Genomic DNA, 112,915 nt, shown 5'->3' with positions numbered 1-112,915 from the left:
ATTAACGAATAATTCTGCTTAGAATCCAGCCGGGAAAAATCCAGCCGTGTATCCAGCATCGAAAAATGGCCGGATGACACCTTTGTCCCTTTATCCAAAAAGCGTTCCAATATGCCTCTCATGGCAAAAAGCTCCAGTGTGCGCGGATGCATAATAAGCGCCTTGGAATAGGGCACCGTCTTCTTCAATCGTTCAATGACAGTCGTTTTCACTCCGGCCAGCGCAAGCTCTGATGCGAGCATGAGCCCGACCGGACCTCCCCCGATAATGGCAGCCTGTGTTTCCATCTCATCAGCCCTCTTTCGTATTTTTGTTACACTCGCAACAAAAGCATTAAAAATAAAACGCCTGATTTTTGTTTCGCGCGTAACAATACCCATTATAGTCTTCCCTCTGCTTTTTGACAATCATTTCCGAATAAAAAAAGACGCCGTTCACTTGGCGTCTGATTCACTGATGACCCCGACGATGTCTTTATCCTTAATCGGTCCGAAATGACGGCTGTCGAGGCTGTATATGCGATTGTCGCCAATAACGAAATATTGTCCTTTCGGTATGCTTTTGCGCCCGGTCGTTTCCTTCAATGTATAATCACCGGTCACATGGCTGCCTGCGGACAATGATGACTTTAACGGTTTTAAAAACGGTTCTGAAACCCGTTTTCCATTCACATACAGCTGGTCTTCCCTGTAAGCGATCGACTCGCCCGGGAGCCCGATGACACGTTTGATCAGCACTTTGTGGTGCGGGCCTTTAAACAGCACAATATCGAAACGGCGGATCGTTTTGTAACGATGGGAAAACTTGTTGACTATCAGCTCATTTCCTTGTTTAAAGGTCGGATTCATGCTGATTCCTTCGACTTTGTAATCAATAAAAATGGCATTTTTTAATTGTATGGCCAAAACAACGATAAGCACGCCGGCTATAAACCAAAATCGTTTTTTCAAGATTCCTGTCTCCCTCCGTCTTTCTCATGCTGACTGATCCTCGTCTGTAAACGCCGTTCGATATGCTTTCCTGCATACCACAGCACGGCGATCACCGTTAAGGCGCCCGCCATCCTGAAAGGCTGTGTAAAGAGCGCGTGAAGGTCATACCCGATAAAGCTGATCATAAAGATCATGACCATTTTCCCCATAGCGGCGGCTGATACAAACTGCAGCGCCCCCACACGTGACAGGCCGGCAACGATATGAACCGCAGCGGACGGCGTAAAGGGGAAGCAAAGTAAAATAAACAGCGGACCGAAACCGTGCCGCTCAACCCACAGCATCATCCGCCTTATGGTCTCATGCCTGCGGATGAAACCGAAAGCTCTTTTCTGTCCAAAACGGCGGACGGCATAAAACATAAGCAGTGATCCTGCCGCAGATCCGAGCCACGACAGAAAAAAACCTTCCCACAGCCCAAATGCATTCGTATTCGCCACCACAAATACAACAAGCGGCAAAAACGGAAGAAACGCTTCAATAAAAGGCAGTAAAACCGCAGCCGCCGGGCCGAAAGCTCTATAGCTTTGGAACCATTCCGTCAGCTGTTCCTCAGTGAAATATGATAAAAATTGCTCCAACGTTTATACTCCTTAACGAGTTTGTCTATCCTTATTCTACACATTATCTCCAAAAAACGAAAATGTTTACGAGATTTTCCGACTTGAAATATCGTGTAAGTGAGTATAAAATAAGAACAAACGTTCCCTTTTAAGAAAGAAGGAGTATTTATGCCTGACATCCGGAGCGGCACCCGCGACCTCATCGAAAAAGGGCTGTTTCTGCCCATGGCGGCCGCCATTCTGAATCGGGATTTCGAAGCGCTTGATTCGTGCCCGTTCAAATTAAAACAACCCTATAAACAGCTTATCAGCTGCTCTTTAAAATTAGCACAAAAGGATTTGAGTGATGTTCGAAAAGAGTTAAGAAAGCGTAAAATCAAAATATACGAAGCCCAAAGAGATGAAGCATTTACGCTTTATATATGCACCATTAACGGCTATGAAGAAAAACACCGTTATTTCAACCCGAGAATACGGGAACAGGTAACCGCCTTAGTGGAATATTACCTGTCTCTTGCGACCATTTAAAAAGCAGCCGGGACTGCTTTTCTTTGAAACTGTAAAATTCAGACTATTCACACTATACATTCGACATGATTTTCTTTATAATTCGGTACACGCTTTTCAAAGGAGGAATGTTATGAAACTGATTCATGTGCTCGCTGCCCTGCCCTTTTTCGGAATTCTCGCCGGCATTCCATTTGCCAACCGGGTGACGCCTTATGTTTTCGGAATGCCTTTCATTCTCGCATATGTCGTCATCTGGGCCGTTCTGACTTCTGTTCTGATGGCTGCCGTTTACAAATTGGACAAAGAAAACAAGGCGGGTGAGACGGAATGAACGCCGCATTTCCCGTAATGGCCGCCGTGCTCCTGTTTTGTGTATATCTCGGAATCCGCGCCCGAAAAGGAAAAAAGATGGACCTTGAACAATGGACGGTGGGCGGACGCGGCTTCGGCACGATGTTTGTCTTTTTATTAATGGCGGGAGAAATTTACACGACCTTCACATTCCTCGGCGGAAGCGGATGGGCTTATGGAAAAGGAGGTCCCGCCTTTTACATTATCGCTTACGGCTGTCTTGCCTACATTTTGTCATATTGGCTTCTGCCTGCCGTGTGGACATACGCCAAACAGCATAAACTGATGTCGCAATCTGATTTTTTTATTTCAAAATACAACAGCCCGCTCCTCGGCATTCTCGTATCGCTCGTCGGCATCGCATCTCTCATCCCCTATCTCGTCCTGCAGCTGAAAGGGCTCGGATTAATTGTTTCGGCAACGTCGTACGGCCAGATTCCGCCATCAGCCGCAGTCTGGATCGGCGCTGTCTCCATCACGATTTATGTGATGATTTCAGGAATCCACGGTTCAGCGTGGATATCAGTCGTCAAAGATATAATGATTTTAGGCATCGTCCTGTATTTAGGCATTTATCTGCCCATTCATTACTACGGCGGTTTTTCAGAGATGTTCAAACAAATCGACGCCGCAAAACCCGGATTTCTCACACTTTCTGAAACCGGACAAAGCCCTTCATGGTTCAGCTCAACCGTCCTGCTGACCGCCCTCGGCTTTTATATGTGGCCCCATACATTTGCCGCTTCCTATTCGGCGGAGCATCCGCGGGTGTTTCGGAAAAACGCAATCATCATGCCTCTTTATCAGCTCGTCCTGCTGTTTGTCATCTTTACCGGATTTGCGGCGATTCTGCAGGTCCCCGGTTTAAAAGGGGCGGACACGGATCTCGCCTTATTAAAGCTGTCAGTGAAAACCTTTGATCCTTGGTTTGTCGGACTGATCGGATCGGCTGGCATTCTGACGGCGCTTGTCCCCGGTTCAATGATACTCATGGCCTCAAGCACGCTGTTCGCCAAAAATGTGTACAAAGCCATTCGGCCCGGCACGACTGACAAAAAAGTTTCGCGGCTCGCAAAATACGCCGTACCCGTTATCGCGCTGATTTCCGTATATTTTACGCTGAAAGGCGGAAATACCATCGTCACCTTGCTTTTAATGGGCTACAGCCTTGTCACCCAGCTTTTCCCTGCGCTTTTATTCAGCCTGCCGAAGCGGCGTTTTATCACAAGCCACGGCGCTTTTGCCGGCATAGCGGCCGGGGTCGGGACGGTCGCCTTCATCACGCTGACCGAATCAACCATCGGAACCCTCTTTCCGTTTCTTCCGCAGATCGTGAAAGACATGAATACAGGCATCATCGCGCTGATGTTAAACACTGCCGTCATGTTTGCAGTCAGCGCCGCAGTCAGAAAAAAACAAATCAGCGCAGCCGAAAAGGCGGCTTAATGATAAAATAGCGGTAAGACACATGGAGGGGGCAAGCCGCATGATCATGACCACAACTGAAACCGTCGCCGGAAAACAGATTACGGAAGTAAAAGGCCTGGTGACAAGCAGTATCGTCCAGTCCCGTCACATCGGAAAAGACTTGCTTGCAGGCTTAAAATCTGTCGTCGGCGGCGAATTAAAAAGCTATACCGAAATGCTGGAAGACTCCAAAAAAGCGGTGAAAGAACGGCTGATCAGAGAAGCGGAGCAGCTCGGTGCGAACGCCATCGTTGGCCTGCGGTTCGAACTGACCGCCGGACAGAACACATCCGAATTAATCGGATACGGAACCGCCGTCACCATCGAATCAATGTAAAAAAAACAAGCCTCTTTAAAGAGGCTTGTTTTTTTATTTCTCACATGCGATATAGTCTTTATCACGATCAAGTCTTTTATTTGCATCGTAAAGCGCTTTTGAGACATATGGCTTGTACTTTGTTCTGCCGCCTTTGTTTTTCACTTTTGACGTCCGGGCCACGCCGCCCTTATACACCTTATTCAGCGCCTTGCAGTTTTGATACGTTTTCACCTTTGTTTTCGCTTCCGCCGTCTGCCCCGCCCCGTATGAACATCCGAACACCAGACCGAAAGACAAAAGCACAGCTGCCGTCTTTTTCATCCTCTATCTATCCCCTCTCCTGAGTGATGCGGTATTGCTGAACATAGCATAGTTCAAATAATCTCCATTTACAAGATAAATAGGAAAAAAGTTTCGTTTTACATTTGCCCGTATCTCTTTTATGGAATTTCTTTCAAAACCTTTTATAATATGAATTGATAGCGCTATCTGACTATGATGATAGGAGGAGAAATGATGATGAAAAAAGGGCTTCTTGCGGGTGTGCTCACTTCAGCCGTTCTATTCGGTGTATGTACTGCGGATATTCCCGGGGTCATCAGCCCCAATACGGCGGAAGCGGCGTCCCAGCTCAGCAAAGGAATCGGCGGAAGGGCCTACCTGAACAGTACAGGCTCTGTTCTCGTCACGAAAATTCAGCTTCCGAGCTCGATTCAGGTGTCAAATGGGACAGCCTATATTTACTCAGGATTTACCGGAGGCACGGAGGCCGATATCGGGCTTCAGTACAGTGAAACGTATCATGTATGGAAACCGATCATGAAAGTCGGTTCAAAGGGACAAGGCCAGGTCAAGTATCTGGAAGGAGAAAGCCAATTCACCTATACGAAAGGCTTCCGGCCCGGCAGCACCGTACAGCTGACCATCTACAAAAATCTGAACGGCAATACCCGCGCCACATATTGGGGGACGAATAATGACGGGTACACCGGCCGCATCATTTCAGAACTCGCCCAAACAAATGTAGGTTCGGTCTCAAAATGGAAAGCGCTCGCCACTGTTGCGGTCACATCAGAGGATCAGCGCCCTTACATCAAATCAAACTTCTCAACAGCTTTTACAAACATCACGATCGACAATAAAGCAGTCACACCTGTGGTGGATACACAGGACTTTGCCAAAGTGACGGTGTCAGGCAGCAGCGTCAGCATGTCTGTCGTCAAATAAAGAATTCCGAACGCACGATTCCTGCCATCGTGCGTTTCGTTATGTCAATCCCACTCTTTACCGCGAAGATTTCGCCTGAAGGAAAAGCCATTTTAAACCGGGGCGGTCGCCGAACCCGGGTATTCAGGCGATGAACGCATGATGATCCTCCTCTGGGAACGCAAATCCCTTAGGATTACTTTTCATAAAAAAGCTCCTGATCAGGTTTGTGCTTTAATATTTTTTCGTTCATTTCCGCCAAAACGCTGAACAGTCTGCCTTCTCCTGAATATTAAATTGAATCATGCTTTCAAGCAGATCATAATGCACCGGTTCAGTCCATTGAATTCTGAACAAACGGGAAGTGGCGCTGTAGCCGGCGCGGGCGATGTCATCGGCAAAGTGCGCAATCCCCGCTTCTTCGGGGGAAACACTTAGATGGTGCTTCGCTGCTGCAAAGCCGATAATAAAGGTGCCGTGATCGGTAAACATCGGCGTATTCCACTTGATCTGCGGTTGTAAATTCGGGAATCGGTCAGCCGTCCACGACAGGATTTCCTCTAGTTTGAGCCGGTGATCCGGGTTGTCGATTCCTGATACATATTTTGCAAATACATTCATGCCCATCTCTCCTAAAATATAATGTCATGACTCTTTCCACCATCATAGCCAACAGACGGAGACGATACAACTCTGCCCGGGGATGTAAATCAAAAAAGCCCTCTCCAAAAAGGAAAGGGCCCGTCCCTTCACATCACAGCTTTCTCTAATATCTCTCCCCCAGCTCCCGCAAAATAAAGTCGTAGATCATTTTAGTCCGCTCTTCTTTCGGGTACAGCATGAATTCCTGCCGCTTCGGGATATGACTGCCCATCCTGTCCTGAAAAGTGGTTCTGAGATAGGCGGTTCTGTAAACCTGGTTCTCAAAAGAATGGTAAGATACTTCCAGCTCCATCGTTTTGCCGTTTGAGAATGTGACCGCTGTATCATCGAATGCGGTCGGTTGAAAATCTTTAACATGCACATGAGATATCCAGCCGCATTGAGGCCTTACAGAAGAAAGTGTAGGGAATAAAAAGATGTGATTTGAAGGGTCCACCATAATCGGCGGCTTGTGAGAAATTTTAATCGCTTCATACGTTCCCGCTTTTCTCCCGGCGTAGCTCGAGCCAAAGTAGCGGCAGCTTCTGTCAATGATGTGAATCGGCTTCATGCTGACATACAGAATGCAATCTTTTTCAATGATCTTCGACCCCATTTTACCGTCTATTTCCTCAGGCAAAACAGCGATGGTTGAACGATTTACTTCGTAGCTTTCTAAGGGTGCGTGTGTTTTCTGGCACATAATGTGCAGCCTCCAATCCTTTTCTTGAAAATTTATACTAATAATCTATCATCTGTCATTGGAAAACGACAGGTTTTTTTTGAATATAGCTAAAAATCACCTTTTCAAGATATAATTTAGTCTTAATTTACTACTTAAAGATTATTTTTCAATTTCGTTTTCACCACATTTATACAATGTTATTTTTCAATTTTTCGTCAGTTTGCAGGATATGTCGGTATATTTCCAAGCATTAGTTGTCTAAAGATTATAAAAATTAATTGATTTTTCCGGCTGTTATCCATATACTATAAAAAAGGCATTGGGGGGATTCTTTATGAAAGAGAAAAAATCGTACACTGAGCTCATGAAGTCCCGCAACACGCAAAAAGCAAATGAATTCGATGTGACAATGGCCGATATTTACATTCAAATGGTGCTCGACGAATCCTTGTATAAACGCCGGCTCCACACGCTGACAAAACAGATTGATAAAGCGCTTGATGATAAAAATAAAGAAGCGTTCCTTACGCTTTCTAAAGAATATGCCGCACTCAAACAGAGTGAATAAGCCAATCCATATGGATTGGCTTTTTTATATTATCCGTTTACGATGGTGCCGCCGTTCACATGAATTGTCTGTCCCGTGACATAAGAAGAATCATCGCTTGCTAAGTATAAATAGCTCGGTGCCACTTCAACAGGCTCTCCCGGGCGCTGCATCGGCACGTCTGAGCCGAAGACTTCCACTTCCTTCGCCGAGAAGCTCGCCGGAATGAGCGGCGTCCAGATCGGCCCCGGCGCCACTGCGTTCACCCTGATCCCCTGAGTGACAAGAGACTGGGACAGAGATCTTGTAAACGTGACGATCGCCCCTTTTGTCGCTGAATAGTCAATCAATGTTTTGTGGCCTTTGTAGGCGGTAATGGAGGCCGTATTAATGATTGAACTTCCTTTTTTCAAATGAGGGAGCGCGGCTTTCGTTAAGTAAAACATTGAAAAAATATTCGTCTGAAACGTTCTGATGAGCTGGTGGCTGGTGATTTTCTCAATCCCCGGCTGCACGTGCTGCTCACCCGCATTGTTGACTAAGATGTCAATGGAAGGAAAGGCTTGGCCCGCCTGACGGATGACATCGTTGCAAAAGGCTTCGTCGCCGACATCACCTGCGATCAGCAGACACTTTGCCCCCTCTTTTTCTACATATTGCTTCGTCTCTTCGGCGTCCTGATGCTCATCAAAGTAAACGATGACCACATTTGCGCCTTCCTTCGCGAACAAAACGGATACAGCGCGTCCGATTCCGCTGTCTCCGCCCGTGATAATCGCAGTTTTTCCTTCAAGTTTTTTCGCCGCTTTCGGTTTGTCAAACACAGGGCGCGGGTCCATTACATATTCAAAGCCCGGCTGCCGGTTTTGATGCTGCGGCGGCAAGGTTTTCTTCTTCTGATTCGCCATTTTGATCACTCCTTTACATTAATTACTATATTATGAGTAATTTGAGCATCTTATACGACTTTCATGTATGAATATAGACTTATTGGAAAAATTAAGAATATACAATAGAGGAGGTAATTTGAAATGACTGCTTTTTCAAACGAGGAATCTGCTTCCTATTGGAAAGCAACAGCTGACATTCCTTCCTTTCCCGCCCTGACTGAAGATACGGAATGCGACGTTGCGGTTATCGGCGGAGGAATTACGGGCCTGACAACAGCATACGAGCTGACGAAAAGAGGCTTCCGTGTCGCTGTCATTGAAGCAGACCGGATTTTAAACGGGACGACCGCGGGCACGACCGCAAAAATCACCGCCCAGCATGATTTCATCTATGCCGATCTAATTCAGCAGATCGGACTGACCAGCGCAAGGCTCTATTTCGAAGCCCATCTTCGCGCTATGGAAGACATGAAGCAGATCATCAAGGACCTTTCGATTGACTGCAGGCTGATTGAACAAGACGCGTATATTTACACGAATACGGACTCCGGCGTCAAAAAAATCCGCAGCGAGCAGGAAGCCTACACCAAGCTCGGCATTGAACACGAGCTTGTGAAAGAACTTCCCGTCCCCGTTAATTGCAGGCTCGGCCTTGCCATGAAGAATCAGGCGCAATTTCATCCGCTTTTATATGGCGCGGCGCTTGTGAAGGAGATGGTCAAAAACGGGGCGCGGATTTTTGAACAGACGGCGGCAATTGACATTAAAAAAGAACCGCAGCCTGAGGTGGTCACGAAAAACAGACACGGCATCAAGTGCCGCTACATTGTCTGCTCCTCCCACTTTCCTTTTTATGACGGCGGAGGGCTTTATGCCGCCAGAATGTATGCCAGCAGATCCTACGTGCTGGCGGTAAAACCGAAGCAAGCGTATCCTGACGGCATGTTTCTCAGCATAGACAAGCCGTCCAGATCACTGCGCTATACAGAGCTGAACGGTGAAAAACTGGTGCTCGTCGGAGGCGAAAGCCACAAAACAGGCCAAGGAAAAGAAATGTCCGAGCATTACGAAGCGCTGAAACAATTTGCAGAAGACACAATCGGGGTCGAAAGCATCCCATATCATTGGTCTGCGCAAGACCTTGTCACCATTGACAAAATCCCGTTCATCGGTCCGATCTCAGGCGATGAAGAATATATTTTGGCGGCGACCGGTTTTAAAAAATGGGGCATGACAAGCTCAGCCCTTGCGGCGAAGCTTTTGGCCGATCATATCCAAAACAAAAAGAACCCGTTTTCCGGCCTGTTTATCCCGTCACGTTTCCACGCAGATCCGGGGCTGAAAAAACTGATTTCCTATAATGCCGACGTAGCCAAACACCTTATCTCGGGCAAACTTGAAAGGCCGGACGCTTCACCTGAGTCCCTTCAGCCCGGAGAGGGAAAAATCGTAACCGTAAACGGCAAACGGGCCGGCGCCTATAAAGATGAAAAAGGCTGCCTGCATCTTGTCGACACGACATGCACCCATTTAGGCTGTGAGGTTGAATGGAATGACGGCGAACGGACGTGGGACTGCCCTTGTCACGGCTCCCGGTTCACACCTGACGGCGGGGTTGCCGAAGGTCCCGCCGTCAAGCCGCTTAAGCGTATCACGCAAGATTAACTGAACCATTCTGTATGAATGGTTTTATTTTTTCGGCATTAAAATATTTTTACCAGATTCCTTCATTCAAGTTCCTTCCAAACCGATAAAAAGAAAAAGAGAATATCTGGAGGAACTAATATTGTTATTTAAAAAAGACCGCAAAAAAGAATCAGCTTATTTTTCAGAAGCCGACGGCAAAAAACGCATCGAGCTTTCAAATCAATATGCAGATGTCAAAAAGCAGCTGAAAATGGTCAGGCTTGGAAACGAAGAGCTTCATGTGCTTGAAGAGCTGCAGCCGTTAATCAAAGAACATATATCCACAATCGTCGATTCCTTTTACCGAAACCTGGATCACGAAAAATCATTAATGACGATCATTAACGACCATAGCACGGTCGAGCGCCTGAAAAAAACATTACGCCGTCACATCCACGAAATGTTCGCCGGCACGATTGATGATGAATTCATTGAGAAAAGACAGCGCATCGCTTCCATTCATTTGCGGATCGGCCTTGAACCGAAATGGTATATGGGGGCGTTTCAGGATCTGCTTCTGTCGATGATGAACATATATGAAGCTTCCATCCCGGATTTGCATGAGCTTTTAAAAGCGATCAAAGCGACGACGAAAATACTGAATCTCGAACAGCAGCTCGTCCTTGAAGCGTTCCAGACCGAATATAACTGCCAGCGGGACGAGCAAGAAGAAAAGAAAGCCCGTCTTCATCAAAAAATTCAGGAAACATCCGGATCACTCGCTGATCTGTTTTCAGAAACGAGCAGAGCCGTGCAGGAGCTGGTCGATAAATCAGAGGACATTTCCGAGGCGTCAAAAGCCGGCACCGTCACTTCCGTACATGTAGAAGAAAAGTCAATCGGCGGAAAAAAAGAACTTGAAAGCCAGCAGAAGCAATTGAATAAAATCGACTCCAGCCTTCTGCATATTGAAGAAGAAATGGATAAGCTGAATGACATTGCCCAGCAAATCGAAAAAATCTTCGGCATCGTGACGGGGATCGCCGAGCAAACGAATCTCCTGTCATTAAACGCTTCAATAGAATCTGCAAGAGCCGGGGAGCACGGCAAAGGCTTCGCGGTTGTCGCAACGGAAGTAAGAAAGCTTTCAGAGGATACGAAAAAAACCGTTTCCACCGTATCAGAGCTTGTGAACAATACCAATACACAAATCAACATCGTATCCAAACATATTAAAGATGTAAACGGACTTGTGGGTGAAACGAAAGAAAAAATGATGCAGATCAACCGTCTGTTTGATGACATCGTCCAAAGCATGAAAACGAGCAAAGATCAGACAGGCAAAATCGACGTTGATTTACAGGCTTTTCTCGGCGGCCTTCAAGAAGTCAGCCGCGCCGTTTCCCACGTTGCATCATCCGTTGATTCACTTGTTATCCTCACAGAAGAATAAAGATAAACCGGCCGGCCTTTTTTATAAAGGGCCGGTCTTTTTAATGTAAACCAAAAATATAATGATGTTGACATATATAAAGACTCGCTTTATTGTATAAACATATTTTGATAAGCTGGAGGAATACATAATGAAATTGACAGAAATGATGCATATTGCCGTGTTTACCGCCATTATGGGACTTTTGGGGCTTCTCCCCCCGCTTTTCTTATCCTTTACGCCGGTTCCGATTACACTCCAGACGATCGGTGTGCTTTTATCAGGAAGCATATTAAAACCGAAAGCCGCGTTTTTAAGCCAATTGCTGTTTTTGCTGATTGTGGCATGCGGAGCGCCTCTCCTTTCGGGCGGAAGAGGCGGGTTCGGGGTTTTTTTCGGGCCGAGCGCCGGGTATCTCGCCGCATATCCGCTTGCGGCATTCCTGCTTAGCCTCAGCATCCGAAACCTTCGCTCAGCCAGCGCACCCCATTTGTTTATCAGACAGTTTTTGTTCGGCGTGCTGTTTTTGTATATCATCGGCATTCCCGTTCAGGCTTTTATGATGCACATTGATATCTTGACTGCCGTAAAGCTCAGCCTCATCTATGTGCCCGGAGATCTGCTTAAAGCGGCCGCAGCCTCATTCGCAGCCGTAAGAATCAGAAAAACTCTTCAAGCAAGCCGGCTTTTGCCGACGAAAGGAAGCTGATTTTACTCATCATGATTACATCATCATATTCAGATACAGCCGGACAAGCGCCGGAACACATCGCCATTCAGACAGAAACAGAACAGATCAACTATCAAACCTGGAACAGGCTAGTAAACCAAACCGCAAACTGGCTTGGCAGCCTTTCAGGTAAGCCGAAAAACATTGCAATATTACTGCCGAATGAAATCCCTTTTTTACAACTATTCGCAGGCGCGGCGCATGCCGGCTGCACGGCGGTTCCGTTAGATCCCCGCTCGGCAGCGGCGGAATTCGCGGATCAGCTGCACATCAGCAAAACCGACCTCGTCATCTGTGACCGCCGGCTGAGCGGCAGACTGGACGGCGTCAAAACGCCTGTCATCCTATGGGATGAATGCAGGCCCTTGATCGAGGCGGAAAAAACGGAAGGCGCTTTTATCAAAAACGCCGGCCTGCCCTTTTATACCGGATTCACCTCGGGATCGACCGGTAAGCCGAAAGCCTTCACCCGCTCTCACCGTTCGTGGCTGGAGAGCTTTTCTTGTACGAAACGTGAATTCGGCATTTCCCCTGATGACAAAGTGCTGGTACCGGGCACTCTGCGCTCATCACACTTTTTGTACGGCGCCGTCAGCACTTTGTTTATCGGCGGAACCGTCATCCTTCAAAGAAAATTCAACCCGGCCGGAATGAAAGACCGGCTGAGACAAGCTGATGTTCTGTATACCGTACCGACAATGACCGACGCCCTGCTCTCGGCAGAAGCGTTTCCGGATAAACCGCTCAAGGTGATTTCTTCCGGTGCAGACTGGCCCGCTTCGTCTAAACAAGCGCTGTCAGACCGCTATCCTCATTTGCGGTTATATGATTTTTACGGAACGTCCGAGCTGAGTTTCGTGGCTTTCTTATCGCCTGAAGACGGCGCAAAAAAACCAAATGCGGCGGGCCGGCCGTTTGATCATGTTAAAATCGAAATCCGCCGGCCCGGCGGAGAACGCTGCATGCCGGGCGAAACGGGGAAGATTTTTGTGAACAGCCCGATGAAATTTTCGGGATACATCGGCGGCGCAAAGCCTGATGATTCCGGATGGATGACGGTTGACGACATGGGGTATGCCGACCGTGACGGCTATCTATATATCGAAGGACGTGAAAACGGGATGATCGTATCCGGCGGCCTGAACGTGTTTCCTGAAGAGATTGAACGTGTGCTCAACGGCTGTCCGGGCGTCAGAAAAGCAGCCGTAACCGGTGTGCCTGATGCCTATTGGGGCAGCATCGCCGTTGCGGTGATCGACGGACATGCGGATGTAAAGGAACTAAAGAAACGGTGCCGCGAACAGCTGGCGGCATATAAAATCCCGAAAAAATGGCTGTTTTCAGAAATACCGGAAACAGCCGGCGGAAAGATCGCCCGTGCCGCCATACAAAAGCAGGCAAAGGACATGATGGAATGGAAGCGGTAATTACGGATGCGAAACGGACGATTTTTGCCCGGGAAAACGGCCTGTTAAAGGACTGTCTTCCTGAGGATTTAGCCGCTCCGCTGATCCGCCATTTGAGCCGGAACACACCCGAAGACATTGATGAAGTCCTGATCGGAAACGCGACGGGCCGCGGCGGAAACCTCGCCCGGCTGTCAGCCTTGGCAGCCGGACTTCCTTTGAGCGTGTCCGGGACGACCATCGACAGACAGTGCGGCTCTGGGCTTGATGCCGTGAGAATCGCGTGTCATTTTGTTAAAGCCGGCGCAGGGAGCACGTATATCGCGGGAGGAGCGGAGAGCAGCAGCCGCTCCCCTTTCTCATCGCGCGCGCGTTTTTCTCCTGAACATATCGGCGATCCTGATATGGGCATAGCAGCCGAGTATACGGCACAGGCTTACGGGGTAACGAGAAAGATGCAGGACGAATATGCCCTTCTCAGCTATGAACGGAGCGTCAAAGCGCACGAAGACGGCCTGTACCGCCGGGAGATCCTCCCCATTCGCGGATTCACCGCTGACGAAAACATGCAAAAAAAGCGGAACATGGAGCCTCTCATCGCCCGCGCCAAACCCGTCTTTCAGCCCGGAGGCTCTGTCACCGCCGCCAACAGCTGCGGAATTTCTGACGGGGCGGCGGCAGTCTGTGTGATGGAAGAACAAAAAGCGCGGTCTCTCGGTTTAAAGCCGGGATTGCGTTTTATCGGAAGCGCGGTAAGCGGCGTCCATCCGCATTATCCTTCAGCAGCTCCGGTGTATGCCGTCCAAAAACTGCTGAAGGAGCTGGACCTGTCACCCGATGACATTGATATATACGAAATAAACGAGGCGTTTGCCGTCAAAATATGCGTCTTTTCACAGCAGCTTCAAGTGCCGTATTCTAAAATAAATGTCCGGGGCGGCGCTCTGGCCGTCGGACATCCGTACGGGGCTTCCGGAGCGGCGCTTGTCACCCGGCTTTTTTATGAAGCAAAAAGGCGGCCGGATGCCCGATTTGCAGCAGCAGCGATCGGCAGCGGAGGCGGAGTCGGACTGGCGCTTCTCTTTGAAGTGTTAACGTAACGGCAGTATAATAGATGATATCGATAAAAAATGATCGGAGTGGAGACTTTATGACTGCCGTTTGTTTAGTAAGACATGGAGAAACTGATTGGAACGCCCAAAAGAAGCTTCAAGGCAAATCGGATATTCCGTTAAATGCGACGGGAGAGCGTCAGGCGAAAGAAACAGGAGAATACTTAAAAGGTTTCAAATGGGATGTCATCGTCTCAAGCCCGATGAAACGGGCCAGAAAAACAGCCGACATCATTAATGGATTTCTGAATCTGCCCATCGTCGTCATGGAAGATTTCAGAGAACGGAGCTATGGGGATGCGGAAGGAATGTCTTTACCGGAACGGTCGAAGCGCTATCCGGATAAAAACTATCCGAACATGGAGACCGCAGAGGAGCTGACAGACAGAATGCTGGCCGGTTTAGTGAAAGTTCAGGAGCGCTTCCCTGATCAAAAAGTACTGATCGTCGCTCACGGCGCAGCCATTCACGCCCTCTTGTCCGCCATTTCTGACGGTGACACCGACATACAAAACGCAAAGCTTGTCAATGCTTGTCTGAGCAATATTGAACGGATTGAAGATCAGTGGCGCGTCAATGATTACAATGTAAGCAGCCACCTTTCAGAATCATAGCAAAAAGGCCCGCATTCAATGCCGGGCCTTTTTAGCGGGCATTTTTTCCTGCAGATCATGTAATATGGCGTCCGCACCGTCAATACTCCGGCGTTCCGTCCAAACCGCCCTGTCCGCGCGGTAAACATGTCCGTTTTTCACGGCTTTAAGCTGTTTCCAGATCGGATTCTTTTCGAATTCTTTCTCTCCGCCCAACAGCACGATGTAATCAGGATCGATATGCAAAAGCTTCCCGGGCGTCATTTTGATAGGCTCAGATTTTCCGCCGGAAGCTGTCTGGACCGCATAGGTAAACCCTGCGAGCGTTAAAAGCCGGGACGTAAAAAACTGATCATCCTTTACGAAAAAGCTGCCGTTTACAGCGTTCATTATTAAAATCGAGGCGCCTTCTGCATCCAGTTTTCTTTTGATGTCATTCAGCTTTTCTTCTTGAGCCGACAACTGTTTCTCTATGATGCCCTCTTTACCGGCCGCCTTTTCAATGGTAAGGGCGGCGTCAACCGCATCCTGATAATCCGCATCTTCATTTTTTAAAGCGATTGTCGGAGCGATCTCCGTCAGCTTATCGTATATCCCTCCGTGCAGGTCTGAGTCCGCAATGATGAGATCGGGTTTCAGCGAAGCGATCTTTTTCAGGTCGGGATGTGACCGGGTGCCGGCGTTTCCCGCTGACCGGTTATCGGCCGCAGCCACAGGCTTTATGCCGAGATCATCTAGGGTATCATTAAAGCCCGGATTCAGCACGGCGACGCGCTTCGGATGCGCTGCCACATGTGATGTCCCCAGATCATGTCTGATGGCAGTCTCATGTTCCGGCCCTGAACATGCCGATATGAAGAGGACGGCCAAGATCGGCATCAGCATACTGAATCGTTTCATCTGTTCCCCTCTTTCGTTTTTCCGCAATTATATCATGAGCAAGATCAGCATCAATGATATTCATAATCATTATTTTTATAAAATGGTTTCATGGCTATTCTCCACCAAGGAAGTCAAGAATTGATTCATGCTGAAGCTTTTTCTCATTCTGTTTCACGTCCATCAGTCTTCTGCATTCAACAAAAAGTGACATTTATCCTGTTTTTGGCGCAGCATCCAAAAATGGAAGCAAAACATTCGACCCAGTAAACAAGCGAGTCATTGCGCTTGTGTACATTTACTCATGTCCTTCCATCGGTTTTTTCCATTAAAATTTAAATATTTCGGGTTCCTACTAAATGAAAGAGAGTTGATATACCTAAATAGAAATAAAATAGGATGAAAAAAATTGGGTCTACTAAAATATTATTCCATACTATACAATTAATCCACAGAATAGTCTGTATATTGGTTATTCTGCAAATGAAAAAAAGGAGAGGATAAAGAGTGAGAGGCAAAAAGGTATGGATCAGTTTGCTGTTTGCTTTAGCGTTAATCTTTACGATGGCGTTCGGCAGCACGTCTTCTGCCCAGGCGGCAGGAAAATCAAACGGGGAAAAGAAATATATTGTCGGGTTCAAACAGACAATGAGCACGATGAGCGCCGCTAAGAAGAAAGATGTCATTTCTGAAAAAGGCGGAAAAGTACAGAAGCAATTCAAATATGTAGACGCAGCTTCAGCTACATTAAATGAAAAAGCTGTAAAAGAGCTGAAAAAAGACCCTAGCGTCGCTTACGTTGAAGAAGATCACGTTGCAAAAGCGTACGCGCAATCCGTGCCTTACGGCGTATCTCAAATCAAAGCCCCTGCTCTGCACTCTCAAGGCTTCACCGGATCAAATGTTAAAGTAGCGGTTATCGACAGCGGTATCGATTCTTCTCATCCTGATTTAAAGGTGGCAGGCGGAGCCAGCATGGTTCCTTCTGAAACAAATCCTTTCCAAGACAACAACTCTCACGGAACTCACGTTGCCGGCACAGTTGCGGCTCTTAATAACTCAATCGGTGTATTAGGCGTTGCGCCAAGCGCATCCCTTTACGCGGTAAAGGTTCTCGGCGCTGACGGTTCCGGTCAGTACAGCTGGATCATTAACGGAATTGAGTGGGCGATCGCAAACAAAATGGACGTTATTAATATGAGCCTCGGCGGACCTTCTGGTTCTGCAGCGTTAAAAGCGGCAGTTGACAAAGCCGTTGCTTCCGGCGTCGTAGTCGTTGCGGCAGCCGGTAACGAAGGCACTTCCGGCGGCTCAAGCACAGTGGGCTACCCTGGTAAATACCCTTCTGTCATTGCGGTTGGCGCTGTTGACAGCAGCAACCAAAGAGCATCTTTCTCAAGCGTAGGTTCTGAGCTTGATGTCATGGCACCTGGCGTATCGATCCAAAGCACGCTTCCTGGAAACAAATACGGCGCGTACAACGGTACGTCAATGGCATCTCCGCACGTTGCCGGAGCGGCTGCTTTAATTCTTTCTAAGCATCCGAACTGGACAACCACTCAAGTCCGCAGCAGTTTAGAAAACACCACTACAAAACTTGGTGATGCTTTCTACTACGGAAAAGGGCTGATCAACGTACAGGCGGCAGCTCAGTAAAACATAAAAAACCGGCGTCGGCCTTGGCCCCGCCGGTTTTTTATTATTTTTCTTCCTCCGCATGTTCAATCCGCTCCATAATCGACGGATGGCTCCCTTTGAAAACCTTGACGAGAAACGGAGGATTGACCCGGCTCAGTCCCGTAACGGCTAAATCCTGAAACGTCTCAATCGCCGCTTCCCGGTTTCCGGTCAGCTCGATGCCGTAACGGTCGGCGGCGTTTTCCTGATACCGGGAGACGGCATTCGTAATCGGATCAGAAGCAAAACTGAGCACGGAGATGAGCAGCAATAACAGCGGGAGAGCGGCCAGATCTTTAGGCCCCTCTATATGAAGCATCCGGCTGAAGGATTTCGCCAGCCGCCTGTAAAGCTTGTCAATGATATAGAACCCGGCCAATGACAGCAGCAGATACCCGGCAAGTCCGATGTACACGTGCTTCATCACATAGTGCCCCATCTCATGCCCCATTATGAACAAAATTTCCGGATCCTTCAGTTTGTTAAGAGTCGTATCCCACAAAACGATGCGCTTATTCGAACCGATGCCCGTCACATACGCATTCAGCGCGTTCGTTTTCTCCGACATATTCACTTCATAAACATGGCTGGCGGGAATATCGGCCTTGTCGGCAAGCGACAAAATTTTGCTTTCCAGCTCCTTGTCTTTCAGCGGATAAAATTCATTGTATAAAGGATCAATGACAACCGGCTGCAGGAAAAACAAAAACAGGGTAAACGGCACGGTCAGACACCATGCGTAAAACCACCATTTTTTTGTATGCTTTGTGATCAGCCAGTAAAACACAAGCACACACGCGGCAAACAGCGGAAAACTGATCCAGAAATCAATGACATGGTCTCTGATCCAGCTTGTTGTGGTCTGGGTCGAAATATGATACGCAAGCGAAACCCGATAGCCGATCCACTCAAGCGGAAGCGAAGCCGCCGTAACGATGAGTGAAATGACAAATACGAAGCTTACGATTTGCAGCACCCGAAAGCGCACCGCTGCTTCCAGCCATTGCTTTATTTTTTTGGCAAGCCCAGTAATGAGCAGCAGAAAAAATAAAAACCAATCTAACGGCGCCCCGATAAAAAACAGAAAATCCTTTACATTTGAATAGTTTTCAGCGGCTGCCAGGCGGCCCGGGTCCATAAACGAGGCCGGATCGGCTTTCGTTCCCTTTACGGCCTCCGGGACCGCAGAGTCTCCTGTCATAAAGAAATACCAATAGAAAAAAAGGCCGTACAGCACATAGGCAAGTCCCGATGCCGCAATCCATTTGCGCATGGAAGTCACCCTCCTTACCCTTATGACTTACTCCTATTGTAAGCATAAATGCAAATAAATAGAACCAAGCCTCCGAAACGGATGTTAATCTTTTCACAACAGAAAAGAATGGAACAACAGGAAGCGGGAAAGACTAAAAGACGGAGTGATGAATATGAAAAAAATAATCGCATTTATTGTAGTAATCGCCCTTTTGGTTATTGCTTTCTTCTATGTATACAGCCGGACCGGCGATGTGTTTCCATCAAGCAACGCAGATCTGATTATTCTGTCTGAGCACGGAAAAAAAGAAATCAAAATTAAAGACAGGCAGAATGTAAAAGATATGCTCGATATCTTGAACCAAGGAAAACAAGTCAAACTGACCAAAAGCTTGTCTCCCGATTACAACGGAACGGTCAAATACCATGAAGACCGTTTTGATTCATTCAGCATGTGGCTCGAAAGCGGCAATTATATGACGTACAAGCATAAAAACACGTATTACAAACTGACCCGGCATGATACGTTGCTTGTGCAAAGCATCATTAAGGAAGAATCGCAGAGCTGACCGGATCAGTTCATGTAAAAGCGAAGCCCCCGGCTTCGCTTTTCGTCTGTCATTTCGGAAGCATGTCCCGGACCGCCCGTCTCAGCAGCTTCCCGGTCGCGTTCTTCGGAATCTCATCAAGAAAAACCACTTCCGCCGGGCGCTTATATTTTGCTAAATGCTGTTCACAGTAATCAACAACGGCCTGCTCTGTCAGCTCACCATCGGCAGGCACTATATAAGCATGCACCGCTTCCCCCGTTTTGGCGTCAGGAACGCCGATAACCACGGCTTCTTTAATGCCCTCATGGCTGTAGAGCACTTCTTCTACTTCACGCGGATAGACGTTGTATCCGCCGACGAGAATCATATCTTTTTTTCTGTCGACGATATAAAAATAACCGTCTTCATCGCGCTTCGCCAAATCACCAGTGTATAGCCAGCCGTCCTTCAGCGCATGTTCCGTCTCCTCCGGCATCTTGTAATAGCCTTTCATCACATTCGGCCCTTTCACAATCAATTCCCCCACTTGATGGGCGGGCAGTTCTCGACCGAGCGTATCAACGACTTTATTTTCGACATGCAAAATATTCGTCCCGATTGAGCCGGGCTTTCTCCCCCGGTCAAACGGATTGAAACAAGTAACCGGAGACGCTTCAGAAAGTCCGTATCCTTCCAAAATGGTGACATTAAAGGTTTGTTCAAACGTCTGCAGCAGAGCGACCGGCATCGAAGCTCCGCCTGAAATGCAGAGCCTGATAGACGCAAAATCCTCCGCCTTTCCGTGCTCATATTGATACAGGTAGTTATACATCGTCGGAACGCCTGCAAAAATAGTTGCCTGCCGGCGTTTAATCAGTTTAAACACAGAGGCCGGGCTGAATTGCGGCTCGATTAATACACACGCTCCGCTCATCAGAGGCGCATTCATACAAACAGTTAAACAAAAAACGTGAAACATCGGCAATGCGGCTACAATTTTATCTTTCTCATTCATTCCTAAGTATCCGGCGACATCATTCGCGTTGGAAAAAAGATTCTGATGGGTGAGCATGGCGCCTTTCGGTTTTCCCGTCGTCCCTGAGGTATATAAAATGACGGCAGTATCATCTTGGGACAATGTCGGATAGGTTCTGGTGCGCTCCGCCGGACGGAGCATTTTTGTAAACGTTGTCATTTTTAAGCGCAATTGAGGGTCTTCTGTCGATGGAGCGTTCTCTGCGGTCTGACTGATGATGATATGCTCCACTAGCGGCAATGAGCCGTGCAGGCTTTCAAATACGGGAATTAAAAGGTCGATGCCGGCGATCGCTTTGACATCGCCGTTTTTCAGCATATATGCGATCTCTGAAGGTGTGTATGCCGGATTAACAGGTATGACGACAACTCCCGCTTTTAACGCGCCGAAAAACGCAATGACAAAATCAGGCGTATTTCCGAGCAGCAAAGCGAGATGATCCCCTTTTTTCAGTCCCCTGTCTTCCAATCCGTTTGCAAATGCTTCGATTTTACCTGCCAGCTCCTCATACGTCATGTACTGATCTTGAAACAGACAAGCTGGTTTTTCCGGTTTCTGTGATGCCGTTTCTTCTAATTTGGAAACCAGATTCATTTTCCCACCCCTTTAAAAATGTAATGAATGAATAGTCATTCACTTCTCCGGAATAAACGTTCACTTTCATTATAGAAAAATATAGAAAAACACTCAAGGGCTAAAAGCCCCGAGTGCCTTAAAACCGGAAACTATAATTGTTTCAGCGCTTCTCTGATGGGCGTGCTGCCCGCCGTCAGATCGAACGCCTTTTCATACGTATTCGGTTCATTAAGGGATGCGATAACGGTCTTGGCGACATCGTCTCTTGAAATGGAGCCTCTTTCTAAATCGGCGGCGGCATTGATATTGCCCGTTCCGGGATCATTTAATAGTCCGCCGGGACGGATAATCGTATACGTCAAACCGCTCGCTTCAAGGATTTTGTCCGCATAATGCTTTGCGGCATAATACGGCTTCAGCGATTCATTCCAGTTGGCCCGGTTATGAGCCTGAAGGGCGCTCACCATAATAAACCGCTTAATGCCGGCTTTCTTTGCCGCTTCTATCGCTTTTGCCGCTCCGTCAAGATCAATCAAAAGCGTCTTATCGTATCCGGTGCTTCCGCCTGATCCGGCGGTAAAAACCATCGCGTCACAGCCCTCGGCGGCTTTCGCGATGTCTTCCGCACTTCCTTCGAGATCCGCAAGAACGGCTTCTGTTCCCGCAGCTTGAAGCGCTTCTTTCTGCTCTTCTTTCCGGACCATCGCCCGCAGCGTATGGGTGCCGTCTTGTTGAAACAGCCCGGTCAGCCGCTGTCCGATCTGTCCGTTTGCTCCGATGAGAAATACTTTCATCATGATCCCTCCCTATCTATTATGGTTCTATCATTTCATAAAAACGGGCGCTGATTCAAATCATGCGGTTTGGCAAGTGTTCTAATAAATCAGTTCGAGGAAGTCTTCCAGCTCTATTTTGCCGAAATACTGTTTCAGCTCAATTCCGGCCAGCGCCTCCCTGATCGCGGTTCTGTCATACTGTTTTCCGCTCAGCGCCTGTTCGACTTCACTCACATCTTTCGCACCGAAAAAATCACCGAAAATTTTGCAGTCTTGAATGATTCCTTTTTTCACTTCAAGGCGCAGATCAATTGATCCGACCGGATAACGTTTGGAATGCTGAAGATTGAATGCCGGCGACCTGCCGAAATTCCAGTCCCAGTTTTGATAACGCTCTTCAGAAATCTTCCGGATCGCTTTCCAATCTTCATCCGTCAGCTTATATTCCGGCACTTTGGAAAGATCATTTGTATTAAAAATATGGTGAAGCAGGTGCTTTTTGAATTCATCGGCCGTCATTTTGTCATCAAGAAACTCGCTGATGTTGGCGACACGGCTTCTGATTGATTTAATGCCCTTTGATTCGATTTTGTCTTTTTTCACTTTCAGTGCTGACACAACATGGTCAATGGCCGAATCCAGCATTAATGTTCCGTGGCTGAAAATCCGCCCTTTCGTCGAGAATTGAGCGTTGCCGGAAATTTTTCTGCCATCTGCGACAATGTCGTTGCGGCCGCTTAATTCAGCTTCCACACCGAGCTGGCGCAACGCCTGAATGACGGGTTCGGTGAATTTTTTAAAATTGTGAAAGCTGTCTCCGTCATCCTTTGTGATAAAACTGAAATTCAGATTTCCGAGATCGTGATAAACCGCGCCGCCTCCTGACAGTCTGCGGACGACGATGATTCCGTTATCTTCTACGTATTTCGTATTGATTTCTTCTATTGTATTTTGATTCTTCCCGATGATAATCGACGGCTGATTGACATAAAAAAGCAGGTATGTCTGTTCAGGGTCGAGATGCTTCACGCAATATTCTTCGATCGCGAGGTTGATCCTCGGATCGGTTATGTTTTGGTTATCAATAAATAACATGGTGCTCCTCCTCTATTTCTCCCACTTCAATCCGGAGGCCGCGATTTTCACTTCGCCCCCGAATACGGTTTCCGCTTCTTCTTTCAGCTTGCGGTGCTCGCCGAAATGAGGCAGATGTGTGAGAATCAGCTCCCCCGCTCCCGCCTCCTTCGCGATACGTCCGGCTTCCAAGCTGTTCATATGGCCGGCTGACGTGCCGTCCTGGTCTGCGTAAAAATTACACTCGCAGATCAGCAGATCGGCATTTTCCGCAAACGGAATAAACGAGTCCTGATAGCTTGAATCAGCTGTATACACAACGGAAGCGGAACCGTCAGTAATCCGCATCGCATAACAAGTGACCGGATGTACCGTTTTCAGAAAGGTAATCGTGAACGGCCCGGCAGAAAGCGGACGGTCCGGCTGATAGGCCACTCCCTTTGTATGCGTTTTGTATGTAAGACGCTCAAACTGTTCTATATCAGCATCATGCCCATAAATCGGCAGCGCATCCGTTCCTTTTCCAAGAAATGAGCCGACCTGCTTGGCAAATTGAAGCGGCCCGATATCAGCAATGTGGTCATGATGATAATGGGACAAAATCACGGCATCAAGCTCTTCTGCCGGTACATAGGCAAACAGCTTTGATAATACGGCGCTTCCGCAATCGACGAGCAAAGAATAACCGCCGGACTGAAACAGATAGCCTGAAGTTGCTTCATTTGCGGCCGGAAACCCGCCGCAGCATCCAATAACTGTAACTTTCATATAATCCTCCGAATGTTTATGATAAAAAGATCCTTTCCTCCAATATACCTATTTTTCGTACAAATTGCATGTTTTAAACATTGTGCCAAAACAGCCGTTGATTTCTCAAAACTGTTATAATACAATATAGAGACAACACAATGAAAGAGGGATGGGTATGTTGGAAAAGATGTCGGATTTTTTCAGAAATTTACCCGGTAAGAAATGTGAAGAATGCGGAAATGAGATTGTTGAGCAGTATGAGTGTCACATTAATCTGTGCAATGACTGCTTGAAAATTAAGGATATGTGACAATAGGGCGCCGCACAATTCTAAGTTGTGCGGCGCCCGTTTTTTTCGGCCCTCATCATACTTTCTGAATAGGGCGTTATTCACCATTATTAGCAATTATATGTACGTTTTAAAAGATTCAGTATTTTCAATCTATATTTTTTTATAGACGGATTGTTTTCTTTTCTATTATAATTTGTTCTAATAGCTATCTTTTTAGATACTTATTGCACTTTTTTCTTCGGGAGGTAATCTATGAAAAAATTACGTTTTGGATTAGCGACGCAAATTTTCGTCGGACTCATACTAGGGGTTGTAGTCGGTGTCATCTGGTATGGCAATCCTGCTGTTCCAACTTATTTACAGCCTATCGGCGATTTGTTTTTACGCTTAATCAAAATGATAGTGATTCCTATCGTCGTCTCCAGCTTAATCATCGGCGTTGCCGGCGCGGGAAGCGGAAAACAGGTCGGAAAATTAGGCTTCAAAACGATTTTGTATTTTGAGATCATTACCACTTTCGCCATCATTCTCGGACTGGCTTTGGCGAATCTTTTTCATCCGGGAACAGGCGTTAATATACATGAGGCTCAAAAAACAGATATCAGTCAATATGTTGAAACAGAAAAAGAACAAAATAATAAATCCATCGCGGACACATTCCTGCATATTGTACCGACAAACTTCTTCCAGTCATTGGCCGAAGGAGATCTGCTTGCCATCATCTGCTTTACCGTGCTGTTTGCACTCGGCATCTCGGCAATCGGTGAAAAAGGAAAGCCCGTATTGGCCTTCTTTGAAGGTGTTTCTCATGCGATGTTCCACGTTGTGAACCTGGTCATGAAAGTTGCTCCGTTTGGTGTTTTTGCATTGATTGGTGTTACCGTTTCCAAATTTGGGCTCAGTTCCCTGCTTTCACTCGGTAAACTGGTCGGTTTAGTATATGTAGCTTTGGCTTTCTTTCTCATTGTTGTATTCGGAATCGTCGGAAAGCTTGCCGGGGTTAACATTTTCAAATTCCTCGCCTATATGAAGGATGAAATTTTATTGGCGTTCAGTACGTCAAGCTCCGAAACTGTACTCCCCCGCGTTATGGAAAAAATGGAGAAAATCGGATGTCCGAAAGGAATTGTTTCATTTGTTGTGCCGATCGGATATACCTTTAACTTAGACGGATCTGTGCTGTACCAATCTATCGCCGCATTATTCCTCGCTCAGGTATACCACGTTGACTTGTCCATTTGGCAGCAGATTACCCTTGTGCTTGTCTTGATGGTCACTTCCAAAGGAATGGCTGCCGTGCCCGGGACTTCTTTCGTCGTCCTGCTTGCGACACTAGGCACAATCGGCGTTCCTGCAGAAGGCCTTGCATTCATCGCCGGTGTTGACCGGATTATGGACATGGCCCGTACGGTCGTCAATCTGACCGGAAACGCGCTGGCATCCGTTGTGATGTCAAAATGGGAAGGCCAGTATGATCCCGCTAAAGGCGCGAAGGTCATGAGCCTCGCCAAAACAGAACAAAACACAACCATCTCAGGTTAAACGAAAACCCTGCACGGAACTTTTTCCGCGCAGGGTTTTTTTATGCCATCGGCGATAGAACGTACCGGTACAAAAGCTTCGCCGTATTAAGAAGCGATAATTCGTGCGTGCGTTCAAAGGCGTGTGACGCGTCAATTCCCGGGCCGATCAGCCCGTGGACGATGTCATGGCCCGAACGGATGGCTGCTGAGGCATCAGAACCGTAATACGGATAGATATCAAGCTGATACTCAATGCCATAGCGCTCCGCAAGCCCGGCCAGATGTTTTCTGAGCTGATAATGGTACGGGCCGCTTGCATCCTTCACGCAAATAGAGACGGTATATTCATCCGTAGACTGGCCGTCGCCGATCGCTCCCATATCAACAGCCAAGTATTCGACGGTTTCAGGCGGAATGTTGGAATTGCCGCCGTAGCCGATTTCTTCATTATTAGAAATCAGAAAATGCGTCGTATACGGAAGTTCGATTTTCTCTTCTGTGATGCGGCGGATTAAGTTCAGGAGCAGGGCCACACTCGCTTTATCATCAAGATGCCGGGATTTTATAAAACCGCTCGGCGTCATTTGCACGCGCGGATCAAATGAGATGAAATCGCCGACTCTGATGCCGAGATCGGACGTCTCTTCCTTCGTCCGGACAGGCTCATCAAGGCGGACTTCCATATTCTCCTGATTCCGCTCTGCCTTGCCGGCGTCCTTGTAGACGTGCACTGAAGTCTGATGCATTAAAATGGTGCCTGTATAGGTTTTGCCGGAAGAAGTTTGGATTTCGCAATATTCCCCTTCAATCGAGTTGTATCGGAAGCCGCCGACCAAATCAATCTTCAGCCGGCCGTCCGCCTTTATTTCCTTTACCATCGCGCCGAGCGTATCGACATGCGCCGTCAGCAATCTGTGTTTCTTGTCATCACGGCCGGGAATCGTGACAAAAAGACCCCCTTTGCGGTTTCTGTAAGAGGAGACGCCCCATTCTTTTAAAAGACTTTCTGTATAGGCGATAACCTCGTATGTATTGCCCGTCGGACTCGGAATCGACACCAGTTCTTTAATCAGTTCCATCGTATGTTTCATATCTGCCACAGGTCATTCCTCCTATCAATTTGATTCTTCTTAAAATATACTCTTTTGCTCCACACCCCGTCCAATCTTTTCCTTCTCTTTTTTCATAAGATGAAGGGAGCATGGGGATAGGAGGGAAATGTATGATCAACCGTAAACTGCACAAGCGGAAAAGGTTTCATAATGATTGGTTTGAGGATTGGTTTGAGGATGATTGGTCTGGTGCAGCCTTCTGGGGCTGTAAAAAAGAAGAAGATCACTGTAAAAAGAAAAAAGAAGACCCTTGTAAAAAGAAGAAAGAAAAAAAGAAGAAAGAAAAAAAGAAGCATCATCATTCATGCCGCCACTGCTGCCGTCATTGGTAATATCACACAAGCCCGTTTTATAAATAGATGTCTCATGCTCCCCAACCAGCGGATGCTGCTTGGGTTTTTTTATTAATATTAGTACCAAGTAATAATATCTGGTGTTATAATCTGATTATAAAGGAGTGATTCATCATGTCAAAATCTAAAATTACAGCAATCGGTACATATGCTCCGGCACGCCGATTAACAAATGCGGATTTGGAGCGCATCGTCGATACATCTGATGAATGGATCGTCCAGCGTACCGGCATGAAGGAAAGACGTATTGCCGGCGAACATGAATTCACATCGGATTTATGTATAGAAGCGGTGAAAAACCTTGCGGAACGATACAGCGGGACCCTTGATGATGTCGATATGATCCTTGTCGCTACAACGACCGCGGACTATGCGTTTCCAAGCACTGCGGCACGCGTGCAGGCTCATTTCGGCTGGCCTCACACCGGCGCCCTTGATATTAACGCCACATGCGCCGGACTCACATACGGCCTTCAGCTCGCAGACGCATTAATCACCGCCGGTTCTCATCAAAAAGTGATCGTGATTGCCGGTGAAACATTATCAAAAGTAACGGATTATACTGACCGGACGACCTGTGTCCTTTTCGGAGACGCTGCAGGCGCCTTATTGGTGGAACGCGACGAATCAGCGCCGGGCTTTTTGGCAGCCGTGCAAGGAACGGCCGGGAGCGGCGCGGACGTGCTGTATCGGACGGGACTGAGCGCTGAATTAAACGGCGAACCGCTTAAAGGCGGAGGAAATATGGTCCAAAACGGGCGCGAAGTATATAAATGGGCGGCCAGAACCGTGCCTGAGGAATGCAACGCTCTTTTAGAAAAAGCCGGCTTTTCAAAAGACGATCTGGATTGGTTCGTTCCTCACAGCGCCAACATGCGGATGATCGAATCCATCTGTGAAAAACTTCCCTTCCCGCTTGAACGGACGCTGACAAGCGTTGAATATTACGGCAACACTTCATCGGTTTCTATTATTCTCGCTTTGGATGAAGCCTTGAAAGCGAAAAGACTGTCGGAAGGCCAGACACTGGTATTATTCGGGTTCGGCGGCGGATTGACTTATACCGGATTGCTGGTGAGATGGGGATTTTAATAGAACGATGATCGAAAACTGAAAAAAGAGGCCCCGAGCATCTGCCCGGGGCCTCTTTTTCTTATGCTGTTATTTCTTCTTCCGCTTTGTGTTCTTTTTTGCTTTGCACCGTAAAGTACACGATGGTCAGCACGATCATGACAACGGCAATGCCTAATAGAATCGATGCCTGCTGCCACATGTAGCCGTAATCGCCATTTGAAATGACGGCACGGAACCCGTTGATGCTGTACGTCATCGGCAGTGCCCCGTGGATCACTTGATAGAATCCAGGCAGAAGTTCAAGCGGGAAGGTTCCTCCGCTTGCCCCGAGCTGGAGCACCAGAATGATGACAGCGATAAAACGTCCCGGATTTCCCATCGTAGTCGCTAATAATTGAATCATGGACAAGAACGCGATGCTCGTAATCATCGTAAAGAGATAGAATCTCCAGGTGCTTTCCACATCAAGTCCGATTCCTTTTAACAGAACCGTTGCGACAATAACGGATTGAATCAGGCCGACGAGCAGAATGACGCTGAATTTGCTGAGGAACCATTCAAACCCGTTTCTCGGCCGGCCCGAAGCTTCTGTCAGAGGGAATACGACCGTCAGCATCAATCCGCCGACATATAAGCCCATAGACAGGATATAAGGCGTCAGTCCGGTGCCGTAGTTAGGCACGGAATGAATCGCATTATCGTCTGTTTTTACCGGATCGGCAATCATGCTGTACGTTTTGTTATCTGTCTTAATGTCTCCGGTTTGATCGGCCGCATCTTTCAGCTGGCCGGACAATTGTCCGGTGCCGTCTAAAAGCTTGCTTAAACCGGTGCCGAGTGACGCTTGGCCCTGCTCAATTTTGGACGAGCCGTCATGGATTTTGTTTTGCGCGTCAAGCAGTTTCGTTAAGCCGCCTGAGACTTGGCCGCTCCCTGACACTAACGCTTCTGATCCTGATTTGAGCTGGCTGAACTTGCTGTTGTATTCGCCGATGCCGGCCGTCAGTTTGTTTTGGCTTTCAAAGACAGTCTGCGCTCCGCTGTATAATTTATCAGTTCCCGCTGTCAGCTGGTTAATCGCGTCTTGTACCGCCGCCGCGCCGTTATACAGTTTCGATGTGGACTGCGGCAGTGCTTTCAGCTGATCAGCCTTCGCTTTTACATCTTCCAGCGCGCTTTTTATCACTGACATATCCGGAAGCTGAACATCTCCGCCGGACGGAAGCTGGCTGACGATATTATCTAAATCCGGAAGGTCAGCCTTCGGAATCTTCTCATTCAGAAGCTGAACCAGTTTCGTTTTTTGCTCACCCGTTAAGAAATCACTGTCCTGAATCACCTTTTTGACCGCGTCATCCCGGGCGTCCAGGCTGTTTTTCAGATCGGAAAGCTTTTTCTTAAACTGCTGCAATTCCTTTTCAGTCTGCTCAAGCTCCCCAACCGCTTTTTCAATATCTGAGAGGTTGACTGAATTGATCGCATCTTCAAATGCCGCCGCTTTTTGCGATGCTTCCTGCGCCTTGCTGTTTAACGCGCTTAATCCATTCGTTAAATCCGGAAGCTGTTGCTGGAGCTGCTTGTGCCCGTCAAGGCTCGTTTTCAGCCCGCTGGCCACTTGGCCTCCTCCTGAAGCAATCTGTCCTGATTTATCTTGAATGTCGGCGCTTGCGCTCTGCAGTTTTGCGATAGAGCTGTTAAGCGTTTGGATTCCGCTTGTCACTTTCGCCGCTCCGTCGGTAAGCTGCTGCGTTTTATCGCTGATGGTTGCGGTGCTTTCAGTAAGCTTCGCTAAATTTTCCTTCAGCTTGGCGCTGCCGTCTTTCGCGTTTTTCGTGCCGTCGTCTATTTTCTTGGCGCCGCTGCTGGCTTTGCCGAGTCCTTTGGCAATATCTTTAAAGTTGTCAAAAATGACTTTTGCGTATTGCTCTGTCACTTCTTTCGACACGGAGGCTTTCAGTTTATCGATTGCCTTTTCGCCGATTGTCGCCCCGACATAGTTGGATCCGGCGTTCGTATGATATTTCAGATCCAGCTTTTTCGGATTTTTATCCATTACCGTGCTGGCGTTTTTCGAAAAACCTTCAGGAATCTCGACCACTAAATAATATTTAGCATTTAATAAGTCCTTTAACGATTGATCAAGATTGCTTGAAAAATGCCAATCAAAATTATCATTTTTCTTTAACTCTTTCACTAGATCGTCACCGATCTGAAGATGTTTCCCTTCGTAGTCCGCCCCTTTATCCTGGTTGACAACGACAACCGGCAGCTGATCCACCGTGCCGTACGGGTCCCAGTACGCCTTCAAAAACACTCCGCTGTAGATCAGCGGAACGAATAATATGGCAATGATGGGGATTAACAGTTTCTTGCTCGTTACAATGTCTTTCCACTGGCTTTTTATTGTATTCAACCCTGTTGCCTCCTTCCGCAAACTGACTCATTTGACAAAACGGTCACGGCACCTAAAAAGTGAAGGATCATCTATTTAGATAATCCTTGACCGACATACATTTCCAGCAATTCGGCGATCGTCTCTTTTTCAAGAGGCGGATGGTTTTTTTCCCAGTCAAATATCAGCGCGATGTAAAGCTTAAGCATGACAAAAGCGGTCAGCTCCGGATCGCACGGTTTAATGCTCCCGTTTTCAATGGCATATTCTATCTTTTCTTTAATATATGACAGAATGGCCCGCTCCATTTTCGCAATGACATCCTGAACGGCTATTGTACCAATCTCGGCGTTCTCCTGAAAAATTTTAATAGTCAGCTGGTGTGTTTTTCTGAATTCCAAAATCGCGACAAGCGCCCGGTGGACATTTTCGTGAAATGAAAGCTCCGGTTTCATCGCTTCATCGGCGTGTTCCTTCATTTCTCTTAAAATAGTGGTGAAAATGTCATCAAACAGTTCTTCTTTGTTTTTGAAAAACGTATAGATGGTTCCCTTCCCCACATTTGCAAGCTTCGCCACCAGATCCATTGTCGTTGCTTTGTAGCCGAATTGTGTAAAAGACTTCGTTGCCGCTTCCAGAATGAGTTTTTTCCGATCGACGGACATGTTTCCCACCTCGTTAAATTGACCGTTTGAACGTTTTAGTCATTTTGTACATAAGATAACTTATCACAGTCGCAAAGAAGATTCAAATGTTTTTTCTTTTTATTGGTGTTCCCTTTACAGAACGGGAACATGCAAAAAAACCTCCGTTTTAAGATAACGGAGGCTGGTACGTTTCAAATAAATAAGCCAGTGAATCATATACGGCGGCTTTTCCCTGGTCGATACAGTCGGGGATGCCCACCCCTTCAAAAGACGCGCCCGTCGCGTATACACCCGGATAGGAAGCTCTCAGCGCATCTCTGAACTCTTTGATGCGCTCTTTATGGCCGACATGGTACTGCGGCATGCTTTCGTTCCAGCGGGTCACACAGGTCATTTCCGGCTCGCCCTTGATATTCATTACTTTTTTCAAATCTTCCATTACGATTTTAATGATCTCATTATCTGAAAGATCTACGATGGATTCATCTCCGGCTTTTCCGACGTACGCCCTGAGGAGTGTTTTGCCCTCCGGCGCCGCATGCGGCCATTTTTTGTTCGTCCATGTGCAGGCCGTGATGGAGAAGTCGCTGTTTCTTGAGATAACGAATCCCGTACCCTCATGCTCCATCTTGACGGCTCCCTCAGGAAACCCTAAGGCGACGTTGGCGACGGACGTAGAATGCATGTCTTTGAGACATGAAACCGCCGGCAGATCAGAAAGCATTTTCGCCGCGGCTTTATGCGGCGCTGTTACAATGCATCCTTCCGCATGAAGCACTTTGCCGTTATCCAGCGTCACGGAATATCCTTTCTCCTCGCGGCCGATATGGGTGACTTTCGTGCCTTTCATCACTTTTGTCAGCGTAAGCTGCTTTTCCAGTTCCTCCACCAACGTTTGAAGCCCTGTTGTCAGCGTTAAAAACTGCCCCTGCTTTTTGGCCGTCAGCTGCTGTCCTGAAGGCTGCGGACGCGATTTTTTCATGCCGAGAATCAGACTTCTGTGCTTTTGCTCAGTCTGATAGAATTGCGGAAATGTGGACATGAGGCTCAGCTTATCAATATCTCCGGCATAGATCCCTGACAAAAGCGGTTCTATTAAATTCTCAACAACTTCGTCACCGACGCGTCTGCGGAAAAATTCACCCAGAGACTGATCTTCCTTCGGTTTGCTCGCAGGCAGAACAAAATCAAGCGCCGCCCGCGCCTTTCCGGGAACAGAGAATAAGCCGGTGGAGATGAACGGTGCGATTTTTGTCGGGATGCCCATCACCGCGCCCTTCGGCATCGGGTGAAGCGTCTCGTTGACGAGCACGTAAGATTGGCCGGTCGCATTGTTGACGAGCAGATGCTCAAGCCCCAAATCCTTGACGAGCTGCGGAGCGCTTTTTTTCCTTTCGAGAAAAGAATCCGGCCCCCGCTCAATGATGTAGCCGTCTTTATGCGCCGTCTGAATTTTGCCGCCCGCTCTCGGGCCCGCTTCAATCAGGGTGACCTCAAGCGGCAGCTGTTTTTCTTTGATTTCTTTTTCCATGTAGAAGGCGGCGGCTAATCCCGTTATGCCGCCGCCGATGATGACCAGATGTTTTTTATCGCCACTCATTTTTATCGCCTTCTTTACCGTTTAGTTCTACTTGTCCAGCTCTTTCAGCACGACCGCTGCAAGCGCGTCGATAAATTCGGGCTGTGCGTTCGGCATGGCCGGACGATAGTAGCTTGCGCCGACTTCATCGGTCACAGCTTTGCATTCGTAATCATTATCGTAAAGCACCTCTAAATGATCGGCAACGAAGCCTGCGGGCACGTATACAAATGCTTTATAAGGATGCTTTTGATACAGCTCGCGCGTGAGATCCTGCACGTCCGGTCCGAGCCACGGATCAGGGGTGTTCCCTTCGCTCTGCCAGCCGACTGCGTAATCGGTAATTCCGGCGCCTTCGGCAATCAGTTTTGCGGATTCCTCCAGTTGGTCAGGATACGGATCGCCGTATTCTTTAATTTTTTCAGGAAGGCTGTGCGCTGAGACGATCAGCATCGCGTCATCCCGTTCTTCTTTCGGCATTGATTCATACGTTTTCTTCACCTGGCTGACCCAATAATCAACGAATTTCGGTTCATCATACCAGCTTTCAACCGACTTGATGGTCAAGTCGCCAAGCTTCTCCGCTTCTTCTTTGGCGCGTTTGTTGTATGACTGGACGCTGAATGTTGAAAAATGAGGGGCGAGCACCAGGCTGACAGCTTCTGTAATACCGTCTTTATGCATGTCCGCCACCGCGTCTTCGATAAACGGTTCAATATGTTTTAATCCGATGTACACTTTGAATGTGACGTCGTCCTGGATTTCATTTAAACGCTGTCCGAGCTTCTCCGCCTGCTCCTTCGTAATTTTTGCAAGCGGCGAAATGCCTCCGATCGCTTCATATCTGTCTTTTAAGTCTTGAAGCATGTGCGGCTCCGGCTTTCTTCCGCGTCTGATATGTGTATAATAACGTTCTATGTCTTCTTCTTTGTAAGGCGTTCCGTAAGCCATAACGAGAAGTCCCATTTTCTTTTTGCTGCTCATTTTGTTAAACACCTCTTTTGATGGTCTGTCTATCTTGATTTTGACAGGAAAATCTTCTTATAACCAACGATCTGCTCAGGAAGATTGTTCCCCTATTTTAGCCGCGGAGTATTCATGCACAAAGGCCGTCAGCTTTTTCAGCGTTTCCGGGTTTACATCAGGGAATACGCCGTGTCCTAAATTGAAAATAAACCGATCCGTTTTCATACCCTGGTCAAGAATCGCTTTCGCTTTTTTCTCGATGACCTCCCAAGGCGCAAGAAGAAGCGACGGATCAAGATTGCCCTGAACCGTTTTTATGATGCCTTGTTTTCTGGCTTCATCTATGCTGAGTCTCCAATCAAGACCGACAACGTCAAGAGGAAGGTCATGCCAGTCTCCGGCCAGGTGGCTTGCGCCTACGCCGAACATGATCAGCGGAACTTGTTCTGCTGAAAGCTCCCGGAAAATCCTGTCCATCACCGGTTTTATAAATTGCCGGTAATCTTCGCGGTTCAGCGCGCCGACCCAGGAATCAAAAATCTGAATGGCTTTTGCGCCGGCGTTAATCTGCGCTTTTGCATAAACGATAATCATATCCGCGAGCTTGTCCATCAGCATCTGCCACGCTTGCGGCATACTGTGCATGAACGCTTTTGTTTTGTTGTAATTTTTAGAAGGCCCGCCTTCAATCATATAACTGGCCAGCGTAAAAGGCGCTCCCGAAAAACCGATGAGCGGGACATTCAGCTGTTCGTTTACGAGTAATTTGATCGTTTCCAGCACGTAAGGAACATCCTGTTCGGGATTCAGTTCGCCGAGCTTTTCAATATCCGCAGCAGAGCGCACCGGCTGATCGATCACCGGGCCGATTCCGTTTTTAATTTCAACATCCACTCCGATATAAGGAAGAGGCGTCATAATATCTTTATATAAAATGGCAGCGTCCACTCCGTACTGCTCGACCGGAAGTCTCGTCACATACGCGCACAGCTCGGGCTGATGCGTAATTTCGACTAAGCCGTACTTTTCCTTCAGCTTGCGGTATTCCGGCTGTGACCTCCCCGCCTGTCTCATGTACCAGACAGGGACGTGATTTGTTTTTTCTCCCCGTGCCGCTTTTAAAAACGTATCATTAAACGCTTCTCGTTTACTCATCTGAATTTCCACCTTTCCTCCTGCAACCATACGTTCGTGTTCTTCGCCCATTACACTATACCTTGTTTTTTTAAAATGGTATAGAATTGAGGCCTAATGTTCAAAAAATCGCCGAATTCATCATTAAGAAGAGAAAAGCTTCGGCTGAACGTATTCCGTTCCCTCTCCTTCTTGATTCGTCTGTGAATTATATGGAACGACTTTGTATGAAGCCCCTGAAAACAGGTTGGCGTATGGTATGTCAAAGCTGCCTTTTCCTTTCACCGAATCCAGAAGCTTCTCTTTTCCGTCTTTCTTTTCATATATTCGGTAAACAACCCGATCATCCTTTTGGGCATCCCATTTTAATTGAACCGTAATCAGTCCCATCGCCTTAAATGTATAACCGGCCGACAGGGACTTCACCGCTTTCAGCTCAATCGGGCTTCCCAGTTCTTTCACATTTTCGGGCTTTTTGAATGTTTTGCCGTTTTCCCCCGCTTTTGTGACGATATCTTTAAAGAGTCTGACAGGATACTGGCTTCCGCCTTTCAGGTAATGGGTTTTATCTGTTTTGTCATACCCCATCCAGATGGCTCCCGTCAGTCCGGGAGTGTATCCCGCAAACCAGGCGTCCTTCGTGGCGCCGGGAACGCCGGTAAATGACGTCGTGCCGGTTTTCCCCGCCAGGCCGCCCTGATAGCTGCCTTGTGAAGCGGTTCCTTCTTTTACGACCTGCTGAAGCATCCTCGTCATATTCCATGCCGTCTGTCCGCTGAAGACGCGCGTTTTGCCGTTTTTAGGCCCGGATATCGTTTCTCCGTCTTCGTCCGTGATGTTCTCTATAAAAAATGGCTTCGTATACATTCCGTTTGCCGCAAATGTATGATAAGCCCCGGCCAGCTGAAGCGGGGTGACGCCTTCTGACAGACCGCCCAGCGCAATCGCGAGTCCGTTGTCAGAAATGTTTATGCCGTTTTTATTAAGATACGATTTTCCCGTATCCACGCCGATCTGCTTCAATGTCCAGACAGCGGGCGCATTTATGCTGTATGTGATTGCGTCCTGCATCGTCACTTGCCCCTTGTACTGTCCGTCATAATTTTTCGGTTCGTACCCGTTGTAAGACTGCTGTTTGTCTTGAAGAAGCGAGTATGGTTTGAACTTGTCCTCCTGCATGGCGGGCCCGTATACGGCAAGCGGCTTAAATGTTGAGCCCGGCTGCCGCGGCGCCGTTACCCTGTTGTATCCTTTTGTCACGTAGTCGCGCCCGCCGACCGCCGCGCGGACGCCTCCGGTTTTATTATCAATAAAGACGGCGCTTCCTTCCGCCGCCTGATCCGTTCCCGGAAAATAGCCGCTTTCTCTCATGAGCGTGTATGCCGTTTTCTGCAGTTTGGAATCAAGCGATGTCCGGATCGTATAGCCGCCTTGAAGAAGCTGTTCGCCTGACATCGAATAACGGGATTCCGCCTCCTTGATGACAAGATCGATATAACTGTCAAACCAAGGCGTTTCAGATGTTTTCTTGATATGAAGCCCCAATGTCCGGCCCTGGGCTCTGACGGCTTCTTTTGCGCTGATATAGCCTTGATCGTTCATCATGGAAAGAATCGTATCGCGCCGCTCTTTATTTTTGCCGGGATGCTGAATCGGCGAATAAAGGGAAGGCGCCTTCGGTATAGCCGCCAGAACGGCGCCTTCTGCAACGGTTAAATCTTTTACTTCTTTATTAAAATAGTAGTGAGACGCGGCTTGAATGCCGTAAACGCCATGGCCGAAATAGAGCTGGTTCAGGTACATTTCAAGCAGCTTATCCTTGCTGTAATCACGCTCAAGATTGATGGCGATAATGACTTCCTTCGTTTTGCGCAAAAATGTTTTATCATGAGTCAGAAAAATGTTTTTCGCCAGCTGCTGGGTGATCGTGCTTCCGCCCTCCACCTTGCCGCCCGCTAAAATATCCCGGAACATCGCCCGGCCGACAGACTTCACGTCAATGCCGTGATGTTCGTAAAACCGTTTATCTTCAACGGCGATAAAGGCATCTCTCACATCTTCAGGAACTTCCTGAATGGATACCGGTTCACGGTTTTCCGTATAAAGACTCGCGATTTCATCACCGTTTTGATCGACAATTTTTGAAGATGCGTGCAGGATTAATTTCTTTTCATCGATGACATAATGGCCGAGAAATATAATGATAATGTATCCGATTAACGCGAGAAAAGCGGTTACCGCCGCAATTACAGCCGGAATAAAGAATCTTTTTTTCTTTTTCAGCATAAGTCACCTCGCCTTTCTTAACTTGTAGTATGGGAAATATTGTTTCGAATTATGTCAGAATGAGTCGCCAATAGAAACTTATACCACTCTTTTGTTATACTAGCAAGCAGGAGGTGGCTGATATGAAGGTTTATATTACATATGGGACAGCCGATTTTTTAAAAACGATTGCAAAGAAACACCCAAATGAGAATATGGTGCTGATGCAAGGAGAGGAAAATGCGATTTTAATCCATGAAACAAATGGAGAAACCGTTTTTCAGGCGCCCCATTCCTATGAAAGCATCGACAGTGTCGGGGAAATCAAACATCCGGGCTACGCCGTCCTCAATAACATCGCCGTTACCCAGGAAGGCCGTCCGCTGTTTGAAAACCGGTTTAAAAACCGCGCCGGCAAAGTGGAAAATGAACCCGGCTTTAAAGCCATCCGCGTATTAAGGCCGCTTGAAGGCGATACGTATGTCATCCTGACCCTGTGGGAAGAGGAAAAAGCCTTTCAGGGCTGGCAGCAGTCAAACTCTTATCAGGAAGCCCATAAAAAACGCGGAACATCAGCCGGCATCGACACGACGTCCATTTTCTCCCGCCCGTCTTATGTAACCGCTTATTACGCTATAGATTAAAACCGCCGGAGATTCTCCGGCTTTTTTTAGTCCCGATTTTCCGCTTCCCCCTTTGCACCTTCCGCCCGCCTATGAATAACCTGTAGCAATCCTATTTATAAACGGAGTGGTTCAATTGGGGATCGGCGTCTACTCGGTACATCTGCTTTATGTTGCTTTTATCGCGGCCATTATCGTTTTTATGCTTCTCAGAAAAGATACAACCTTTATTTCACTTGCCGGTATTTTTGTGATTGCGCTATGGACGACGCATTCATTCTCCGCTTCGGTCAGCAGCCTGTTTCACAGCTTCACGTATGCCGCCGGGGAATTGCTGCCGACGATTTTTATTATTTGTTTTATCGTGGCGATGAGCGGCCTTTTGACCAAAACAGGTATTAATGAAGCGATGATTTCTCCGTTTGCGAAGCTGATGAAGGGGCCGGCTGCCGCGTATTGGATCATCGGCTGCCTGATGTTTGCCATCTCTCTTTTTTTCTGGCCGTCACCCGGTGTGGCGCTGATCGGCGCTGTGCTGCTTCCCGCGGCGATCCGGGCGGGCCTTTCTCCGATCGCCGCGGCAATGGCGATGAACCTGTTCGGCCACGGATTCGCTTTATCAGGTGATTACGTCATTCAGGCGGCGCCGAAATTGACAGCCGATGCCGCGGGCGTTCCTGTGGGCGATGTCATGCAGGCTAGTATTCCGCTCGTTTTAATCATGGGGTTAACGACGACAATCACCGCTTTTTTTCTCATCATGCGGGAGCGAAAAAAAACGCAGGTCCCCCTCTCCTTTGACAGCTCCGGTTCTTTGGACACAAGCATGTATCTCCCGAAAAAATTCAGGGTGACTCTGGCTGTTCTCATTCCGCTTGTTTTCCTCGCCGATATTATCTGTATGATCGTCTACCGCCTGCAAGGAAATGATGCGACGGCGCTCGTAGGGGGAACGGCGATCGGCATTCTCCTGATCATTCATTTCATCGTGCATAAGCAGCGGCATTTAGAAAAGATCACTGAGTATTTTATCGGCGGTTTTCAATTCGGCTTTAAAGTATTCGGCCCCGTCATTCCGATCGCGGCGTTCTTTTATCTCGGTGACGCGGGATTTAAAAGTATGTTGAACACCCCCCTGCCGAAAGGATCTGCGGGTATCGTCAATGACCTTGGCCTGGCGCTGTCCCACTCCTTTCCGATGTCCGGGGAATTCGCCGGCATCGCCCTGACCGCAGTCGGCGCGATTACCGGGCTTGACGGTTCAGGCTTTTCCGGTATTTCTCTTGCAGGGTCGATGGCAAAGCTGTTTTCCGCCGCGCTTCATACGAATCCGGCCGTTTTAACGGCGCTGGGCCAGATTTCAGCGATCTGGGTCGGGGGCGGAACATTGGTCCCTTGGGCACTTATTCCCGCAGCGGCTATTTGTAAAGTTGACCCGTTTGAGCTTGCCAGAAAAAACTTTATCCCGGTGACGGCCGGACTTATCGTCACGACGATTGCTGCCATCATCATTCTTCCGTAGCAAAAAGATTGAAATCTTCTGACATTTTCTATACAATCATGGGAAAAGCAGACGAGGGGGCACCGCTTTTGACATTAACGACACTTCAAAAAAGCTTGTACGCTCAGCTTGACGGGCTGTACGAGGAAATGGTTGAAATCAGACGTCACCTTCACAGGAATCCCGAGCTTTCCTTTAAAGAGAAAAAAACGCCGGCTTTCATCGCTTCGTTTTATGAAAAGCTCAGCGTTCCCATCCGGACGAACGTGGGGGGAAACGGTGTCACAGCCTATATTGAAGGCGGAGAACCGGGACCTTGTGTCGCGCTCAGGGCTGATTTTGATGCTTTGCCGATACAGGATGAAAAAGATGTGCCCTATGCTTCACAAATTCCCGGCGTCATGCACGCCTGCGGCCACGACGGCCATACGGCGGCTCTGCTTGCTGCCGGAAAAGTGCTTTATCACAACCGGGAAAAACTGAAAGGATCATTTGTAATGATCCACCAGCACGCCGAGGAATTATCTCCCGGCGGAGCAAAATCAATGATTGAGGACGGCTGCCTTGAACATGTCGATGCCGTTTTCGGCACACACCTATGGGCGACTGAACCCGTCGGAACGGTCTTATGCCGCCCGGGCCCAGTGATGGCCGCCGCTGACGGCTTTACGATTAAAGTCATCGGCAAAGGCGGCCACGGTGCGATCCCTCACGATACGAAAGACGCCGTTTTAATCGGCTCACAAATCGTCACGGCCCTTCAGCATATCGTGAGCCGGCGTGTAAACCCTATGCAGCCGGCCGTCATCTCAGCGGGCTCATTCATCGCTGAAAATCCGTTTAACGCCATTGCTGATCAGGCAGTCATCACAGGCACCGTACGCTCGTTTGATGAAGAGGTGCGCAGCCTGCTCGAAGCAGAAATAGAAGCCGTCGTAAAAGGGATCTGTTCCATGCACTCCGCTTCCTATGAGTATCGTTTCAAACGCGGCTATCCCGCCGTCGTCAATCATCCGGAGGAAGCGGCGCACGCTGCGGCAGCCGCCGCGGAAACAGACGGCGTCACGAAAGTCGTTGAAGGAGAGCCGCAGATGGCGGGAGAGGATTTTTCCTATTATCTGCAGCATACAAAAGGCGCTTTTTTCTTTACGGGCGCCGCTTTAGACGATGCGAAATCTATTTACCCTCACCATCATCCGAAATTTGATTTTAATGAAAAAGCGATGCTGACCGCCGCCAAGGTGCTGATCGGCGCCGCGGTGAGCTACCCCCGATAGGGCACTAAAAAACAGCCGGTACATTACGTACCGGCTGCTGTAATTCTTAAATGATAAACGTGCCTTGCCGTCTCGCCGAGCTGTGACAGCAGTTTATAATTGGCCGCTCCGCCCACGGCGGCTCCGACGACCGGCAAAAGCTGAAACAATTTCACCACGTCCAGATAGTCGCGGTATTCCTGCTGAAAAACTCTCCAATCAACTTCATGCTTTTTTGAATCCCAATGTTCAATCATTGAATATATGCGTTTCCGCTGTTCACCGCTTGAGAAAGCAAGCTGAAAAATAAACAGCAAAAACAATCGTTCATCTCTATCATTCACATCATAGCCGTAAATGGAGGCAAGATCGAACAGACATTTCATTTTAATGGACAACAGCAAAGGAAAGTCGGCCATCCCAAAAAAAATTCCGCCGGCCCCCGTACCGATGCCCTCGGCTGCCGCCACCTTTTGATAGGATGCGATGGTTTGTCTGGCGAGGGCATCTTTTTCTGAAAGCGACATGCCGCTTGTATCCCGCTTGCTTTTTATCAGGTTTGACCCCGCCATTGTTGCTTCGGTCATTTTTTTAATGCTTTCTGTGAATGACGGCATGAATTTTTCCGGGAATCCGCTCATTTATTTTCGCCTGCATACCTTTAGAAAAACGTTCAAACATGGAATCCTTACGCAAAAAACGCGCTTTCCATTGCAGGGCTTCCTGTATCAGCTGCTGATCGCCGGTCATCCGCGTCTCCTTCTTTCGTATAGGTTTCAAAAACCCGTTTGATTACAGCCTGCCGTACTTTTTCAATCTGCCGCCCATATACGAAGGCATAATCACAAAGATCAGGACGGCTGAAGCGATAGCGGCATAAAGCGCCCCGCTGACTCCCGCGGCATAGGCCGACGCTGCCGAAAACAGCAGTGCCTGCACAGTCAACGCCGATTTCATCAGTGAAAAGAAGCTTTTCAGCTTCGCTTTCTGATTGACCGGGTAAAGCTCCTGTAACGACAGATGTTGAAAATGCCCGAACAGCGGCAAAAGCTGTATCCCCGTAATAAAGACGGTAAATACGGTTAACGCCGCCGTTATCAACGGATTGGCGGAAACGAGCATAATAATCAGGATAAAAATAATCGTGAGCCTGACCTGAATGCCCAGATAATCATTTGAACGAAGAAAGGCCCGGGCATACATATAGGAGAACGTTTTCCGCTGGTCGAACGGAATCATTCTGAGCAAAAAGTCGAGATACGCCCGGCGTTTTGCCTGTTTCTTCAAGTGAGGCACATCGGTAAACAGATTGGCGATTCTGTAAAACCGCTGCTTCCTTCTTAATTCATATTCAATATGAGCTTCCCATTTTAACGATTTATGTTTCGCGGCTGATGTGAAATAGACATAAAGGCCGGCCATCACAATGTAGACGGCGGCAGCATACAGATAAAACGATTGTAAGACGAAGTATAAAAGCAGCATGTTGCAGATAAAGCGTATCACCGCATCCATCATTTTCATACTTCTGTCATTCATAAATGTCATCCGCCACTCCATGGCCTGATTCCACGCTTTCACCGCCAGCATCTGAATAAAAACGGCGGCATACGACGCAAGCGACGCCCCCGGACTTACAGCGAAAAACAGAGGCATGCATACAAGCGACAGAGCGATAAGCGGAAACAGCTGTGACAGATAGCTGTACTTGAATGCATGCTTAAAGTAAGTCCCCATTTTCGGTTCAAGCGGCAGCAGAAACACGAGATCCGCTTCCTTTAACAGCGTCCGGACGTATGAACCCGTCAGCACGATAGAAAAGAGCACCGCCATCACCCAAAAGGACGGGAAATGAACGGGAATGTCTTTGACCCATTTGCTGTACCAGCTCGCAGCGCCGGCAATAAAAAAGATCAGGACAATGACGAGATGATCATTGAGCATATATTTCATATACATTCTGGTTTCCTTTATATGCTCTTCAAGCCGGGACTGCCAAATCGTAGACATATTATTCATGGCCGGCGTCTTCCTTCGTCAGTTCAATATATAAATCATCAAGAGCGGCGTCTCTCATGCCGAACTGCTCTCTCAATTCTTCCAGCGTGCCGCTTGCGCGTACTTCGCCGTTATGTAAAATGATGAAAGCGTCACAGTAGCGCTCTGCCGTCGCCAGTATATGCGTTGACATCAGCACGCTTGATCCGGCTTTTTTCGCGGCGTCCATCCGTTCCAGCAATGCATTGATCGCAAGCGGGTCAAGCCCGAGAAACGGCTCGTCAATAATATAAAGCGAAGGCTCCGCGAGAAACGCGCACATGATCATGACCTTCTGCTTCATCCCTTTGGAAAAGTGAGCGGGAAACCATTTCAGCCTTTTTTCCATTCTGAATTCTTTCAGAAGCGGCGGAAGCCTTTTTTCAAGCGTTTCTTTCGAAAGGCCGTACGCCATGGCCGTCAGCTCCAAATGCTCTTTGAGCGTCAGTTCTTCATACAGCACCGGCGTTTCGGGGATATACGTAAATTGCGAACGATAGCCCTCTTTATCCTCTGAAAACGTCTTGCCATTCAGCTCGATCGAGCCTTTATGCGGGTCCATTAAACCGATAATATGCCGGATCGTCGTGCTCTTGCCCGCGCCGTTTAATCCGATGAGTCCGACAATCTGGTTCGGCTCAAGGGTGAATGAAACATTTTTTAAAACCGGGTTTCTCGTATAACCGCCGGTTAAGTCTTTTACCGATAGCAGAGACATAATTTCTCCCCTTCTGATTCGTTTTTCTTCATAGTACCAAAAATAAAGGCTGATTTGAAACGATTCCCTTTTTTTCTCACGTAAAAAGCCTGCATAGTTATCGTGATAGCGGACATCATAATGTGTGTAGAAGGAAACAGCTTTAATCAACTGAAAATGAGGTGTTTATAAAAGACGTCTTAGAACAGTTGGATGAAAATCAACATGTCTTATGCTTACAATTTCTTCACACACTGCTTTGATGATGTTCTTCAGTCATGATGAAATAATCAAATGAGGTGTTTGTCCCAGGAATGATCAAGCAGACCCATAAGTCTTCATTTTAAAAACAAATGAGGTGCTTACAAAAGGCATATTCAATTTTCTGTGATAAAGCTCGTACTTCTGCATCAGGATGAACGCCAGCCGTTCATCCTGTTTTTTATTTCGGCGGGTTTTGTGGTACGATGAGAATATACATATATTTCTTTTCAGGGAGGAAACCCATCTATGCACAAAGCGGACGATTGTATTTTCTGCAAAATCATTGCCGGCGACATTCCGTCTTCAAAAGTATATGAAAACGAACACGTCGTTGCGTTTCTCGATATCAGCCAGGTCACAAAAGGCCACACGCTCGTCATTCCGAAAACACATATCGAAAACGTGTACGAGTTTACGCCTGAGCTTTCTAAAGAATATTTTGAAGCGGTGCCGAAAATCGCGCGTGCCATCCGGGATGAATTCGAGCCGATCGGGCTGAATATTCTCAATAACAACGGTGAAAAAGCGGGCCAATCCGTGTTCCATTTTCACATGCATATCATTCCGCGTTACGGAAAAGGCGACGGATTCGGAGCCGTCTGGAAGACACATGCCGAAGACTATACGCCTGACGATCTTCAGGAGATCGCCTCAACCGTCAGAAAACGGCTTGCCTCATCTTAAGGATGAGGTTTTTTTGCGCCCGAAACATAAAATACATAAAATAATATTTTTTCATATCAAAAAAATCTAAAAATTGTGATAGGATAATTGTATTATTTCTTACACTAAAGCGGAAAACAGGGAGAGATCGTAAAAATGGAACGTACAACTAATTTCAATGCAGGACCCGCAGCCCTTCCACTGGATGTGCTGCAAAAAGCACAGAAAGAATTTATCAACTTCAATGATACCGGCATGTCTGTCATGGAGCTTTCCCACCGGAGCACAGAATATGACGCGGTGCATCAAAAAGCGAAAACCCTTCTGAAAGAACTGATGGATATCCCCGACGATTATGATATTTTATTTCTCCAAGGCGGAGCAAGCCTTCAATTCTCAATGCTGCCGATGAACTTTTTAACGCCAGAGAAGACGGCGCACTTCATTGTGACGGGCGCATGGTCTGAAAAGGCCCTCGCTGAGGCGAAACTGTTCGGAAACACATCCGTCACGGCAACAAGCGCAGATTCAAACCACAATCATATACCGAAAGCGGACCTCTCACAGATAAAAGACGGCGCCTACTTGCATATTACGTCCAACAACACGATTTTCGGAACGCAGTGGAAAGAGTTCCCGAATTCACCGATTCCGCTCGCAGCCGACATGTCAAGCGACATCCTGAGCAGAAAATTTGATGTCAAAAAGTTTGATGTCATCTATGGCGGAGCCCAGAAAAACCTCGGGCCGTCCGGCGTTACGGTCGTCATCATGAAAAAATCATGGCTTGAAAACGAAAACGCCAACGTTCCTAAAATTTTGAAATATTCCACCCACACAAAAGCTGATTCACTGTATAATACGCCGCCTACATTTGCGATTTATATGCTGAGCCTCGTCCTCGAATGGCTGGCTGAAAACGGCGGTGTCGAAGCGGCTGAGCGGCGCAACCGGGAAAAGGCGGATGTCCTGTACGGCACAATCGATGCAAGCGGCGGATTTTACACGGGCCATGCCGAAAAAGACAGCCGTTCTCACATGAATATTACATTCACCCTCCGCGACAGCAGTCTGACGAAAAAATTCGTTGAAGAAGCGAAAGCGGCAAAAATGACCGGACTCGCCGGCCACCGCTCAGTCGGAGGCTGCAGGGCGTCTGTTTACAACGCCGTCAGCCTGGCTGATTGTGAAAAACTGGCTCAGTTTATGAAAAAGTTCCAGCAGGAAAACGAATAAATTTCTTCTACCCTGACAGTTCCTTTGATATACTGTTGGCATATCAATTTTTCCGGCCATCGCAATAAATGACGAGCATATTATTGGATGGCGAAAAAGCTTAGCAGAGGAGAGCTTAGTATGAAAACAAAAGAATTAGTCATTATGGCCCTGTTTGCGGCAATCGGAGCGGTGCTTCATTCCATTATGCCGCCGGTTTTATTCGGAATGAAACCCGACATGATGCTTGTGATGATGTTCATGGGAATTCTGTTATTCCCCCGTGTGCAGAACGTGCTGATGATCGGGATTGTTACGGGAATCATTTCCGCACTCACGACATCTTTTCCGGGGGGACAGCTTCCGAATATCATTGAAAAACCGGTAACGGCGTTTCTGTTTCTCGCACTGGCGCTTTTGGTGAAAAAAAGCGTGAAAACAGCGGCGGCTGCCGTCATTACGATAGCCGGCACTTTCATCTCCGGTGTGATCTTTCTGGCGCTGGCCCTTTTGATTGTCGGCCTGCCGGGCGGATTCACGGCATTGGTGCTCGCGGTCGTCCTTCCGGCGGCTGCGCTGAACGCGATCGCCATTATCATCATGTATCCGATTGTGCAGACGATCTTAAAACGGTCCAATATGATTGAAACGGCAAAATAGCCGCATACTGAAACCTCTTCCGGCCGGAAGAGGTTTTTTAATGTGTTTCAGCATGTTTCATACGAGAAGTTTTGTGAAAAAGATAAGGAACAATGCGAGGGCGGTTCCTGCTGAGCAGACAATGGCCTTTTGGCGGACGACCCGCTTCGGCGGATAAGAAGCGGCCTGGCCGAGCAGTTTCAGGTAATAAACGGCGCCCGCCGCAAAGACAAGAGCCATACAAGATAAAACAATCATGAAGACAGACAACCTTCTCCCTCCTTTTCCCTTAAAAAATATGCTAAAATAAAGCAAGCTATGTATAGAAGTTTATTCTTCTGAACAAAAATGGTAAAAGCTTATGAGAAAAAAAACGGGGTGATTTCAAATGGCTGACGGACGTTCCCTTTTAACAGGCCTTTTCGTAGGCGGATTGATCGGAGGCGCAGCGGTTTTGCTTTCGGCTCCTTCATCCGGAAAAGAGCTGCGGGGCAAAATCAAAGCGAATTGCAATTCTATTGAGGACACAATCAAACGGTTAAAAAAAGACGGAATGGCGCTGAAAGACCAGCTTGTCCAAACGGCGAAAGAAAGCGCCGAAGTGATTAAAGACGTAGGCGGAGAGCTTCAGACAAGCATTAAAAGGTGGCAGGAGGAAATCAAGCCGCACCAGCAGGATCTCCAAAAGGAAATCGCTGATATTGAAGAGAAAATCAGACAGCTGGAGAAAACCTTACAAAACTAATATCCTATACAACCAAAAAAAGTGCGGACATATTGCGTTCCGCACTTTTTTTTGCGGTTTAAAGCCTTTCACAGCAACGGATCGAGAATTTATTATAAAATTCTTAAATTTTCATCTTTATTAATCTTTATTTTATTGGCATAATAGAGGAAAAGAAAATGTGAAGCAGGTGATCTGTATTGAATCGTGTTGAACCGCCTTACGATTTAAAAGAAGCTTTAATCTATACCCAAAAAATGGCGCAGCTGTCCAAAGCGCTGTGGAAATCTATCGAGAAAGACTGGCAGAATTGGCTGAAGCCGTACGATCTTAATATTAATGAACATCACATATTATGGATTGCTTATCAGCTTAAAGGAGCTTCTATTTCGGAAATCGCCAAATTCGGCGTTATGCACGTATCAACTGCATTTAATTTTTCAAAAAAACTTGAAGAACGCGGGTATCTGAATTTTTCCAAGCGGCTGAATGACAAGCGGAACACGTACATTCAGTTAACAGAAGAAGGGGAAAAAGTATTTGAAAGTCTGCTAGAGGAGTTTGACCCGTCGAGAAACGCGGTGTTTAAAGGTTCACAGCCGCTCTACCACTTATTCGGGAAGTTCCCGGAGATGGAAGAATTGACCTGTGTCATCCGCCACATTTACGGGGAAGATTTTATGGAGATATTCGAGAAATCATTGACAAACATAAACAATGATTTTGAAAGTGAAGACGGAAGCCTGAAGAAAAAAACGGGCGGATCGGCTGACCATGAAACGGCTGAAGAGCTGGAACCGGTCAGCAGTTAATCAAAGTGCTTCATAATCTCGATAAATTCTTCCATCAGCGCTGTATAAAGCCCCTGCTCGTACAAAGCAAAAATCGTTTCATGAACATCTAATTTTTCGTTCAGCTGTCCCGCAAAAAGCGCAAGGAGCTTGTCGAACGTCACAAAGCCTTGCGCTTTTTGCGACTCCAGCTCGTCCTCCAATTCGCGGCAGATCCGCCCGACCTCTTCACCTTCCTCTTCGGTCAGCCCTTTTTCAATCATCATCGCATAAAAAGGGTACTTATCCATATCCATCGTTTTCACCAGCAATTGTATGTAATATTCTAACCGCCCGATACGCTGATCCATTGAATCCATCCGTTTCACTTCTTTCTATCTTTAATCTTATTTTAGCTGATAATGAATGGAGAAGAAAGGTTAAACCGTACATTTCCATGTTTCACCGCTCTCTTCTGTTCTTCTCTTTCCGGGTTTATTTTTTTCTTTAAAAAAGGATTGATTTTTTCTCCTGAAGAGAGTAAATTATTTTGAGATTGTATTCCATATTTGTACGGAAGGATGACTCTGATGAATTGCTGGAAAACCATTAATCTGATTAAAGATTATGGTGCGGTTCGTTTATTATTGACTGCTGTAGGTTTTATGATCCTGTTTTTTATATGCAACTTCTTGGCATTCGGGCTGCTTCGTCCGAATATCAGTTTAAGTGACGGGCATGTATTAGCTTTTTGCGTTCTGCTCGTCGTTACTTTATTTGTACATAAAGTCATACATGTCCTGCCGATGTTTTGCAAAAAAAGAAAAAAGGAAATGAAAATGTACTTTTTGCGGATGCCGACATGGAAAGGCATACCGAAAACAACGATGCTGATTTCAACGATCAGCCCGTTTTTATTCATTACGCCGGTGTTATTTTATGCAGGCTTGGCATTTCCGAGACACGCCCATTACTTTTATATGATTTCGAGCATTCATGCGGGCTATTGCCTGCCTGATCTTCTGTTTGCGCTGCATCTGGTCAAAGCGCCGAAATCATGTCTGATTGACCAGGAATCCGACGGCTTTGATATTTTAGTAAAAAAAGTGCCGGAGTCCTGATGTCCCGCTGATTTTTCAGCTTACATTCTATCTTTTTCAATAAATATTTGGTAATGTAATATGGGAGCAGTTCAGAGAGAGGGGGAATCTCCCATCATTTTATTCTATTTTATCGTGGCTGCCCTGTTTATTCTTTATTTCATAAACAGGCTCACAAATACATTATGCCTTGTCAGAGAGATTCCTGAAGACCGGCAGGATAAGGTATTCCGTTTTATTAATGTTTCTATTTTAATTTTATTGATCTCTTCGTTCGTCGAGATCTCCTTTACTGTGTAAACAGGCAAAAAAAAGATGGCTGCCGGCGGATTAACGCGGAGCCATCTTTTTTTCTTAGTAAATCCAAGAAGCGCCGATGATGATCAATAAGATGAACAGAACAACCAACAACGCAAAACCGCCTGCAAATACTTCACCCATCTCCAGAAGCACCTCCTACAAAACGTTTTATTTTTCCAATTACATCATATGCAATTCACTTCAGAAACGATTAGGCGCCCGGGTAAGAAAATGGACCGCTTTTGGAAAAAGCGATCCGTTTCGCTTAGCAAATGTAAGCTGCACCTACAATGACAAGCAAAATGAACAATACGACGAGCAGTGCAAAACCGTTTGAATATCCTCCGCCCATGGTTCATTACCTCCTTTTCATGATCAATATATTTGTATGTATCAGGAAAAAGTTTGACTAGACGAATGCCCTTTATTTAAAATCTTTTTACAGAAAGCCACAATATGTTATGATACGCATATGCAATTTAATTTGGATGATTAGGAGTGTTAAAAGGAATGAAGAAAATCGCGATAGCAGCTATTACGGCAACGAGCGTCCTGGCTCTCAGCGCTTGCAGCAGCGGCGACAACGACGTGATCGCTAAGACGGATGCCGGCAATGTAACAAAAGGCGAGCTCTACACGAACATGAAAAAAACCGCGGGCGCAAGTGTGCTGACACAGCTCGTACAAGAAAAAGTATTAGCCAAAAAATACAAAGTATCGGACAAAGACATTGATAACAAGCTGAAAGAGTATAAAACGCAGCTTGGCGATCAGTACAGCGCCCTTAAACAGCAGTACGGCGAAGATTACCTGAAAGATCAGGTGAAATACGAACTGCTTGCCCAAAAAGCGGCGAAAGACAACATCAAAGTGACTGACTCCGATACGAAAGAATATTACGACGGCTTAAAAGGGAAAATCCGCGCGAGCCACATCCTTGTCGCTGACAAAAAGACAGCTGATGAAGTGGAGAAAAAGCTGAAAAAAGGCGAGAAGTTTGAAACGCTTGCGAAAGAATACTCAACCGACAGCTCAAAAGACAACGGCGGCGACCTTGGCTGGTTCGATAAAAAATCAATGGATGAAACATTCAGCAAAGCTGCATTCGGCCTGAAAGTCGGACAAGTCAGCGATCCGGTCAAAACAAAATTCGGTTATCATATCATCAAAAAGACGGAAGAACGCGGCAAATATGATGACATGAAAAAAGAACTGAAAGAAGAAGTTCTTAAACAGAAATTAAACGACAACTCAGCCGTGCAGGCAGCGATTCAAAAAGTCATGAAGAAAGCTGACGTAAAAGTTGAAGACAAAGACTTAAAAGACACGTTTAACACTTCAGCATCAACATCTTCTCAATCTAAATAAAAAAACTGTGCAGGCTCTCCGTGAGCCGCACAGTTTTTTTATGCAATCGAATGATTGGAATTTTCTTCTGCATCTTCGTTTTCATTTTCGGGCGCCGCCATACGGCGCTCGCGTTCCTGCTCCATCCGTTCAATATACACTCTTCCTTCTTTTTCAATAAACGACTGGTCAAGCTTTTCCTCTTCTTTAGCTGTCGTAAAAAGCTTATAAGCGCTGAAAATAATCCCGATAATGCAAAGGTATACCCACCAAGGAAAAAATAGCACGTTGTTTCCTCCCTTTTTACCCAAAGTTTTTATTTTAAGCTATGCCTGATCAAGACAAGTTATGAGAGCTGAACGTAAAAAAGACCGATCGTAAAGGATCGGCCTTTTTTTCTTATTGATGGAAAGTCGGTTTATAGAAAGAACGGTTTTCAAGCGCAAATACACGCTCGGTGTATTCGCCCGGCTTTACCCGTTCAAGCGCTCTGTCCATCATGATCATTTTTGCATCCAGATTGTCAATGTAGTGCAGAATTTCCGCTTCTTTCACCATCGGCGGTTTCGGGCTTCCCCATTCCGCTTTTCCGTGATGGCTTAAAATCAAATGCTTCAGAATCAGCACTTCTTCAGCATCAATCTGAAGCTCTTCGGCTGCTTTTGAAAGCTCTGTCACCATGATTGAAATGTGTCCCAGCAGATTCCCTTCCACAGTGTACGTGGTGGAAACAGGGCCTGAAAGCTCTTTTACTTTGCCGAGGTCATGCAGGATGACTCCCGCATACAGTAAATCCCGGTCAAGAGACGGATACAGATCGGCAATCGCTTTTGCCAGGTTCAGCATCGACACAACATGATACGCAAGCCCTGAGACGAACTCATGGTGGTTTTTAGCAGCCGCCGGGTAATCCATAAAATCAGCGGCATATTTTTTGACCAGATGTCTCGTGATCCGCTGGATGTTAGGATTTTTCATTTCAAAAATGTATTGAGTGACGGTCTCCATCATTTCATCTTTCGGAATCGGCGCCGTTTCAAGAAAATCATCAATGCTGACATTTTCATTTTCGCCGGCCGGCCGGATGTTTCTCAATTTAAGCTGGTTTCGTCCGCGATAGTGATGTACATCCCCGATTACCTTCACGATCGTCTGCGCCGCGTATGTTTCTTCATCAGTCGGCTTGGCATCCCACAGCTTCGCTTCGATATCACCCGATTGGTCCTGCAGCATTAATGTCAGAAATGGTTTTCCGTTGCTTGCGATTCCTTTAGTCGAAGATTTAATCAGAAAGTATTGATCGACCTGCTCGCCGACCTCGTGCAGCATAATACCTTTTGCCATTCTATTAAAAGCTCCCTCCATATCTTACATAATACCAGTATAGCACATACCTCTTTTTTGAAAATAAACTCTTTTATGACAGGAGCCGCATAACTTGTCCGTTGTGAAATGACCGGCTCACATGCTCGTGGCAGGTGAAATAAAGTATCTGCCGCCCGCCTTCTGTAAGCTGATTCAGCACATCAAACAGCCGCTCAAGCCTCTGCCTGTCAAAATGAACAAAACTGTCATCGAGTAAAAACGGCAGTGAGACCGCAGATTCCCGTTCTGACGCAAGGGCAAAACGGATTGCCGCGTAAAGCTGCTCGCATGCCGCCTGTGACAGCTCGCTTGCAGAAAAAACCGTACCGTCTTTCTGCATGACCATAATGGAATCATCAGCCTCTGAGAAATACAATTTATGATAGCGTCCGTCCGTAAGCGGTCCGTACAATGCGCCGGCGGTTTCTAACAGACGGGGAAGCGTCACCTTTTTATGCCGCTCCATTTTTTCTCTGATCACATGTCTGACCGTCTGCAATGCGGCCCACTCTTTAGCTGTTTTTTTAACGCGTTCCTTCTGCATTTCCGTCTGCTGTTTTAAATCGGACACAAGCCCTGAGGACTCCAGCTGCTCTTGCTTCACCGTTAATAAAGCAATCTGCTCACGGAGATGCGCGCTTTTTTCCTCGAGTGTTTCTTTCTCTTTTTCCTTCTGAGCGAGTGTATGTTCAAGTTCGGGCACTGTATGGCTCATGTACGGCGCCAGCTGTTTTTGGCTTTTGCCGGACAAGTGCGTATCGATTTCGCGCAGCTGCCTCTCTGTTTCCCGGCGGCTTTCATTCAGCCTGGCGAGCTCACAGAAGTGTCCGCGGTTTTTTGCGCCTGCCGCCATAAAAAGCTGTTTCACCTGCTGTTTGTAGTAATGAACTTCTTCGTGTAATTCGCGCATTTGCTCTTGGGCATGCAGCAGATCCGTTTCGAGAGCCTGCTTTCGTTTTGCGTCCTCACGGGCCCGTTCCGCCTGCGCCAGCAAAGCACGCAATCTTTCTTTTACGGACAGCTCCCGGCCGTCTGAAGGACTCAGCTTTTTGACCCGTTCCTCAAATGATCTTTGCAGCTTTTGGATCCGGCCCGCTTCAATGGTCAGCTCATGCTTGTTAAGAATTTCTTTTTTGACATCTTTCATCACATGATATGCGTCAAGAAGATGGGACGGGCTGCCCGAAAACCCCAGTTCCTTCATAAAATGTTCCGCCTGTTTTTCAGACGGCGCCATTTCGGCCTCCCATTCTTCATATTGGCGGATGACTCTTTCATATGCCGCTTCTTTCTGTTCAAGCACGGCTTGGTCCGCAATCAGCTGCTGGCGGTGCCGGCCGTCACGCCAAAGCTCTTCCTGCAGAATGTCAGCCTCTTCTTTTGAGATCGGCGGCTGCTGCTTTTTGTGATGGGCCCCTCTTCTTTCTGACGGCATCGGCTTCTGTATGCCAGACAGCATATACAGCAGCAAAGCGCCGGTAAAAAGGGCGGCGGGCAGCCATTCCTTTAACACAGCGAAAATCGCAATGAACACAATGCCCGCACCGAGAAAGAGCTTTTTTTGTTTGACGCGCTGTTTTTCCAGCTGCTGAACATGCGCCTGCCATTCGTTTCCTTCAGTATCAGCCATTTGCTTATATGATTGTAAAGCGGCTTCTTTTTCTTGCCTGACGGCGGGAGCCAAGATGTTTTTCGCCGTTACGGCATGCTTTCGTTCGGCGTCTTCCAGCTCCAGACGCGCTTGTTCGAAAATCGCATCAAGCTGTTTTTTTCTTTCTCTTGCCTGTCCGGCGCTCTGCACGGCTTCTTGCAGCCGCCATTCATATTCATAATCGGTGTTCAGCGAAAGAATGCCGTCTTCCTCATGTCTGCCGCCGAGCTGCTGTAACCCTGAAGAAACACGGGCCGATATCTGCCTGATTTGTGCTTGGATGGCAGCAAGCTGTTCGCCGCGTGATTCGTACATATGCTGCTCGCCGGAAAGCTCCTGCAGCTGCCGTTCTTTTTGCAGCAGGTCCTCATTTGGCGCGAGCAGCTCAGCCTGCCGCCTGATTTCAGCCGTTTTTGCCCGAAGCCCCTCAAGGCGGGCCGCTTTCGGATGGAGATGCGATTCGTATTTTTCGAGCTGATGCATTCCGTCCTTCGGGAATTGCTCCAATGCTTCCGGATAAGAAGAAAGTTCGCCTTCCAACGCTGTTTTTTTGTCTGCGAGCGGCTTTGCTTCTATCGCCGCTTTTACTGTTTTGATTTCTTCAGTTACATCTTTCAATTGTGCTTCGGCATCCTGCAGACGGCCGCCGGCGCTTTTTTTCTCTTCCAGAAGGCTGTGATAGCCCGCTTCCGCAGCTTCCGCCTGTTTCAGCCGGGCGCTGAGCCGCTTTAACGTATCTAATTCCTGATTTAAACGGGGGTTCCGTCCGTTCGGCTTATACATTCTGTCGAGCTCTTTCGCCAGTCTGCCGTCAAGCTTTGCCGCCGCTTCAGATCCGAATAAGCTGGAAAACAGGAGAAACTCGCCGATTTTGTCCCGGTTAAAGGCTTGAATCTCCTGCAGTCCGAATACATCAAACGAATAGATTGCTTCGTACAGCGTCCGATCCGTATCGGAAAGCAGCTGTTTGAGCCATTCTCCGTCCTTGATTTCACCTGAAGGCAAATACACTCTGACTTTTTCGGCAGCGCCTTTTGTGCGTTCAATTTTAACAGCGCCATAATCGTTATGCTTCAGTTCCACAACGCCGCCGTACACCCCGCCGTTTTTCGGTTCGTATTTTTTTGATTTCGGAAAACCGAACAGTACGCTTTTGATAAAGGACATCAATGTCGTTTTGCCCGCTTCGTTTAAGCCGTAAATCACTTGGACGGGCGAGTCTGACAGCTGGAAGCTTTGATTGGAAAATTTCCCGTACTGGTAAATCAGCATCGTCGTTATTTTCATCGCTGAAGCTCCTTCAGCTGGCGCTTTAAAACGGCTTGAGCCTGCCGTTTAATGTCCAGTATCTCTTCATCTGTAAATAAAGTCATCTGCCGCCGGTATACGGGATGACGCTCGAGCGCTTCGAATACCCCGTTCATGTCCGCGCATTGTTCTATGTCCTGAAGAAGCCCTTTAAAAAACGGGTCCGGCGGCACGGTGTCTGTTTGATCCGTCCGATCCTCAATCGCAAGCGGCCAGATGAAACATTCCTCTTCAGCCTCTTCCTCCTGTAAAGCGGAAAGAAGCTCCTCCGCAATGCCTGCGGGCGCCTCCGCCCAAAAGCGGGGCGCCTCGCCGCGGAGCACCAGTCTGACACATGCCGGGCGGCCCGCGGCACGCAAGCCGGTGAACATATCCGATGCCGTTTTCATCAGTGAGGTCATATGCTCGGCTTTGGAAATATCAAGATCAATTTCCTCCCATAAGACATCGTGCGCTTCTTTGAATTCCCAAGACATCTCACCGTCTGCCGCCCGGACGAGATAATATCCCTTAGGCCCGGTTTCTTTTAAATGGCGGGCCTGAATATTTCCGGGATAAATGGCGGCGGGATGCTGAGCGGACAGAACCTGCCGCTTATGAATGTGTCCGAGCGCCCAATAATCCATGCCGCTTTTTTCAAGGTCTTCTTTCGTAAACGGACAGTACGGGTCATGTCCCTCCGCTCCTGATAACATGCCGTGGAGCATGCCGATATGATAAGGCGCGCCGGTCATTTTCCGGTAACGGGATGCCTGATTGTCCGTTACGCTTCTTTCCTGATAGCTGCATCCGTATATGCTTGCCGCGAGCTCTCCGTTTTTAAAGAAGGATTTTTCCTCCGGTGTATCCGAAGTGAATATATGTACATTTTCCGGCCATTCAATCGGTGTCCACTCACCGCCTAAATGATCATGGTTGCCGAATATGACGAACACTTGGATATCCGCTTCTTGTAATCTGGTAAACTGCTTTCTTAAAAACAGCTGGGCTTTTAAACTTCTGTTGGCTTCATCAAACAGATCTCCCGAAAGCAACATGAAATCTGCCTGCTCCCGGAGCGCCCCGTCGGTAAGACGGCGGACGCTGTGAAATGTGCTTTCTTTAATACGCGCATATACCGGTTCAGGCAGATGCGAAATGCCGTAAAACGGGCTGTCCAGATGCAGGTCAGCGGCATGAATAAACGTCAGATCAGCCATCTCGCCCTCCCCTTTCTGTAGGTTGAATTACCCTTATTCTAGCATCGTTTTCATACGAATGCACGTTCTGCACGATAAAAAAACAGCCCGGCTGTCCCGGGCTGTTTCACTTATTTTTTGGAGATGCGCAGCGCTTGTTTGATCGCTTTGAATCCGCCGGCGTTTCCGTAAATCAAAACGCCGCCTTTGTAAATTTTCGCGCCGACCCCTGCAAAGATCACGATAGTGACCAGTGTCAGGGCGATTCCGGCCGCCGCCTGCCAAAACGGGATATCGAGCATCCCCACGCGTAAAAACATAATCATCGGCGTGAAAAACGGAATGTAAGATGTAACGGTAATAAAACCCGCATCAGGATTGCCAAGTCCGAACATGGCGATCATAAAACCCGCCACGATTAAAAATACCATCGGCTGAATCGTCTGCTGAACGTCCTCTATCCGGCTGACAACACTGCCGAGAAACGCGGCAAGCGTCGCGTAAAGAAAATAGCCGAGCAGATAGAAAATGACGGCATAGACAATCGTCGAGACGGGAACATCCGTAAAATTGAGAAATGCACTGATCGGCGACGCCTCATCATTTTGAGGGTTCAGCTTCAGTGAGAGAAAACCCGCCGCAAGCAGCACCGCAAACTGTGTGATCCCGACAAGCGCGATACCGAACAGTTTGGCAAACATCTGCTGAATCGGCGGCATGCTTGAAATTAAAATTTCCATGACCCGTGACGATTTTTCCGTCGCCACTTCCATCGCAATCATACTTGCGTACATAATAACCGAGAAGTAGATGACAAACAGCATGATGTATACAAGCCCCATCACCTGACCGAGCTCTTCCTCAGATTTCGCCCCTTTTTCCAGCGCATCTTTGCTGACTTCAGGCGGAGTGTAGAGGCTGCTGACTTTTTCTGCCGAAATGCCGAGCTTGGCGGTTTCGACAGCGGTTTTTGTCTGGGTTAAAGCCTGCTTGAGCAGTTTATACGCTGATTCATCAGAAATGGTCAGCGCCTTGTAGGCTCCTGTTATCGTTCCTTTTTGATCTTGTCTGATGATAAAAAGCCCGTCCCATTCACCGTCTTTGACACGCTTTACGGCATCTTTTTCGGACTCCTTTGTCTCCATTGCCTGCAGATCATTGTCTGTATCTGCCGCTTTAAGCTGTTTTGCAAACGCCGGGTACATCCCGCCCGTTTCATCAATCACCGCAATCTGCTGCTTGCCGTCATCCGATTGAAACACGGAAATGATCGATTGCAGATTGGTCACTGCTAATACTAATAACACAGTAATGGCGGTCGAAATAATGAATGACTTTGTCGAGATTTTGTTTTTATATGTATGAAACAGCATAATCCAGAATTTATTCATAAACGGCCCCCACCTTTTCTATAAAAATATCATGCAGTGACGGCTCTTCTAATTCAAACTTCCGTATAAAGCCTTTCCCTTGCAGCGCCTGGAAAATATCCTGGGAAACCGGTTCATTCGCGACCTGCAATCTGATCCCGTCATTTGTTTCCTTCCATTTCACGACACCTTCATGCGTTTTTAAAAAGCTGAGATCATCATCTGAATGAACGGTGACATTTTTTTTGCCGAAAGACCGCTTAATGTCTTTCAGATTGCCTTGAACGACGGGTTTTCCCTTCTGGAGAATGCACAAATTCTCGCAAAGCTCTTCTACATGCTCCATTCGGTGGCTTGAAAAAACGATGGAAACGCCGCTGTTTTTCAAAGAAATAACCGCTTCTTTCAGCAGCTCGACATTCACCGGATCAAGACCGCTGAAAGGCTCATCAAGAATCAGCAGTTCAGGCTTATGCAGGACGGCGGAAATGAACTGGATTTTTTGCTGGTTTCCTTTTGACAGCTCTTCGACTTTCTTATTCTTGTAATCTGTAATGCCGAATCGCTCGAGCCATGTCATGAGCTCTTTTTCCGCCTCTTTTTTGCTCATTCCTTTTAATCTCGCAAGATAGACAAGCTGGTCACTCACCTTCACTTTCGGATACAGCCCCCGCTCTTCCGGGAGATAGCCGATTTTTTCGCTGATAGAATAATTGACCGGCTTCCCTTTCCAGCTGATCTGCCCGTCAGTCAGGCTTAAAAGCCCCAAAATCATCCGAAAGGTCGTCGTTTTTCCCGCGCCGTTTGCGCCGAGGAGCCCGAACATTTCCCTTTCAGGTATTTGCAGGTTCAAATTGTCAACAGCGGTAAAGCTGCCGAATCTTTTCGTTACGTTTTCAATTGTAAGCACGAATCCAACTCCTTCCTTGACCCATTATATACTAATAATGGGTAAAAATTAATGGAGGATTTTAAATTCTTTATGAGAATATCATTCTATAAAGGAGGTGACGTGATGGGACAATATGTATTGACTGCATTCCATGCGTCGGGAGAAACACTGCTGGATGAACGGATCGAAGCAGACAACGAGGCGGAGGCAAAGGCTGCCGGAGAGGCTTTGTTAAAGGAAAAAAAGTTCGAGAACACTACTCATCGTTTGGTAAATGAAGCCGGAAAGCTGATTTTATTCCACAGATAACAGAAGCTTTCCGGCTTCTGTATGTTACCGGTTAAATTGCGGCGTCCGTTTTTCTAAAAAGGCGCGGATGCCCTCTTTATGATCATCCGTTTTTCTCATATTTTCCTGGGCCTTTCGTTCAAGAGACAAAACGTCTTTTAACCGGCTGATATGGAGACTTTGATAAATAGCCTTCGTTTCAATCATTGCTGCCAGCGGCGCATGTAACAACCGGTCGATATACGGCTTTGCCCCTGCTGCAGGGTCACCGCTGAACAGCCCGTCGGCAAGCTTGAGCTCCACCGCTTTTTCAGCCGGCAATTTTTCGCCGCTCCAAATCAGTTTTTTCGCTTCAATCTCACCGACGCGTCTCATTAATAAATAATGGCCTCCTCCGTCGGGAACCAGTCCGATGCCGATGAAATTCATCGCGAGGCGGGCGTTTTCTTCGGCGAGAACCACGTCGGCACACAGCGCGAAACTCAGCCCGAGCCCCGCCGCGGCTCCGTGGATGGCGGCTATCACAATTTTTTTCATATCATAGAGCGTCAGTGTAATGGATTCGATCATTTTCATGAACCGTTCATATTCTTCTGGATCATGATTCGATGTCATCATCTGAATATCACCGCCCGCGGAAAATCCCCTGCCTTCCCCCCGCAAAAGGACGATAAGCGCCTCGCTGTCAGCTGCCATGACGCATGCATTCTCCAATTCCCGGAGCATTTGTTCATTGAGCGCATTGTAACTGCCAGGCCGGTTCAGCACAATCTCTGCCATCTTTCCCTTTTCTTCATATCGAATATACTGCATGTTTACACCCTCCTTGTATCCGCTTACATATTTTGTTCAAATGATATATTCTTTCCGCGAAGCGAAACTCCTTTATTTTTCAAGGTCAACAGATACCGAAAAATGCATATCATTTGAAAATGAACATACATTTTTATATAGTGAAATTGACATACAAAACAAAAAGGGGGGGAGGAACGCCGATCATGAAATATGTGATACTGAGCTTTTTATTGAGCTTTTTTATGGTGCTGTTCCCCCCTTCGGATGTCGCCCTTCCTTCCCAATTGGTGACAGAAACAGACAGCCACGTTCAAATTTCGGTTTACCCGCAGGAAACGGACTCGGCAAAGACGCCGGCCCCTGCCAAAACCGCTCCGCACGGCTTGTCAAAAGGGTACGATGCGTTATCCCGAATGGTCACCCTGTTATCTGTCAAACCTCTTGATCAATTCATTGATTCCACACTGGAAAGGACATGCGCCATTCCGATACAATACCAGTCAAATTACCTCCGGCATCAGACCATTTCTCATTGCCAATCTGTATTTACGGTGTAAAAACAGTCTATTCCGGAGGGATTTTTTATGAATATTAAAGAAAACGATCTGCCCGGCATCGGGAAAAAATTCGAAATCGAAACGAGAAACCATGAAAAAATGACGATCATCATTCATGACGACGGCAGGCGGGAAATATACAGATTTGATGACCGCGACCCTGATGAGCTTCTGGCAAGCATTTCTCTTGATGATGCGGAAGCAAGACAAATCGCCGCGATTATCGGCGGGATGGTGTACAAACCGCAGGCGCTTGAATCGATTGAAATGGCGTTCAGCGATCTGATTATCGAATGGTTTAAAGTTGAAAAAGGGGCAAAAGCGGCAGGCCGGACGCTCGGCGAACTGGATGTGCGCCAAAACTACGACGTAACGGTCATCGCCATCATTAAGCATAACCAGAAAAAGTTTTTAAACCCGGGCGCTGATTCGCTCCTTGAAGCAAACGATACACTCGTCCTCTCAGGCGAAAGAAAGCATTTGAAGAAACTGATCCAAGACTTTCTCTCCAGAGACGGAGTGTGATCTGTTTATGGATCATCTCGTATTTGAAGTCGGTACGGCGCTAGTTCTCGTGGCCATTGCAAGTGTCATCGCCAATAAAATTAAATTTTCGATTATTCCCTTCCTGATTATTTTAGGAATGCTTGTCGGGCCGCACGCGCCCCAAGCGGGCATCATTGACCTGACATTTATCGAAAGCCGGGAAGTGATTGATTTTTTCGGACGGATGGGCGTCCTGTTCCTCCTCTTTTACCTCGGGCTTGAATTCTCGGTCGGAAAATTAGTAAAATCCGGACGTTCCATTGCCGCCGGCGGAACGATTTATATTCTGATTAATTTCAGCTTAGGACTGATATACGGCTTTATCACGGGCTTTTCCTTTTTGGAAGTGCTTGTATTGGCCGGTGTCATCACGATATCATCAAGCGCCATTGTCGCAAAAGTGCTTGTCGACTTAAAGCGCACGGCCAATCCGGAAACAGAGCTGATTCTCGGCATCATTATGTTTGAGGATATCTTTCTGGCGGTTTACTTGTCCGTTGTTTCCGGGCTTGTATTGGGAGACGCGACGTCTGTCGGAGGCGCGCTGATGTCAATCGTGATCGCTTTCGGATACATGCTGCTGTTTTTCATTGCCGCTCGAAAATTGCCGCCTCTTCTGAACAAGCTGCTCGATATCCGTTCAAACGAGGTGTTTGTCATTGTCATTTTTGCAGCGCTCTTTTTCATTGCCGGCTTTTCCGAAACGATTCATGTCGCTGAAGCGATCGGTGCGCTTTTACTCGGACTCGTCTTTTCGGAGACGGCTCATTCTGACAGGATTGAGCATCTTGTCGTGCCGTTCCGTGACTTTTTCGGGGCCATGTTTTTCTTCAGCTTCGGACTGAGCATTGATCCGTTTTCACTCGGAGATGCGGTATGGCTTGCCCTCGGCGCCGTTTTGCTGACGATTGCCGGAAACTTTATCGCCGGCATGATTGCCGGGCGCCGGGCGGGGCTTTCTCATAAAGCATCGTCTAACATCGGGCTGACCATCGTCTCCCGCGGCGAATTCTCCATCATCGTAGCGAATCTCGGTATTGCCGGCGGTCTGTCCGCCTCACTAAAACCTTTCGCCGCCTTGTATGTTTTGATACTGGCCATCTTCGGCCCTTTGCTCACGAAAGAATCGAAGCGGATATATCTCCTGTTGAACGGCGTTTTCAAATGGAAAAAGCCTGAAAAGACGCCGCAGAAATCATAAAAAAACTGACCCCTTACTAAAGGGGTCAGTTTTTTCGCGCGGGAAGAAATTGCTGAAAAGCCGTTTTTTTGTTAATGGAGAAATGCTCTTTTCCCAGAATGGTATTAATGATTTTTTGGTTTCTGTAAACAGACAGCTTCAAATTCGTTGCGCCCGTTCCGTGGGCGTGGTCAAGATTCGTCAATGTGAAGAAATGATGCCGCCTATCGTCCTTAAAGACGAGGCGGGAATCGGCCGTCACTTTAAACCGTTTCTCATCCTCCCATTCAATATCGGGAGAAATGGCCGAAAACCAATCCGGAATATGCGGCTTGAAGCCGGTCGCCAAAATCACTTTTTCTGAATCGGCCGTAAAAGTTTCATCCATCTGCCATTGATGAAAGCTCAGTGCGCAGCGGCCGTTTTTCTTTTCAATTTTTTTAAGCTCCGCCATCGGCTGAATATAGACATCAGGCGAGCCTCCGCTGATTGACCTGTGGTACAGGGCATCGTAAATGTCAGCAAGTGTGTCAGAATCAATGCCGTGGCGCAGTCCGTCCAGCTCAGGCAGTGTATTCAGCCGTTCCTGAAAAGGCAGGCGGTTAAAATATTCCACATAATCGGGTGTAAACATTTCCTGTCCGAGCTTGGCGGTTTCTAATTCTCGAAATCCGGCGGAGCGTGTCACCCATTGCAGCCGGCAGCGGCGGTATTGTTCATCATGCAATAAATCAGAAAAGATCTCCGCTGCGCTCTGTCCGGAGCCGACTACTGTAATTGATTCGGCGCCGGCGAGTTCGTCTTTCCGGAACAAATATTCCGCGCTGACCATCGTGTCCTGACGCGCCCCGTCATCAATCTCTGCTGGAATAAGCGGCTCAGAACCCGTTCCCATGACGAAATGCTTCGTTTGATACACGCTGATGCTTCCGTCCTCAATGTTCTTGACGCTGACTTCATAATGGCTGCCGGCATTTTTCACGCCGATTACCTCTGAGCCGAAACGGCATGATTTGATTTCTGAAGCCGCCCAGCTCAAATAGTCGTTAAACTCCCGCCTTGGAATATCAAATTCATTAAACGTATAAAACCGGTAAAGCCGGTCATGTTCATGGAGAAAGTTCAAAAATGTGTAGCGGCTTTTCGGATTGGCAAGTGTGACGAGATCAGCCAGAAACGCCACCTGTAAATCCGTTCCTTTAATTAACAGGCCCGGATGCCACGCAAATTCTGTCTTTTTATCGAAAAAAAGAGCGTCTGTTTCGGGTATATCCTCTAACAAAGCGGCAAGCCCTAAATTAAACGGCCCGATTCCCGCTCCTATGACATCATACATATTATGCACCTCTTACGAATTACAGTCTGATGATCTTTTTCCCGTTTTCACATACGGATAAACATAAAAAAACGGCACGCTGATTCCGTGCCGTTTTTCATATTACAAAGCGGATTTGACGAACATCTCATCTAAGTATTTGATTTTCTCTTCTGTATAATGCTCGAATCGGTCATTATATGATTTCGGGTCTTTCGGATTGGCGAAGTGCGTGATTTTTCCGGTTTCCGGATGAATGAATTTGCTTGCCGCGCCGCAGCCGATACCGATAATCGTCTGCACTTCTTCCATAATCATAATGTTGTAGATGCTCTCCTGACCCGGGAAGGAGTAGCCGACATTTTCAAGGTTTCCGAGAATGTTTTTCTGCCGGTACAGGTAGTACGGTTTATAGCCGTGCTCTTTTGTCCAGCGGACGGCGTCATCCATCATGCGGGATACTTCCTGCCTGTCGGCAACTTTATACTTATGCTTGTTTCTCGTCATTTCTGACGCCCGTTTGAAAGAAAGCGTGTGAACGGTCAAAGATTCAGGCATCAGCTTTTCCGTTTCATCAAGACTGTGCCTGAACTCACCCGTCCCTTCTCCCGGCAGGCCGATGATCAAATCCATATTGATGTTATTCATGCCGTGTTTGCGGGAAAGGTGGTACTTTTCAATGGTTTCTTCGACTGTATGATGTCTGCCGATGGCCTTAAGCGTTTCGTTTTCATAAGACTGCGGGTTGATGCTGATTCTGTCAATCTTATACTTATTTAAAACGGCAAGCTTTTCCTCCGTAATCGTGTCGGGACGGCCCGCTTCAACGGTAATCTCCCTGATATTCTCTACATCAGGGAAAGAACGGACCATTTCTTCATATAAAAGATCCATTTCTTCAGCGGTAATGCTTGTCGGCGTACCGCCTCCGAAATAAATGGTCGTCACTTTGATATCATGCTGTTTCAGCCATTCACCGATTTTTTGCATTTCATAGTGAAGCCCCCATAAAAAAGAGCCGACTCTGCCTGCCTGTCCTTGGATGGCATAAGCCGGAAACGTGCAGTAGGCGCACTTCGTCGGGCAGAACGGAATGCCGATATAAATGCTGACTTCATCTTTGACCCGGTACAGATCGGGAACCGCAGCGAGCTGGCGGTCGACAATCTCCTGCATCAGATTGATTTTTTCATCATGGATCAGATAATCTTTTTTCAGATCGGCATGCGCCTCTTCTTTTGTCAGGCCGCTTTGCAGCTTTTTATGAAGAAGTTTAGTAGGCCTGATCCCGGTCAGGATTCCCCATTTTTGCGTCATGCCCGTATGCGATTGAAGAAGATTTAAGTAGACGTATGACAGCGTGTTTTTCACCTGTTTAAATACTTCTTTGTCGCTCCATCCGGCAAAAATCGGTTTCGTATGATGCTCCTTTTCGCCGGTTCCTTTGATTTCTCCCGATACTGACACGCTGTCTGCATTTTGAGAAATGGCAAGTGAGATGACGAGATCAGAGGGTTCCTCCGTTTCGGCGTATGCAAGAACACACTCCTCAAAAAATAAATTCGCGATGTTTTGCAGCGGACGATGCAGCCTGTCATCCGTTATGCCGTCTATTTTGATTTGCAATGTGATCACCTTATTTTTCAGATTCAAAACTTTCTTTAGTGTACAGAAAGAACAGGCTAAAATCAATCCGCGAAAAAGCCGCAGACCGGTGTTTCGTGTCTGCGGCTCTTTATTACGGCCGTTTCATGTGGAACTTATCGAGAAAGCCTTTGCGGTGCTGCATGCGGAAGTATTCCTTGATCATATAGGCGACGCCCTGTTCATCATTTGACCTTGTCACCCAATCCGCTCTTCTTTTTAATTCATTGGAGGAATTCCCCATCGCGACACCGAGGCCTGCCAGTTCGATCATCGGCAGATCATCTTCCTGATGGCCGATAGCCACGACCTCTTCCATTGAAAGCCCGAGTTCAGCTGCGACCATCGAAAGTCCGCTTTCCTTTGAAACCCCTTTAGGCACGATGTTCAGTTTTTCTTCGTTAACGCGGATCACGTCCACGGCCGGGAATGCTTTCACGATCGTATCTGTTATGTCAGCCTGCAATCCGTTTTCAGCATACACCTCAATGACGGGCGCGGAAACCGGCTCATCAAGGAGCAGATCACTTAATGATTCGACAAACTGAACCGGGTAAAAAATCGGGTCAGACGGATGAATCATCGTTTTCCCGACCAGATTTGAGTTCACTTTCTTCTTATTTCCGATCGAATATTTTTCGTGCAGAAGCCGGATATTGCATTGATAGCTTTCCAGCACCTGGACAATATTAAACGTGTGATCTTCCGATATTTTCTTTTCGAAAAACGGCTCATCTATTTTTTCGGAAATGTATGCGCCGCTGTGGGTAACCAATTTTGCATTCAGTTTTAATATTTTCGCTACTTTTTGAGCGGAGCGAAAATGGCGGTTTGTGACCAGTGTGACGTAAATTCCTTTTTTCTTGACGTATTCAATGGCATCCTTTGTCGTCGGATGCAGTTTGCCGTTGGAGCGAAGAAGCGCTCCGTCTATATTTAACGCCAGCATTTGTTTTGACACAGAGAAGTCCCCCTCCTTGATGACTGTACTTGTCATTAGGATATGACCCTGTCTCTTTGTTTAGAACAACCTTTTCTCAGCAGCAAAAAAGCCTGCCTCAAGCAGACTTTGAACTGTCATTTTGTGGGATACGATCGATTTGCTGCCTTCTCCCCAATGTGTATTTCTATATCAGGAACCCCTTATTTGACCGTTGATGCGCTCGTTTCACTTACTCTCTGTTGCTACCCCTTAACATAACAGGCAGTATAGGCGACCGTATCCTTGGATCTTCTGTAAGTGTAGGCGCTTTCAGGGTTATTATCACACGTTTACTGTTAAAAGACAAGGGTTTTTTTAACTAAAAAAATCAGAGGGGCATCTATGCTGAATGTATGATAAAGTTGAAAGAGAACATATATTCGCATATAATAAAAGAAAAAAAGCGGTGACTGTCATGTCTCTATTAAAAGATATTTATAACGAAGAATTTGCAGAAGCACTTCTGAACAGAATCAAATCGGCGCATCCGGCTTTTGAGCGGGACATGTGCCGGGCGCTGATGTTTCAGGAAGATTGGCCCGAACTGGCATTAAAACAGCGGATGCGCCGGATCACAGACTCTTTATATGAAACACTGCCGAAGGATTACATACGGGCGCTTGACGTCTTATATGAGACAGCTCCCCATTTCACAGGGCTCGCCGGGATTATTTTTCCCGATTATGTCCAACAGTACGGAACGGATCACTGGGAAGAATCAATGAAGGCGCTTCAGTTTTTCACTCGTTTTTCCACTTCCGAATTTGCGGTCCGCCCGTATATCAAGCTTGACCGGGAGCGGATGTTCAAAGAGTTCCTTTCCTGGACGGAGCATCCGGACGAACATGTCAGAAGGCTTGCCAGCGAAGGCTCAAGACCGCGCCTGCCGTGGGGAATCTCCATTCCGGCTCTTCTTGACGACCCTTCTCCGATTCTCTCTGTTCTGGACCGCTTGATGCAGGATGACTCGTTATATGTCAGAAAAAGCGTGGCGAATAACCTGAATGACATCTCCAAAACACATCCGGATCTTCTGGCACAGATCGCAGCCGATCGGTTCGGAAGCTGTCCGCACACGGATTGGATTTTGAAGCACGCCTGCAGGACACTGTTAAAAAGAGGAGACAAACAGGCGCTTGCGATTTTCGGGTTTGAAGACGCCTCCCGGATTTCATTGGAACGTTTTACACTGAATTCGGAAACGGCCGCCATCGGAACAAGCATACATTTTTCTTTTCAGATCCGCTCATCCGCCCGGCAAAAAGTCAGGGTTGAATACGCGATTGATTTTGTAAAGAAAAGGGGGCACCGCAGCCGCAAGGTGTTTAAGATGTCGGAGTCCGCCATGGATAACGGAGACGTAAAAGCCTTCAGCAAACATCATTCCCTTAAAGATTTAACCACCCGCAAGCATTATCGGGGAATTCACACTCTGTCTGTCATCATTAACGGAACGGTAAAAGGTTCGCTTGATTTTTCTGTAGAATAAAAAACCCCCTCCATTTCATAGATGGAGGGGGGGGAGCTTACTGCGGGTTTCCGTAAAGCTCTTCAAGAGGTTTCATGATAATTTTGTTTAACTCGCCGATCAGCATGCTCATGCGCTGTTCCGCTTCCATCAGCTGGGAAATCAATTCATGTTGCTGTACAAGAGCAACCGTTTTTTGCGCCTGCTCTACCTCTTCCTGAGTGATTTCTTCGCCTGACATCTGTTTCTGCTGCAGCTGCAGCTGTACATTGCGGAAATTATCAAACATGCGTTTTGCCGATTCATCTGCGTTTACTTGATCATAAAGCCCTCTTAAACGGCTGTATTCATCACTGTTACGCAAAGCTTTTTCAAGATCATATGCTGCATCATAAAAATGAACTGCCATAGTAACCGCTCCTTTCTTCCTTTCAGACATACCACTCCACTATAACAGACTGCGGAGCGACTTTCATCCTCGGCCGATGTTTTCCTTAGAAAAGAATGACAAACAAAGCTTGGATTGCTCCGATGATCCCGCCGAGCAGACCGCCTAAATACGTAATCATCTTAAATTCTTTCTTGGAAATCGACAGCACCATTTCCTCCAGCCGCTCAACAGGAAACAGATCAACCTGCTCTTTGACCACTTCCTCAAGACGAAGGCGTTTGAGCACATCTTCCAAATGAGCGGCAATACTGCCGAGCGCTGCATCAAGCAGCTTCGGCGCATACGTTCCCGTAATCTCCCCTTCATAGCGGGAGATGATGTCACCGAGCCGGCCCTCAAAAAAGGGTGCGGTTTGAAGCGCGGCCAAAGCCTGTTTTTTCAGGCTGAACAGCAGCTCTTTCGCATTCCACTTTTCGTCGGCCTCATAAAGTGTATAAGATTTGAGCTTGCCCCATTCTTGAGAAAGCAGATCAGTCAGAAGCTTTTTTGTTTCCTCATTGCGCAAAAACTTTAACAGCTCAGGCAGCACACGGCCGGCCAGACTTGAATTGCCGAGGAACATCTGCACCATGCTGCCGAGCATCCCCCGTGTATTCAAAAAGTCGTCAATCATATTGCCGAGTCTGTCTTTGCCTTCTTCACTTTCAAAATAATCAATGCTCCGCTTCAGGATATAATCGGCGGCCATCGGAACTTTTTCATCCAGCTTTTTCTGCAGCTCATCAGGAAGCCAGTCCTTTATGGCGCGGTGTTCATATTTCCGGTACAGTTCCGAAAGCTTTTCATCTGTAAAACGGTCAATCCAGGCATCCGTCTTTTCCTGCGGATTCCGGATGCCTGCGGCGGCCAGAGCTTCCTGCACCGTCATATCGGAAGCGGCCATTTTTTGCGTGAATTGTTCGGCGAACACAAGCGCCTGGTTTTTAACGGTATCTGACAAAAGCCGCTTTTTTATGCCTTCCGGAGTTAATAGATGGTTCGTCACCATGAGCCCCATCTGTTTTGCCAATTCGTCCCGTCTTTTCGGGATCAGCCCCGGAGTAAACGGAATCCGTTTTCCGAACAGGTAATACGGACGGTACGGACGAAATAACATCTGAATGGCAAGGTGATTTGTCACCGCGCCGATCGCGGCTCCGATCACAATCATAAATATAAACGTTCCTGCTATGCCCATTCCTTTTCTTCTGCCTCCATCTTATGTTCTATTTTTCTAGATGATATATCTATTCGTATTATAGAGGCTGGCGTGAATGCGGGCAAATGAAGAACCTGAATTGTTGTTTCTCAGGAATAAGGCAAGATGCTGTTTCGTACTCTTTACAGTAGATCATCTTTTATGCTGCGCTTAACATGTCTACTGGATGGAAGGGCCGTTTCATCAGCGGCTTTTGAATAAAGGGGGAGTAACAACATGACAACACTCGGTTTTATGTCCGTATCCCGCCGGCACGAAGAAGATTTCGCCGGTGAACTGGCTGAAAGAGCGCCTCAATACAATGTGCGCTTTGCCCGCTTTACACCGTTTGATATTTATCCGGATTCTTTACGCGTAAAAGCGCTCGTGTATCATCCGAAAAGCGGAAAATGGAACGAAACGGAAATTGATATTCCCGAATTTATTTACGATCGCTGTTTTTACGGAAAATCTGCTGAAGCTCAAAAAGCCAAACCGATCGTCGAATGGCTGAAAAAATATCCGAAAACGGAATTTATCGGCCGCGGGCTTCCTGATAAATGGACGGTTACGAATGCGCTCCAAGAGCATCATCTGATCAGTCCCTATATTCCTGAAACGGTCGAAGTCAGCCGCTATGAAGAGGTGCAATCATACTTAGCGAAAGAAAAAGCATGTATACTTAAGCCCGCTTTCGGCGCGGGAGGAAGAGGCATCATCCTCCTTAAAGCAGGGAAAAAATCAATTTCAGCCACTTACTATATCGGGAAAAACAAGCAAACAAAAACGTTTTCCAACCACGTGTCTTTTAAGTCCTGGTGCAAAAAAGTGCTGCAGCACCGTTATTTGCTTCAAGCCTACTTAAATATTCAGGATAAGGAACAGCACCCGTGCGACATCCGCATTTTCATGCGCAAAAATGAGTCAGGAGCTTGGGAAACGGTCGGAAAAGCGATCCGAAGAGGTTATCAGAACGGTCTTTTATCTCATTTGCGGGGAGGGTCCGAACCGATTAAATTTGACACGTGGTTTGAAGAAATTCCGAAAAAGCAGCAGGCCGTTTTATTGGATGATGTCTTTTCGATCACCCAGTCCGTCCCTTATTTTCTTGATGAACAATTCGGACCGCTGTTTGAGCTGGGGCTCGATATTTGTTATGCCAAAGACGGGCGCATCTGGCTTTTGGATGTCAATTCAAAACCGGGACGGAACGCCATTTTAAGCGTGGCTCCCGAAGCGAAAGAGGATTTGTACACCGGTCCGCTGAAACGCTTCCGCGATCTTCAGTCACAGGAAAGCCGGAAAGGAGCACTTCCGCGTGAATCATAAAGGGATGATGGTCGGCATCGATAAAAAAAGCAAAAATACGCTGTATCTCCCCTCCGCCATGAAACGGGAAGGGATTTTATCCGCTGCCTTCGGGACCAAGGTTGTCAAATGCCGTGTAGCCTTTTCTCAATCTCTTGAAAAAAGCGCGCTCCTTTCTGAAGACTTATTTGAGGAGCTGATGATACCGCATAAAAGCCGGGCTGATTTTCTCATCCACGGCCAGACGGTGCATATCGGACCGCTGATCGGCATTTTTACAGCAGGGTTCACATCATCGACGCAGCGCCCGTTCAGAGACCGCACATCCTTCTTTACCAAGCTGCTCTCCCTTCACGAGCAGGCGAACGGATATTGTTTCGTTTTCGGGGCACATCAGATCAACTGGGAAGAAGGCACAGTCCAGGCGCTGATTTATAAAGAAAACAGCTGGAAACGGGCGGACGTCCCGCTTCCGAATGTTGTATATGACAGGCTCCCGAGCCGAAAAACGGAAAAAGTTCCTCTTTTACAGCAGACAAAATATAGGCTGATGAATGACTATCAGATTCCCTGGTTTAATCCGCAATTCTTTAATAAATGGGACATTCACAAGCTTCTGGAAAAAAATAGTCTCACGGCTTCTCTCCTGCCAAAAACAATCCTGCAGCCGAATGCAGAAGCGATAGAGACGTTATGCAGCACATTCGACACCGTATTTATCAAGCCTGCAGACGGCACGCTCGGAACGGGAATTTACAAGCTGAAAAAAACAGACGCCGGCTTCTCAGTCAAATACACGAATGAGGAAAAAACGGTGGTGACGGCGGATTATGCAGATGCGGCATCCTTCATGAAATCATTTGAAGAAAACAATGACCCGTCCGCTTTTTTATTGCAGCAAGGCATTGATCTGATCCGGCTTGACGGGCGTCCCGTCGATTTCAGGGTGCATACGAACAAAAATGCCGAGGGAAAATGGACAGTGACGGCGATCGCAGCAAAAATTTCCGGCAGAAACAGCATTACAACGCATCTGGCAAACGGCGGGGAAGTCAGAACGTTAGCTGAATTATACGGCGATCCGAAAGAGAGAGTCGGCATGATCCGGAAGCTTTCGAAAGCCGCCTTAGCGGTCAGCCGTGTGTTAAATGAACATATTGAAGGCTTTATCGGCGAAATCGGCTTTGACCTCGGCGTTGATGAGGCGGGGAAAGTTTGGATGTTTGAGGCCAACTCCCGCCCCGGGCGGAGCATTTTCTCGCATCCGAAGCTGAGATCAGTCGATTACCTCACAAAACGGAGAAATTTTGAATACGCGTCATATTTATCAGAACGGTCCATTACCGCCCCGGAAAAACTTTGGCGGTGAGGCCGCTTTTTTTTCGTTGACCAGGGACAGGCACAGAACTGATGAGCTACAATGAACAGGATCAACATTTCCCGATAAGGAGCGTGAACGTCATGATTTCGCACTTCAGCTGGAAACCGTTATTCAAAAAAGAGAAACTGCCCGGATGGCGGATTTCGTTTTACTGGCAGGGTACGCATTACGAAGGAATTTACCACAAGTCCGGAGACATTGAATGGGGACACACACATCCGGGGAAAGAAGAGCCGGCACTCGTAAAAGAGCTGCATGAATTAATGCTTTATCACATATATGACTGAAAGCTAAAAGCTCAGCCGCAAAAGGCTGGGCTTTTCTTTTTCCTTCCGCTATTTACCACCCGGTTTTCCGAATGAGATGCCTTTTGATTCACCATAATACGTAGTACAAAGCGGCAAACACCATTGGGTGAAGCCGAGCTGGCAATGGTTTTCATTCCGGAAACCATCAGCTGGTGCAATTCCAGCAAACCCAACCATACTACTTTATAAAGGAGATCATACAAATGGCAAACAACAACTCTTCAAACCAACTTTTAGTACCTGGCGCTGCTCAAGCAATCGACCAAATGAAATACGAAATTGCTTCTGAGTTCGGCGTAAACCTTGGCGGAGAAACAACTTCCCGTGCAAACGGTTCTGTCGGAGGAGAAATCACTAAACGTTTAGTATCTTTCGCGCAGCAGCACATGGGCGGACAAGGCGTACAATAACTCAATAAATGGCTTACAGAAGACGCGGGATACCGCGTCTTCTTTTTATTGCCGTCACCCTTTTTCCTGTTCCACATACCCTAGGAAAAAAGGAGGGAAAACATGTCATTCATTGCCTCAGTCAATTGGGAGCTGTTTCAGTTCGTAACGGTTTCTTTGGTCAATGAATATGTTGCCCACCATCTCCCCTTTATTCACAGGTATTCTTTTCCCCGCTGCTTTGAATGATATAATGAGCGGCGAGGAGGTTTTTTACATGAAAATCGCTTTACTCGGAGCAACGGGAAGAGTCGGACAGGCTTTTATAAAAGAAGCTCAGAAACACGGAGACATTGAGATATTTGCTCTTGTCAGATCTGCCGGAACGGCCCTCCCCATTCCTGAAAAACATATCATAACAGGGAATGCCAGACGGCGGGAGGATATCGGCAGATTGATTTCTAAAGCGGACACAGTCGTGAGCTGTCTCGGCACGGACGGTGACGATACCCTTTCAGCCGCTATGATCCATATAATAGACAGCATGAAACAGCATCATGTTCAGCGTCTGATTACGATCGGAACCGCGGGTATCCTTCAATCACGGCTTATGCCTGACAAATACCGTTTTGAATCGTCAGAATCAAAACGAAAATCAACAAGAGCCGCAAAGGAACACGCCCGCGTATACGAGATGCTTCTGGCAAAGGATATTGACTGGACGATCATCTGCCCCACCTACCTTCCTGACGGAGAAGCTGCCGGAGTTTACCGGTTCGAACAAGATCAGCTTCCTGAAGGCGGGACTAAAATCACCGTCGGAGACACGGCGCATTTTCTTTACCGTGAACTGATGAACCCGCGGTTTGTCAGAAAACGGGTGGGACTGGCTTACTAAATTGAAAAAGGGCGAATCTTTTGATTCACCCTCCTCCTGATTACACCGCGGACTGCGCCGTTCCTTTCTGCAATTCATACATTTGATGGTACTGCCCCTTTTGCGCCATTAATTCGTCATGGCTTCCTTTTTCAATGATGCGCCCCTTTTCCAAAACGAGAATCTGGTTTGCGTGTCTGATCGTGGAAAGCCGATGGGCGATAATAAATGTCGTGCGCCCTTCTTGCACCACGTGCAGCGCTTTTTGAATGATTGCTTCTGTTTCGGTGTCAATGTGCGCCGTCGCCTCATCCAAAATTAAAATGGCCGGATCGAACGCAAGCGCCCTTGCAAAAGAGATCAGCTGGCGCTGGCCTGAAGACAGTGTTCCGCCTTTTTCCGTGACGGGCTCCATGATGCCCTTCGGCAAGGATTGCAGAAGACCTGCGGCGCCGACTTGCCGAAGCGCTTCTTCAGCCTGCTGCAGGGAAATACGCTGATCATCGAGGGTCACATTGGAGCCAATCGTTCCAGAGAAAAGATACGGATCTTGCAGCACGATCCCCATATGCGATCTCAGCTCCTGTCTTGACATGCCGTATATGCTTTTTCCATCCAGCAGGATATCGCCTTTTTCGGCATCATAAAAACGGAACAGAAGATTCAAGATGGAGCTTTTGCCTGAACCCGTATGGCCGACGAGGGCGATCGTCTCGCCTTTTTCAGCTGTAAAGCTGATGTGTTTCAGCACCTCTTCTCCCTTTCGATACCCAAAAGAAACATCGCGGAATTCCACAGTCCCTTCCGCCTTTCTGTCTGCGGGAGCGCCTGTTTCTTCCGTTTCCTCCTCCTGTAAAAGCTCAAATACCCTGCCCGCGGACACACGGGCCAATTCAAGCTTTGAAAATTGGTTGACAATCCCCGTAACCGGCTGGAACAAACGGTTTAAATAATCAACAAACGCATATAAAACGCCGATCGAAACAATTCCCGCCGCACTCAGACTCGCGCCTCCGAAATACCAGATCAGCCCGACAAACGCCACATTGCGCAACACATTGACAAGACTGTGGGACATGAGGGAATTTAAAGACAGCATTTTGTTCTTATAGCGGAAATGAGCTTCATTCAATTCTTCAAATTCCTTCATCGTTTCCTTCTCACGGCGGAACGCCTGAATAATCGGCATCCCTTGAATGGACTCATTCATTTTCGCATTGATGTCACTGTTAATGGAACGGATGTTTTGGTTGTAGACGGATGCGTATTTGCGGTACACAACCGACCAGATCATTAAGATCGGAATAATCAAAAGGCAGACGGCGGCCAGTCTGACATCAAGCATAAACAGCGCCGTAAAAATACCGAGCATGTAAACGCCGCTTGTGATAAACGTAGACAGCACCGTTACATATAAATCTCTGACCGCTTCTGTGTCATTCGTAATGCGGGCCACGACTTTTCCGGCAGGCAGATTATCAAAGTAGCGGATCGGCATTTTCTGAATGTGTGAAAACACATCCTGCCTCATACGCTGTATGATCCGGTTCGCTCCCATCTGCAGCAGGTAATGCTGGCCGTAATGAAAGCACACGGAAAACATGAGCAGCCCCGCGTAAATGGCGGTCAACGTCAGCAGCCCTTTTATTTCCAGACGGTAAAATTGAAAAATTTCCTGTTTAGATAACGCAATAGCGGGATATGACCTGCTTTCTTTACCGTTTGATATCGTCAGCCGGCCGTCAGTCACCGAACGGTTTCCGTCAAAACTGACGGGACCCTCAACAAAATAGTAGGCCGCACCGACTTGATAAATGTGCGCCTCTCCGGTTTTCTCCGCCCCCGGTTTGAGCCGGTCCTCCCTGACATAATCATGCCCTCTGAACGTGACGGCATCCGGATCGTCCCCAGAGGCTTTAACCCATGTTTTTTCAACGCCGAGAATATGTTCGTCAATCATTTTTTTTCCGATAAACGGGCCGGTCAGCTCAGTGCCGACCGCAATAATGAGCAGAACGACCGCCCATATCAGCAGCTTTTTGTATTGAAGCGCGTAATTCCATAATCTTCTTCCCGTCTTCATGCGCCCGTCCCCCCTTCTTCAAGAGAGGACAGCTGCTGCCTCTCATATTGTTCGCGATACCAGCCATTCTTCGCCAACAGCTCCTGATGCGTGCCTCTTTCAGACACCCGGCCTTCGTCCATGACGAGAATGAGATCTGCGTGTTCAACTGCCGAGAGCCGGTGGGTGGTGATAATCGTTGTTTTATGCTGCCGTTTTTTACGGATGCTGTCAATGATGGCGGCTTCCGTTTTCGCGTCTACCGCAGAAAGCGAATCATCTAATATGAGAATGTCCGGATCTGTCAAAAGCGCTCTCGCAATTGAGATGCGCTGTTTTTGTCCGCCGGAGAGCGCCACCCCCTTCTCGCCGACAAGCGTCTCAAGCCCTTCTGAAAGCATGCCGATATCTTGTTTAAAATGCGCGTCCTTCAGCACGCTGCCGATTTCCTCTTCGGTTGCGTCCTGCCGACCGTAAAGCAGATTTTCCTTCACTGTCTTTGAAAATAAAATATGATCCTGCGGCACATAGCCGATCCACCCTCGGAGCTTCTCAAGCGGAATCTCCTGAATCGGAACGCCTGTAAACGTGATGGCTCCCGCACCGGGCGGATATTCACGCAGCAGCTGCTTAATAATCGTCGTCTTTCCGCTTCCCGTTTTTCCGACGATGCCGAGTGTCTGCCCTTTTTCAACGGAAAATGATACATCGGAAACAGCCGGTCCCGCTCCGCTCGGGTACGTAAAAGTCACTTGTTCAAAAACAAGACGCCCGGGCTCCTTGATATCGGCGGGCTGCTTGGGCCCTGTCACATCAGGCTCATAGGAAAGGGTCTCATTGACACGGTCTAAGGAGGCATTGCCGCGCTGCATGATATTGATTAATTCTCCGATCGCAAACATCGGCCAGATCATCATTCCGAGATACACGTTAAACGATACCAGCTCTCCCAGCGTCAGCCGGTTTTGAAAAACGAGATAGGCGCCGTAGCCGAGACCGATGAGATAGCTGAGCCCGACTAGAAGTTTCACAGTCGGTTCAAAGAGTGAATCGATAAACGCCACCTTCATGTTTTTCTCGTATACATCCGCCGTCATATCACCGAAACGGCTGACATCATTTTTTTCCTGCACGAAAGCCCGAATGACCCGGACGCCGGATACCGACTCCAGCACCTTGTCATTTAATGATCCGAAAGCATCCTGCGCTTCCGTAAACCGCTCATGGATCTTTTTTCCGTACAGACTGACCGCAGCCGCCATAATCGGCAGCGGGATAATCGCGGCAAATGTCAGCTTCCAGCTGATGAGAAGCCCCATTGTCAAAAATATCGTCAGCATATACATCGTCGAATCGACGAGCGTTAAGACCCCGAAGCCCGTCGTCATACTGACGGCCTGCAAATCATTCGTCCCCCGCGCCATTAAATCGCCCGTTCTGTATTTCTCAAAAAACGGCGGTGACATTTGAAGAAGCCTTCCCATCAGTTTTGATCGGAGAATTTTCTCCATGACATTCGCCCCGCCGAAAAGCTGGTACATCCAAAAATAGGACAGCAAATATACGGCTGCCGTTAAAGCGAGAAACACACATATGTAAAACAGCATCCCGCTTTTCGTAAACACGCCCGCCTTCATATCGTCTATTGCGTTACCGAGAAGTTTCGGCGGGAACATTTCGATGACATTCACAATCAATAACAGAACAATCGCTGTCGTATAGCGCAGCCAATAGGCTTTAAAAAACCAAGCTAGCTTTTTTAATACAGTAAACAAATACCGTCATCCCCTTTCATGAATCAGCCTCCATCAAGTTTTTCCGGATTGTTTTTCATTGTTTTCGCTAATACCGCCACATGCATCACACCTGTCCTTCATTCATTTTTTGTATAAAAAAAGACATGAAGCGTCAGCTCCATGCCTCTTATTATTATAAATAAGGTACAGACCCGCCTGATATGCGCGACTGCACCGTTTTTAAGCAAATGTTCAGAAAACGGAAGGTGTATGGCAGTCACGCCGATATTCAGCTGAAGATGAGTTGACAAGCTTTAATTCTGACATGATCCATACCTCCTTTTTTCCTATATTATTCCTTTATCATATAAACGAATCCTTTTTTTGTCAATACAGGTTTTAGATTTCTTCCGTACGGGTATTGTTTTATAAACCTTTTTTACTGAAAGGATGAGGCCGATGTTTCACGCGGACCGGTTGATTGCAGCTTTTGACGGAAGTCATGATAGCAAGAAAGCGCTTCAAAAAGCGATAGACCTTGCAAAAACATTTCACGCGAATTTAACAGTCGTACATTCACACAATGCAAAAGATACCCAGACGATTGTCGATCCCCCGAGGCCGGGAGCCGGTGCCACGTATATCGGCGGCGGGATTGCAAGCGTTCCCGACCCGCTTCAAGCGGAAAGAATCTCCCCTGACCCGATGATTTATGAAGACCGTACGGAAGAAATCATTGCCGAAGCGAGAATGCTGATGAACGACAGCCAGATTGACGGGGATATCGACATTTTAGAAGGTGATCCCGCTGATGCCATTATCGAGCATGCCGACCGCATATCGGCGGATCTGATCGTCATGGGGAGCAGAGACCAGAACAGGCTGAAAAAACTTTTATTCGGAAGCGTCAGTGAAAAGCTGTCATCGAAATCCGACATTCCGGTGCTGATCGTAAAATAATCCTTTCTGTACAGCAGCTTTATCAAAAGCTGCTTTTTTTAGAGCTCCCGGCTGTTTCCTCTTTTTTTCGGCATCACAAAAAAACTCGCCATGATCAAAAAATCAATGCACAGCACGACAGACCAGCCCTTCAACAGCCCGCTTAGCGCTTCGGTGCGGGAAGCGTCCTGAATGAGAAATACCGTTCCGGCTAAAAGAACGCCGCCGATGACAAACGCTAATACATGTCTTCCCCATCCTTTTGCATAATGTTTGGCATAATCCAGTCCGTACCGCTTGACCGGTTTTGCCCCTTCCTTTACGACATAATAGCGGAAACGCTCATCCGCCCATTGAATCATGCTTTTTCCGAAGGCGACAGACACTCCGATATAAACGGCCGCCACTGCATGCGCCATAGTCGCCGTCGCCCCTTTGTATAAATCAGCTGCGGCCGCCGCAAACAATACGGCATCAAGTAAAGGAATGAGAGCGAAAAAGAACATTCCGAGCTTTTGCCGCCTGAATAAATACCGCGCCGCCAATCCGAAGATGACAGCCGCCCAAAAAGCAGCCTCACAAATGACAATCAACCAAGCAATCGCGTTCAATCCGGTTCCCCCTTATCGTTTTCTAAAAAGCATTGTAACACCTCTTTTTATTTAATACAATTGTATTATAAAATTGCAAGAAATATTTTTTCCTGTTACACTGGAGACATGCCTAAAATCATCGATCATGAAAAAAGAAGAAAACAAATAGCCGAAGCCACTTGGCGGACGATTTTGGAGCGGGGCATGGAAGGAGCGACAGTGAGAAACATCGCCCGGGAAGCGGGTCTTTCTTTAGGCGCGCTGAGGCACTATTTCACCACCCAGGATGAGCTTTTAGGGTATGCGATGACCCTCGTAAAAGAAAAAGCGGCCGCCAGAATTAACGAAGTTGCCAAGACGGACCTGCCGCCGAAAGAAAAAGCGGTGCGTCTGATGCTTGAAATCATCCCGACAGATGAAGAAACGATGGCTGAAATGGAGGTATGGTTCGCTTTCACAGCTTATGCCAGACATAAGGGAGAAGAATTTCATCCCCAGCACGACGGGATCTTGGCATATATCCGCGGTCTGATTGACTGGCTGGATGATAATAAGCATCTGAAACCAAATCTTGATAAAGAGACAGAAGCAGAGAAATTGTATGCCATTGCCGACGGATTGGCGCTGCATGCACTGCTTGAACCTGAGCGTCTTTCAAAAGAGAAAATCTCCCGCGTGCTCGTTCAGCATATCGAGTCTCTTTTTATCTGACAGAAGCAAAAAGGCCGGATGTGTTTCCGGCCTTTTTCCGTTTATGACTGAACGCCGATCTCCTGCTGAATGCTCAATTGAAAAGCCTCTTGAATCGTTTTGGCTACAGGACCCGGCACACCGCTGCCGACCGGTTTTCCGTCAAGGGTTACGATCGGGATTAGTTCAGAGGTTGTCGACGAAATAAAAATTTCATCCGCGTTTCTGAGTTCGTCTTCAGTAAGGGGCTTCTCCCGCACCTCAATCCCATTTTCTTTCATCAGCCCTAAAAGTTTCATCCGCGTAATGCCGTTTAAAATCAGCTCATTTGCAGGATGCGTCCGGACGGTGCCGTTTATGACGGCGTATACATTGGAAGAGGTTCCTTCCGTGACCGCTCCGTCCCTTATCAGCACCGCTTCATAAGCGCCTGCTTCATAGGCTTTTTGTTTTACCATCACATTATACAGTAAATTCAGACTCTTAATGTCACACCTCAGCCAGCGCTTGTCTTCGGCCGTTATGGCCTGCGCTCCGGCTTTTTGTTCATTTTCCGGTTTTTTCACTGAAAAGGTGTATGCCGTCGTCTGCGGCTCCAATCCTTCATCATACTGGTGCTTCCGGGGCGCCTTCCCTCTCGTCGTCTGAATATAGACCCCGCCGTCAATGAGTTTGTTTTCCTGTACGAGCTTTTGGAGATCCCATTCTATGTCTTCTGCGGAGAACGGCAGGGTGATGCCGATTTCTGCGGCGCTTCTGAAAAGACGGCCGATATGCTCATGCAGACCGAATAAAACGCCGTTGTATACTCTGATGACTTCATACACACCGTCACCGAATTGATATCCGCGATCCTCAATATCAACTGCGGCTTCTTCACGATCAATCAACTGGCCGTTTACCAATGTCTTCATGTAAACCCTCCTCATCGTTATCTGCCGTGATGCGGATTCTCAGCTGTAGCTGTTATTGTCAACTATTCTATCATATTGAACAAGCAGGCAGCGGAGTTTATTTTTTTCTTAAAATCTTATGATTCGACATATTTTCTATGTCTTTTCCAGTTTTGTTCCTGTATACTTGATTCGACATACATATGCTGTTAACTTATGGTACTATGCAAGCCTCTGCCGTTATCGGCATTATGAAGAAATTTATGCTACTGGAGAGATTGTTATGCGCAAGACAAAAGAAGGTGCTTCCCCTTCTCTGTTTTCATTAGCTTTTAAACTTACGAGTTTAGCAGTTTTGTGCGGACTGCTTCTGGTAATCGTCATAATGGGTTATTCCGCTTCCGCCGCAAAAAATAAACAGGTCACAGTGACTGCAAACGGGCAGCTTCGAGATGAAACAGAAAGCCTGCGGCTGAAAAACGATTCTCCCGACATCCTGCTTAAACATTTGCAGAAAGAGCGGGACACAGGGAAAAAAACGGTATATTTAACCTTTGACGACGGGCCGTCTCCTTATACTGAACAGCTGTTGAATGTATTGAAGGCAAATGGCGCAAAGGCCACTTTTTTTATGCTTGAACCGCGGATGAAAGCCTATAGACATTCCGTGCAAAGAGCGAATCAGGAAGGAATCGCGCTCGGCCTGCATGGCGTGACGCACGATAATCACCTGTTTTATCAAACACCGACATCGCCGCTGAAAGAAATGCAGCAGGGACGCGATACGCTCCAGGCCATCACGGGAGTGAAAACGGATCTTGTCCGCACGCCTTACGGCAGCAAACCGTCATTGACAGACACCCAGATCAAGCATCTCGAAAGAGGCGGCTTCGTGTACTGGGACTGGACGATTGACAGTGAGGACTGGAAATACAAAAATGCACAGTACGTGCCGGAAGTATTGAATCAGCTCGCATATTTGGAAAGCGTCCATACGAGCAGACCGCATGTCATTTTAATGCACGATCTGCCTGCGACCGTGCATGCTTTGCCGAGCCTGATCCAAAAACTGAAAGCCCAAGGCTACTCCTTTGATATTCTGACGGACCAGATGATTCCCGTCCATGAATAAGAAAAAGCCGGATCTGTATGGGACTGACCCCATAATATGAGACAAACAAAAAACACCTTCAAGTTTGAAAACGGATCGTTGTTATCCGAAATTAGACTTGGAGGTGTTTTTCTATGAGGACAAGAGTGAGTTATCCGGTTGAAGTCAAACAGAAAGCTGTAGAAATGAGATTGGCGGGCGTGCCTGTGAAGGAGATCATGCAGGAATTGAATATAAAGAATAAGACGCAGGTGCAGACATGGGTCAGGTGGTATAAAGCTGGGGATACACATCGATTCGAACAACCTGTCGGAAAGCAATATTCTTATGGGAAAGGTCCAGAGTATTCTTCCGAATTAGAGAAACTGCAGGCAGAAAATTGTTATCTGAGACAACAGAATGAAGTGTTAAAAAAGTACAACGAATTGGAAAGGAAGCTGATAGCGAAACGCCAGTCGAGCTTGTAGAAGCATTGCGCGGCACAATGACCATAAAGGATATCTGTATTCATTTAGGTATCTCACGAGCATCTTATTATCGTTGGAAGAAGAATCTGATGAAAGATAACCCTAAATACCATTTAGAAAAACAAATCGGCACGTTGTGCCGAGAACACAAGTATCGATATGGCTATCGGAAAATCACAGCCATATTAAAAAAGGAAATGCGTATGAATCATAAAACAGTTCAGCGCATTATGCAGAAGAATCAGTGGCAATGCCGGGTTAAGGTGAAAAAGCGCAAGAAGAATGGGCAGCCATATGCCGTGGCCGAGAATATATTGGATCGAAACTTTCAGTCTGATCGCCCTCTGGAAAAGCTAGTAACGGATATCACATATTTGCCTTATGGGCAGAAACAATTGTATCTTTCCAGTATATTGGATTTATACAATGGAGAAGTGATTGCTTTTACGATTGGCGATAGACAGGACACAGACTTTGTCTTACACACACTTGATCAGCTGCCTGCACTGCCAGAGAACTGCGTGTTACATAGTGACCAAGGTTCTGTTTATACATCTTATGAGTATCAGAAAGCTGTTAAAACAAAAGGCATTACCATGAGCATGTCCCGCAAAGGGACGCCCGCTGATAATGCCTCCATCGAATCGTTTCATTCCTCACTAAAGTCTGAAACGTTCTACCTCGACAGGTTGGAAAGCACTACGACGACCATCGTAGAACAAACTGTCGAAACCTATATACACTATTATAACAACATTCGTATTCAAACGAAACTAAACAACCAGCCGCCGGTCACATACCGACAGCTGGCTGCTTAAAGGTGTTTTGATCCCTGTCTCAAAAACGGGGGTCAGTCCCGTATATGATCCGGCTTTTTTTATATCGCTGCTCTGATCCGCTTTGCAAATTCACCGATCTTCTCATGAATGACAAGATCAAATAAATGGTCGCAATATGTCGGCTCAAGATTAATGATCACCTGCTTCAAACCGGGAATCTGGCTCGCATCCTCAGGGACAAACCTTGCCGGCGCCACCTCAAGCGAAGTGCCGATCACAAGAAGGAGATCAGCTTGATCAAGCTTTTCATAAAGGGTTTCAAAATGCTGGACGAGATCGCCGAAAAGTACGACATCCGTCTTTAATACAGTGCCGCAAACCGCATGATCTCCGGTTTCCGCCGTACATTCCGGCACTTCTTCCTTCAGCAGATGAGAAAGTCCGTAGCGCGCTCCGCAGCGGGGGCATGCGGCGGTCTGAATTGAACCGTGAAGCTCATAGACACTGCTGCTTCCCGCTTTCTTATGCAGCCCATCAATATTCTGCGTGAAAATGTCTACCTGCTTTCCCCGCTTTTCAAGGTCTGCCAAATACTTATGGCCGGCATTCGGTTCATAGCTTCCGCTCATTTTCATCTGAAACAGCTGTTTGAATTTGGGCCAGAAGTCACGCGGACGGCGTTCAAAGTATTCCCTGCTCATCGCTTCCATTCTGGAGGTGTCTTCGGTCCATATACCGTCCGCGGAACGAAAATCCGGAATGCCGGATTCCGTGCTCATTCCCGCTCCCGTCAGCACCGCGATACGTTCAGCCTGATTGATCAATGTCATAAACGCTTCCACTCTTCCACCGCCTTTTCTTTTTATCATATCATGAAAAAAGAACGGCGCCCGTTATGCCCGTTCTTTTTCTCCGGAATGATCCTTCACATGAACCGGATCATCGTGGCTTTTCTGTTTTACGAATACATTCTGGCCCGGATAGGCGAATTCCACGCCTTCCTCAGCAAAAATATCAATAATCCGGCGGTTGATATCCTGCCGCACGTCCAGGCTTTCGGCCCAGACGATGGTCTTTGTGTAAAAGTTAAAAAACAGATTGTAATAGCTGTCCGCAAACACGTCAAAGTTAACCATAATCGTATCATCATGCACGCCTTCATGTTCGCGAAGCATTTCTCTGAGCCTTGTGATGCACCGCTCTAAACGATCAATCGGCGTCGCATAAGAGACACGAACGGAAAACGTGATCTGGCGCTTCGTCATTCTCGTCCAGTTTGTGATGGCTTCCATCGACAGCGTTGAATTGGGCACGGTGACGAGCGCCCCCTGCGCCGTCCGGAACCTTGTGCTTCGGAATGTGATATCTTCTACGCCTCCCGTCACAGATGACGTCTCGACCCAGTCGCCGATCGTAAACGGCTTTTCCGTAATGATGATAATGCCGCCGAAAAAATTGCTGATCGTATCTTTAGCCGCGAGTGCGAACGCCAATCCGCCAAGTCCGAGTCCGGCCACAAACCCATTTACATCATAATTGAATTCCTGTGCGATCACGCTGACGCTGAGTGCGAGAATGACAAAGCGCAGCACCTTGGATAAAAACGGCGCCAAAATGTCATCCATATCAAGCTCAAAGCGCTGATTGACTTTATGAAATAAAAAGGAAGACGCCGATGTCAGATTGCAAAGTCCCCAGGCGATCAGCGCTATGATCAGAGAGCGGTACATTTTTTTGACAATGTCCATCTGACCGTCTAAAAACGGCGAATACTCAATCGCTAAAAACAGCCCCAGCGCAACGAAAAACCACCTGGCCGGCTTATCAAACGCTACCGCAATCTGTTTGAATATATCGGTTTTCGGTTTGTTCGCCAATTTGTAAACAAGCTGGAAAAAGTATTTGACAAACAGTTTTCTCAAAATGAGAAAAGCCGCTAAAATCCCAATGCTGATACAGATCTGCAAAATATGGTCAAAAGTAAAAAAGCTCTTAAAAGATGTCACCATGGCATATACTCCTTTGTCTTGTCGAAAATCCATTATACTAAAACATTCGGACATCAGCTTCTTTTAATGTCTTTATGAAAAGCCTGAAAAACCCCGGCAGCAGAACACAGCCGGGGTTTTTCACAAATTCGTTCATCTTTCAGCCAGATACAACAGGGGCAGGCACTATTTCTTCTTCGATTGTGTCTGTTTCAGGAGAGTCGCTTTTTGGATCTCAGCATCGGTTTCGGCTTTAATTCTTTCCTCCACTTTCAATCTCCCTTTTCCCATGATCTCGCCTCCTTTTTGCCATTATAAATCATCACTGCGGAATGTAAACCGAAAAAAGCACTATCTTTATTCCAAAAAAATACTGTTTCGCACATTCACCAGTTTGAATCGCTGTGCATATATGAATTTGATATAATAACAGAAATGCCCATGAGGGGAGCTGACAAGCTTGTATACCATCGCTCATCGCGGCGCATCCGGTTATGCGCCCGAAAATACATTTGCGGCATTTGATATCGCTGCCGAAATGAACGCTGATTTCATTGAGCTTGACGTCCAGCTCACAAAAGACGGACACATTGTCGTCATACATGATGACAGAGTCGACCGGACGACGGACGGCTCTGGTTTTGTAAAAGATTTCACGCTGAAGCAGCTGCAGTCCCTGGACGCCGGCAGCTGGTACGGGGCTGAGTTTAAAGGGGAACGGATTCCCCTGCTCGAAGAGGTCTTGAAGCGTTATCATTCTAAAATCAGATTTTTAATTGAACTGAAAGGGCACGCTTCTCAAGTCGGTCTTGAAAAAGCAGTCGGCCGGCTGTTAAGCAGGTTTTCCTTTTCCATGCATCATATCGTTCAATCTTTCAGCCTGAAGTCGATTCAGGCCTTTCATGATATGTATCCGTCCGTTCCGACTGCAATTATTGCCAGGCCCAGCTTCGGGAGGTTTTCCAGAAGCCAGCTGAACGCCTACAAATCAGCCGCACATTATGTCAATATTAAATATACCCGCCTGAATCGGTTCTTGATTTCCACCGCTCACAAACACGGCCTGAAAGTATTTGCCTGGACGGTCAGAAATCAAAAGACGGCCGAAAAGCTGCAAATGATGGAAGTTGACGGCATTGTAACTGATTTTCCGGATTTTATTTCTAAGGATGGCTGATATGAAACAATACATCGCAATTTTTATCGGAGGGGCGCTCGGCGCTTTGCTCCGCTTTGAAATGAGCACACACATTCACAGCCGGTCTTTCCCGGCGGCTACTTTCCTCGAAAACGCGGCGGGAAGCCTTTTACTCGGTCTTATCACGGGTTATTTTCTCATTCGGGCTAAACGCCCTCTCCTGACCGCCTTTTTCGGAACCGGTTTTTGCGGAGGTTTCACGACGATGTCCACCTTCGCAAAAGAAACCGTCTTTTTGCTGCAATCGTCTCCCGCAGCGGCTTTTTGTTATGCTGCCGCGACTTTATTCGCCGGTCTTGCCCTTGCATACGCCGGCATTTTCTGGGGACGGCGGATTGCTCTTCGCATCGCGGGAAGGGAGCATGATACGCCATGACGATTGTCCTGATGCTTATTGCAGCGGGAATCGGAGCGGTATTACGGTTTCTGCTGGGGCAAACCGTTTCAGAAAGGACAAAGGGTTTGCCGATTCCGCTTGGAATGGCTGCGGTCAACCTGCTCGGCTCCTTCGGCCTCGGCATGTTCACCGGATTGGGTCTGGATAACCCTTCAGCCGGCATCATCATTGCGACAGGCTTTTTCGGTGCGTTTACGACCTTTTCCACCTTCAGTATTGAAGCCGTGCAGCTGATAATGAACCATCGCATAAAGGAAAGCCTGCTCTACATCGCAGTTTCAGCAGCCGGAAGCCTTTTGGTGTTCTGGTGCGGCTTCATTATCATTTCCATTTAAAAAAACCTTGAGCTTATTTTTCGCTCAAGGTTGCGTTATGAAGCATGACCGTTTCAGGCACGGGCAGCGGGCGGTTTATTGTCCCCTGACCGCCCGGGCGGCCCTGTTCTTCTTTTAATTCAAGCTGTTTAATAAACCGGCCGTCCATTTCTAAGATGAGGGCAGTGTATCCCCCAATCTGTATCGACTCACCCGCACAAATATCAATATTCCGCTTCAGCACAAGGCCGCCGATCGTGTCGACTTCCTCTTCAATCTCTGCGCCGAACAGATGATTCACCTGATCGATCCGAACTTTTCCGTCCAGAATATAATGACGTTCGGACATCTTTTGAATCAGCGGCTGTTCATCTTCATCAAATTCGTCTCTGATATCCCCGACGATTTCTTCAAGGATGTCTTCGGTCGTCACAAGACCGGACGTCCCGCCGTATTCATCAGACAATATCGCCAGATGAATCCGCTCTCTCTGCATTTTTATCAGCAGGTCGTGTATCGGAATCGTCTCAATGACTTCAATGACCGGGCGGACGTAAGACGTGATGGATACTTCCGCTTTTTCATCTTCTGTCATAAACAGCAAGTCTGAAAAAAGATGCTTCGTATTGATCATGCCGATGACGCTGTCTTTGTCCCCGTCTGTTACGGGCCATCGCGTATACTTGTCTTTCAGCATCATATCAAGCATTTCCGGCACGGTCATATCAGTGGAAACAGCGGCGATTTCTTTTCTCGGAATCATGATTTCCTTGGCGATCCGATTATCAAATTCAAAAATTTTATTCACAAATGTATATTCGGACGGATTGATTTCTCCGTTTTTTAAACTTTCTGACAGCAGGATTCGCAGCTCTTCTTCAGAATGGGAGCCTTCATGCTCAGATGCCGGCTTTAATCCGGCCAGACCGGTTAAAATCCTCGCGGAGCCGTTTAAGACCCAAATAAACGGGAACATGAACACGTAAAATAACCGAAGCGGCCCGGCAATCCATAGCGTCAGCTTTTCCGCTTTTTGAATCGCAACCGTTTTAGGCGCAAGCTCACCGACGACGACATGTAAAAACGTAATCAGCCCGTACGCCGCAGCAAACGCAATCACATGCTCAGCAGAATCCGGCAGCCCCATACTCCGAAACACAGGATGAAGCATCCGCTCAAATGCAGGCTCTCCCAGTACGCCGAGCCCGATAGATGTCAGTGTAATGCCGAGCTGCGAGGCGGATAAATACTCATCAAGATCCGTAATGATACGCTTTGCGAGCACTGCCCGTCTGTTCCCTTCTGAGATGAGCTGATCGATTCTGGATCTCCTCACTCTGACGATCGCAAATTCACTCGCCACGAAAAACGCCGTTAACGCAATGAGCACACCGATTAAAATCAAACTGTCAATATCGTCCATTTCACCTTATCCCGAATTGAAGGATAAGGACGTCACCTCCTGATTTCATCATTTTTTCTTAAGCGAGAGGAACGAAATGGGCGATTGACTACACAGAGGGCCCCATCCTGCCACCTCCTAAGTCAAAGCATGATTGTCATTTGTATATTTTATTGTATCATAACTCCATTCTTTCATCATTTTCAGATTTTTTTATCATATAAAAAACAGCCTTCAAAAAAGAAGACTGCCGTTATCTGCTTCGGAAATGATTTTCTAAACAAAGCGCCGTATTAATCCCCCCGAATCCCATACTTAAACTCAACGCATGGTGTACGGTATGGGCGCTCGGCCCGTCGGTCACCCACTGAAATGAATCGTCAATCGGCTCCGTTAAATTGCGGGTCGGATGAAGCTTGGATTCCCGCATCTGCAATAGCGCGGCAATGATTTCCACCGTTCCGGCCGCACTCAGGCCGTGTCCGGTAATCGATTTTGTCGCATTAATCCGCGCGTGGGCCAGACCGCTTTCAGAAAGCGCCCGGCATTCAGTTTTATCTCCGATCGGCGAACCGGTGCCGTGGGGATTGATGTAATCAATCTCTTTCGCTGAAAGACCGGCCCGCTCCAGCGCCTGGCGGATCACCGTCATTTCGCCCTCTTCTGAAGGATTCGGGTTGCGGTTCGCATCAGAAGCCATCCCCCAGCCCTTTAAGCCGGCCCACGAACGCGCGCCCCTCTGTTCGGCAGATTCAGCGCGTTCCAGCACAATCGCCCCGCATGCTTCTCCGAATATAAAACCGTCCGTATGCCGGTCAAACGGGCGGCAGGCGGCTTCAGGATGTTCAGCGAATTGATCAGTGCCCATTGCTCCCAATGAGCGGAGAGCGTGACACTCCATATACGACAGATCGGCCAGCGCCCCGATCACGATACAGCGGTCAAACAGGCCGCCATTGATTCCTTGGACAGCCTGGATAACCGCCGCCTGGCCGCTTGCCGACGCGCCGCCGACCGTAAAGGCCGGCCCTTTTATCCCGAATTGCTCGGTGCAAAGCCCTGATAGATCACTATCCATAAAAGAAAGCCCGTACACCGGATTTACAAATTGCGGCGTTTCGCCGTTTTTCTCAAAGGTCTGCAGCAGTTCGCGCTGCGTCGTATTCGAGCCGCCGACGATCAGACCGGTGCGGCTGTGATCAGCACCGTCTAATTGAGCGTCATGCCATGCTTCATATAAAGCGATAAGCGCCGCCTTCCCTGATAATGCGGCCCTTCGGTACAAGCGTTTGGACAGCGCATCCGGCGGCGTTAATTCGCTAAGCTCCGCGCCGATAAACGAACTGCCCTTCTGCCGGCCGGGGCGTTTCATCACATCAAAAGCATGCCGCCCTTCCATAAGCGCATCAAGAAACGCCTCTTTGCCCTGTCCGACCGCGGTTAAGACCCCGATTCCTGTAATGCTGATGTCTGACGTGCCAACACTTCTCCTCGACATTTGCCCGTTCTCCCATCTTTATGTATTGGAAGCTATGAAGAAAAATCTTGATACAGCGCTTTGAAAATGTCCCGCGACTGTCTGATCTGTTCTATAGGCACACTGAAAGATAAGCGGAAATAGCCGCTTCTTCCAAATCCGCTGCCGGGTACGATCAAAAGTTTGTATTTCTGTGCGGCATGCATGCAGAATGCCACCTCGTCTTCAATCGGTGATTTCGGAAAAACGAAAAAGCCTCCTTTCGGCATTTCAAATTCGAAACCCGCTTCTGTGAGGATATCCACCATAAGGTCTCTGCGCTTACGGTAAGGTTCAGCATCAATCGAAAGATCATCCATTTTCGCCACGGCGCGCTGCATCATGACCGGAGCGTTCACAAAGCCGAGCGTCCGGTTGCAGAAAACGAACGCACCCGTCAGAAGATCCCCCTCAGGCATTTGGGCGTCAACTGCGATATACCCGAGCCTTTCCCCCGCAATGCCGAGATCTTTACTGAACGAACTGACTAAAATCACGCGGTGATACGCCTGAAACGGATTCGCCTGCTCTTCGCCGTAGATCAGCTGGCTGTATGGTTCGTCAAATAAAATAAAGATGCTTTGTCCGTTCCGTTCCTCGGCTTCTTTTAATAAGGCGCCCAATTCATTAAGATTTTTCTGGCTCAGCACAGTTCCCGTCGGATTATGCGGCGTATTGACGATCAGCCCTTTCGTACGGGGAGTGATCGCTTCTCTCACCGCTTCAATATCAATCTCAAATGAGTCAGTCAGCGGGCAGATGACGGGACTGCCGCGGTAATTTTCAACATACGCTTTGTATTCCGCAAAATAAGGCGCCAGAAGAATGACTTCTTCCTCCGGGTTCAATATGCTCTTGAGCGCAACATTCAGCGCTCCGCCGGCTCCGACCGTCATCACTGTATGTCTGGCAGAAATTTCAGTCTGAAACCGCTCTGATAAAAAGCCCGCAACCTTCTCTCTCGCCTCCGGAAGCCCTTGGTTTTGTATATATCCGTGCCGTCCTGTTTCAGCCGCTTCGCAAAGCGCCTTTTTAAATGTTTCCGGAGGCTCTGCAACCGGATTTCCTATAGAAAAGTCAAACACCTTATCGGCGCCGAATTCTTTTTTCAGCCGCGCGCCTTCATCAAATAGTTTGCGTATCCATGATCCTTTCTCCAGATTTTCTGTCACTTCCCGTGATAAACCGCCCATTGTCATCTGTCCCTTCTGTCTTTTTCTGCCGTTTCTATTTACAATGATTATGAAAGATTTACATAGCGCAGTCAACGCTTTTTCAGGATCATGCCGCCCGGTTTCAAGAGAAAGACGGAAAACAATAAACTTGTGCAAACTCCCCTTCATATATTAAACTATTCTCATAACTATAACGTGATGGTTGGGGAGGGATTTAGATGGGGCTGAGACTTATCGCATCAGTGAATTAGCAGAGCTTGCCGGTGTAACGAAACGCACGGTGGATTACTACACAAACCTCGGGCTTTTAAAGCCTGGCAGGTCTTGTTCAAACTATCGTTACTACGATACACTTGCACTCAATCGGTTAAAGTTTATAGTCGCTTGTAAAAAGCAGCGATTGGCCCTGTCTGATATAAAAGACCGACTGGAGAACCAGTTTCCCTCTTCAGCCTTGCCTGACGATATTGGAAATCTGGCATCGGAAATTGATCACATGAATCAAAACATCTCCGGGATCTTGCATCGGTTTGAAAAGCTTGAACCAGAGGAGCGCGCACAGCTGAAAAAAAAGCTGGCTCCTGAAAAGCTTGCAGTGCTTCAATCATTTATGCTGCTGTTAAGTTAAACCATTATCTTACTAACAGGAGGTGTTACCTTCATCTTCCCAAAAGGAGTGAAGGTTCTAATTGGACATTGTGAATTTGATTTTAGTCGCGGTTTTAATCGCGCTGACGGCATTTTTCGTAGCATCTGAGTTTGCGATAATCAGAATCAGAGGCTCACGGGTTGACCAGCTTATAGCAGAAGGAAATAAAGCCGCAATCGGTGTCAAAAAAGTGACCACGCATTTAGATGAGTATTTATCAGCGTGTCAGCTCGGCATAACATTGACTTCAATTGGTCTTGGTGTCTTAGGCGAATCAACGATTGAACGCCTGCTTCATCCGCTTTTCACAAAGATAAACGTACCAAGCTCACTATCGCACATTATTTCATTTATTCTCGCCTACGCGGTCATTACGTTTTTACACGTGGTCGTCGGAGAATTAGCGCCGAAAACAGTCGCCATCCAAAAAGCGGAAGCCGTTTCGATGCTGTTTTCAAAACCGCTCATTTGGTTTTACCGCATCATGTTCCCGTTTATATGGCTTCTGAACAACTCCGCCCGTCTTTTAACGAAGATGTTCGGCCTGGAGCCGGTGTCAGAAAACGAGCTTGCCCACTCTGAAGAAGAGCTGCGCATCATTTTATCGGAAAGCTATAAAAGCGGTGAAATCAACCAGTCTGAATTTAAATACGTGAACAAAATCTTTGAATTTGACGACAGACTTGCAAAAGAAATCATGATTCCGCGTACGGAAATCGTCAGTCTGCCGCATGATATCAAAATTTCTGAAATGATGGACATCATTCAGATTGAAAAATATACCCGTTACCCTGTCGAAGAGGGTGACAAAGATAATATTATCGGCGTCATTAATATTAAAGAAGTGCTGACCGCCTGCATCAGCGGCGAAGTATCCGTCGACTCGCCGATTACTGAATTTGTCAATCCGATCATCCATGTGATTGAGTCAGCACCGATTCACGACCTGCTTGTGAAAATGCAGAAGGAGCGGGTTCATATGGCGATTCTGTCGGACGAATACGGCGGAACCGCGGGACTTGTCACCGTTGAAGACATCATCGAAGAAATCGTCGGGGAAATCCGTGATGAATTTGATATAGATGAAATCAACGAAATCCGCAAACTCGGCAACGGCCATTACATGCTTGACGGTAAGGTTCTGATTGATCAAGTGAACGAACTGCTCGGCATCCATTTGGAAAATGACGAAGTCGACACCATCGGCGGCTGGTTCCTTACACAGAAATACGACGTCGAACAATACGACTCGATTATAGAAGAAGGCTGTGAATTTATTATTAATGAAATTGACGGCCATCACGTCGCATATATCGAAGTAAAAAAACTGGCGTTTGATGAACTGCTGGAAACCGCTGAACAAAAAGAAGCATAACCAAAAAAAGCTTGCGCGTCTGATACAGACGGCAAGCTTTTTTATTTACATTTGTTCCAGTTTTTTCTCAAGGTCTTTAATTCTGGCATTCAGCTCTTCTGTCATGGCCGCAAGCCTCTCCTTCGGCGCAAGGTCGGCAAAGTCCTCTAAAAAAATCGGCTTGCCGATGATAAGCCGCATTTTTCCCTTTTTAAACAGCTCTTTTCCCGCAGACGGTCCGCTGTATGCGGCCGGAACGAGCGGCGCTTTCCCCATTTGGGCGATGGTCACGGCCCCTCTTTTCAGCGGGACGTCTTCAGAAGTTCTCGTGCCGCTTGGAAAAATCCCGACAATCTTCCCTTCCTTCAGAAGCTTAATCGGCGTTTTAATGCTGCTCGGACCCGGATTTTCACGATCAACCGGAAACGCGTGAATCTTCTTCAAAAAACTTCCGATCCACTTTTTCTGAAACAGCTCTTTTTTCGCCATATAATGAATCTGATGTGGCAATATTCCGACTCCGAGCGTGAGGACGTCCACCCAGCCCGCATGCGTGCAGGCGATAACGAATCCTTTATCAGACGGAAGATTCTCTTTATTGTACACTTTGACTCCTCCGCGCAGAGAAAGAATGAATTTGATGGCATTTGCACAAAACTTATACATAACGCACTTCCTTTGTTGTAATGATCAAAAGTGTTCTCTCTCTATTATAACAATATTTTTTATTACCTGGTACTAATAAATATATTTTTCCTCCGCCGATCTCTATCTTTTATGACGGATTTTGGGTACTATAGAGAAATGGTGTTTGATGAGGTGAAAATGAAATTAAGCCGTTTGCATGGAACGTGCAACTTTAAACCTTTCTTATGCGTGTATAACATAGAGGGGAGAAAAGGCAGTGACGATCGATGAAATTTACCAAATGTATATGAATGATGTTTACCGGTTCCTGCTCTCCATGACCAAAGACAAGCATCTCGCTGAAGATTTGCTGCAGGAAACCTTTATGAGGGCATACATACACATTCACTCCTACGACCACAGCAAAGTAAAGCCATGGCTTTTTCAAGTGGCGAGAAATGCGTTTATAGATTATGTCAGAAAACATAAGAAGGAAGTGACCATTTCCGATGACTTAATTGGGAGCCTTTTTCAGACGGCTGTTCAAAGCCCGGCTCATCAGATTGAAATCAAGGAAGTGCTGACAGGGTATATGTCCGAACTTCCCGACAATTATCGGGAGGCCTTAACACTGTATTATTTAAAAGAACTGAATTACAAAGAAGCATCCCATATTATGAATATTTCAGAGGCTAATTTTAAAAGTGTTTTATTTCGTGCCAGACAGCGGCTGAAAGCACTTTATAATAGAGGTGTTAATGATGAATGAAGAATTTAAAAAGCGTTTTTACCAATACAAAAATGGAGAAATGAGCGACCGGGAAATGGCCGCCTTTGAAGAAGAGCTGGAAAAGCTGGAAGTCTATCAGGAGCTGATTGAAAGCGAAATGCAGGACGACCGGGAATGGGACGTCGGCATCAGCCCGGAAAAACAGAAGGCCATTTTATCATACGGAAAACGCAAATCGTATTTGCGGATTTCAGTTCTCGCCGTCATCTCCACTTTGATGATTTTGCCGCTTTGCACTTTAGGAAGCTACCTCTATTACGGTTTGGGAGGAAAAGAAAGCACCGGTAATCAATTAATGGAGACCGCGGCCGTGACGGTGGCGACCACAATGCCGAACGTCCTCGTCGATACCTCCGGGCTGAAAAGCCAGGTGAAGCTGTTTGGAATGAATACAGAATTTCCGCTGCAAAAGCAGATCGGCACAAAAACGAAATCCGTCGGCGGAGAACGGATTGAAATGTTTTTAGATACGGTCAAATCGCCTGCCGTGAACTACTATGATTTAGACGCGGCACAGGCAAAGCATTATTTCGCCCATCCTTCCGGCTTAAAGAAACGTACGGTCGACAGAGCCGGACAGACATTAAAAAAATTGCCTGAAGGCAGCGTGGCTGAGGTCTATCTTTCCTATGACCGGGCCTACCCTTCTTCCCAAATATATTCAGCCTTTAAAAAATACGATGTGAAGTTTTTATGGAACGCGGTCGAAACCGAGAAAAATCTGAAAGACAGTCCTTATGCCGAGCCGTTAGGATTTCCCGGGAAAGATTCTAAGATGGCTTCCTCTTTTGAAGCGCAGGGACAGACAGACAGAGAACAATTCACCAGCGCTCTTGAATTTATGTCCCGCCATAAAAAATGGGCGCATGCGATATCGAAACGCAAAGACATGAACCTGGGCAGCAGAATCGACTATGTCGAACATCACGGAATGAATGTATACGGCTCTGTCGTGACGGGGCCGACAAAAGAAATCGAACGTCTGCTGAAAAACAAAACAGTAAAAGCAGCAAACATCGGTGAGGTGGAATTATGGAATTGGTAAGAATTTTTAAAGAGCATAATGTTTTCGGCTGGATATCAGTCGGTACCGCGATTTTGTCGCTGCTGCTGTTGAACGTGGCAATCATCAGCAATGTAACTTTCTATTCTTATCAGATGCTGCCGTTTGCAATGGCCGCCGTGCCGTTCGGCATCATTGAGCTGTTTATTAAAAAAGGCCGGACGGGCCCGGGACTGCTCGGCGTCATCCTCAACCTTTTCGTCATTGTCTGTGTATATACGATCGTTGCCGTTGATACCAATCTGCAATTCGGTTTTTAACCATAAAATAAAAACAGGCCCTTTGACAGGGCCTGTTTTTTTAAAATGAAAGAACGCCGATTAAATGCAGCAATACGACAATGATAGCCAGCGGCACAAGATATTTCAAAAGGAAATACCACAGCTGAAAGAAACGATAGCCGACGGCGGAACCGCTTTTCATCTCGGCAAACAGCTCCCGCTTCGGTATTTTCAGCGGGATGAAGATTGATATTAATAAAGCGCCGAGCGGAATCAGCACATTGCTCACTGTGAAATCCGCCAGATCAAAAAACGTTTTTCCGAACAAATGAATATCACTGAGAACACCGTATGATAAACACGACGGAATTCCGACTAAGAAAATGAGCAGACCGCTTGTCCACGACAGCTTCTTCCTTTTCGTTTCATCACCTTTCCCTACAGTCGCCACGATAATTTCCACCATCGAAAAGGCCGAAGTCAGTGCGGCAAAGAAAAAGACCGCCAGAAAGCTGATGAAAAACAGCGAGCCGAACGGCAGCCGGTCAAACACAGCCGGCAGTACGGTAAACAGCAGTGTAGGCCCTTCATCCGGTTTAAAGCCGAACGAAAAAACCGCCGGAAAAATGGCCAGTCCCGCAAACAGCGTGACGAGCACATTCATGATAACAATGGAACCCGCCGATCCCGGAAGGTTTTGGGTTTTCGGCAGATACGAACTGTACGTCACCATGACCGATACGCCGAGCGTTAATGTAAAAAACGCCTGTCCTAAAGCATAAAGGATGGATTCCGGCGTCAAATCTTCAAAGTGCGGAACCAATAAAAATTTAATTCCCTCAACGGCATGATCAAGCGTGACAGAACGCAGCACAAGCAGCAGAAACAGCACGAATAAAATCGGCATCAGCACCGCACTGACACGTTCAATCCCTTTCTGCACGCCTTTTGCGACGACCGCCACCGTCATGATCATAAATACCAGCTGCGCGGCGAGAGTCTGGAGCGGATTTTCAATGACCGTCCCGAATACCGTGCCATACTGCTCCTGAGTGAGCCCGGATAAAGAACCGGTAACGGCTTTCAGCACATAGAGCAAAATCCACCCGCCGACAACACTGTAAAAAGACAAAACTAAAAAACAGGCCGCCACACCCACATAACCCGTAAGGTGCCATACCGACTTCGGCGCGGCTTGTTTGTAGGCATCAATCGCGTTTGTCTGGCTCCGTCTTCCGAAAATAAATTCACCGAGCAAAAGCGGATAGCCCAAAAGCACGGTAAAGAGGACGAATACAAGAAAAAAAGCGCCTCCCCCGTTTGTACCCGCTACGTAAGGGAACTTCCAAATGGCTCCCAGGCCGATCGCCGAACCGGCGGCGGCCATAATAAATCCTATTTTTGAGGCCCATTGAACCCTTTTTTGGTCAGACACCACTTTCCACTTCCCTTCCGCCCTATATTATCCCTTATTCGCCGCGATAACTTAAGCCCATTTCAATATGTTTCACTATTCTGAAAAACACAAAAAGAGCGGCAGATACCGCTCCTTTTGCCAATTATCCGTTTAATTTCGAATGCTTTCTCGAATATAAGAAATAAATCACCAGACCTATGATCAGCCAGATAAAGAAACGGATGATAGTGGCGGCGCCAAGGTTAATAATCAAAAACACGCAGAACAGAATGGACAAGATCGGAATAAAGGGAACTCCCGGACATTTAAAAGCTCTCGGCAGATCAGGCTGTTTCTTTCTCAGCACGATAACCGCCACGGAAATCATGACAAATGCGGCAAGCGTTCCGATGTTTACGAGCTTCGCCAGTTCATCAAGCGGGACGAGCGCTCCCAGCAATGCCGACAGAATACCGAACACCCACGTCACCACGTGCGGCGTTTTATGCTTCGGATGGACTTTCGAAAGCGCCCCCGGCACTAAACCGTCACGGGACATGGCAAACATCACCCTCGTCTGGCCGTACAGCATGACGAGCATCACCGTTGTCATTCCCAACACTGCGCCGATATCAATAATCCCGGCCACCCAATTCTGACCCGCCATCTGCAGGACGAGAGAAACGGGATGGTCAACGCCTTCAAAACCGGCAAACGGTACGACGCCCGTCATAATCGCCGATACGGTCACATACAGCACGGTGCAGATGATTAATGAAAAAATAATTCCTTTCGGCAGATCCTTCGCCGGATTTTTCGTTTCCTCTGCGGCGGAAGAGACGGCGTCAAAACCGATAAAGGAGAAGAAAACGAGCGCCGCGGCACTGAAAACACCGCCGAACCCCATCGGCATAAACGGCTGCCAGTTGTGCGGTTTGACATATACGGCCGCAACAGCGATAAACAACAAAACAACCAGAATTTTCAGAATTACCATAATATTATTGACCCGCTTCGATTCCTTAATGCCTAAGTAGAGAAGGAATGTAATCGCAAGCACAATAACAAATGCCGGAAGATTAAAGAATGTGACCGTGCCTTTAACAGAACCCGGAGCGGCCGTTAATGCGGTCGGAAGATGGATGCCGAATCCCGCCAAAAATGATTGAAAATAACCGGACCAGCCGACCGAAACCGCGCTGACGGCGAGCATATATTCCAAGATTAAATCCCATCCGATGATAAACGCGAGAAGTTCACCCAATGTCGCATAAGTAAATGTGTAGACGGAACCTGAAACCGGGACGCTTGAAGCAAATTCAGCATATGACAAAGCCGCAAATAAACATGCTAAAGCGGCTATGACAAATGAAACGGTCAGCCCGGGTCCCGCCGTAACTGCGCCTGTTCCGGTTAAAACAAAAATACCCGTTCCGATGATGGCCCCTATCCCGAGAAGGGTCAGATCAAAGGCCCCCAATTCCCTTTTCAGCGACTTTTCGCCGCCCGTTGCGGCAAGCAGGTCCTGAATGCTTTTCTTTCTGAATATGCTCCCCTTCATCTGCTTCACTCCTTGTATATCAATCTCTTATGTTAGAATATTCAGATAACAATAACGATAATGACTAAATTCTTATTTTTCGCATGAAATGTTTCAGTACATCATTCCTTTCTCCTACATCATATTATAACGAAAAATAAAAAAATGAAAATAACTTTTTGAAAATTCTATATATTAAATGTAATGTATGAACAAAACAGAACATGAATAGGAAAGCGTCCCGTTATTACAGCGGGTTAACGCCTATTATCATCTTTGAATTCACGGTTGGCCTGACGACAGCGTTTTTTTAACATTAAAAATCCCGCACTTTTAAAAGTGCGGGATAAGACTTGCGGATTATGTTGAAATAAATCTGCCTCCATTTACGTGAATGGTCTGCCCTGTCATATAGGAAGATTCGTCTGAAGCCAAAAGCACGTAAGCTCCGGCGTGTTCAGCAGGCTGTCCCGGTCTTCCCATCGGGGTATCCAGACCGTGCTTTTCCACTTTTTCTTCAGTAAACGTCGCAGGGATCAAAGCGGTCCAGATCGGGCCCGGGGCCACTGCATTTACCCTGATCCCCTGATCAGCCAATGACATTGCCATCGAACGTGTAAAGGAAACGATGCCGCCTTTCGTGCACGAATAGTCAATCAATGATGTATCGCCCTGATAAGCGGTAATAGACGTTGTGTTAATAATGGCGCTTCCTCTTTTCAGATGAGGCAGCACAGCCTTTGTCATATGAAACATGGAAAACATGTTTGTGCGGAAGGTCTTCTCCAGCTGTTCAGCCGTAATATCAAGAATCCCGTTTTGCGGATGCTGCTCAGCGGCATTATTCACAAGAATATCAATTTTTCCGTAGTGATCCAACACTTGCCGGACCGCCTTCTGACAATGCGCCTCATCACCGACGTCTCCCGGAATTAACAGGCATTCGGCCTGGTATTCTTCCGCACGCTTTTTCGTTCTCTCGGCATCGGCATGTTCGTCAAGGTACAGGATGGCAAGATCTGCTCCCTCCTTCGCGTAAGCAATCGCAGCCGCTGCGCCGATGCCGCTGTCTCCGCCCGTGATGACGGCGACTTTTCCTTTTAGTCTGCCCGACCCTTTTACATCCGGGTATTCCAAGAGCGGTTTCGGCTCCATTTCTGACTCAGTGCCGGGCTGGCGGTTTTGCACCTGCGGTTTTTGACCTTCTGTCTGTCTGTCCATCGGATTCATGTCCTCACACTCCTGCATTTGGTATTACTGAGACGATACCACAGAGTGCGGATCACTAAACGGACAAATATGCCGGTGCTTAAAGCTGCTGAGCCGTTCCGGGAAAAGCGCCGGTGTATTTCGCAGACGGTCTGAAAATCATGTTGTCAGCTGACTGTTCAAGCACGTGTGCGCACCAGCCCGCCATTCGGCTTGCCGAAAAAGTCGGCGTAAACAAAGCATTATCCACATCAATAGCCTGCATGACGGCCGCCGCGTAAAATTCTACATTTGTATACAGCTTCCGTCCGGGCTTATATTGCTCTAATAAACGGATGGCTTCCTTCTCCACATAAAGCGCCAAATCAAGCGACGGATCATTTCCGGCCACCTCTTCAGCCTTTATGCGCAATGCTTCCGCCCGCGGATCTTTTGTTTTGTATACTCTGTGCCCGAAGCCCATCAGGCGCTCTCCCCTCATAAGCTTCGCTGTCAAATATGCTTCTGCGTTTTCTTTTTGTCCAATGTCTTCAAGCATTTTCGTTACACCGGAAGGCGCGCCTCCGTGCAGCGGCCCTTTCATCGTGCCCAGTGCGGAAGTGACGGCAGACACTAAGTCGGATTCAGTGGAAACGGTGACTCTCGCTGAAAAAGTCGATGCATTCATCCCGTGCTCCATCGCCAGAATCATATACGTTTCAAGCGCTTTCTTTTGAGCTGCGGACGGCTGCCTGCCGGTCAGCATGTACAAATAGTTTTCAACGTGCCCGTATCGCGCCTCAGGCGGCAGTGCTTCCTGCCCTTGTTTACGGCGGTATCTGTACGCAATAATCGTCGGTGTGACGGCAATCAGTTTAATCGCTTCTTCCGGCTTGGGCGGATATGTAAATGAATCTGTCCCCAAACCTGAAACAGCCGTTCTCAGCACCGCCATATCGTCCATATCGTCCGGAAGCGTTTCCAGTAAGCCGATCAGATGTTTCGGAAGCCCGCGCTCGGCTGCAAGTTTTTCCTGAAACGCAAGCAATTGCTGTTCATCAGGAAGCGTACCGTTTAAGATGAGATACGCCGCTTCTTCAAAACTGGATTGGAGCGCGATATCCTTCGCGTCATATCCGCGATATATCAAATGCCCCTTTTCTCCGTCAATGTGGCTGATCGCCGTTTCTGCACAAGTAATTCCTTTCAATCCATGATAAATCAATTTCATTCCCCCTTATCCTCTTTCTGTTATTATAGTAAATATAATATTTAAAAAATAATGAATATTTTTAAGGGAATTAATTAAAACTTTTAATCAGAGGAGTGCATCTATGGATTTTAAATGGCTTCACACCTTCGTCACCGCAGCAAAATATGAGAATTTCAGAAAAACGGCGGAAACGCTTTTTTTATCCCAGCCGACCGTCACCGTTCATATAAAATTGTTAGAGAAAGAAATCAGCTGTAAGCTGTTTCAGCGAAGCGGCCGGAAAATACAATTGACGGAGGAAGGAAAAGCATACGTTCCGTTTGCCATGAGGCTTTTGGAAGACTATGAAAACAGCATGGCGGAGCTGCACAGGGTTCGCCAAGGCTACTTCCACACGCTGACGCTCGCTGTTTCGCCGCTTATCGCCGACACCGTTCTTCCGTCTGTCATGAAGCGTTACACAGAGGACAATAAAGAGACCGAAATGACGGTCACCATTTACGAATCGGAAGAAATCGCCGCTCAAATCAGAAACGGCTCAGCCGATATCGGACTGAGCTGCTTAAAGGTGCAATCATCTTCCCTCACATGCCGCCCCCTGTACAATGACCCCGTTGTGCTCGTCGCGCCCCCCGGCCGAAAACCAGAATCAGGGAAAGCGGATGAAGTGAAAGACCTGCTCGGACGATATCTGCTTTTGACCCATAACCATCCTGACTATTGGGATGATTTGCTCCGTCAGGTCAGAATACAGTTCCCCTTTGTCAGAACGATGAAGGTGACACAGACACATATTACGAAACGATTTATTAAAGAGGGGCTGGGCGTCTCATTTCTGCCACTCTCAGCGGTACGGGCCGAACTCGCCGAAGGCAGCATAATAGAAATCCCGTGCGATTTCGCCCAGATGCCGAGCGCGGGCGCCTACGCCATCGCCCTCCATGAAAATGAAAAAAAGAAAACCTTTTTAGATTTTTTATCACATTTTCATTTTTAGGTGAAACAAATGGAGCGCTGTTCCGTCTAAATAAAAAACCCGTTCTGATGAACGGGTTTCTCTGGCTGCTAGAATCTTTTCGCGCCCAGGTAGCGCGGCTTCCAGTAGCTGTTATTCAGGTCACTTGTTGCGACGCCGTCAGAACCGGCATGGATGAACTTGTTGTTTCCGATGTACACACCCATGTGTGAAGGGCCGGCCTGATAGGTTGTAAAGAAGACGAAGTCGCCTTTAGACGGGCTGGACACGCTCTTCATTGAGCTCCAGTAACCCGCAGTGCTTGTTCTTCCGACACTCGTCTGTTTGTTCAGAAGGTACCAGATAAATCCGCTGCAGTCAAAGCCGGAAGTCGTTGTTCCGCCCCATACATACGGCGTGCCGATTAAAGATTGTGCATCAGAAATCAGCTTGTTTACATTCAGGCTCGTCTGTGCAGCATTATGGCTGGATGAAGGCTGCTTTGATGACGAAGAACCTGAAGACGTTGAACCGGAAGTTGATCCTTTTACTTTAAGCACTTGCCCGATGCGGATCATGTCCGTTTTTAAACCGTTTAAACTTTTCAATTGGTTTACAGTCATTTTATATTTATTCGCAATTTTCCAAAGGCTGTCGCCTTTTACGACTTTATATGTAGACGATGATGACTTGCTGCCCGAATTTGAACCTGAAGATGATTTACCATTGATCGAAAGCGTCTGGCCGATGTAAATGATATCCGATTTTAATTTGTTCTCAGATTTAATGGAATTAATTGACGTTCCGTACCGATTTGAAAGTCCCCATAATGTATCGCCTTTTTTTACCTTAATTGTTTGCGCAGATGCCGCACCCGCAAACAAAGTCGTCCCTAAAACCACTGCCGTCGTTGCTGTAACAAGTTGCTTTTTCATTTTTTCCTCCCTGAATGATTCTATCTATTTTATAAGTCTCTTTTTTAAAGTTTTTATCTGTTTCCTATTATAAGGTTCAATTTCCACTAGAAATAGACTTGACTTCCCGTGACAAATTTCTTACTAATTCGTTTTTGAAAAAAGTTTTTAAGGGTATTAAATATTTCAATTTGATTTCAAACGTGACGAAAAAAGAGTCTTTTTGTCATGTTTTTTTCCTGTGATCCTCGTGTTTTGGAAAATAAAGAAATTTATTTTCCATATTACCCCTTGTTAAAAAACCCTCATCTTTTTGAAAAAGTGAATGATTTTCACTTTTTCTTGAAAACATAACCTTACTTGGGAATTTACATTTCTAACAATGTTTCACCTGAAATTTACAGGAGGGAAAGGCGTTCTTTACAAACATCCCCTACCATTAGACATGCAGACCACGATTAAAGGAGGACGATTTGAGAATGAGTCTATTTAAACAGGTTCGGTCAAAACTTCTGCCGGCGGCAGCCGTATCCGTGCTGACAGCCGGTTTGATTGCGGGTGCGGGATTTCAGCACTCCGAACAGGCTGCGGCAAAAAAACAGCCTGACAAAAATGAGATCAGAAACGTCATCTTCATGGTCGGAGACGGAATGGGAGCGCCTTACATGAACGCCTACCGTTCGGTCATTAACAAAGGAAAGCCTTCAGACGGCATGAAACTGACGGCATTTGACCCCAATCTCACCGGCATGATGATGACTTATCCTAATGATCCTGATTCCACTATCACCGATTCCGCGGCGGCCGGCACGGCAATGGCCACCGGCGTGAAAACGTATAACGCGGCGATCGGAGTCGATAAAAAAGGAAAGCGGGTAAAATCTGTCCTCGAAGAAGCGAAACAAAGAGGCAAATCCACCGGACTTGTCGCAACTTCAGAGATTGCCCACGCCACTCCTGCGGCTTTCGGCGCGCATAACAAATCAAGAAAAAATATGGATGAAATCGCAAGCAGCTACTTTGATGACCGGATCAACGGGAAGCAGAAAGTGGATGTACTCCTCGGCGGCGGCAAATCAAACTTTATCCGTAAAGACCGCAATATAACGAAGGATTTCAAAAAAGCGGGATACAGCTACGTGACATCAAAACAGGAGCTTAAAAAGGACCGCAATAAAAACGTTCTCGGCCTGTTTGCCGATGGCGGACTCGACAAAGCAATCGACCGCTCAAACGACGTGCCTTCATTAGAAGACATGACAACAGCGGCGATCGACAGACTGAATAAGAATAAAAAAGGGTTTTTCTTAATGGTCGAAGGCAGCCAAATTGACTGGGCGGGTCATGACAATGATATCGTCGGCGCAATGAGCGAAATGAAGGATTTTGAAAAAGCGTATAAAGCAGCGATCGCATTTGCCAAAAAGGACAAACATACGCTTGTCATTGCCACTGCTGATCATACGACCGGCGGATTGACGATCGGCGCGAATAACGATAAAAACTGGCATGTTGAACCGATTCTTGCCGCGAAAAAAACACCGGCATTTATGGCTGACCAAATCAAAGCGGGCAAATCCGTATCTTCCGTACTTGCGCGTTATACCGGCCTGAAATGCTCAAAAGCCGAAATCAACCAGATCGAAACGGCGGCAAAGCAGGATAAGGACAAGGGCGCCTACAAAGCGATCATTAAGCTCTTTAATGCGAAAACCAACAGCGGCTGGACAACCGGCGATCATACCGGCGAAGAAGTTCCGGTTTACGCATACGGCCCGGGCAAAGAATCGTTTACAGGACTTTTAAACAACACGGATCAGGCGAAAAAGATCTTTCACATTCTAAAAAACGGCAAATAAAAAAAGGATGCGGGGTTTCCCTGCATCCTTTTTTCTTTACAGATATCTCCGGTGCACTCCTTTGCCGTCATACGAGAACATCACTTCCTTATCTTCAAGCACTGATTCGATATGCACGCTCCTGCCCCACAGCTGGTACAAGTACGGCAGCACCTTCTCCAAATATTTCAGATCAAGCTCAATTCCCTCATACCAATGCTTAATATAAAGCTCATTATTCTTCAGATAATCCCCATCATTGACGGTCAGATAAGGAAACCCGCCGTTTACCCGCATGTTCACGAGCTGATCGCGCACGGCCTTCCATTCCTTGTCGATCACTTTATAGTCCCTGCCCTGCTTTTGGAATAAATACAGATCCTCGCGCAGCACGAGATCTTTCGTCAAATAATTGCGGATAAAAGAAATATCTGATTCAATTTCCCTGACCTCAAACATTTTTTCACGGCCGGAACCGGGCTTTACCCCTGTTTTTTTCATTTCTTCTGTCGGATTGTCGTAGCGCTCTTCAATGTCTTCAAAAATTTTCAGCCCTAAATAATACGGGTTGATTCCCGTTTTTGACGGCTGAACGACGCCTGCGTTCAGCTTCGCAAATTCGATGGCTTCATCTGAAGTCAAATCAAGCTCGCGGATAATCCGCTGATGCCAATAGGATGCCCAGCCTTCGTTCATGATTTTTGTTTCCAGCTGAGGCCAGAAATACAGCATTTCTTCTCTCATCATGGTTAAAATATCTCGCTGCCACGGTTCAAGCTCCCGGGAATGCTCCTCGATAAACAGCAGAATGTCTTTTTCCGGCCGGGGCGGAAACGCTTTTTTCCCTTTTTTCTTTTTCACCGGCTTCGGCTTATCCATTCCCCATAAATCATCGTAAGGCGATGACGCGTTTTCCTCTTCGTCGTCCTCCTCGTCATCGACGCTCCACTGCAGCTTCGGCCTGACGAGCGACGGATCAATATGCTCCTGAACCGCCAGAATGGCATCTAAAAAGGACTCCACCTCTTTAATTCCGTGAATTCTTTCATAATGCTTAATCCGCTCCGCCGCAGCCGACATGCTCTCGACCATGTCCCGGTTCGTATTTTGAAAGCGGCAGTTATTTTTGAAAAAATCACAATGGGCCAGGACATGGGCTACAATTAATTTATTTTGGATCAGCGAATTGCTGTCCAGCAAAAAAGCGTAGCAAGGGTTGGAATTAATGACAAGCTCATAAATTTTGCTCAAACCAAGATCATAATGGAGTTTCATCTTGTGAAATTGTTTGCCGAAACTCCAGTGGCTGAATCTCGTCGGCATGCCGTACGCGCCGAATGTATAAATAATTTCAGCCGGGCAAATTTCGTATCTCATCGGGTAGAAATCAAGGCCGAATCCCTTCGCAATGTCGGTTATTTCCTCAATTGCCCGCTGTAAACCTTTTGTCTCCTCCGCGTTCAACCGAATCCCCCCTACTTGGACTTATTTATAATGTATGACCCCTCCTCTCAAAAGATGAAATAACAGGCGGGTTTCCGTCTGAAAACTTTCGGCACATCCGTCCCGTTTGCTTTATATGTAAGTGGGTAAAACACACACCATACCCCATAAAAAAAGAAAAAGGAGCGATTCTACTTGAACACAGCAGACATGCTTACTACGTATCTCAGCAAACTGCCGAATCTGATCATTGCACTGCTCGTCCTGCTTATCGGCTGGGGCATTGCGAAAATCATTGAAAAAGCCGTATACAAAGGCCTGCAAAAAACAAAGATCGACGACAGGCTGTTCGCCGAAAAAAAGCCGGCGCGCTATTCCTCGGAAAAAGTCATCAGTAAAGTCATTTATTTTATCGCATTAATTATCGTTTTTATTCTATTCTTTAACATTCTGCATCTGACAACCGTGGCTTCGCCTTTTGTCAGCATGCTGTCGGCGATAACGGCGGCTGTGCCGAGCATTTTAAAAGCCGGTTTGATTCTGCTCTTGGGATGGGCGGCTGCTTCGCTTTTCAGCTATCTCGTCAAAAAAGCGGGCATGAAACTGGCTGAAAACGGCTGGATCAGAAAATGGACCATGGTTTCTGAAGAGGCGGAGATGAGCAAGTCCGTTACGGCCGCTTCACGAATCGTTTTTTATTTCGTCTTGCTCCTGTTCCTGCCCGGTGTCTTGTCCGCTCTTCAAATCAGCGGAGTATCAGAACCGTTTACACATATGATCCAAAGCGTGTTATCCTTTATACCGAAATTATTCGCCGCGGCGCTGATTGTCTTAATCGGCTGGCTTGTTGCCCGTCTCGTCCGTGATATCGTCACAAACTTTCTGGCGAGTATCGGCACGGAAAGACTTGCCGCACGTATGGGGCTTTCTATTTACCTGAAGGATACAAGCCTGTCGGCAATCATCGGAACGATTGTCTACGTACTGATTTTCATTCCGGTGGTCATTTCTGCGCTTGACCGGCTTGATATTGCGGGCATTTCTGATCCCGCCTCAGCCATGCTGAACACGGTCTTTACAATGCTTCCTAATATCATCATCGGTATTGTACTGATTATCGCCGGCATCTGGATCGGAAAATGGGTAAACAGTATTGTATCAGGGCTGCTGCACCGGGCCGGCTTTGACTCTCTTCTCGGAAAAATGGGCTTTGAACAGGCGGATCGTCCGAAGCTTACGCTTTCTCAAACTGTCGGCATGATTGCGCAGATCATCATCGTCCTGCTCTTTACGGCAGAGGCGCTGCAGCTGGTTCATCTCGAATTTCTCGTCGTCATCGCGACCGGGATTATCGCTTACCTGCCTAATGTTCTGGCCGCTGTATTTATTCTCGGAATCGGGCTTTTGGCCGGACAGCTTGTCAGCAGACTGCTTGTCGGCATGCTGAGCGGGAAAGAATTCAGATTCCTGGCGCCTCTTGCGAAATATACGATTATCACGCTCTCAATCTTTATGGCGCTGGATCAGCTCGGTGTCGCCGACACGATCGTAAATGCCGCATTTATTCTGATCCTGGGCGGTTTCGCGCTTGCCTTCGGACTTTCATTCGGTCTTGGCGGAAAAGAATTTGCTTCCCGTTATCTCGCGAAATTGGACCGCAAAATTGAAAAACATCAATCGGCTGACGACCGTAAACCGCCGATGTCATAACGAAAAAAAACGTGTGCTCGGAAGGAGCGCACGTTTTTTTTTAGATTGATAGGCAAATTCCTTTTTTTTCATTTTGAAATCCTATATGATAAACTGTAACAGAAGCAAAATCTCTTTTTTCGAGGTCATTCTATGAAATTAACGAACTATACCGATTATTCTTTACGCGTTTTGATTTTTTTGGCTTCCAGACATTCCGAAGAACTTTCCAACATAAAAGAAATCGCCGACACATATTCCATCTCTAAAAACCACCTCATGAAAGTCATTTACCGTCTCGGACAGCTCGGATATGTGGAAACGATCCGGGGCCGCGGAGGCGGAATCCGATTAGGAATGAAGCCGGAAGACATTAACATTGGAGAAGTCGTTCGAAATACAGAAGACGACTTCAACATCGTAGAATGCTTTGACTCCCAAAAAAATCTCTGTATCATATCTCCCGCCTGCAACTTAAAGAATTTGCTGAATGAAGCCCTGCAAGCTTACCTGGCCGTTTTAGACAAATATACGTTAAGGGACCTGGTCAAAAATAAAGAGGAGATTATGAGACTGCTCAGAAGCTGAAGGAATGCCCGCATTCCTTCTTTTTTTATGCCTGCATAAGAAAAAAGAACTATTTCTACTAATATGATAAATGATTGCAGACAAGTGCCGATATAAAGATTATCATTACTGTTATCCTCACCTTGCGGCTGCAACGAATGGGGATAGTAAAATCATCGCAGGAAAAAGGAGATTCACTATGAAAAAAAAGGTAGCGGTCGGTTTGACTGCATCTGCGATTGTCGGGTCTGCGTTAGCTGTAACACCGGCAGAAGCACAAACGATTAAGGTCAAAAGCGGAGATTCATTATGGAAGCTTGCCCAAACCTACAATACAAGCGTGGATGCCATTTCATCAGCCAATCATTTAAAATCCACCGTTATTTCCATCGGGCAGACGCTCAACATCCCTAACGGCAAATCAGATTCCGGCAGCCCGGCGCCATCTTCAAAGAACAGCAGCAAGACGACAAGTGTGTATACGGTGAAAAGCGGAGACTCGCTGTGGCTGATCGCGTCTGATTTTAAAATGTCCGTACAGGAACTGAAAAAACTGAACGGCCTGTCAAGCGACTTAATCCGCGCCGGACAGAAGCTGCAAGTGAAGGGGAACGTTTCCTCAAGCACCGACAAGACAAAAACCGTGCCGGGCAGCAGCTCAAACAGCAGTAAAAATCAGTCATCTTCATCTTCCGGGACATATAAAGTCAAACTCGGCGATTCGCTCTGGAAGATCGCAAACAGCGTCAATATGACCATTGCGGAACTCAAAGTATTAAACAACTTAAAAACGGATACGATCTACGTAAACCAGGTTCTGAAAATAAAAGGAACGTCTCCTTCGGGAAACAAGCCGTCAAAAGACAATTCAAACAAAAATCAAAACCAGACGCAAACGTCATCTTATACAGTAAAAAGCGGAGACTCGCTCTGGAAGATCGCAAACGCATACAATATGACGGTTCAGCAAATCAGAAGCATCAACAAACTGACGTCAGACATGCTGCGGGTCGGACAAGTGCTGAAGCTGACAAAAACGTCATCTTCCGGTTCTTCGTCTTCACCGTCAGCTCCGAACCCGTCCGGAGATACAGGGAAAACCACTACATATACCGTGAAAAGCGGGGATTCTTTATGGGTGATCGCCCAAAAGTTCAATGTGACCGCCCAGCAGATCCGCGAGAAAAACAATTTGAAAACAGATGTTCTTCAAATCGGACAGAAGCTGACGATTACAGGACAGCAGTCAAACACGACACCGAACCAGTCCGGCAGCACAGGCGGCACAGGTTCAACAAGCGCGAAGATTAATGTGATGATCGATGCCGCAAAAGCTCAGCTGGGTGTACCGTATGTATGGGGCGGGACAACGCCGAGAGGCTTTGACTGCAGCGGTTTTATTTATTACGTTCTTAATAAGGTCACTTCCGTATCCAGACTTTCAGCGGCAGGCTACTGGAATACGATGACATCAGTCAGCCAGCCGGCGGTCGGTGACTTTGTCTTTTTCTCAACTTATAAAGCCGGACCTTCTCACGTCGGCATTTATCTCGGAAACGGACAGTTTATTAATGCCAACGATTCGGGTGTCGTCATTTCCAGCATGAACAATTCCTATTGGAAACAGCGCTACCTCGGAGCGAAACGATTCTTCTGATACAGACAAGCTGCACAGCCGAAAAGGCTGTGCAGCTTTTTTTTACAGCCTGAAAATATTAATGCTGATCACATGCTTAGTCACGGGGTGAAAATACACTTCAGCACGGGAGGAAAACGTCTCTTTTTTTGTTTGCACCGTTACGCGAAACACGTCTTTCGTCTGTTCCCGGTTTACTTTCGTACGGCCCATGTACGAATAATCGGTAAGCTCGGCGCCCTTGTATTCACGTTCCAGCTGGTTCCATGCGAGCTGCTCCCATTTTCCGGCTGATGGATCGAGGTGTTCTGTATGCCCTTTTTCAGCGATTGAGGCAATGAGAATGCCGCAAAACAAGAGGGCAAGCGTAAATGGAAGGAATTTCATCTTTATGTCTCCTGAGTCGTTTTTGTCAATCTTAGCGTGTCCAAAGAAGAGACGGATATGCGTTTTTATTTTATGTCTCCCTCATATTGCTATGCCCAATTTATACGGACACCAACTTTTCCCCCGTTGCATCCGGGCTTCGGCGGCATACACTAACGGAGAACTTCTCATTGAAAGGGGAAGCGTAAGATGGACCATGCCGATTATGATAAAGCCTTATATTACACACACCGGTCCCAATGGGACAATTTATTAATTTTGATGGTGCGTACGAAAGATGATTTGTTATCAAAGCGTATTGAGCACTTTCTGCATGCATATCATTTTGAACTTGATTATGCGGTGCTTGAAAAAGAGCTGTATTCCCTTCTCAGGTATATTGATCATGCGGCAGAGCTCGCGTATGAAGATCAATTAGCCATGCTGACATAAAACAATCCCGGCGTTACGCGCCGGGATTCCCCATGTTTGTAAACATATTCAGCTCTTCCATCATGTCTGTCAGGCTGACCGCCATATCCTCAGATACGGTCCGGCGCTCAATGTCGATGTGAATCGGGTCTAAGACCAGCTGTTTCGGGATGACATTTGCATAGACGCCCCTCATCACAGTCCGCATATTCGCCAGCGCGTTCATGCCGCCTTTTCCTCCGCCCGCCGCTGCAATGATGGCCACCGGTTTGTATCTCCAGCAGTCACTGCTTAAAAAATCAATGGCGTTTTTTAAAGCGCCGCTCATGCCGCTGTGATACTCGGGAGATAATAAGACGACGGCAGACGACTTCTTCACCTGCTGTCTTAACTCTTGCACTGAGGGCAGATCGTTCTGTTCTTCCTCACCGTTATAAAGCGGCAGTTCACTTTTGCTTAAATCAATAAAATCGGTTTGAAACCGGTCTCTGATATACGAAGCGGCAATTCTTGTCCGCCCGTTTTTTCTCGGCGTGCCGCTGATCACTAATATGCTCATTTAGTTTACCGCCTTTCCGGAAACATTGTATTTTACGGCATACAATGCCGCTTGTGTCCGGTCTGAAAGATTCAGCTTTGACAGCAGATTGGACACATGGGTCTTCACTGTTTTTTCAGAAATAAACAGAGCTGCGGCAATTTCCTTATTGCTTTTCCCTTTGGCTATTTCTTGAAGAACATCTTTTTCACGGGGGGTCAGCTGATCATATTTTTCCTTATCCTGATCCTCCTGAACCATATGTGCCAGCACGTGAGGCACAATATCCGCAGAGAGCCGGTACCGTCCGGAATACACTTCCCGGAGTGTTTTCACTAAATCATCGGGCTGGGCGTCTTTCAGCTGATACGCTTTGGCTCCGGCTTTAAGGGCGGGAATGACATGCTGCGGGTCGGAATAGCTCGTCAAAACGACGATACGGATGTCCGGAAATCGTTCAGCCGCGATTTTTGCCGCTTCAATGCCGTCCATATCAGGCATTGATAAATCCATTAAAACGATGTCAGGCTTCGTTAGTTCAGCTTGCTGAAGCGCTTCAGCACCGGTAGACGCCTCACCGACAACTTCAATATCTTCCTGAGTGGCGAAGAAAAAAGCGCAATCCTTTGCGGACAACGTGATGATCATCAGCGATCACAATTTTCATCAATCAGACCTCCTATCCCGTAAAATGGAAGCCGAACGGAGACAATCGTACCGGCGCCAAGCTCAGATTGCAATGCAAACCGGCCTCCGATTGCTTCGGCGCGCGATTTCATACCCGCAATGCCAAGTGACGGCAGTCCCGCATGCGCATCAGCGCTGAAGCCCGCTCCATGGTCGATAATGCGAAGCTCAGCATGATCCGGCTTTTTAGCGGCAGAAATGATAACAAGGTCCGTTCCCGCATGCTTTTTACAGTTATTCAAGGCTTCTTGAGCGATCCGCCAAAGCGCGTGTTCCTGTTCATCCGTAAGCTTCAGTTCATCTTCCATGTCACAGACGGCTTCCAGACCGATGAGAGCGGCATAGCTTTTGATCGACGCATACAGCCCTTTCGTTAAACTTTCCGGTCTCAGCTGCCAAATAAGCGTCCTCATTTCTGTCAACGCATCCTGCGACAGCTCTTGGATGAACGTAATCATCTGCCGGAGCCGTTCATCATCTGTAAAGCTTTTAGCGGCTTTTGCCGTTAAGCTGACGGAAAACAGCATCTGATTGACGGAATCATGCAGCTCTTGCGCCAGTCTGCTCCGTTCCATCAGCAGGGCGTTCTGCTGCGCAAATTCGGCCAGTTTCATCCGCTGGATCGCCGTTCCGATTTGGAATGCGACCCCTTCAAGAAGATGCAGTTCTTCTTCGCTGAAAAACGTCTTTTCTCCTGCAGCGACGTTTAATAAACCGAATGTCCGGCCGCCGTCTTCAAGCGGAACGGTCGCATGATGGGTAATGCCTTCGGTGTCGCTGCAGTCCGTCGTCTGTTCCGCAAATTCAATCCGTTTACAATTCATAATGTTTACAGCCTTGGTCAATCCGCCATTGCTGAATTTGGTCAGACAATAGCAGTCCCCGCTGCACATTAATGCGTTTTCCCGCTGACCGAGAGCCGGCGGTAAATAAGCGGATGCGGCGAGCGTATAGGATCCGTCCGGATCAATCAGAAAAATCCACCCTGTCTGCAGCCCGGTCAGGCTGAGCAGCTCGCGCAGGACTTTATCAAGCGCTTCCTTCATATCGTGGCATTGGTTTAAGGTTTCCGCAATCGCTTTTAATGTTTTTAAGGTTTCTACCGTCGTTTTCGTCAAACTCCCTCACTCCGGCCATTCAGAATTATCCATATTATATCAATTCTAATCTGTATTTGCCTTTGCTTCAGCATGATTTTACCTCATACTTTCGGATGAGGCGTAAAAAAACCGCCGGATATCGCTTCCGGCGGTTTTTTGTTTATTTCGTTTTTTCCACTATGGCATCCACCGTTTTCATGACGGCTTCAGATAATGCGGCAAGACGCTGCTCGCTGTCTTGTAAAGAAGTTCCCTTCACTGCGAAGTAGAACTTGACTTTCGGCTCCGTTCCGGATGGACGGAGGCAGAACCAAGAGCCGTCTTCAAGGAAATATTTCAGAACATTTGACTTCGGAAGATCAATATCTTCTTCACGATGATCGGCAAATACAGTCCGTTTTCCCGTTGAATAGTCTTCAGCCTGCGTGATTTGTTTTCCGGCCATCTGCTTCGGCGGATCGTTTCGGAATGACGTCAGGATAGCAGAAATCTGCTCTGCTCCCTGTTTTCCTTTTAACGTCAATGACTTCAAGCCTTCACGGTAATAACCGTATTCTTTAAAAATGGACAGCAGCGCGTCATAAAGCGACATGCCCTGCTTTTTATAAAAGGCGCATACTTCGACGGCTAACAGCGCAGCCTGGATCGCATCTTTGTCACGCGCGAAATCGCCGATTAAGTAGCCGTAGCTTTCTTCATACCCGAACTGGAACGTGTATTGTCCGGTTTTTTCATATTCTTTGATCTTTTCACCGATAAATTTGAAGCCTGTCAGCGTGTCGACCGTATCTAACCCGAACGATGAAGCGACGGCGCGGCCCAATTCACTTGTGACAATCGTTTTCATGACGACGCCGTTCTCAGGAAGGACGCCCTGTTTTTTCTTTTCAGAAAGCAGGTAGTGCAATAAAAGCGCGCCTGTC

General features: G+C 47.3%; 117 protein-coding genes and 3 pseudogenes (2 of these 120 only partly in view). 59 read left to right on the top strand and 61 right to left on the bottom strand.

The features are described from left to right. From ABDB98_RS05280 to ABDB98_RS05270, 3 genes are all read right to left on the bottom strand, one after another. Positions 1-287: the beginning of a monooxygenase gene (locus tag ABDB98_RS05280; RefSeq protein ID WP_438421565.1), read on the bottom strand. The gene continues 1,192 nt to the left of window position 1, outside the view; only the first 287 of its 1,479 coding nucleotides appear in the window; the start codon lies at positions 285-287; its stop codon lies off the left edge, out of view. Positions 288-434: 147 nt separating this feature from the next. After that, entirely contained in the window at positions 435-950 is a 516-nt protein-coding gene (gene lepB, locus ABDB98_RS05275; RefSeq protein WP_045925291.1) for a signal peptidase I, read from the bottom strand. After that, positions 947-1,573: a TVP38/TMEM64 family protein gene (locus tag ABDB98_RS05270; RefSeq protein ID WP_438421564.1), complete on the bottom strand. Its 627-nt coding sequence runs from the start codon at positions 1,571-1,573 to the stop codon at positions 947-949. The genes lepB and ABDB98_RS05270 overlap by 4 nt, the downstream gene beginning before the upstream one ends. Before the next feature lie 150 nt (positions 1,574-1,723). Between ABDB98_RS05270 and ABDB98_RS05265 the strand changes: the two genes are divergently transcribed. The 4 genes from ABDB98_RS05265 (at position 1,724) to ABDB98_RS05250 (ending at position 4,220) form a co-directional block, all read left to right on the top strand. After that, positions 1,724-2,083: a hypothetical protein gene (locus tag ABDB98_RS05265; RefSeq protein ID WP_159353986.1), complete on the top strand. Its 360-nt coding sequence runs from the start codon at positions 1,724-1,726 to the stop codon at positions 2,081-2,083. 112 nt (positions 2,084-2,195) lie between these two features. Then, the gene (locus ABDB98_RS05260) at positions 2,196-2,396 is read left to right on the top strand and encodes a DUF3311 domain-containing protein (protein WP_003155162.1); all 201 of its coding nucleotides are present in this window, start codon (positions 2,196-2,198) and stop codon (positions 2,394-2,396) included. Next, positions 2,393-3,862, top strand: coding sequence for a sodium:solute symporter family protein (locus tag ABDB98_RS05255; protein WP_438421563.1), 1,470 nt, complete (start codon positions 2,393-2,395; stop codon positions 3,860-3,862). The genes ABDB98_RS05260 and ABDB98_RS05255 overlap by 4 nt, the downstream gene beginning before the upstream one ends. A gap of 40 nt (positions 3,863-3,902) precedes the next feature. Next, positions 3,903-4,220, top strand: a complete 318-nt coding sequence (locus ABDB98_RS05250; protein ID WP_016938304.1) for a YbjQ family protein — start codon at positions 3,903-3,905, stop codon at positions 4,218-4,220. A gap of 33 nt (positions 4,221-4,253) precedes the next feature. On the opposite strand, the gene ABDB98_RS05245 is transcribed toward ABDB98_RS05250, so the two are convergent. Then, positions 4,254-4,523 carry an excalibur calcium-binding domain-containing protein gene (locus tag ABDB98_RS05245; RefSeq protein WP_016938305.1) on the bottom strand — a complete coding sequence of 90 codons (270 nt, stop codon included), beginning with the start codon at positions 4,521-4,523 and terminating at the stop codon, positions 4,254-4,256. A 195-nt stretch (positions 4,524-4,718) separates the two neighbouring features. Here ABDB98_RS05245 and ABDB98_RS05240 point away from each other — a divergent pair, with 195 nt between their 5' ends. After that, the gene (locus ABDB98_RS05240) at positions 4,719-5,429 is read left to right on the top strand and encodes a YrpD family protein (protein ID WP_438421562.1); all 711 of its coding nucleotides are present in this window, start codon (positions 4,719-4,721) and stop codon (positions 5,427-5,429) included. A gap of 228 nt (positions 5,430-5,657) precedes the next feature. Here ABDB98_RS05240 and ABDB98_RS05235 read toward each other — a convergent pair whose 3' ends face one another. Together ABDB98_RS05235 and ABDB98_RS05230 are read right to left on the bottom strand one after the other, a co-directional pair. Beyond that, complete coding sequence (locus tag ABDB98_RS05235) at positions 5,658-6,029, bottom strand: iron chaperone (RefSeq protein WP_060963133.1); 372 nt, start codon at positions 6,027-6,029, stop codon at positions 5,658-5,660. A gap of 145 nt (positions 6,030-6,174) precedes the next feature. After that, entirely contained in the window at positions 6,175-6,753 is a 579-nt protein-coding gene (locus ABDB98_RS05230) for a competence protein ComK (protein WP_438421561.1), read from the bottom strand. Positions 6,754-7,069: 316 nt separating this feature from the next. On the opposite strand from ABDB98_RS05230, the gene ABDB98_RS05225 reads away from it, so the two are divergent. Further along, complete coding sequence (locus ABDB98_RS05225; protein ID WP_045925286.1) at positions 7,070-7,303, top strand: IDEAL domain-containing protein; 234 nt, start codon at positions 7,070-7,072, stop codon at positions 7,301-7,303. A 29-nt stretch (positions 7,304-7,332) separates the two neighbouring features. Here the strand turns inward: ABDB98_RS05225 and ABDB98_RS05220 are convergent, their stop codons facing one another. After that, on the bottom strand, positions 7,333-8,190 hold the full coding sequence (locus tag ABDB98_RS05220) for an SDR family oxidoreductase (RefSeq protein WP_007610477.1): 858 nt from the start codon (positions 8,188-8,190) through the stop codon (positions 7,333-7,335). A 123-nt stretch (positions 8,191-8,313) separates the two neighbouring features. Here ABDB98_RS05220 and ABDB98_RS05215 point away from each other — a divergent pair, with 123 nt between their 5' ends. The 7 genes and pseudogenes from ABDB98_RS05215 (at position 8,314) to ABDB98_RS05185 (ending at position 15,092) form a co-directional block, all read left to right on the top strand. Then, complete coding sequence (locus ABDB98_RS05215; RefSeq protein WP_438421560.1) at positions 8,314-9,837, top strand: FAD-dependent oxidoreductase; 1,524 nt, start codon at positions 8,314-8,316, stop codon at positions 9,835-9,837. Positions 9,838-10,069: 232 nt separating this feature from the next. Further along, positions 10,070-10,444, top strand: a pseudogene (locus ABDB98_RS05210) (protoglobin domain-containing protein); the annotation flags it as partial. A 165-nt stretch (positions 10,445-10,609) separates the two neighbouring features. Then, positions 10,610-11,251, top strand: coding sequence for a methyl-accepting chemotaxis protein (locus ABDB98_RS05205; protein ID WP_438422115.1), 642 nt, complete (start codon positions 10,610-10,612; stop codon positions 11,249-11,251). A 130-nt stretch (positions 11,252-11,381) separates the two neighbouring features. Continuing rightward, the gene (locus ABDB98_RS05200; protein WP_438421559.1) at positions 11,382-11,939 is read left to right on the top strand and encodes a biotin transporter BioY; all 558 of its coding nucleotides are present in this window, start codon (positions 11,382-11,384) and stop codon (positions 11,937-11,939) included. 11 nt (positions 11,940-11,950) lie between these two features. Further along, positions 11,951-13,387 (top strand): acyl-CoA synthetase, encoded by a 1,437-nt coding sequence (locus ABDB98_RS05195; RefSeq protein WP_438421558.1) that lies wholly within the window; start codon positions 11,951-11,953, stop codon positions 13,385-13,387. Further along, positions 13,375-14,466 carry an acetyl-CoA C-acyltransferase gene (locus ABDB98_RS05190; RefSeq protein WP_438421557.1) on the top strand — a complete coding sequence of 364 codons (1,092 nt, stop codon included), beginning with the start codon at positions 13,375-13,377 and terminating at the stop codon, positions 14,464-14,466. The genes ABDB98_RS05195 and ABDB98_RS05190 overlap by 13 nt, the downstream gene beginning before the upstream one ends. 50 nt (positions 14,467-14,516) lie before the next feature. Further along, positions 14,517-15,092 (top strand): histidine phosphatase family protein, encoded by a 576-nt coding sequence (locus ABDB98_RS05185; RefSeq protein ID WP_438421556.1) that lies wholly within the window; start codon positions 14,517-14,519, stop codon positions 15,090-15,092. A 15-nt stretch (positions 15,093-15,107) separates the two neighbouring features. Here ABDB98_RS05185 and ABDB98_RS05180 read toward each other — a convergent pair whose 3' ends face one another. Next, positions 15,108-15,971, bottom strand: coding sequence for an ABC transporter substrate-binding protein (locus tag ABDB98_RS05180; protein WP_438421555.1), 864 nt, complete (start codon positions 15,969-15,971; stop codon positions 15,108-15,110). A 486-nt stretch (positions 15,972-16,457) separates the two neighbouring features. On the opposite strand from ABDB98_RS05180, the gene ABDB98_RS05175 reads away from it, so the two are divergent. After that, positions 16,458-17,606 (top strand): S8 family peptidase, encoded by a 1,149-nt coding sequence (locus ABDB98_RS05175; protein WP_438421554.1) that lies wholly within the window; start codon positions 16,458-16,460, stop codon positions 17,604-17,606. 43 nt (positions 17,607-17,649) lie between these two features. Here the strand turns inward: ABDB98_RS05175 and ABDB98_RS05170 are convergent, their stop codons facing one another. After that, entirely contained in the window at positions 17,650-18,900 is a 1,251-nt protein-coding gene (locus tag ABDB98_RS05170) for a M48 family metallopeptidase (protein ID WP_438421553.1), read from the bottom strand. A 154-nt stretch (positions 18,901-19,054) separates the two neighbouring features. Here ABDB98_RS05170 and ABDB98_RS05165 point away from each other — a divergent pair, with 154 nt between their 5' ends. Then, entirely contained in the window at positions 19,055-19,450 is a 396-nt protein-coding gene (locus ABDB98_RS05165; protein WP_438421552.1) for a hypothetical protein, read from the top strand. A gap of 49 nt (positions 19,451-19,499) precedes the next feature. On the opposite strand, the gene ABDB98_RS05160 is transcribed toward ABDB98_RS05165, so the two are convergent. From ABDB98_RS05160 to ABDB98_RS05145, 4 genes are all read right to left on the bottom strand, one after another. Beyond that, positions 19,500-21,041, bottom strand: a complete 1,542-nt coding sequence (locus ABDB98_RS05160; protein ID WP_060963143.1) for a fatty acid--CoA ligase family protein — start codon at positions 21,039-21,041, stop codon at positions 19,500-19,502. 131 nt (positions 21,042-21,172) lie between these two features. Then, on the bottom strand, positions 21,173-21,817 hold the full coding sequence (locus ABDB98_RS05155; RefSeq protein WP_060963144.1) for an SDR family oxidoreductase: 645 nt from the start codon (positions 21,815-21,817) through the stop codon (positions 21,173-21,175). An 81-nt stretch (positions 21,818-21,898) separates the two neighbouring features. Then, positions 21,899-22,894 (bottom strand): lipoate--protein ligase LplJ, encoded by a 996-nt coding sequence (gene lplJ, locus ABDB98_RS05150; protein ID WP_438421551.1) that lies wholly within the window; start codon positions 22,892-22,894, stop codon positions 21,899-21,901. 12 nt (positions 22,895-22,906) lie between these two features. Then, positions 22,907-23,641, bottom strand: a complete 735-nt coding sequence (locus ABDB98_RS05145; protein ID WP_047476707.1) for an MBL fold metallo-hydrolase — start codon at positions 23,639-23,641, stop codon at positions 22,907-22,909. 151 nt (positions 23,642-23,792) lie between these two features. Between ABDB98_RS05145 and yhfH the strand changes: the two genes are divergently transcribed. After that, the gene (yhfH, locus tag ABDB98_RS05140) at positions 23,793-23,933 is read left to right on the top strand and encodes a protein YhfH (protein ID WP_012117221.1); all 141 of its coding nucleotides are present in this window, start codon (positions 23,793-23,795) and stop codon (positions 23,931-23,933) included. Between the two features lie 234 nt (positions 23,934-24,167). After that, positions 24,168-25,457: a cation:dicarboxylate symporter family transporter gene (locus ABDB98_RS05135; protein ID WP_060963146.1), complete on the top strand. Its 1,290-nt coding sequence runs from the start codon at positions 24,168-24,170 to the stop codon at positions 25,455-25,457. 40 nt (positions 25,458-25,497) lie between these two features. Here ABDB98_RS05135 and ABDB98_RS05130 read toward each other — a convergent pair whose 3' ends face one another. Then, complete coding sequence (locus ABDB98_RS05130; protein WP_438422114.1) at positions 25,498-26,529, bottom strand: M42 family metallopeptidase; 1,032 nt, start codon at positions 26,527-26,529, stop codon at positions 25,498-25,500. A gap of 131 nt (positions 26,530-26,660) precedes the next feature. Here ABDB98_RS05130 and ABDB98_RS05125 point away from each other — a divergent pair, with 131 nt between their 5' ends. Next, on the top strand, positions 26,661-26,882 hold the full coding sequence (locus tag ABDB98_RS05125; protein WP_438421550.1) for a hypothetical protein: 222 nt from the start codon (positions 26,661-26,663) through the stop codon (positions 26,880-26,882). 135 nt (positions 26,883-27,017) lie between these two features. Continuing rightward, positions 27,018-27,995, top strand: a complete 978-nt coding sequence (gene fabHB / locus ABDB98_RS05120; RefSeq protein WP_438421549.1) for a beta-ketoacyl-ACP synthase III FabHB — start codon at positions 27,018-27,020, stop codon at positions 27,993-27,995. A gap of 61 nt (positions 27,996-28,056) precedes the next feature. Here fabHB and ABDB98_RS05115 read toward each other — a convergent pair whose 3' ends face one another. The 6 genes from ABDB98_RS05115 to ABDB98_RS05090 all read right to left on the bottom strand — a co-directional run bounded on the left by ABDB98_RS05115 (position 28,057) and on the right by ABDB98_RS05090 (position 36,981). Continuing rightward, the gene (locus ABDB98_RS05115; protein WP_438421548.1) at positions 28,057-30,390 is read right to left on the bottom strand and encodes a YhgE/Pip family protein; all 2,334 of its coding nucleotides are present in this window, start codon (positions 30,388-30,390) and stop codon (positions 28,057-28,059) included. A 71-nt stretch (positions 30,391-30,461) separates the two neighbouring features. Then, entirely contained in the window at positions 30,462-31,034 is a 573-nt protein-coding gene (locus ABDB98_RS05110; RefSeq protein WP_016938331.1) for a TetR/AcrR family transcriptional regulator, read from the bottom strand. Between the two features lie 148 nt (positions 31,035-31,182). Next, on the bottom strand, positions 31,183-32,616 hold the full coding sequence (gene hemY, locus ABDB98_RS05105; RefSeq protein ID WP_269775495.1) for a protoporphyrinogen oxidase: 1,434 nt from the start codon (positions 32,614-32,616) through the stop codon (positions 31,183-31,185). A 27-nt stretch (positions 32,617-32,643) separates the two neighbouring features. Further along, on the bottom strand, positions 32,644-33,579 hold the full coding sequence (gene hemH, locus ABDB98_RS05100) for a ferrochelatase (RefSeq protein ID WP_438421547.1): 936 nt from the start codon (positions 33,577-33,579) through the stop codon (positions 32,644-32,646). 75 nt (positions 33,580-33,654) lie between these two features. Continuing rightward, entirely contained in the window at positions 33,655-34,716 is a 1,062-nt protein-coding gene (hemE, locus tag ABDB98_RS05095; protein ID WP_438421546.1) for a uroporphyrinogen decarboxylase, read from the bottom strand. A gap of 123 nt (positions 34,717-34,839) precedes the next feature. Next, positions 34,840-36,981: a transglycosylase domain-containing protein gene (locus ABDB98_RS05090; protein WP_438421545.1), complete on the bottom strand. Its 2,142-nt coding sequence runs from the start codon at positions 36,979-36,981 to the stop codon at positions 34,840-34,842. A 122-nt stretch (positions 36,982-37,103) separates the two neighbouring features. Here ABDB98_RS05090 and hmoB point away from each other — a divergent pair, with 122 nt between their 5' ends. The 3 genes from hmoB (at position 37,104) to ABDB98_RS05075 (ending at position 40,361) form a co-directional block, all read left to right on the top strand. Beyond that, positions 37,104-37,604: a heme-degrading oxygenase HmoB gene (gene hmoB, locus ABDB98_RS05085; RefSeq protein WP_438421544.1), complete on the top strand. Its 501-nt coding sequence runs from the start codon at positions 37,104-37,106 to the stop codon at positions 37,602-37,604. A gap of 115 nt (positions 37,605-37,719) precedes the next feature. Then, a complete protein-coding gene (locus ABDB98_RS05080; protein WP_438421543.1) occupies positions 37,720-39,105 on the top strand; it encodes a hypothetical protein in 1,386 nt (461 codons plus the stop codon). A gap of 68 nt (positions 39,106-39,173) precedes the next feature. Further along, entirely contained in the window at positions 39,174-40,361 is a 1,188-nt protein-coding gene (locus ABDB98_RS05075) for a M20 family metallopeptidase (RefSeq protein ID WP_438421542.1), read from the top strand. Between the two features lie 23 nt (positions 40,362-40,384). Here ABDB98_RS05075 and ABDB98_RS05070 read toward each other — a convergent pair. The 3 genes and pseudogenes from ABDB98_RS05070 to ecsA all read right to left on the bottom strand — a co-directional run bounded on the left by ABDB98_RS05070 (position 40,385) and on the right by ecsA (position 43,095). After that, positions 40,385-41,090: pseudogene (locus ABDB98_RS05070) on the bottom strand (EcsC family protein). 42 nt (positions 41,091-41,132) lie between these two features. Next, on the bottom strand, positions 41,133-42,359 hold the full coding sequence (locus ABDB98_RS05065) for an ABC transporter permease (protein ID WP_438421541.1): 1,227 nt from the start codon (positions 42,357-42,359) through the stop codon (positions 41,133-41,135). After that, positions 42,352-43,095 carry an ABC transporter ATP-binding protein EcsA gene (ecsA, locus tag ABDB98_RS05060; protein ID WP_016938341.1) on the bottom strand — a complete coding sequence of 248 codons (744 nt, stop codon included), beginning with the start codon at positions 43,093-43,095 and terminating at the stop codon, positions 42,352-42,354. The genes ABDB98_RS05065 and ecsA overlap by 8 nt, the downstream gene beginning before the upstream one ends. A gap of 489 nt (positions 43,096-43,584) precedes the next feature. Between ecsA and ABDB98_RS05055 the strand changes: the two genes are divergently transcribed. From ABDB98_RS05055 to ABDB98_RS05045, 3 genes are all read left to right on the top strand, one after another. Beyond that, positions 43,585-44,022, top strand: coding sequence for an HIT family protein (locus ABDB98_RS05055; RefSeq protein WP_007409220.1), 438 nt, complete (start codon positions 43,585-43,587; stop codon positions 44,020-44,022). A 135-nt stretch (positions 44,023-44,157) separates the two neighbouring features. Continuing rightward, positions 44,158-45,237 carry a 3-phosphoserine/phosphohydroxythreonine transaminase gene (gene serC, locus ABDB98_RS05050; protein ID WP_438421540.1) on the top strand — a complete coding sequence of 360 codons (1,080 nt, stop codon included), beginning with the start codon at positions 44,158-44,160 and terminating at the stop codon, positions 45,235-45,237. 120 nt (positions 45,238-45,357) lie between these two features. After that, positions 45,358-45,876 (top strand): tryptophan transporter, encoded by a 519-nt coding sequence (locus tag ABDB98_RS05045; RefSeq protein WP_016938343.1) that lies wholly within the window; start codon positions 45,358-45,360, stop codon positions 45,874-45,876. 57 nt (positions 45,877-45,933) lie between these two features. Here ABDB98_RS05045 and ABDB98_RS05040 read toward each other — a convergent pair whose 3' ends face one another. Then, positions 45,934-46,125 carry a hypothetical protein gene (locus ABDB98_RS05040; protein WP_007409223.1) on the bottom strand — a complete coding sequence of 64 codons (192 nt, stop codon included), beginning with the start codon at positions 46,123-46,125 and terminating at the stop codon, positions 45,934-45,936. Between the two features lie 118 nt (positions 46,126-46,243). Between ABDB98_RS05040 and ABDB98_RS05035 the strand changes: the two genes are divergently transcribed. Together ABDB98_RS05035 and ABDB98_RS05030 are read left to right on the top strand one after the other, a co-directional pair. Beyond that, the gene (locus tag ABDB98_RS05035) at positions 46,244-46,600 is read left to right on the top strand and encodes a YtxH domain-containing protein (RefSeq protein WP_007409224.1); all 357 of its coding nucleotides are present in this window, start codon (positions 46,244-46,246) and stop codon (positions 46,598-46,600) included. 179 nt (positions 46,601-46,779) lie between these two features. After that, on the top strand, positions 46,780-47,391 hold the full coding sequence (locus ABDB98_RS05030) for an HTH-type transcriptional regulator Hpr (RefSeq protein ID WP_438421539.1): 612 nt from the start codon (positions 46,780-46,782) through the stop codon (positions 47,389-47,391). Here ABDB98_RS05030 and ABDB98_RS05025 read toward each other — a convergent pair. After that, positions 47,388-47,729 carry a YhaI family protein gene (locus tag ABDB98_RS05025; RefSeq protein ID WP_438421538.1) on the bottom strand — a complete coding sequence of 114 codons (342 nt, stop codon included), beginning with the start codon at positions 47,727-47,729 and terminating at the stop codon, positions 47,388-47,390. The two genes, ABDB98_RS05030 and ABDB98_RS05025, sit on opposite strands and share 4 nt — an antisense overlap. Positions 47,730-47,939: 210 nt before the next feature. Here ABDB98_RS05025 and ABDB98_RS05020 point away from each other — a divergent pair, with 210 nt between their 5' ends. Next, positions 47,940-48,470, top strand: a complete 531-nt coding sequence (locus ABDB98_RS05020; RefSeq protein WP_016938345.1) for a DUF3267 domain-containing protein — start codon at positions 47,940-47,942, stop codon at positions 48,468-48,470. Positions 48,471-48,530: 60 nt separating this feature from the next. Continuing rightward, positions 48,531-48,749: a hypothetical protein gene (locus tag ABDB98_RS05015; RefSeq protein WP_003155245.1), complete on the top strand. Its 219-nt coding sequence runs from the start codon at positions 48,531-48,533 to the stop codon at positions 48,747-48,749. 54 nt (positions 48,750-48,803) lie between these two features. Here ABDB98_RS05015 and yhzE2 read toward each other — a convergent pair whose 3' ends face one another. Together yhzE2 and ABDB98_RS05005 are read right to left on the bottom strand one after the other, a co-directional pair. Next, positions 48,804-48,890 (bottom strand): sporulation protein YhzE2, encoded by an 87-nt coding sequence (gene yhzE2, locus ABDB98_RS05010; RefSeq protein WP_013351705.1) that lies wholly within the window; start codon positions 48,888-48,890, stop codon positions 48,804-48,806. 124 nt (positions 48,891-49,014) lie between these two features. Then, positions 49,015-49,101 carry a YjcZ family sporulation protein gene (locus ABDB98_RS05005; protein WP_016938346.1) on the bottom strand — a complete coding sequence of 29 codons (87 nt, stop codon included), beginning with the start codon at positions 49,099-49,101 and terminating at the stop codon, positions 49,015-49,017. Between the two features lie 158 nt (positions 49,102-49,259). Between ABDB98_RS05005 and ABDB98_RS05000 the strand changes: the two genes are divergently transcribed. Then, positions 49,260-50,117: a peptidylprolyl isomerase gene (locus ABDB98_RS05000; protein ID WP_060963158.1), complete on the top strand. Its 858-nt coding sequence runs from the start codon at positions 49,260-49,262 to the stop codon at positions 50,115-50,117. A gap of 38 nt (positions 50,118-50,155) precedes the next feature. Here ABDB98_RS05000 and ABDB98_RS04995 read toward each other — a convergent pair whose 3' ends face one another. The 6 genes from ABDB98_RS04995 to ABDB98_RS04970 all read right to left on the bottom strand — a co-directional run bounded on the left by ABDB98_RS04995 (position 50,156) and on the right by ABDB98_RS04970 (position 57,878). Next, the gene (locus tag ABDB98_RS04995) at positions 50,156-50,383 is read right to left on the bottom strand and encodes a sporulation YhaL family protein (protein WP_438421537.1); all 228 of its coding nucleotides are present in this window, start codon (positions 50,381-50,383) and stop codon (positions 50,156-50,158) included. Positions 50,384-50,495: 112 nt separating this feature from the next. After that, complete coding sequence (yhaM, locus tag ABDB98_RS04990) at positions 50,496-51,440, bottom strand: 3'-5' exoribonuclease YhaM (protein WP_060963160.1); 945 nt, start codon at positions 51,438-51,440, stop codon at positions 50,496-50,498. Between the two features lie 73 nt (positions 51,441-51,513). Further along, a complete protein-coding gene (locus tag ABDB98_RS04985; RefSeq protein WP_438421536.1) occupies positions 51,514-54,399 on the bottom strand; it encodes an AAA family ATPase in 2,886 nt (961 codons plus the stop codon). Continuing rightward, entirely contained in the window at positions 54,396-55,619 is a 1,224-nt protein-coding gene (locus ABDB98_RS04980) for a metallophosphoesterase family protein (RefSeq protein ID WP_438421535.1), read from the bottom strand. The genes ABDB98_RS04985 and ABDB98_RS04980 overlap by 4 nt, the downstream gene beginning before the upstream one ends. 110 nt (positions 55,620-55,729) lie before the next feature. Continuing rightward, positions 55,730-56,989, bottom strand: coding sequence for an ABC transporter permease (locus ABDB98_RS04975; RefSeq protein WP_438421534.1), 1,260 nt, complete (start codon positions 56,987-56,989; stop codon positions 55,730-55,732). Further along, positions 56,982-57,878, bottom strand: coding sequence for an ABC transporter ATP-binding protein (locus ABDB98_RS04970; RefSeq protein WP_060963164.1), 897 nt, complete (start codon positions 57,876-57,878; stop codon positions 56,982-56,984). The genes ABDB98_RS04975 and ABDB98_RS04970 overlap by 8 nt, the downstream gene beginning before the upstream one ends. A gap of 105 nt (positions 57,879-57,983) precedes the next feature. On the opposite strand from ABDB98_RS04970, the gene ABDB98_RS04965 reads away from it, so the two are divergent. Further along, entirely contained in the window at positions 57,984-58,169 is a 186-nt protein-coding gene (locus tag ABDB98_RS04965) for a YhzD family protein (RefSeq protein WP_060963165.1), read from the top strand. 24 nt (positions 58,170-58,193) lie between these two features. On the opposite strand, the gene ABDB98_RS04960 is transcribed toward ABDB98_RS04965, so the two are convergent. Next, positions 58,194-58,961 (bottom strand): enoyl-CoA hydratase, encoded by a 768-nt coding sequence (locus tag ABDB98_RS04960; protein WP_438421533.1) that lies wholly within the window; start codon positions 58,959-58,961, stop codon positions 58,194-58,196. A 185-nt stretch (positions 58,962-59,146) separates the two neighbouring features. Between ABDB98_RS04960 and ABDB98_RS04955 the strand changes: the two genes are divergently transcribed. From ABDB98_RS04955 to ABDB98_RS04945, 3 genes are read left to right on the top strand one after another with little or no spacing between them, the layout of a single operon-like run. Further along, positions 59,147-59,500, top strand: a complete 354-nt coding sequence (locus ABDB98_RS04955; RefSeq protein WP_045927099.1) for a hypothetical protein — start codon at positions 59,147-59,149, stop codon at positions 59,498-59,500. 27 nt (positions 59,501-59,527) lie between these two features. Further along, positions 59,528-60,025 (top strand): cation:proton antiporter regulatory subunit, encoded by a 498-nt coding sequence (locus tag ABDB98_RS04950; RefSeq protein WP_014469990.1) that lies wholly within the window; start codon positions 59,528-59,530, stop codon positions 60,023-60,025. 7 nt (positions 60,026-60,032) lie between these two features. Beyond that, positions 60,033-61,247 carry a cation:proton antiporter gene (locus tag ABDB98_RS04945; RefSeq protein ID WP_438421532.1) on the top strand — a complete coding sequence of 405 codons (1,215 nt, stop codon included), beginning with the start codon at positions 60,033-60,035 and terminating at the stop codon, positions 61,245-61,247. A 25-nt stretch (positions 61,248-61,272) separates the two neighbouring features. Here the strand turns inward: ABDB98_RS04945 and ABDB98_RS04940 are convergent, their stop codons facing one another. The 3 genes from ABDB98_RS04940 to ABDB98_RS04930 form a co-directional block, all read right to left on the bottom strand. Then, positions 61,273-62,562, bottom strand: coding sequence for a lysine N(6)-hydroxylase/L-ornithine N(5)-oxygenase family protein (locus tag ABDB98_RS04940; protein WP_438421531.1), 1,290 nt, complete (start codon positions 62,560-62,562; stop codon positions 61,273-61,275). A 102-nt stretch (positions 62,563-62,664) separates the two neighbouring features. Then, positions 62,665-64,167, bottom strand: coding sequence for a coproporphyrinogen III oxidase (locus tag ABDB98_RS04935; RefSeq protein ID WP_438421530.1), 1,503 nt, complete (start codon positions 64,165-64,167; stop codon positions 62,665-62,667). A 112-nt stretch (positions 64,168-64,279) separates the two neighbouring features. Continuing rightward, positions 64,280-65,146, bottom strand: a complete 867-nt coding sequence (locus ABDB98_RS04930; protein ID WP_438421529.1) for a Cof-type HAD-IIB family hydrolase — start codon at positions 65,144-65,146, stop codon at positions 64,280-64,282. Between the two features lie 370 nt (positions 65,147-65,516). Between ABDB98_RS04930 and ABDB98_RS04925 the strand changes: the two genes are divergently transcribed. Then, positions 65,517-66,656, top strand: coding sequence for a DNA alkylation repair protein (locus ABDB98_RS04925; protein WP_438421528.1), 1,140 nt, complete (start codon positions 65,517-65,519; stop codon positions 66,654-66,656). A gap of 37 nt (positions 66,657-66,693) precedes the next feature. On the opposite strand, the gene ABDB98_RS04920 is transcribed toward ABDB98_RS04925, so the two are convergent. Beyond that, a complete protein-coding gene (locus ABDB98_RS04920) occupies positions 66,694-67,044 on the bottom strand; it encodes a YlbF family regulator (RefSeq protein WP_045927096.1) in 351 nt (116 codons plus the stop codon). An 85-nt stretch (positions 67,045-67,129) separates the two neighbouring features. Next, entirely contained in the window at positions 67,130-68,263 is a 1,134-nt protein-coding gene (locus tag ABDB98_RS04915; RefSeq protein ID WP_438421527.1) for a DUF445 domain-containing protein, read from the bottom strand. Positions 68,264-68,500: 237 nt separating this feature from the next. Here ABDB98_RS04915 and ABDB98_RS04910 point away from each other — a divergent pair, with 237 nt between their 5' ends. The 6 genes from ABDB98_RS04910 (at position 68,501) to ABDB98_RS04885 (ending at position 72,547) form a co-directional block, all read left to right on the top strand. Further along, positions 68,501-69,592: a YheC/YheD family endospore coat-associated protein gene (locus ABDB98_RS04910; RefSeq protein ID WP_438421526.1), complete on the top strand. Its 1,092-nt coding sequence runs from the start codon at positions 68,501-68,503 to the stop codon at positions 69,590-69,592. Then, a complete protein-coding gene (locus ABDB98_RS04905) occupies positions 69,582-70,940 on the top strand; it encodes a YheC/YheD family endospore coat-associated protein (protein WP_438421525.1) in 1,359 nt (452 codons plus the stop codon). The genes ABDB98_RS04910 and ABDB98_RS04905 overlap by 11 nt, the downstream gene beginning before the upstream one ends. Positions 70,941-71,023: 83 nt before the next feature. Then, positions 71,024-71,239: a YheE family protein gene (locus ABDB98_RS04900; RefSeq protein ID WP_012117190.1), complete on the top strand. Its 216-nt coding sequence runs from the start codon at positions 71,024-71,026 to the stop codon at positions 71,237-71,239. Between the two features lie 224 nt (positions 71,240-71,463). After that, the gene (locus tag ABDB98_RS04895) at positions 71,464-71,670 is read left to right on the top strand and encodes an alpha/beta-type small acid-soluble spore protein (protein WP_016938365.1); all 207 of its coding nucleotides are present in this window, start codon (positions 71,464-71,466) and stop codon (positions 71,668-71,670) included. Between the two features lie 102 nt (positions 71,671-71,772). Continuing rightward, the gene (locus ABDB98_RS04890; protein ID WP_016938366.1) at positions 71,773-71,898 is read left to right on the top strand and encodes a hypothetical protein; all 126 of its coding nucleotides are present in this window, start codon (positions 71,773-71,775) and stop codon (positions 71,896-71,898) included. Between the two features lie 28 nt (positions 71,899-71,926). Beyond that, a complete protein-coding gene (locus ABDB98_RS04885; protein ID WP_438421524.1) occupies positions 71,927-72,547 on the top strand; it encodes an NAD(P)-dependent oxidoreductase in 621 nt (206 codons plus the stop codon). 40 nt (positions 72,548-72,587) lie between these two features. Here the strand turns inward: ABDB98_RS04885 and ABDB98_RS04880 are convergent, their stop codons facing one another. Continuing rightward, positions 72,588-74,609, bottom strand: coding sequence for an ABC transporter ATP-binding protein (locus ABDB98_RS04880; protein ID WP_438421523.1), 2,022 nt, complete (start codon positions 74,607-74,609; stop codon positions 72,588-72,590). After that, entirely contained in the window at positions 74,606-76,363 is a 1,758-nt protein-coding gene (locus ABDB98_RS04875) for an ABC transporter ATP-binding protein (protein WP_438421522.1), read from the bottom strand. Before ABDB98_RS04875 ends, ABDB98_RS04880 begins: the two co-directional genes overlap by 4 nt. A 420-nt stretch (positions 76,364-76,783) precedes the next feature. Here ABDB98_RS04875 and ABDB98_RS04870 point away from each other — a divergent pair, with 420 nt between their 5' ends. Continuing rightward, positions 76,784-77,284 (top strand): universal stress protein, encoded by a 501-nt coding sequence (locus ABDB98_RS04870; protein WP_438421521.1) that lies wholly within the window; start codon positions 76,784-76,786, stop codon positions 77,282-77,284. A gap of 38 nt (positions 77,285-77,322) precedes the next feature. On the opposite strand, the gene ABDB98_RS04865 is transcribed toward ABDB98_RS04870, so the two are convergent. Then, a complete protein-coding gene (locus tag ABDB98_RS04865; RefSeq protein WP_438421520.1) occupies positions 77,323-77,874 on the bottom strand; it encodes a hypothetical protein in 552 nt (183 codons plus the stop codon). Between the two features lie 108 nt (positions 77,875-77,982). Here ABDB98_RS04865 and ABDB98_RS04860 point away from each other — a divergent pair, with 108 nt between their 5' ends. Next, positions 77,983-78,567: a TetR/AcrR family transcriptional regulator gene (locus tag ABDB98_RS04860; protein WP_060963180.1), complete on the top strand. Its 585-nt coding sequence runs from the start codon at positions 77,983-77,985 to the stop codon at positions 78,565-78,567. A 41-nt stretch (positions 78,568-78,608) separates the two neighbouring features. Here the strand turns inward: ABDB98_RS04860 and dat are convergent, their stop codons facing one another. Beyond that, entirely contained in the window at positions 78,609-79,460 is an 852-nt protein-coding gene (gene dat / locus ABDB98_RS04855; RefSeq protein WP_060963181.1) for a D-amino-acid transaminase, read from the bottom strand. Positions 79,461-79,722: 262 nt separating this feature from the next. On the opposite strand from dat, the gene ABDB98_RS04850 reads away from it, so the two are divergent. After that, the gene (locus ABDB98_RS04850; RefSeq protein WP_438421519.1) at positions 79,723-80,571 is read left to right on the top strand and encodes a polysaccharide deacetylase family protein; all 849 of its coding nucleotides are present in this window, start codon (positions 79,723-79,725) and stop codon (positions 80,569-80,571) included. 113 nt (positions 80,572-80,684) lie between these two features. Next, positions 80,685-81,835, top strand: a protein-coding gene (locus tag ABDB98_RS04845) for an IS3 family transposase (RefSeq protein WP_438420396.1) whose coding sequence is annotated in 2 segments (ribosomal slippage) — positions 80,685-80,958 and positions 80,958-81,835 — 1,152 coding nt in all. Because the reading frame shifts where the segments join, the coding sequence is not laid out codon by codon here. A 59-nt stretch (positions 81,836-81,894) separates the two neighbouring features. Here ABDB98_RS04845 and ABDB98_RS04840 read toward each other — a convergent pair. The 3 genes from ABDB98_RS04840 to ABDB98_RS04830 form a co-directional block, all read right to left on the bottom strand. Continuing rightward, positions 81,895-82,626 carry an NAD-dependent protein deacylase gene (locus tag ABDB98_RS04840; RefSeq protein WP_438422113.1) on the bottom strand — a complete coding sequence of 244 codons (732 nt, stop codon included), beginning with the start codon at positions 82,624-82,626 and terminating at the stop codon, positions 81,895-81,897. Positions 82,627-82,689: 63 nt separating this feature from the next. Then, positions 82,690-83,805, bottom strand: a complete 1,116-nt coding sequence (locus tag ABDB98_RS04835) for a mechanosensitive ion channel family protein (RefSeq protein WP_438421518.1) — start codon at positions 83,803-83,805, stop codon at positions 82,690-82,692. A gap of 165 nt (positions 83,806-83,970) precedes the next feature. Further along, complete coding sequence (locus ABDB98_RS04830) at positions 83,971-84,075, bottom strand: YhdX family protein (protein WP_003155299.1); 105 nt, start codon at positions 84,073-84,075, stop codon at positions 83,971-83,973. A gap of 169 nt (positions 84,076-84,244) precedes the next feature. Here ABDB98_RS04830 and ABDB98_RS04825 point away from each other — a divergent pair, with 169 nt between their 5' ends. The 3 genes from ABDB98_RS04825 to crcB are packed head-to-tail and all read left to right on the top strand — an operon-like array spanning position 84,245 to position 85,714. Next, the gene (locus ABDB98_RS04825; protein WP_438421517.1) at positions 84,245-84,961 is read left to right on the top strand and encodes a glycerophosphodiester phosphodiesterase; all 717 of its coding nucleotides are present in this window, start codon (positions 84,245-84,247) and stop codon (positions 84,959-84,961) included. 1 nt (position 84,962) lies between these two features. After that, positions 84,963-85,358 (top strand): fluoride efflux transporter FluC, encoded by a 396-nt coding sequence (locus tag ABDB98_RS04820; RefSeq protein ID WP_438421516.1) that lies wholly within the window; start codon positions 84,963-84,965, stop codon positions 85,356-85,358. Continuing rightward, a complete protein-coding gene (crcB, locus tag ABDB98_RS04815; protein ID WP_438421515.1) occupies positions 85,355-85,714 on the top strand; it encodes a fluoride efflux transporter CrcB in 360 nt (119 codons plus the stop codon). Before ABDB98_RS04820 ends, crcB begins: the two co-directional genes overlap by 4 nt. Positions 85,715-85,727: 13 nt before the next feature. On the opposite strand, the gene ABDB98_RS04810 is transcribed toward crcB, so the two are convergent. The 3 genes from ABDB98_RS04810 to ABDB98_RS04800 form a co-directional block, all read right to left on the bottom strand. Beyond that, complete coding sequence (locus tag ABDB98_RS04810) at positions 85,728-87,116, bottom strand: hemolysin family protein (RefSeq protein ID WP_438421514.1); 1,389 nt, start codon at positions 87,114-87,116, stop codon at positions 85,728-85,730. Positions 87,117-87,348: 232 nt separating this feature from the next. Beyond that, on the bottom strand, positions 87,349-88,593 hold the full coding sequence (locus tag ABDB98_RS04805) for a beta-ketoacyl synthase N-terminal-like domain-containing protein (protein ID WP_438421513.1): 1,245 nt from the start codon (positions 88,591-88,593) through the stop codon (positions 87,349-87,351). A 32-nt stretch (positions 88,594-88,625) separates the two neighbouring features. Beyond that, positions 88,626-89,810 (bottom strand): pyridoxal phosphate-dependent aminotransferase, encoded by a 1,185-nt coding sequence (locus tag ABDB98_RS04800; RefSeq protein WP_438421512.1) that lies wholly within the window; start codon positions 89,808-89,810, stop codon positions 88,626-88,628. 178 nt (positions 89,811-89,988) lie between these two features. Here ABDB98_RS04800 and ABDB98_RS04795 point away from each other — a divergent pair, with 178 nt between their 5' ends. After that, the gene (locus ABDB98_RS04795; protein ID WP_016938386.1) at positions 89,989-90,414 is read left to right on the top strand and encodes a MerR family transcriptional regulator; all 426 of its coding nucleotides are present in this window, start codon (positions 89,989-89,991) and stop codon (positions 90,412-90,414) included. A 61-nt stretch (positions 90,415-90,475) separates the two neighbouring features. Beyond that, a complete protein-coding gene (locus tag ABDB98_RS04790; protein ID WP_438421511.1) occupies positions 90,476-91,810 on the top strand; it encodes a hemolysin family protein in 1,335 nt (444 codons plus the stop codon). A gap of 45 nt (positions 91,811-91,855) precedes the next feature. On the opposite strand, the gene ABDB98_RS04785 is transcribed toward ABDB98_RS04790, so the two are convergent. Then, positions 91,856-92,455 (bottom strand): lysophospholipid acyltransferase family protein, encoded by a 600-nt coding sequence (locus tag ABDB98_RS04785; protein WP_045927079.1) that lies wholly within the window; start codon positions 92,453-92,455, stop codon positions 91,856-91,858. Positions 92,456-92,693: 238 nt separating this feature from the next. Here ABDB98_RS04785 and sigM point away from each other — a divergent pair, with 238 nt between their 5' ends. The 3 genes from sigM to ABDB98_RS04770 are packed head-to-tail and all read left to right on the top strand — an operon-like array spanning position 92,694 to position 94,529. Then, positions 92,694-93,185 (top strand): RNA polymerase sigma factor SigM, encoded by a 492-nt coding sequence (gene sigM, locus ABDB98_RS04780; RefSeq protein ID WP_003155312.1) that lies wholly within the window; start codon positions 92,694-92,696, stop codon positions 93,183-93,185. Further along, entirely contained in the window at positions 93,178-94,251 is a 1,074-nt protein-coding gene (locus tag ABDB98_RS04775) for an anti-sigma factor (protein WP_060963186.1), read from the top strand. The genes sigM and ABDB98_RS04775 overlap by 8 nt, the downstream gene beginning before the upstream one ends. Beyond that, positions 94,239-94,529: an anti-sigma-M factor gene (locus ABDB98_RS04770; protein ID WP_003155315.1), complete on the top strand. Its 291-nt coding sequence runs from the start codon at positions 94,239-94,241 to the stop codon at positions 94,527-94,529. The genes ABDB98_RS04775 and ABDB98_RS04770 overlap by 13 nt, the downstream gene beginning before the upstream one ends. A 40-nt stretch (positions 94,530-94,569) precedes the next feature. Here the strand turns inward: ABDB98_RS04770 and ABDB98_RS04765 are convergent, their stop codons facing one another. The 4 genes from ABDB98_RS04765 to ABDB98_RS04750 form a co-directional block, all read right to left on the bottom strand. Continuing rightward, positions 94,570-95,925, bottom strand: a complete 1,356-nt coding sequence (locus ABDB98_RS04765) for a sodium-dependent transporter (protein ID WP_438421510.1) — start codon at positions 95,923-95,925, stop codon at positions 94,570-94,572. 124 nt (positions 95,926-96,049) lie between these two features. Further along, positions 96,050-97,447 carry an amino acid permease gene (locus ABDB98_RS04760; RefSeq protein WP_328220792.1) on the bottom strand — a complete coding sequence of 466 codons (1,398 nt, stop codon included), beginning with the start codon at positions 97,445-97,447 and terminating at the stop codon, positions 96,050-96,052. A 339-nt stretch (positions 97,448-97,786) separates the two neighbouring features. After that, positions 97,787-98,656, bottom strand: a complete 870-nt coding sequence (locus tag ABDB98_RS04755) for an SDR family oxidoreductase (protein ID WP_438421509.1) — start codon at positions 98,654-98,656, stop codon at positions 97,787-97,789. Positions 98,657-98,735: 79 nt separating this feature from the next. Further along, a complete protein-coding gene (locus ABDB98_RS04750) occupies positions 98,736-99,839 on the bottom strand; it encodes a citrate synthase/methylcitrate synthase (RefSeq protein WP_438422111.1) in 1,104 nt (367 codons plus the stop codon). Positions 99,840-99,948: 109 nt separating this feature from the next. Between ABDB98_RS04750 and ABDB98_RS04745 the strand changes: the two genes are divergently transcribed. Further along, complete coding sequence (locus ABDB98_RS04745) at positions 99,949-100,824, top strand: LysR family transcriptional regulator (RefSeq protein WP_438421508.1); 876 nt, start codon at positions 99,949-99,951, stop codon at positions 100,822-100,824. A gap of 68 nt (positions 100,825-100,892) precedes the next feature. Here the strand turns inward: ABDB98_RS04745 and ABDB98_RS04740 are convergent, their stop codons facing one another. Then, entirely contained in the window at positions 100,893-101,717 is an 825-nt protein-coding gene (locus ABDB98_RS04740; protein ID WP_438421507.1) for a LysM peptidoglycan-binding domain-containing protein, read from the bottom strand. Between the two features lie 458 nt (positions 101,718-102,175). On the opposite strand from ABDB98_RS04740, the gene ABDB98_RS04735 reads away from it, so the two are divergent. Next, a complete protein-coding gene (locus ABDB98_RS04735) occupies positions 102,176-103,555 on the top strand; it encodes an alkaline phosphatase (protein ID WP_438421506.1) in 1,380 nt (459 codons plus the stop codon). 36 nt (positions 103,556-103,591) lie between these two features. Here ABDB98_RS04735 and ABDB98_RS04730 read toward each other — a convergent pair whose 3' ends face one another. Next, positions 103,592-104,998 (bottom strand): SpoVR family protein, encoded by a 1,407-nt coding sequence (locus tag ABDB98_RS04730; protein WP_438421505.1) that lies wholly within the window; start codon positions 104,996-104,998, stop codon positions 103,592-103,594. A 174-nt stretch (positions 104,999-105,172) separates the two neighbouring features. Between ABDB98_RS04730 and ABDB98_RS04725 the strand changes: the two genes are divergently transcribed. The 3 genes from ABDB98_RS04725 (at position 105,173) to ABDB98_RS04715 (ending at position 108,890) form a co-directional block, all read left to right on the top strand. Then, positions 105,173-106,687, top strand: coding sequence for a mechanosensitive ion channel (locus ABDB98_RS04725; RefSeq protein WP_438421504.1), 1,515 nt, complete (start codon positions 105,173-105,175; stop codon positions 106,685-106,687). A 132-nt stretch (positions 106,688-106,819) separates the two neighbouring features. Next, entirely contained in the window at positions 106,820-107,254 is a 435-nt protein-coding gene (gene nsrR, locus ABDB98_RS04720) for a nitric oxide-sensing transcriptional repressor NsrR (RefSeq protein ID WP_016938399.1), read from the top strand. 178 nt (positions 107,255-107,432) lie between these two features. Then, complete coding sequence (locus ABDB98_RS04715; protein ID WP_438421503.1) at positions 107,433-108,890, top strand: LysM peptidoglycan-binding domain-containing protein; 1,458 nt, start codon at positions 107,433-107,435, stop codon at positions 108,888-108,890. A gap of 42 nt (positions 108,891-108,932) precedes the next feature. Here the strand turns inward: ABDB98_RS04715 and ABDB98_RS04710 are convergent, their stop codons facing one another. Beyond that, complete coding sequence (locus tag ABDB98_RS04710; protein ID WP_060963198.1) at positions 108,933-109,256, bottom strand: DUF3889 domain-containing protein; 324 nt, start codon at positions 109,254-109,256, stop codon at positions 108,933-108,935. Positions 109,257-109,445: 189 nt separating this feature from the next. On the opposite strand from ABDB98_RS04710, the gene ABDB98_RS04705 reads away from it, so the two are divergent. Then, positions 109,446-109,688, top strand: a complete 243-nt coding sequence (locus ABDB98_RS04705; RefSeq protein ID WP_016938402.1) for a YhdB family protein — start codon at positions 109,446-109,448, stop codon at positions 109,686-109,688. Positions 109,689-109,701: 13 nt separating this feature from the next. Here ABDB98_RS04705 and ABDB98_RS04700 read toward each other — a convergent pair whose 3' ends face one another. The 4 genes and pseudogenes from ABDB98_RS04700 to ABDB98_RS04685 all read right to left on the bottom strand — a co-directional run. Next, positions 109,702-110,226 (bottom strand): NADPH-dependent FMN reductase, encoded by a 525-nt coding sequence (locus tag ABDB98_RS04700; protein WP_438421502.1) that lies wholly within the window; start codon positions 110,224-110,226, stop codon positions 109,702-109,704. Continuing rightward, positions 110,227-110,872, bottom strand: a pseudogene (locus tag ABDB98_RS04695) (response regulator). It lies immediately after the preceding gene. After that, on the bottom strand, positions 110,853-112,010 hold the full coding sequence (locus tag ABDB98_RS04690) for a GAF domain-containing sensor histidine kinase (protein WP_438421501.1): 1,158 nt from the start codon (positions 112,008-112,010) through the stop codon (positions 110,853-110,855). The pseudogene ABDB98_RS04695 and the gene ABDB98_RS04690 overlap by 20 nt, the downstream one beginning before the upstream one ends. Before the next feature lie 142 nt (positions 112,011-112,152). Beyond that, positions 112,153-112,915: the 3' portion of a phospho-sugar mutase gene (locus tag ABDB98_RS04685; RefSeq protein ID WP_438421500.1), read on the bottom strand. It continues 980 nt past the right edge of the window; the window shows 763 of its 1,743 coding nt (coding positions 981-1,743); its start codon lies off the right edge, out of view; the stop codon is at positions 112,153-112,155.

Source organism: Bacillus siamensis, from assembly GCF_051628075.1.
Lineage (GTDB): Bacteria > Bacillota > Bacilli > Bacillales > Bacillaceae > Bacillus > Bacillus siamensis.
Note: the sequence above shows the minus strand (reverse complement) of the source record. Positions and strands in the feature narration are given on the sequence as shown.

Excerpts from the sequence above, each read along its gene's own strand:
- ABDB98_RS05265 (WP_159353986.1), top strand. The coding sequence starts at position 1,724 with ATGCCTGACATCCGGAGCGGCACCCGCGACCTCATCGAAAAAGGGCTG.
- ABDB98_RS05260 (WP_003155162.1), top strand. The coding sequence starts at position 2,196 with ATGAAACTGATTCATGTGCTCGCTGCCCTGCCCTTTTTCGGAATTCTC.
- ABDB98_RS05255 (WP_438421563.1), top strand. The coding sequence starts at position 2,393 with ATGAACGCCGCATTTCCCGTAATGGCCGCCGTGCTCCTGTTTTGTGTA.
- ABDB98_RS05250 (WP_016938304.1), top strand. The coding sequence starts at position 3,903 with ATGATCATGACCACAACTGAAACCGTCGCCGGAAAACAGATTACGGAA.
- ABDB98_RS05245 (WP_016938305.1), bottom strand. The coding sequence starts at position 4,523 with ATGAAAAAGACGGCAGCTGTGCTTTTGTCTTTCGGTCTGGTGTTCGGA.
- ABDB98_RS05240 (WP_438421562.1), top strand. The coding sequence starts at position 4,719 with ATGATGAAAAAAGGGCTTCTTGCGGGTGTGCTCACTTCAGCCGTTCTA.
- ABDB98_RS05235 (WP_060963133.1), bottom strand. The coding sequence starts at position 6,029 with ATGAATGTATTTGCAAAATATGTATCAGGAATCGACAACCCGGATCAC.
- ABDB98_RS05230 (WP_438421561.1), bottom strand. The coding sequence starts at position 6,753 with ATGTGCCAGAAAACACACGCACCCTTAGAAAGCTACGAAGTAAATCGT.
- ABDB98_RS05225 (WP_045925286.1), top strand. The coding sequence starts at position 7,070 with ATGAAAGAGAAAAAATCGTACACTGAGCTCATGAAGTCCCGCAACACG.
- ABDB98_RS05220 (WP_007610477.1), bottom strand. The coding sequence starts at position 8,190 with ATGGCGAATCAGAAGAAGAAAACCTTGCCGCCGCAGCATCAAAACCGG.
- ABDB98_RS05215 (WP_438421560.1), top strand. The coding sequence starts at position 8,314 with ATGACTGCTTTTTCAAACGAGGAATCTGCTTCCTATTGGAAAGCAACA.
- ABDB98_RS05200 (WP_438421559.1), top strand. The coding sequence starts at position 11,382 with ATGAAATTGACAGAAATGATGCATATTGCCGTGTTTACCGCCATTATG.
- ABDB98_RS05195 (WP_438421558.1), top strand. The coding sequence starts at position 11,951 with ATGATTACATCATCATATTCAGATACAGCCGGACAAGCGCCGGAACAC.
- ABDB98_RS05190 (WP_438421557.1), top strand. The coding sequence starts at position 13,375 with ATGGAAGCGGTAATTACGGATGCGAAACGGACGATTTTTGCCCGGGAA.
- ABDB98_RS05185 (WP_438421556.1), top strand. The coding sequence starts at position 14,517 with ATGACTGCCGTTTGTTTAGTAAGACATGGAGAAACTGATTGGAACGCC.
- ABDB98_RS05180 (WP_438421555.1), bottom strand. The coding sequence starts at position 15,971 with ATGAAACGATTCAGTATGCTGATGCCGATCTTGGCCGTCCTCTTCATA.
- ABDB98_RS05170 (WP_438421553.1), bottom strand. The coding sequence starts at position 18,900 with ATGCGCAAATGGATTGCGGCATCGGGACTTGCCTATGTGCTGTACGGC.
- ABDB98_RS05165 (WP_438421552.1), top strand. The coding sequence starts at position 19,055 with ATGAAAAAAATAATCGCATTTATTGTAGTAATCGCCCTTTTGGTTATT.
- ABDB98_RS05160 (WP_060963143.1), bottom strand. The coding sequence starts at position 21,041 with ATGAATCTGGTTTCCAAATTAGAAGAAACGGCATCACAGAAACCGGAA.
- ABDB98_RS05155 (WP_060963144.1), bottom strand. The coding sequence starts at position 21,817 with ATGAAAGTATTTCTCATCGGAGCAAACGGACAGATCGGACAGCGGCTG.
- lplJ (WP_438421551.1), bottom strand. The coding sequence starts at position 22,894 with ATGTTATTTATTGATAACCAAAACATAACCGATCCGAGGATCAACCTC.
- ABDB98_RS05145 (WP_047476707.1), bottom strand. The coding sequence starts at position 23,641 with ATGAAAGTTACAGTTATTGGATGCTGCGGCGGGTTTCCGGCCGCAAAT.
- yhfH (WP_012117221.1), top strand. The coding sequence starts at position 23,793 with ATGGGTATGTTGGAAAAGATGTCGGATTTTTTCAGAAATTTACCCGGT.
- ABDB98_RS05135 (WP_060963146.1), top strand. The coding sequence starts at position 24,168 with ATGAAAAAATTACGTTTTGGATTAGCGACGCAAATTTTCGTCGGACTC.
- ABDB98_RS05130 (WP_438422114.1), bottom strand. The coding sequence starts at position 26,529 with ATGAAACATACGATGGAACTGATTAAAGAACTGGTGTCGATTCCGAGT.
- ABDB98_RS05125 (WP_438421550.1), top strand. The coding sequence starts at position 26,661 with ATGATCAACCGTAAACTGCACAAGCGGAAAAGGTTTCATAATGATTGG.
- fabHB (WP_438421549.1), top strand. The coding sequence starts at position 27,018 with ATGTCAAAATCTAAAATTACAGCAATCGGTACATATGCTCCGGCACGC.
- ABDB98_RS05110 (WP_016938331.1), bottom strand. The coding sequence starts at position 31,034 with ATGTCCGTCGATCGGAAAAAACTCATTCTGGAAGCGGCAACGAAGTCT.
- hemY (WP_269775495.1), bottom strand. The coding sequence starts at position 32,616 with ATGAGTGGCGATAAAAAACATCTGGTCATCATCGGCGGCGGCATAACG.
- hemH (WP_438421547.1), bottom strand. The coding sequence starts at position 33,579 with ATGAGCAGCAAAAAGAAAATGGGACTTCTCGTTATGGCTTACGGAACG.
- hemE (WP_438421546.1), bottom strand. The coding sequence starts at position 34,716 with ATGAGTAAACGAGAAGCGTTTAATGATACGTTTTTAAAAGCGGCACGG.
- ABDB98_RS05090 (WP_438421545.1), bottom strand. The coding sequence starts at position 36,981 with ATGCTGAAAAAGAAAAAAAGATTCTTTATTCCGGCTGTAATTGCGGCG.
- hmoB (WP_438421544.1), top strand. The coding sequence starts at position 37,104 with ATGAAGGTTTATATTACATATGGGACAGCCGATTTTTTAAAAACGATT.
- ABDB98_RS05065 (WP_438421541.1), bottom strand. The coding sequence starts at position 42,359 with ATGAATAATATGTCTACGATTTGGCAGTCCCGGCTTGAAGAGCATATA.
- ecsA (WP_016938341.1), bottom strand. The coding sequence starts at position 43,095 with ATGTCTCTGCTATCGGTAAAAGACTTAACCGGCGGTTATACGAGAAAC.
- ABDB98_RS05055 (WP_007409220.1), top strand. The coding sequence starts at position 43,585 with ATGCACAAAGCGGACGATTGTATTTTCTGCAAAATCATTGCCGGCGAC.
- serC (WP_438421540.1), top strand. The coding sequence starts at position 44,158 with ATGGAACGTACAACTAATTTCAATGCAGGACCCGCAGCCCTTCCACTG.
- ABDB98_RS05045 (WP_016938343.1), top strand. The coding sequence starts at position 45,358 with ATGAAAACAAAAGAATTAGTCATTATGGCCCTGTTTGCGGCAATCGGA.
- ABDB98_RS05035 (WP_007409224.1), top strand. The coding sequence starts at position 46,244 with ATGGCTGACGGACGTTCCCTTTTAACAGGCCTTTTCGTAGGCGGATTG.
- ABDB98_RS05025 (WP_438421538.1), bottom strand. The coding sequence starts at position 47,729 with ATGGATTCAATGGATCAGCGTATCGGGCGGTTAGAATATTACATACAA.
- ABDB98_RS05020 (WP_016938345.1), top strand. The coding sequence starts at position 47,940 with ATGAATTGCTGGAAAACCATTAATCTGATTAAAGATTATGGTGCGGTT.
- ABDB98_RS05015 (WP_003155245.1), top strand. The coding sequence starts at position 48,531 with ATGGGAGCAGTTCAGAGAGAGGGGGAATCTCCCATCATTTTATTCTAT.
- yhzE2 (WP_013351705.1), bottom strand. The coding sequence starts at position 48,890 with ATGGGTGAAGTATTTGCAGGCGGTTTTGCGTTGTTGGTTGTTCTGTTC.
- ABDB98_RS05005 (WP_016938346.1), bottom strand. The coding sequence starts at position 49,101 with ATGGGCGGAGGATATTCAAACGGTTTTGCACTGCTCGTCGTATTGTTC.
- ABDB98_RS05000 (WP_060963158.1), top strand. The coding sequence starts at position 49,260 with ATGAAGAAAATCGCGATAGCAGCTATTACGGCAACGAGCGTCCTGGCT.
- yhaM (WP_060963160.1), bottom strand. The coding sequence starts at position 51,440 with ATGGCAAAAGGTATTATGCTGCACGAGGTCGGCGAGCAGGTCGATCAA.
- ABDB98_RS04985 (WP_438421536.1), bottom strand. The coding sequence starts at position 54,399 with ATGAAAATAACGACGATGCTGATTTACCAGTACGGGAAATTTTCCAAT.
- ABDB98_RS04980 (WP_438421535.1), bottom strand. The coding sequence starts at position 55,619 with ATGGCTGATCTGACGTTTATTCATGCCGCTGACCTGCATCTGGACAGC.
- ABDB98_RS04975 (WP_438421534.1), bottom strand. The coding sequence starts at position 56,989 with ATGAATAAATTCTGGATTATGCTGTTTCATACATATAAAAACAAAATC.
- ABDB98_RS04965 (WP_060963165.1), top strand. The coding sequence starts at position 57,984 with ATGGGACAATATGTATTGACTGCATTCCATGCGTCGGGAGAAACACTG.
- ABDB98_RS04960 (WP_438421533.1), bottom strand. The coding sequence starts at position 58,961 with ATGCAGTATATTCGATATGAAGAAAAGGGAAAGATGGCAGAGATTGTG.
- ABDB98_RS04955 (WP_045927099.1), top strand. The coding sequence starts at position 59,147 with ATGAAATATGTGATACTGAGCTTTTTATTGAGCTTTTTTATGGTGCTG.
- ABDB98_RS04950 (WP_014469990.1), top strand. The coding sequence starts at position 59,528 with ATGAATATTAAAGAAAACGATCTGCCCGGCATCGGGAAAAAATTCGAA.
- ABDB98_RS04945 (WP_438421532.1), top strand. The coding sequence starts at position 60,033 with ATGGATCATCTCGTATTTGAAGTCGGTACGGCGCTAGTTCTCGTGGCC.
- ABDB98_RS04940 (WP_438421531.1), bottom strand. The coding sequence starts at position 62,562 with ATGTATGATGTCATAGGAGCGGGAATCGGGCCGTTTAATTTAGGGCTT.
- ABDB98_RS04925 (WP_438421528.1), top strand. The coding sequence starts at position 65,517 with ATGTATGATAAAGTTGAAAGAGAACATATATTCGCATATAATAAAAGA.
- ABDB98_RS04920 (WP_045927096.1), bottom strand. The coding sequence starts at position 67,044 with ATGGCAGTTCATTTTTATGATGCAGCATATGATCTTGAAAAAGCTTTG.
- ABDB98_RS04915 (WP_438421527.1), bottom strand. The coding sequence starts at position 68,263 with ATGGGCATAGCAGGAACGTTTATATTTATGATTGTGATCGGAGCCGCG.
- ABDB98_RS04910 (WP_438421526.1), top strand. The coding sequence starts at position 68,501 with ATGACAACACTCGGTTTTATGTCCGTATCCCGCCGGCACGAAGAAGAT.
- ABDB98_RS04895 (WP_016938365.1), top strand. The coding sequence starts at position 71,464 with ATGGCAAACAACAACTCTTCAAACCAACTTTTAGTACCTGGCGCTGCT.
- ABDB98_RS04890 (WP_016938366.1), top strand. The coding sequence starts at position 71,773 with ATGTCATTCATTGCCTCAGTCAATTGGGAGCTGTTTCAGTTCGTAACG.
- ABDB98_RS04885 (WP_438421524.1), top strand. The coding sequence starts at position 71,927 with ATGAAAATCGCTTTACTCGGAGCAACGGGAAGAGTCGGACAGGCTTTT.
- ABDB98_RS04880 (WP_438421523.1), bottom strand. The coding sequence starts at position 74,609 with ATGAAGACGGGAAGAAGATTATGGAATTACGCGCTTCAATACAAAAAG.
- ABDB98_RS04870 (WP_438421521.1), top strand. The coding sequence starts at position 76,784 with ATGTTTCACGCGGACCGGTTGATTGCAGCTTTTGACGGAAGTCATGAT.
- ABDB98_RS04860 (WP_060963180.1), top strand. The coding sequence starts at position 77,983 with ATGCCTAAAATCATCGATCATGAAAAAAGAAGAAAACAAATAGCCGAA.
- dat (WP_060963181.1), bottom strand. The coding sequence starts at position 79,460 with ATGAAGACATTGGTAAACGGCCAGTTGATTGATCGTGAAGAAGCCGCA.
- ABDB98_RS04850 (WP_438421519.1), top strand. The coding sequence starts at position 79,723 with ATGCGCAAGACAAAAGAAGGTGCTTCCCCTTCTCTGTTTTCATTAGCT.
- ABDB98_RS04840 (WP_438422113.1), bottom strand. The coding sequence starts at position 82,626 with ATGACATTGATCAATCAGGCTGAACGTATCGCGGTGCTGACGGGAGCG.
- ABDB98_RS04835 (WP_438421518.1), bottom strand. The coding sequence starts at position 83,805 with ATGGTGACATCTTTTAAGAGCTTTTTTACTTTTGACCATATTTTGCAG.
- ABDB98_RS04830 (WP_003155299.1), bottom strand. The coding sequence starts at position 84,075 with ATGGGAAAAGGGAGATTGAAAGTGGAGGAAAGAATTAAAGCCGAAACC.
- ABDB98_RS04820 (WP_438421516.1), top strand. The coding sequence starts at position 84,963 with ATGAAACAATACATCGCAATTTTTATCGGAGGGGCGCTCGGCGCTTTG.
- crcB (WP_438421515.1), top strand. The coding sequence starts at position 85,355 with ATGACGATTGTCCTGATGCTTATTGCAGCGGGAATCGGAGCGGTATTA.
- ABDB98_RS04810 (WP_438421514.1), bottom strand. The coding sequence starts at position 87,116 with ATGGACGATATTGACAGTTTGATTTTAATCGGTGTGCTCATTGCGTTA.
- ABDB98_RS04805 (WP_438421513.1), bottom strand. The coding sequence starts at position 88,593 with ATGTCGAGGAGAAGTGTTGGCACGTCAGACATCAGCATTACAGGAATC.
- ABDB98_RS04800 (WP_438421512.1), bottom strand. The coding sequence starts at position 89,810 with ATGACAATGGGCGGTTTATCACGGGAAGTGACAGAAAATCTGGAGAAA.
- ABDB98_RS04785 (WP_045927079.1), bottom strand. The coding sequence starts at position 92,455 with ATGTATAAGTTTTGTGCAAATGCCATCAAATTCATTCTTTCTCTGCGC.
- ABDB98_RS04775 (WP_060963186.1), top strand. The coding sequence starts at position 93,178 with ATGAATGAAGAATTTAAAAAGCGTTTTTACCAATACAAAAATGGAGAA.
- ABDB98_RS04770 (WP_003155315.1), top strand. The coding sequence starts at position 94,239 with ATGGAATTGGTAAGAATTTTTAAAGAGCATAATGTTTTCGGCTGGATA.
- ABDB98_RS04760 (WP_328220792.1), bottom strand. The coding sequence starts at position 97,447 with ATGAAGGGGAGCATATTCAGAAAGAAAAGCATTCAGGACCTGCTTGCC.
- ABDB98_RS04755 (WP_438421509.1), bottom strand. The coding sequence starts at position 98,656 with ATGAATCCGATGGACAGACAGACAGAAGGTCAAAAACCGCAGGTGCAA.
- ABDB98_RS04745 (WP_438421508.1), top strand. The coding sequence starts at position 99,949 with ATGGATTTTAAATGGCTTCACACCTTCGTCACCGCAGCAAAATATGAG.
- ABDB98_RS04740 (WP_438421507.1), bottom strand. The coding sequence starts at position 101,717 with ATGAAAAAGCAACTTGTTACAGCAACGACGGCAGTGGTTTTAGGGACG.
- ABDB98_RS04735 (WP_438421506.1), top strand. The coding sequence starts at position 102,176 with ATGAGTCTATTTAAACAGGTTCGGTCAAAACTTCTGCCGGCGGCAGCC.
- nsrR (WP_016938399.1), top strand. The coding sequence starts at position 106,820 with ATGAAATTAACGAACTATACCGATTATTCTTTACGCGTTTTGATTTTT.
- ABDB98_RS04715 (WP_438421503.1), top strand. The coding sequence starts at position 107,433 with ATGAAAAAAAAGGTAGCGGTCGGTTTGACTGCATCTGCGATTGTCGGG.
- ABDB98_RS04710 (WP_060963198.1), bottom strand. The coding sequence starts at position 109,256 with ATGAAATTCCTTCCATTTACGCTTGCCCTCTTGTTTTGCGGCATTCTC.
- ABDB98_RS04705 (WP_016938402.1), top strand. The coding sequence starts at position 109,446 with ATGGACCATGCCGATTATGATAAAGCCTTATATTACACACACCGGTCC.
- ABDB98_RS04700 (WP_438421502.1), bottom strand. The coding sequence starts at position 110,226 with ATGAGCATATTAGTGATCAGCGGCACGCCGAGAAAAAACGGGCGGACA.